General features: G+C 56.9%; 105 protein-coding genes and 1 tRNA gene (2 of these 106 running past the window's edge). 57 read left to right on the forward strand and 49 right to left on the reverse strand.

The window, feature by feature from the left end; genetic code table 11:
• The 5 genes from ACR0AU_RS04290 to ACR0AU_RS04310 all read right to left on the reverse strand — a co-directional run.
• Nucleotides 1–150, reverse strand: the 5' portion of a protein-coding gene (locus ACR0AU_RS04290; RefSeq protein ID WP_170421281.1) for a hypothetical protein. The gene continues 201 nt to the left of window position 1, outside the view; 150 of the gene's 351 nt are visible here — the first part of the coding sequence; the start codon lies at nt 148–150; its stop codon lies off the left edge, out of view.
• A gap of 88 nt (nt 151–238) precedes the next feature.
• Nucleotides 239–883 carry a type 1 glutamine amidotransferase gene (locus ACR0AU_RS04295; protein WP_480795317.1) on the reverse strand — a complete coding sequence of 215 codons (645 nt, stop codon included), beginning with the start codon at nt 881–883 and terminating at the stop codon, nt 239–241.
• A 50-nt stretch (nt 884–933) separates the two neighbouring features.
• Nucleotides 934–2,358, reverse strand: coding sequence for an FMN-binding glutamate synthase family protein (locus ACR0AU_RS04300; RefSeq protein ID WP_480795318.1), 1,425 nt, complete (start codon nt 2,356–2,358; stop codon nt 934–936).
• Nucleotides 2,343–3,056 carry a GltB/FmdC/FwdC-like GXGXG domain-containing protein gene (locus tag ACR0AU_RS04305; protein ID WP_170393282.1) on the reverse strand — a complete coding sequence of 238 codons (714 nt, stop codon included), beginning with the start codon at nt 3,054–3,056 and terminating at the stop codon, nt 2,343–2,345. The genes ACR0AU_RS04300 and ACR0AU_RS04305 overlap by 16 nt, the downstream gene beginning before the upstream one ends.
• On the reverse strand, nt 3,053–3,997 hold the full coding sequence (locus ACR0AU_RS04310) for a class II glutamine amidotransferase domain-containing protein (RefSeq protein WP_480795319.1): 945 nt from the start codon (nt 3,995–3,997) through the stop codon (nt 3,053–3,055). Before ACR0AU_RS04310 ends, ACR0AU_RS04305 begins: the two co-directional genes overlap by 4 nt.
• A 128-nt stretch (nt 3,998–4,125) precedes the next feature.
• Between ACR0AU_RS04310 and ACR0AU_RS04315 the strand changes: the two genes are divergently transcribed.
• Nucleotides 4,126–4,797, forward strand: a complete 672-nt coding sequence (locus ACR0AU_RS04315) for a GntR family transcriptional regulator (protein ID WP_170405336.1) — start codon at nt 4,126–4,128, stop codon at nt 4,795–4,797.
• A gap of 58 nt (nt 4,798–4,855) precedes the next feature.
• Here the strand turns inward: ACR0AU_RS04315 and ACR0AU_RS04320 are convergent, their stop codons facing one another.
• Nucleotides 4,856–6,163, reverse strand: a complete 1,308-nt coding sequence (locus ACR0AU_RS04320) for an aminotransferase class I/II-fold pyridoxal phosphate-dependent enzyme (protein ID WP_480590620.1) — start codon at nt 6,161–6,163, stop codon at nt 4,856–4,858.
• A 96-nt stretch (nt 6,164–6,259) separates the two neighbouring features.
• Between ACR0AU_RS04320 and ACR0AU_RS04325 the strand changes: the two genes are divergently transcribed.
• The gene (locus ACR0AU_RS04325) at nt 6,260–7,138 is read left to right on the forward strand and encodes a LysR family transcriptional regulator (protein WP_480795320.1); all 879 of its coding nucleotides are present in this window, start codon (nt 6,260–6,262) and stop codon (nt 7,136–7,138) included.
• A gap of 107 nt (nt 7,139–7,245) precedes the next feature.
• Here ACR0AU_RS04325 and ACR0AU_RS04330 read toward each other — a convergent pair.
• The 10 genes from ACR0AU_RS04330 to pyrH form a co-directional block, all read right to left on the reverse strand.
• Nucleotides 7,246–7,335 (reverse strand) — tRNA-Ser (locus ACR0AU_RS04330).
• A 64-nt stretch (nt 7,336–7,399) separates the two neighbouring features.
• Complete coding sequence (locus ACR0AU_RS04335) at nt 7,400–8,227, reverse strand: exonuclease/endonuclease/phosphatase family protein (RefSeq protein ID WP_170645941.1); 828 nt, start codon at nt 8,225–8,227, stop codon at nt 7,400–7,402.
• An 87-nt stretch (nt 8,228–8,314) separates the two neighbouring features.
• Nucleotides 8,315–10,768 carry a DUF3772 domain-containing protein gene (locus ACR0AU_RS04340; protein WP_480795321.1) on the reverse strand — a complete coding sequence of 818 codons (2,454 nt, stop codon included), beginning with the start codon at nt 10,766–10,768 and terminating at the stop codon, nt 8,315–8,317.
• A complete protein-coding gene (locus ACR0AU_RS04345) occupies nt 10,768–11,802 on the reverse strand; it encodes a cysteine synthase A (RefSeq protein ID WP_170732000.1) in 1,035 nt (344 codons plus the stop codon). The genes ACR0AU_RS04340 and ACR0AU_RS04345 overlap by 1 nt, the downstream gene beginning before the upstream one ends.
• A 66-nt stretch (nt 11,803–11,868) precedes the next feature.
• Entirely contained in the window at nt 11,869–12,987 is a 1,119-nt protein-coding gene (locus tag ACR0AU_RS04350; RefSeq protein ID WP_480795322.1) for an NUDIX domain-containing protein, read from the reverse strand.
• Nucleotides 12,988–13,016: 29 nt separating this feature from the next.
• Entirely contained in the window at nt 13,017–13,457 is a 441-nt protein-coding gene (locus tag ACR0AU_RS04355; protein WP_170421264.1) for a TrgA family protein, read from the reverse strand.
• Between the two features lie 16 nt (nt 13,458–13,473).
• Nucleotides 13,474–14,682 carry an SAM-dependent methyltransferase gene (locus ACR0AU_RS04360; protein ID WP_170731997.1) on the reverse strand — a complete coding sequence of 403 codons (1,209 nt, stop codon included), beginning with the start codon at nt 14,680–14,682 and terminating at the stop codon, nt 13,474–13,476.
• Nucleotides 14,683–14,751: 69 nt separating this feature from the next.
• Nucleotides 14,752–16,176 (reverse strand): cryptochrome/photolyase family protein, encoded by a 1,425-nt coding sequence (locus tag ACR0AU_RS04365; RefSeq protein ID WP_480795323.1) that lies wholly within the window; start codon nt 16,174–16,176, stop codon nt 14,752–14,754.
• Nucleotides 16,177–16,223: 47 nt separating this feature from the next.
• Complete coding sequence (locus ACR0AU_RS04370) at nt 16,224–17,450, reverse strand: aminotransferase class V-fold PLP-dependent enzyme (RefSeq protein WP_480795324.1); 1,227 nt, start codon at nt 17,448–17,450, stop codon at nt 16,224–16,226.
• 333 nt (nt 17,451–17,783) lie between these two features.
• Nucleotides 17,784–18,536, reverse strand: a complete 753-nt coding sequence (gene pyrH / locus ACR0AU_RS04375; protein ID WP_170405311.1) for a UMP kinase — start codon at nt 18,534–18,536, stop codon at nt 17,784–17,786.
• A 97-nt stretch (nt 18,537–18,633) separates the two neighbouring features.
• Between pyrH and miaA the strand changes: the two genes are divergently transcribed.
• The 5 genes from miaA (at nt 18,634) to ACR0AU_RS04400 (ending at nt 26,375) form a co-directional block, all read left to right on the forward strand.
• Complete coding sequence (gene miaA / locus ACR0AU_RS04380) at nt 18,634–19,527, forward strand: tRNA (adenosine(37)-N6)-dimethylallyltransferase MiaA (RefSeq protein WP_480795325.1); 894 nt, start codon at nt 18,634–18,636, stop codon at nt 19,525–19,527.
• A gap of 351 nt (nt 19,528–19,878) precedes the next feature.
• Complete coding sequence (locus tag ACR0AU_RS04385; RefSeq protein WP_170393298.1) at nt 19,879–21,549, forward strand: ABC transporter substrate-binding protein; 1,671 nt, start codon at nt 19,879–19,881, stop codon at nt 21,547–21,549.
• A 121-nt stretch (nt 21,550–21,670) separates the two neighbouring features.
• Entirely contained in the window at nt 21,671–22,717 is a 1,047-nt protein-coding gene (locus ACR0AU_RS04390; RefSeq protein ID WP_170393299.1) for an ABC transporter permease, read from the forward strand.
• Nucleotides 22,718–22,730: 13 nt separating this feature from the next.
• The gene (locus ACR0AU_RS04395) at nt 22,731–24,194 is read left to right on the forward strand and encodes an ABC transporter permease subunit (protein WP_170393300.1); all 1,464 of its coding nucleotides are present in this window, start codon (nt 22,731–22,733) and stop codon (nt 24,192–24,194) included.
• Between the two features lie 93 nt (nt 24,195–24,287).
• Nucleotides 24,288–26,375: a dipeptide ABC transporter ATP-binding protein gene (locus ACR0AU_RS04400; RefSeq protein WP_170393301.1), complete on the forward strand. Its 2,088-nt coding sequence runs from the start codon at nt 24,288–24,290 to the stop codon at nt 26,373–26,375.
• A gap of 115 nt (nt 26,376–26,490) precedes the next feature.
• Here the strand turns inward: ACR0AU_RS04400 and ACR0AU_RS04405 are convergent, their stop codons facing one another.
• The 3 genes from ACR0AU_RS04405 to ACR0AU_RS04415 all read right to left on the reverse strand — a co-directional run bounded on the left by ACR0AU_RS04405 (nt 26,491) and on the right by ACR0AU_RS04415 (nt 29,236).
• Nucleotides 26,491–27,477: an MBL fold metallo-hydrolase gene (locus ACR0AU_RS04405; RefSeq protein WP_480795326.1), complete on the reverse strand. Its 987-nt coding sequence runs from the start codon at nt 27,475–27,477 to the stop codon at nt 26,491–26,493.
• A gap of 130 nt (nt 27,478–27,607) precedes the next feature.
• Nucleotides 27,608–28,570, reverse strand: coding sequence for a LuxR C-terminal-related transcriptional regulator (locus ACR0AU_RS04410; RefSeq protein WP_480795327.1), 963 nt, complete (start codon nt 28,568–28,570; stop codon nt 27,608–27,610).
• An 87-nt stretch (nt 28,571–28,657) separates the two neighbouring features.
• Nucleotides 28,658–29,236 carry a lytic transglycosylase domain-containing protein gene (locus ACR0AU_RS04415; protein WP_170405293.1) on the reverse strand — a complete coding sequence of 193 codons (579 nt, stop codon included), beginning with the start codon at nt 29,234–29,236 and terminating at the stop codon, nt 28,658–28,660.
• Nucleotides 29,237–29,443: 207 nt separating this feature from the next.
• On the opposite strand from ACR0AU_RS04415, the gene ssb reads away from it, so the two are divergent.
• Together ssb and ACR0AU_RS04425 are read left to right on the forward strand one after the other, a co-directional pair.
• Nucleotides 29,444–29,929, forward strand: coding sequence for a single-stranded DNA-binding protein (ssb, locus tag ACR0AU_RS04420; protein ID WP_170393305.1), 486 nt, complete (start codon nt 29,444–29,446; stop codon nt 29,927–29,929).
• Nucleotides 29,930–29,947: 18 nt separating this feature from the next.
• The gene (locus tag ACR0AU_RS04425) at nt 29,948–31,018 is read left to right on the forward strand and encodes a site-2 protease family protein (RefSeq protein ID WP_170510331.1); all 1,071 of its coding nucleotides are present in this window, start codon (nt 29,948–29,950) and stop codon (nt 31,016–31,018) included.
• A gap of 3 nt (nt 31,019–31,021) precedes the next feature.
• On the opposite strand, the gene aroB is transcribed toward ACR0AU_RS04425, so the two are convergent.
• Together aroB and ACR0AU_RS04435 are read right to left on the reverse strand one after the other, a co-directional pair.
• On the reverse strand, nt 31,022–32,134 hold the full coding sequence (gene aroB, locus ACR0AU_RS04430) for a 3-dehydroquinate synthase (RefSeq protein ID WP_170731983.1): 1,113 nt from the start codon (nt 32,132–32,134) through the stop codon (nt 31,022–31,024).
• Nucleotides 32,134–32,721, reverse strand: coding sequence for a shikimate kinase (locus ACR0AU_RS04435; RefSeq protein WP_170731981.1), 588 nt, complete (start codon nt 32,719–32,721; stop codon nt 32,134–32,136). The genes aroB and ACR0AU_RS04435 overlap by 1 nt, the downstream gene beginning before the upstream one ends.
• A 79-nt stretch (nt 32,722–32,800) precedes the next feature.
• Between ACR0AU_RS04435 and ACR0AU_RS04440 the strand changes: the two genes are divergently transcribed.
• The 9 genes from ACR0AU_RS04440 (at nt 32,801) to ACR0AU_RS04480 (ending at nt 44,355) form a co-directional block, all read left to right on the forward strand.
• Entirely contained in the window at nt 32,801–32,950 is a 150-nt protein-coding gene (locus tag ACR0AU_RS04440) for a hypothetical protein (RefSeq protein WP_170510340.1), read from the forward strand.
• Entirely contained in the window at nt 32,940–34,466 is a 1,527-nt protein-coding gene (locus ACR0AU_RS04445; protein ID WP_480590652.1) for a hypothetical protein, read from the forward strand. Before ACR0AU_RS04440 ends, ACR0AU_RS04445 begins: the two co-directional genes overlap by 11 nt.
• Before the next feature lie 2 nt (nt 34,467–34,468).
• Nucleotides 34,469–35,425: a site-specific tyrosine recombinase XerD gene (locus ACR0AU_RS04450; RefSeq protein ID WP_480759970.1), complete on the forward strand. Its 957-nt coding sequence runs from the start codon at nt 34,469–34,471 to the stop codon at nt 35,423–35,425.
• Between the two features lie 63 nt (nt 35,426–35,488).
• Entirely contained in the window at nt 35,489–36,796 is a 1,308-nt protein-coding gene (locus ACR0AU_RS04455) for an HlyC/CorC family transporter (protein WP_170393312.1), read from the forward strand.
• A 105-nt stretch (nt 36,797–36,901) separates the two neighbouring features.
• The gene (locus tag ACR0AU_RS04460) at nt 36,902–39,319 is read left to right on the forward strand and encodes a GcvT family protein (RefSeq protein WP_480795328.1); all 2,418 of its coding nucleotides are present in this window, start codon (nt 36,902–36,904) and stop codon (nt 39,317–39,319) included.
• A gap of 31 nt (nt 39,320–39,350) precedes the next feature.
• A complete protein-coding gene (locus tag ACR0AU_RS04465) occupies nt 39,351–39,965 on the forward strand; it encodes a nucleotidyltransferase family protein (protein ID WP_480795329.1) in 615 nt (204 codons plus the stop codon).
• Nucleotides 39,966–40,711: 746 nt separating this feature from the next.
• Nucleotides 40,712–42,148 carry a DegQ family serine endoprotease gene (locus tag ACR0AU_RS04470; RefSeq protein WP_170731974.1) on the forward strand — a complete coding sequence of 479 codons (1,437 nt, stop codon included), beginning with the start codon at nt 40,712–40,714 and terminating at the stop codon, nt 42,146–42,148.
• Nucleotides 42,149–42,311: 163 nt separating this feature from the next.
• A complete protein-coding gene (locus tag ACR0AU_RS04475; protein ID WP_170393316.1) occupies nt 42,312–42,992 on the forward strand; it encodes a response regulator transcription factor in 681 nt (226 codons plus the stop codon).
• Nucleotides 42,949–44,355: a sensor histidine kinase gene (locus ACR0AU_RS04480; protein WP_480795330.1), complete on the forward strand. Its 1,407-nt coding sequence runs from the start codon at nt 42,949–42,951 to the stop codon at nt 44,353–44,355. Before ACR0AU_RS04475 ends, ACR0AU_RS04480 begins: the two co-directional genes overlap by 44 nt.
• A 35-nt stretch (nt 44,356–44,390) precedes the next feature.
• Here ACR0AU_RS04480 and ACR0AU_RS04485 read toward each other — a convergent pair whose 3' ends face one another.
• Nucleotides 44,391–45,614, reverse strand: coding sequence for a cytochrome P450 (locus ACR0AU_RS04485; protein ID WP_170731971.1), 1,224 nt, complete (start codon nt 45,612–45,614; stop codon nt 44,391–44,393).
• Nucleotides 45,615–45,706: 92 nt separating this feature from the next.
• Here ACR0AU_RS04485 and ACR0AU_RS04490 point away from each other — a divergent pair, with 92 nt between their 5' ends.
• The gene (locus tag ACR0AU_RS04490) at nt 45,707–46,054 is read left to right on the forward strand and encodes a TfoX/Sxy family protein (protein ID WP_170595853.1); all 348 of its coding nucleotides are present in this window, start codon (nt 45,707–45,709) and stop codon (nt 46,052–46,054) included.
• On the opposite strand, the gene rpiB is transcribed toward ACR0AU_RS04490, so the two are convergent.
• The 3 genes from rpiB to ACR0AU_RS04505 all read right to left on the reverse strand — a co-directional run bounded on the left by rpiB (nt 46,051) and on the right by ACR0AU_RS04505 (nt 48,348).
• The gene (gene rpiB, locus ACR0AU_RS04495) at nt 46,051–46,500 is read right to left on the reverse strand and encodes a ribose 5-phosphate isomerase B (protein WP_170405254.1); all 450 of its coding nucleotides are present in this window, start codon (nt 46,498–46,500) and stop codon (nt 46,051–46,053) included. The two genes, ACR0AU_RS04490 and rpiB, sit on opposite strands and share 4 nt — an antisense overlap.
• Nucleotides 46,501–46,618: 118 nt before the next feature.
• Nucleotides 46,619–47,041: a nucleoside-diphosphate kinase gene (gene ndk / locus ACR0AU_RS04500; RefSeq protein ID WP_008757405.1), complete on the reverse strand. Its 423-nt coding sequence runs from the start codon at nt 47,039–47,041 to the stop codon at nt 46,619–46,621.
• Nucleotides 47,042–47,145: 104 nt separating this feature from the next.
• Nucleotides 47,146–48,348: a multidrug effflux MFS transporter gene (locus tag ACR0AU_RS04505; RefSeq protein ID WP_170405251.1), complete on the reverse strand. Its 1,203-nt coding sequence runs from the start codon at nt 48,346–48,348 to the stop codon at nt 47,146–47,148.
• A 105-nt stretch (nt 48,349–48,453) separates the two neighbouring features.
• Between ACR0AU_RS04505 and ACR0AU_RS04510 the strand changes: the two genes are divergently transcribed.
• The 7 genes from ACR0AU_RS04510 (at nt 48,454) to ACR0AU_RS04540 (ending at nt 55,378) form a co-directional block, all read left to right on the forward strand.
• Nucleotides 48,454–50,307 carry an ABC-F family ATP-binding cassette domain-containing protein gene (locus tag ACR0AU_RS04510; protein WP_480795331.1) on the forward strand — a complete coding sequence of 618 codons (1,854 nt, stop codon included), beginning with the start codon at nt 48,454–48,456 and terminating at the stop codon, nt 50,305–50,307.
• Complete coding sequence (locus tag ACR0AU_RS04515; RefSeq protein ID WP_170393323.1) at nt 50,304–50,924, forward strand: MarC family protein; 621 nt, start codon at nt 50,304–50,306, stop codon at nt 50,922–50,924. Before ACR0AU_RS04510 ends, ACR0AU_RS04515 begins: the two co-directional genes overlap by 4 nt.
• Nucleotides 50,925–50,965: 41 nt before the next feature.
• Nucleotides 50,966–51,547 carry a TIGR02281 family clan AA aspartic protease gene (locus ACR0AU_RS04520; RefSeq protein WP_170731967.1) on the forward strand — a complete coding sequence of 194 codons (582 nt, stop codon included), beginning with the start codon at nt 50,966–50,968 and terminating at the stop codon, nt 51,545–51,547.
• A 49-nt stretch (nt 51,548–51,596) separates the two neighbouring features.
• On the forward strand, nt 51,597–52,223 hold the full coding sequence (locus tag ACR0AU_RS04525) for a hypothetical protein (RefSeq protein ID WP_170731966.1): 627 nt from the start codon (nt 51,597–51,599) through the stop codon (nt 52,221–52,223).
• A gap of 43 nt (nt 52,224–52,266) precedes the next feature.
• A complete protein-coding gene (locus tag ACR0AU_RS04530; RefSeq protein ID WP_480795332.1) occupies nt 52,267–53,481 on the forward strand; it encodes an MFS transporter in 1,215 nt (404 codons plus the stop codon).
• Nucleotides 53,478–54,074, forward strand: a complete 597-nt coding sequence (locus tag ACR0AU_RS04535) for a YceI family protein (RefSeq protein WP_480795333.1) — start codon at nt 53,478–53,480, stop codon at nt 54,072–54,074. Before ACR0AU_RS04530 ends, ACR0AU_RS04535 begins: the two co-directional genes overlap by 4 nt.
• A gap of 80 nt (nt 54,075–54,154) precedes the next feature.
• Entirely contained in the window at nt 54,155–55,378 is a 1,224-nt protein-coding gene (locus ACR0AU_RS04540) for an MFS transporter (protein WP_170731964.1), read from the forward strand.
• A 31-nt stretch (nt 55,379–55,409) separates the two neighbouring features.
• On the opposite strand, the gene ACR0AU_RS04545 is transcribed toward ACR0AU_RS04540, so the two are convergent.
• The 3 genes from ACR0AU_RS04545 to ACR0AU_RS04555 form a co-directional block, all read right to left on the reverse strand.
• Entirely contained in the window at nt 55,410–57,083 is a 1,674-nt protein-coding gene (locus ACR0AU_RS04545; RefSeq protein WP_170731963.1) for a flotillin domain-containing protein, read from the reverse strand.
• A 35-nt stretch (nt 57,084–57,118) separates the two neighbouring features.
• A complete protein-coding gene (locus ACR0AU_RS04550) occupies nt 57,119–57,835 on the reverse strand; it encodes an OB-fold-containig protein (RefSeq protein ID WP_480795334.1) in 717 nt (238 codons plus the stop codon).
• 206 nt (nt 57,836–58,041) lie between these two features.
• Entirely contained in the window at nt 58,042–58,968 is a 927-nt protein-coding gene (locus ACR0AU_RS04555) for a hypothetical protein (RefSeq protein ID WP_170731961.1), read from the reverse strand.
• A 210-nt stretch (nt 58,969–59,178) separates the two neighbouring features.
• Between ACR0AU_RS04555 and metG the strand changes: the two genes are divergently transcribed.
• The 3 genes from metG (at nt 59,179) to ACR0AU_RS04570 (ending at nt 65,507) form a co-directional block, all read left to right on the forward strand.
• Nucleotides 59,179–60,897, forward strand: coding sequence for a methionine--tRNA ligase (metG, locus tag ACR0AU_RS04560; protein WP_170510381.1), 1,719 nt, complete (start codon nt 59,179–59,181; stop codon nt 60,895–60,897).
• Between the two features lie 291 nt (nt 60,898–61,188).
• A complete protein-coding gene (locus ACR0AU_RS04565; RefSeq protein WP_170731959.1) occupies nt 61,189–62,370 on the forward strand; it encodes an efflux RND transporter periplasmic adaptor subunit in 1,182 nt (393 codons plus the stop codon).
• Nucleotides 62,370–65,507, forward strand: a complete 3,138-nt coding sequence (locus ACR0AU_RS04570) for an efflux RND transporter permease subunit (RefSeq protein WP_170731957.1) — start codon at nt 62,370–62,372, stop codon at nt 65,505–65,507. Before ACR0AU_RS04565 ends, ACR0AU_RS04570 begins: the two co-directional genes overlap by 1 nt.
• A gap of 77 nt (nt 65,508–65,584) precedes the next feature.
• Here ACR0AU_RS04570 and glpD read toward each other — a convergent pair whose 3' ends face one another.
• Nucleotides 65,585–67,162, reverse strand: coding sequence for a glycerol-3-phosphate dehydrogenase (glpD, locus tag ACR0AU_RS04575; protein WP_170645910.1), 1,578 nt, complete (start codon nt 67,160–67,162; stop codon nt 65,585–65,587).
• Between the two features lie 190 nt (nt 67,163–67,352).
• Between glpD and ACR0AU_RS04580 the strand changes: the two genes are divergently transcribed.
• The 4 genes from ACR0AU_RS04580 to ACR0AU_RS04595 all read left to right on the forward strand — a co-directional run bounded on the left by ACR0AU_RS04580 (nt 67,353) and on the right by ACR0AU_RS04595 (nt 71,292).
• Nucleotides 67,353–68,111 carry a DeoR/GlpR family DNA-binding transcription regulator gene (locus ACR0AU_RS04580; RefSeq protein ID WP_480590676.1) on the forward strand — a complete coding sequence of 253 codons (759 nt, stop codon included), beginning with the start codon at nt 67,353–67,355 and terminating at the stop codon, nt 68,109–68,111.
• 89 nt (nt 68,112–68,200) lie between these two features.
• Nucleotides 68,201–68,563, forward strand: a complete 363-nt coding sequence (locus ACR0AU_RS04585) for a DUF3302 domain-containing protein (RefSeq protein WP_170393336.1) — start codon at nt 68,201–68,203, stop codon at nt 68,561–68,563.
• A 21-nt stretch (nt 68,564–68,584) separates the two neighbouring features.
• On the forward strand, nt 68,585–69,730 hold the full coding sequence (locus ACR0AU_RS04590; protein ID WP_170393337.1) for an HlyD family secretion protein: 1,146 nt from the start codon (nt 68,585–68,587) through the stop codon (nt 69,728–69,730).
• Nucleotides 69,731–69,741: 11 nt separating this feature from the next.
• Nucleotides 69,742–71,292, forward strand: coding sequence for an efflux transporter outer membrane subunit (locus ACR0AU_RS04595; RefSeq protein WP_480795335.1), 1,551 nt, complete (start codon nt 69,742–69,744; stop codon nt 71,290–71,292).
• 3 nt (nt 71,293–71,295) lie between these two features.
• On the opposite strand, the gene mprF is transcribed toward ACR0AU_RS04595, so the two are convergent.
• Together mprF and ACR0AU_RS04605 are read right to left on the reverse strand one after the other, a co-directional pair.
• Entirely contained in the window at nt 71,296–73,902 is a 2,607-nt protein-coding gene (mprF, locus tag ACR0AU_RS04600) for a bifunctional lysylphosphatidylglycerol flippase/synthetase MprF (RefSeq protein WP_480795336.1), read from the reverse strand.
• Between the two features lie 91 nt (nt 73,903–73,993).
• The gene (locus ACR0AU_RS04605) at nt 73,994–74,422 is read right to left on the reverse strand and encodes an Lrp/AsnC family transcriptional regulator (protein WP_170393340.1); all 429 of its coding nucleotides are present in this window, start codon (nt 74,420–74,422) and stop codon (nt 73,994–73,996) included.
• Nucleotides 74,423–74,508: 86 nt separating this feature from the next.
• Between ACR0AU_RS04605 and rocF the strand changes: the two genes are divergently transcribed.
• Genes rocF through ACR0AU_RS04620 form a run of 3 tightly spaced genes read left to right on the forward strand, consistent with a single transcriptional unit; the run spans nt 74,509 to nt 77,399 of the window.
• A complete protein-coding gene (gene rocF, locus ACR0AU_RS04610) occupies nt 74,509–75,429 on the forward strand; it encodes an arginase (protein ID WP_170510828.1) in 921 nt (306 codons plus the stop codon).
• Entirely contained in the window at nt 75,429–76,349 is a 921-nt protein-coding gene (ctlX, locus tag ACR0AU_RS04615) for a citrulline utilization hydrolase CtlX (RefSeq protein ID WP_480795337.1), read from the forward strand. The genes rocF and ctlX overlap by 1 nt, the downstream gene beginning before the upstream one ends.
• A 6-nt stretch (nt 76,350–76,355) precedes the next feature.
• The gene (locus ACR0AU_RS04620) at nt 76,356–77,399 is read left to right on the forward strand and encodes an ornithine cyclodeaminase (protein ID WP_480795338.1); all 1,044 of its coding nucleotides are present in this window, start codon (nt 76,356–76,358) and stop codon (nt 77,397–77,399) included.
• 50 nt (nt 77,400–77,449) lie between these two features.
• Here the strand turns inward: ACR0AU_RS04620 and ACR0AU_RS04625 are convergent, their stop codons facing one another.
• Genes ACR0AU_RS04625 through ACR0AU_RS04635 form a run of 3 tightly spaced genes read right to left on the reverse strand, consistent with a single transcriptional unit; the run spans nt 77,450 to nt 80,562 of the window.
• The gene (locus ACR0AU_RS04625; protein ID WP_170393344.1) at nt 77,450–78,853 is read right to left on the reverse strand and encodes a TRAP transporter large permease; all 1,404 of its coding nucleotides are present in this window, start codon (nt 78,851–78,853) and stop codon (nt 77,450–77,452) included.
• Nucleotides 78,854–78,856: 3 nt separating this feature from the next.
• Nucleotides 78,857–79,486, reverse strand: a complete 630-nt coding sequence (locus ACR0AU_RS04630; RefSeq protein ID WP_170393345.1) for a TRAP transporter small permease subunit — start codon at nt 79,484–79,486, stop codon at nt 78,857–78,859.
• A gap of 59 nt (nt 79,487–79,545) precedes the next feature.
• Entirely contained in the window at nt 79,546–80,562 is a 1,017-nt protein-coding gene (locus tag ACR0AU_RS04635) for a C4-dicarboxylate TRAP transporter substrate-binding protein (protein WP_170405200.1), read from the reverse strand.
• A gap of 408 nt (nt 80,563–80,970) precedes the next feature.
• On the opposite strand from ACR0AU_RS04635, the gene acs reads away from it, so the two are divergent.
• The 8 genes from acs to ACR0AU_RS04675 all read left to right on the forward strand — a co-directional run bounded on the left by acs (nt 80,971) and on the right by ACR0AU_RS04675 (nt 90,362).
• Nucleotides 80,971–82,935 carry an acetate--CoA ligase gene (gene acs, locus ACR0AU_RS04640; protein ID WP_170405196.1) on the forward strand — a complete coding sequence of 655 codons (1,965 nt, stop codon included), beginning with the start codon at nt 80,971–80,973 and terminating at the stop codon, nt 82,933–82,935.
• Between the two features lie 7 nt (nt 82,936–82,942).
• Nucleotides 82,943–83,626 carry an adenylate kinase gene (locus ACR0AU_RS04645; protein ID WP_170731947.1) on the forward strand — a complete coding sequence of 228 codons (684 nt, stop codon included), beginning with the start codon at nt 82,943–82,945 and terminating at the stop codon, nt 83,624–83,626.
• Between the two features lie 182 nt (nt 83,627–83,808).
• Nucleotides 83,809–84,093: a DUF4212 domain-containing protein gene (locus ACR0AU_RS04650; protein ID WP_010439512.1), complete on the forward strand. Its 285-nt coding sequence runs from the start codon at nt 83,809–83,811 to the stop codon at nt 84,091–84,093.
• A gap of 5 nt (nt 84,094–84,098) precedes the next feature.
• Nucleotides 84,099–85,883, forward strand: a complete 1,785-nt coding sequence (locus ACR0AU_RS04655) for a sodium:solute symporter family protein (RefSeq protein ID WP_170393349.1) — start codon at nt 84,099–84,101, stop codon at nt 85,881–85,883.
• A gap of 107 nt (nt 85,884–85,990) precedes the next feature.
• Nucleotides 85,991–87,814: a DUF294 nucleotidyltransferase-like domain-containing protein gene (locus ACR0AU_RS04660; RefSeq protein ID WP_170731946.1), complete on the forward strand. Its 1,824-nt coding sequence runs from the start codon at nt 85,991–85,993 to the stop codon at nt 87,812–87,814.
• A 27-nt stretch (nt 87,815–87,841) separates the two neighbouring features.
• Nucleotides 87,842–88,360, forward strand: coding sequence for a hypothetical protein (locus ACR0AU_RS04665; protein WP_170393351.1), 519 nt, complete (start codon nt 87,842–87,844; stop codon nt 88,358–88,360).
• 2 nt (nt 88,361–88,362) lie between these two features.
• Nucleotides 88,363–89,775 carry a 3'-5' exonuclease gene (locus ACR0AU_RS04670; RefSeq protein WP_170421193.1) on the forward strand — a complete coding sequence of 471 codons (1,413 nt, stop codon included), beginning with the start codon at nt 88,363–88,365 and terminating at the stop codon, nt 89,773–89,775.
• A gap of 86 nt (nt 89,776–89,861) precedes the next feature.
• Nucleotides 89,862–90,362: a flavin reductase family protein gene (locus ACR0AU_RS04675; RefSeq protein WP_170405186.1), complete on the forward strand. Its 501-nt coding sequence runs from the start codon at nt 89,862–89,864 to the stop codon at nt 90,360–90,362.
• On the opposite strand, the gene ACR0AU_RS04680 is transcribed toward ACR0AU_RS04675, so the two are convergent.
• From ACR0AU_RS04680 to ACR0AU_RS04690, 3 genes are read right to left on the reverse strand one after another with little or no spacing between them, the layout of a single operon-like run.
• Complete coding sequence (locus tag ACR0AU_RS04680) at nt 90,359–90,838, reverse strand: DUF6505 family protein (RefSeq protein ID WP_170405182.1); 480 nt, start codon at nt 90,836–90,838, stop codon at nt 90,359–90,361. The genes ACR0AU_RS04675 and ACR0AU_RS04680 overlap by 4 nt on opposite strands.
• Nucleotides 90,835–91,533, reverse strand: a complete 699-nt coding sequence (locus ACR0AU_RS04685; protein ID WP_170405178.1) for a biotin/lipoate--protein ligase family protein — start codon at nt 91,531–91,533, stop codon at nt 90,835–90,837. The genes ACR0AU_RS04680 and ACR0AU_RS04685 overlap by 4 nt, the downstream gene beginning before the upstream one ends.
• Nucleotides 91,530–92,591 (reverse strand): Mrp/NBP35 family ATP-binding protein, encoded by a 1,062-nt coding sequence (locus tag ACR0AU_RS04690; protein ID WP_170405176.1) that lies wholly within the window; start codon nt 92,589–92,591, stop codon nt 91,530–91,532. The genes ACR0AU_RS04685 and ACR0AU_RS04690 overlap by 4 nt, the downstream gene beginning before the upstream one ends.
• A gap of 132 nt (nt 92,592–92,723) precedes the next feature.
• Here ACR0AU_RS04690 and ACR0AU_RS04695 point away from each other — a divergent pair, with 132 nt between their 5' ends.
• Entirely contained in the window at nt 92,724–93,452 is a 729-nt protein-coding gene (locus tag ACR0AU_RS04695) for a cytochrome c family protein (protein ID WP_170405173.1), read from the forward strand.
• On the opposite strand, the gene ACR0AU_RS04700 is transcribed toward ACR0AU_RS04695, so the two are convergent.
• Nucleotides 93,446–95,401, reverse strand: coding sequence for a 4Fe-4S binding protein (locus tag ACR0AU_RS04700; RefSeq protein ID WP_480795399.1), 1,956 nt, complete (start codon nt 95,399–95,401; stop codon nt 93,446–93,448). The two genes, ACR0AU_RS04695 and ACR0AU_RS04700, sit on opposite strands and share 7 nt — an antisense overlap.
• Nucleotides 95,402–95,651: 250 nt before the next feature.
• On the opposite strand from ACR0AU_RS04700, the gene ACR0AU_RS04705 reads away from it, so the two are divergent.
• The 10 genes from ACR0AU_RS04705 (at nt 95,652) to ACR0AU_RS04750 (ending at nt 104,807) form a co-directional block, all read left to right on the forward strand.
• On the forward strand, nt 95,652–96,206 hold the full coding sequence (locus tag ACR0AU_RS04705) for a DUF3305 domain-containing protein (protein WP_170510438.1): 555 nt from the start codon (nt 95,652–95,654) through the stop codon (nt 96,204–96,206).
• Entirely contained in the window at nt 96,203–96,784 is a 582-nt protein-coding gene (locus ACR0AU_RS04710; protein ID WP_170731937.1) for a DUF3306 domain-containing protein, read from the forward strand. Before ACR0AU_RS04705 ends, ACR0AU_RS04710 begins: the two co-directional genes overlap by 4 nt.
• Nucleotides 96,785–96,788: 4 nt before the next feature.
• Nucleotides 96,789–97,400 carry a molecular chaperone TorD family protein gene (locus ACR0AU_RS04715; RefSeq protein ID WP_170393360.1) on the forward strand — a complete coding sequence of 204 codons (612 nt, stop codon included), beginning with the start codon at nt 96,789–96,791 and terminating at the stop codon, nt 97,398–97,400.
• A 56-nt stretch (nt 97,401–97,456) separates the two neighbouring features.
• Nucleotides 97,457–97,645 (forward strand): ubiquinol-cytochrome c reductase iron-sulfur subunit N-terminal domain-containing protein, encoded by a 189-nt coding sequence (locus tag ACR0AU_RS04720; RefSeq protein ID WP_170393361.1) that lies wholly within the window; start codon nt 97,457–97,459, stop codon nt 97,643–97,645.
• 105 nt (nt 97,646–97,750) lie between these two features.
• Entirely contained in the window at nt 97,751–100,645 is a 2,895-nt protein-coding gene (locus ACR0AU_RS04725; RefSeq protein ID WP_480795339.1) for a formate dehydrogenase subunit alpha, read from the forward strand.
• 11 nt (nt 100,646–100,656) lie between these two features.
• The gene (gene fdh3B / locus ACR0AU_RS04730; RefSeq protein WP_037307340.1) at nt 100,657–101,250 is read left to right on the forward strand and encodes a formate dehydrogenase FDH3 subunit beta; all 594 of its coding nucleotides are present in this window, start codon (nt 100,657–100,659) and stop codon (nt 101,248–101,250) included.
• A 73-nt stretch (nt 101,251–101,323) separates the two neighbouring features.
• The gene (locus tag ACR0AU_RS04735; RefSeq protein ID WP_480762336.1) at nt 101,324–102,532 is read left to right on the forward strand and encodes a formate dehydrogenase subunit gamma; all 1,209 of its coding nucleotides are present in this window, start codon (nt 101,324–101,326) and stop codon (nt 102,530–102,532) included.
• Complete coding sequence (locus ACR0AU_RS04740; RefSeq protein ID WP_480795340.1) at nt 102,533–103,795, forward strand: c-type cytochrome; 1,263 nt, start codon at nt 102,533–102,535, stop codon at nt 103,793–103,795.
• A gap of 13 nt (nt 103,796–103,808) precedes the next feature.
• Entirely contained in the window at nt 103,809–103,934 is a 126-nt protein-coding gene (locus tag ACR0AU_RS04745) for a hypothetical protein (RefSeq protein ID WP_255612119.1), read from the forward strand.
• Entirely contained in the window at nt 103,935–104,807 is an 873-nt protein-coding gene (locus ACR0AU_RS04750) for a substrate-binding domain-containing protein (RefSeq protein ID WP_480795341.1), read from the forward strand.
• 39 nt (nt 104,808–104,846) lie between these two features.
• Here ACR0AU_RS04750 and ACR0AU_RS04755 read toward each other — a convergent pair whose 3' ends face one another.
• The 10 genes from ACR0AU_RS04755 to ACR0AU_RS04800 all read right to left on the reverse strand — a co-directional run bounded on the left by ACR0AU_RS04755 (nt 104,847) and on the right by ACR0AU_RS04800 (nt 114,173).
• Nucleotides 104,847–105,662 (reverse strand): extracellular solute-binding protein, encoded by an 816-nt coding sequence (locus ACR0AU_RS04755; RefSeq protein WP_170610232.1) that lies wholly within the window; start codon nt 105,660–105,662, stop codon nt 104,847–104,849.
• 22 nt (nt 105,663–105,684) lie between these two features.
• Nucleotides 105,685–106,419, reverse strand: coding sequence for an ATP-binding cassette domain-containing protein (locus tag ACR0AU_RS04760; protein WP_480795342.1), 735 nt, complete (start codon nt 106,417–106,419; stop codon nt 105,685–105,687).
• Nucleotides 106,412–107,125, reverse strand: coding sequence for an ABC transporter permease (locus ACR0AU_RS04765; RefSeq protein WP_170626032.1), 714 nt, complete (start codon nt 107,123–107,125; stop codon nt 106,412–106,414). Before ACR0AU_RS04765 ends, ACR0AU_RS04760 begins: the two co-directional genes overlap by 8 nt.
• Before the next feature lie 161 nt (nt 107,126–107,286).
• Nucleotides 107,287–108,276, reverse strand: coding sequence for an ABC transporter substrate-binding protein (locus ACR0AU_RS04770; RefSeq protein ID WP_170393369.1), 990 nt, complete (start codon nt 108,274–108,276; stop codon nt 107,287–107,289).
• Between the two features lie 59 nt (nt 108,277–108,335).
• Nucleotides 108,336–109,181, reverse strand: coding sequence for an ABC transporter permease (locus ACR0AU_RS04775; protein WP_170393370.1), 846 nt, complete (start codon nt 109,179–109,181; stop codon nt 108,336–108,338).
• Complete coding sequence (locus ACR0AU_RS04780; protein WP_170405143.1) at nt 109,178–110,095, reverse strand: ABC transporter permease; 918 nt, start codon at nt 110,093–110,095, stop codon at nt 109,178–109,180. Before ACR0AU_RS04780 ends, ACR0AU_RS04775 begins: the two co-directional genes overlap by 4 nt.
• Nucleotides 110,092–110,523 carry a GNAT family N-acetyltransferase gene (locus ACR0AU_RS04785; RefSeq protein ID WP_170405139.1) on the reverse strand — a complete coding sequence of 144 codons (432 nt, stop codon included), beginning with the start codon at nt 110,521–110,523 and terminating at the stop codon, nt 110,092–110,094. Before ACR0AU_RS04785 ends, ACR0AU_RS04780 begins: the two co-directional genes overlap by 4 nt.
• A complete protein-coding gene (locus tag ACR0AU_RS04790; RefSeq protein WP_170731926.1) occupies nt 110,523–111,320 on the reverse strand; it encodes an ABC transporter ATP-binding protein in 798 nt (265 codons plus the stop codon). Before ACR0AU_RS04790 ends, ACR0AU_RS04785 begins: the two co-directional genes overlap by 1 nt.
• A 55-nt stretch (nt 111,321–111,375) precedes the next feature.
• Nucleotides 111,376–112,830, reverse strand: coding sequence for a dihydropyrimidinase (gene hydA, locus ACR0AU_RS04795; RefSeq protein ID WP_480795343.1), 1,455 nt, complete (start codon nt 112,828–112,830; stop codon nt 111,376–111,378).
• Between the two features lie 92 nt (nt 112,831–112,922).
• Nucleotides 112,923–114,173, reverse strand: coding sequence for a Zn-dependent hydrolase (locus ACR0AU_RS04800; RefSeq protein WP_480795400.1), 1,251 nt, complete (start codon nt 114,171–114,173; stop codon nt 112,923–112,925).
• A gap of 171 nt (nt 114,174–114,344) precedes the next feature.
• Between ACR0AU_RS04800 and ACR0AU_RS04805 the strand changes: the two genes are divergently transcribed.
• Both ACR0AU_RS04805 and ACR0AU_RS04810 read left to right on the forward strand, forming a co-directional pair.
• Nucleotides 114,345–114,953, forward strand: a complete 609-nt coding sequence (locus tag ACR0AU_RS04805) for a TetR family transcriptional regulator C-terminal domain-containing protein (protein WP_170393378.1) — start codon at nt 114,345–114,347, stop codon at nt 114,951–114,953.
• Nucleotides 114,954–115,065: 112 nt separating this feature from the next.
• Nucleotides 115,066–115,212, forward strand: coding sequence for a hypothetical protein (locus tag ACR0AU_RS04810; RefSeq protein ID WP_480503159.1), 147 nt, complete (start codon nt 115,066–115,068; stop codon nt 115,210–115,212).
• Between the two features lie 50 nt (nt 115,213–115,262).
• On the opposite strand, the gene preA is transcribed toward ACR0AU_RS04810, so the two are convergent.
• Nucleotides 115,263–115,343: the 3' end of an NAD-dependent dihydropyrimidine dehydrogenase subunit PreA gene (gene preA, locus ACR0AU_RS04815; protein WP_170731922.1), read on the reverse strand. Its footprint extends 1,224 nt past the window's final position; the window shows 81 of its 1,305 coding nt (coding positions 1,225–1,305); its start codon lies off the right edge, out of view — the gene reads right to left on this strand; it ends in the stop codon at nt 115,263–115,265.

Below are 115,343 nucleotides of genomic sequence, written 5' to 3' on the forward strand. Positions count from 1 at the left end.
CTCTCGCGCATTGGGCGCGCCAGAGCGCAACATGGCCAAATCAGCGCGGGAAAGGCCGAGATCCGATAGCTCCAGATCGCTGATACTTCCCTCGCGTGGAGCATTCACAATCCGCGCAATCCTCTCAAAGAAATCCTTGTATCCCGTCATTGCCAAATCTCCCAACCGATTGCGTATACAGTATACAAAATGCGGCTGGCTGGACTTGATTAGGATCAAGAGCCGTTCGCTCAAACGCTTATTGTTCAGGGACGTATGCACCGCGAAAAAGCTCTACTGCTTGAAGCGCTGCAATATCGTCCGGCACCTTTGCCGCGTTGATCGAGGACATCCCATCATCCGCCTCCGTAGCTGACAAAAGCACCTCTCGACCTCTGGTGAACAGATCGCGCAAGTGATGCGCCTTGTATTCGGGATGAAACTGAACAGAGCGGGCAGGAAAATCATAATCCAGTGCACCAACTGGACAGTGGCCCGCTGATCCGGTCACCCGAGCCGAGTCCGGAATGCTTGTTACCTGATCCTGATGCCAGACATATGCATCCACGCTATCTCCGCCATAGTTGAAGGGCCGTGCACCAACGACATTGCCTACCTCGACTTTCTCGGCCCGACCACCATAGACGTCAGCCATGATCTGATGTCCGAAACAGATACCAAAGACTGGAATTCGGATTTCTCGACAACGGTCCAGGAAGGCACGTAGCGGCTGCATCCAATCCGTGTCATCATAAACGCCAAATTCAGATCCGCCGACTATAGCACCGTCGAAATCGCTCTCGTCCGGGAGCGGTTCTCCATCAACAACCCCGACTACTACGAACTCGGCTTCCGGTAGGTGTGGGGCGATCCACTCCTGTATCTGCTGTGAAGTCCGCGGCATTCCCTCCAACAATGGCAGCGGGTGGCTAGTCAACTCAAGAACTGCGATTTTCACCAGTCAAAAGCCCTGTCAATTCCAGCCATTTTCACCCCAGTGAAAGCTGACGCTTGAAAACTAAGCGCACGCAAGTCTTCGGTTTCCAGATTGTGTACCGAGGACTTTCCGCAGGCTTTCGCAAGCGCTGTAATCTCCATGGTCATGGCCGTCAAATAGCGCGCAATGCGCTCCGCCCCGGCATTCGGGTTCATACGAGCTTCGAGACCTTCATCCTGCGTCGCAATGCCAACCGGGCAACGACCAGTGTGGCAATGGTGGCAGGCGCCCGGCGAGGTTCCCAACGCCGCGTAATCTTCGAGATAGCGCGGACTGTTGCATCCTAGCGCAACCATGGCCGCGTTGCCGATCATCACAGCGTCAGCACCGAGGGCCAGACACTTCGCGGCGTCCACACCGGACCGAATGCCACCGGCAGCGACCAGAGAGACTTTGCCGGTCATGCCGCATTCGTCCAATGCTTCACGCGCAGCGCGAATGGCGCTCATCGTTGGGATTCCGGTATGGTTTAGCAATAGCTCCGGAGACGCGCCGGTGCCACCTTCGGCACCATCAACTACTACAACATCTGCACCCGCTTTGGCAGCAACTGCCACGTCAAACCGGGGACGTGTCGCACCCATCTTGATGAAGATTGGCACCTGATAGTTGGTGGCGATGCGCAATTCTTCAATCTTCACTGCCAAATCATCAGCGCCGAGAAAATCGGGATGGCGGATCGTAGATCGCTGATCCACACCTTCGGGCAAAGTTCGCATCTGGCTGACGCGCGGGCTGACCTTCATGCCCAGCAGCAGACCCCCGGTTCCGGGTTTCGCACCCTGCCCCACGACAAGTTCCAAGGCATCCGCGCGGCGCAGATGATCCAGATCCACACCATACCGCGCGGGTGACATCTGATAGAGCAGGCGTTGGGAGGCTTCGCGCTCCTCTTCCAGCATGCCACCCTCACCCGTGCAAGTCATGGTTCCTACTTTCGAGGCCCCATAACCCAGCGATGCCTTGGCCGATGCCGACAAAGCACCAAAGGACATTGAAGCGATGTAGATCGGGATCTTCAATTCAAGCGGGCGCTCCACAAGGCCGCGCCCTCCACCCAGTACGGTCGTCGTATCGCAATTCTCGCGATAGCCTTCCAGCGGCAGACGGGTCATCGTTGCAGGAACGAATGTCAGATCATCGAAGGTCGGCAATTGCTTGTTGAACGTGTTGTATCCACGTACCTGATAGCGCCCAAGCTGCGCCAGCGCGTGAACTTCCGAGATCGCCTCAGGTGTCCAGCGGGTCGAACCTCCTTCATCATACGACGAAGGAACGCCAGCCGGGCGGCCGTCGATCGCTCCCGCATCGCGGAACCTGATTTCCTCTTCCGAGGCAACGTCGAACGGATATTCGTAAGGTTTACTCAGATCATGAGCCATGCGCTTGCGTCCCTGCTTTCAAAATACCAAAGACGCTGGCCCGAAACCATTTTGCGCCAATTTCGCGAACTGTCGACAAGCCCGAGCGGGTCGAGGATCGCATCGACCTCGGCCACTTCTTCAGCAGTCGGTTCGATCACGTCGACATCCACACCCAGGCTGTCGACCTCGCCAGCTACCCAGACCTCACCTTCCCAAAGCGCATCAGCACAGGATTCCCCCGCTCCGCCAAGCGCTATGATCCGACCGGAATGCGCCATGAAGCCGGACTGATAGCCAATCTTTCCTTCGACGACGATGTTTCCACCTTTCATCGCAACGCCGACCCTTGGGCCCGCATCGCCTTTGACATGGATCGTGCCGCCGATCATCGCAGCACCACAGGACATACCGGCATAGCCACCGACAGTGATGTGCCCTTTGGCCATACCTTCGCCAACGGCCCACCCACAATTGCGCTCAATTGTGATGTTCGCCCCGGTGTTGAGGCCGCCGCAGTAGTACCCCACAGAGCCCTCAAATGTGATATCCACATTGTCTGGCAGACCCACGCCCAAATTATGACGAGACAGCGTATCTACCACGCGGATCGGCCGACCCATTGTGCAGGCTTCCATTATCTCACGATTGACCTCGCGGATATGTCGCTTGCCGACTTCGATGACGATCTCATCCATCTTTGCAGCCACCTCATTCATGCCGCCAAACTCCGGTTTCCGACGCCCCAGATACCGGTCAGCGACGGGCCGTCGTAGTTGATCACATCGCATTCCTCGGTCATCACCCGGCGGACCGCTTGTTCTTCGGTCGCAGCCGCCAGATCGCCATTGCGGTTGACGACGACCAGAGGCTTCATTGCAAATCGGTCTTTGGCAAACCCAATCCCGTTTGGCGTTGCGATCATGTAGGTAAACACACCATCGATAGAGGTAATGGACTTCTTTAGCGCCTGCTCCATGGTCAGGCCCGCCTTCATCTGGTCGCTGACCCAGACGGCAATCAACTCGCTGTCATTCTCAGTCAAGAACCGATAACCCATTCGGGTCAGCTTATCGCGCCAAGTGAAGTAATCGGTGATCTGCCCGTTATGTACGATCGCGACATCCGAAAATGGGCGCGCCCAGAACGGATGCGATGCGTTAGGCAATACCGAACTTTCCGTCGCAAGCCGCGCATGCCCCAGCCCATGTGTTCCTATCATATCGCGAACGCCGTGCTTTTCTGCCACGGCTTCGGCACCACCAATATCCTTGATGATCTCAAGACTGCGGCCGCAGGATTGAACTTCAATGCGGTCTGTCAGCTCATCCGCGTCCGTGACCCAGGCTTGAAGATTCCTTGGGTCTGAAATTTCCATCCGAAAGCAATAGTGACGACTTTGGTCCGTTACGATTTGGGGGTCAGACAGAAAGCTGCTTCCGTGTTCACGCAATATCGTTTCAAACGCGGAGAGATCCGCATCCTGTTGAGACTTGTCGAATCCCATTCCGCGTAGAACGTATCCCGTTTCTCGTGGCAAACCATAAACGGCGAAGCCAGTGCTGTCGGCGCCTCGATGTTCCTGCGCATCCATCAGGTCAACAAGATCCGCCCCAACCTTCCCGGGCGCGGCCAGTATTCTACCAGCAATTCCACACATGAAGAGCTCCCTGTTCATTCTTTCTTGTATACTGTATACAGTACACGAACAATAGCAACCCCATTCGCCTTGGCAGCAGTTGTTTTATTGAATACAGAATTCATGAAGGACAGAAAGAGAGGCTCCGAGTGGCTCTGAAACAAATCAAAACACAACGCAGACGCCTGGCGGACGAGGTCTATGACCAACTGGTCGAAGCCATCATGAGTCGCGAGATCACCGGTGAAGATCGGCTAGTGCAGGAAAAGTTGGCCGCCGAGTTGAACATCAGCAGGACGCCTGTACGCGAAGCGCTCATGCGGTTGGAGACTGAAGGCGTGTTGGAAGTGGCCGCCAGCGGCGGATTTCGACTGGCGCGCATGGACCAGACCGAGGTTCGGCAACTATACCAGGCACGCGCAGCCATCGAAGGTCAAGCCGCGCGCATACTTGCGGTACACGCTGAACCAGAGGTTCTTGATCGATTGCGCGAACTCATTCGTCGCGAAGAAGATCTGAGCCAGCCGACGACCCGAGACTACTTTATCGCAAACCGGCGCATTCACCGTGCCTTCATGGTTGAGGCGGGCAACAAATTTCTGATCGACATGTTCGATATGATTTGGGGCAAAGCAATGGCGTTCCATCTGTTTTCGGCGATTGAAAACGTCGATATCTCCAAATCGCTCGGAAACCACCTGACCCTTGTTGACGCGATTGCGACGGGTGATGTCACCGAAGCGCTGGAGACTTTCACCAGCCACATTCAGGAAGGTTTCGACCTTCAGATCGAAGGTCTGAAAGAAGCGGATAATGGCTAAACCGCGTTTCTGATCGAGCGGCCAATCAGGGCCTGTGACCTGATTGGCCGCAACTGGTTCAAATCACAAAATGCAACCTGTCGAACTCACCGCGCCATCCAGATACCTCGGATAGAACGGATTCACCGCTCAAGCCACGTCGGATCAGTTCTGCCAGACGCTCTGCATCTCCTGCTGTCATACCCCACCGGACCAGCTCGGGCGTGCCGATCCGTAGGCCATTCATGTCGCCTTCCACCGGCTCAACTGGCAATCCGATGCCACATGCCAGAAACCCGGATTTACGAAGCAGTTTGGAGGCAGTCTGACCGCCACCATACGGCGCTGCCAGTACCGCGAATTGATGCGAATTGGTGAAACCCTCTCCACCCGCGAAGACCGGAACACCTTGCGCATCCAACGCGGCAGCAAGTGCTTTGGACATCGCAATCATCTCATCTGCATAGGCTGAGCCGAACTCTTTCCAATCCAGCATGGTGACGGCAAGTGCAGCCGTTTTTGCGGCATCAAAGTTGGCTGTCATACCGGGGAAAGCAATTGCATCCAGCGCCTTGGCGATTTCTGCATCGTTCGACACAATCAGACCCCCGGCCGGTCCGCCCAGGCTTTTGTAGGTACTCATGGTCATGAAATGCGCACCCTCCTTCAGCGGGTTGCACCACGCACGCCCTGCGATGATGCCGCACTGATGGGCGGCGTCGAACATGACCTTTGCGCCAATTTCATCTGCTATGGCACGCACCTCGGCCACAGGATGCTCAAACAGGTTCAGACTGCCGCCTATCGTGATTAGCTTGGGGCATTCGGTCTTCGCCAATGCCCTCAAGCGTTCCAGATCAACGGTATACCCATCCGCATTGACGGGGGCCTCAATAGAGCGCAGACCAAACAGCCCCGCACACCCCGCCAAATGATGAGTCACATGGCCACCAATCGATGCTGGCGGAGCGATTATCGCATCACCGGGTTTGCAGGTCGCCATAAAACCATAGAGGTTGGCAATTGCGCCCGAAGGCACGCGAACCTCGGCGAATTGCGCGTCGAAAACATCGGCACACAACTCTGCTGCGATGACTTCGATCTCTTCGATCGCCTCCAACCCCATTTCATATTTGTCACCGGGATATCCCAGCGATGGTCTGGACCCGATGCCTGACGACAAAAGTACCTCGGCCCTTGGGTTCATGACATTTGTCGCCGGGTTGAGATTGAAGCACTCTTTTTCGTGAATGCGCCGGTTTTCCTCTGCCAGATTCTCGATCCGGGCCAGTAAATCGCCAGACGACAACGATGCGGCCTTGGTCGCGATATCCTGAATCAGGGTTTCGCTTGCGGCAGGCACCCAGTCTCTTTGTACAAGTGTCATCTGACATCCTCCTGTTTTTCGCAGTTTGGCGGCTTTCGCGTGACACCGCAAAGCAGAATTGTTATTTCTTGGCGTAGAAAAACTAAGGCTAGATCGATGAGTGTCGCCCCCAAACGCCCCAAGGGACCTCCGCTGAATGCAATGAGGGCGTTCGAGGCCGCGGCGCGGCATGTCAGCTTTGTCGCGGCGGCGGAAGAGCTGAACGTTTCTCCGGGTGCGATCTCACAACATGTAAAGGCATTGGAGGGTTGGGCAGGTGCGCCGCTGTTCCGCCGCAACGCGCAAGGGGTTGAACTGACGCCCCAAGGTCAATCACTTGTCGCTGTCTTCACCACAGCCTTTGATCAGATGGGCGATGCCGCTCGGGCCTTGCGGAACCTCAAGCCAAATGCCGATTTTCACATCGCCGCCTTGCCTGCTGTTGCCCAACTCTGGTTGCCCATACGATTGCGCCGGATCAGAGAGTGTTTTCCGCATATCAATTTTTCGGTCACGGCGCTGGAAACACCACCCAGCCTGTCGCGTGAGATGTTCGATTTGGCGATCTTCTTCGCGACCTTGGACGAAGCACCTGACCAAATTGTGCTGTGCGAGGATGAAACCCAACCGGTTTGCGCCCCTGCTCTGCTGGATCGGGTGACCGACAACAACGGGTTTCAAGGCACTCCCTTGTTGCACGATCAGACGTGGAGCAGCGATTGGTCCACATGGTCGCGAAGCACAGGTTGTGAGGTCCCAGATGTCAAAACTGGCCCGCAGTTTTCGCTTTACAGCCTTGCCGTGGAAGAGGCCAAGGCCGCAGCTGGCGTGCTAATGGGGCACCTATGCTTACTCGAAGAGCCATTGAAATCTGGTGCACTCGTAACGGCCCACGCGCTATCCTGCCCGACAGGGCGTGCTCTAGCGGTTCAAGTGCCGGTGGCATCGCGACAAAGACCCGAAACCGATCAAGTCATCGCCTTGTTGTCAGATTGAGTCAAATCTCATCAATCCGGTGCATTGTGCACGACACTTCACATTGAAAGCCGTGCACAAAACAGTCTCGCATAGACCGCAAGGCATCTCGGATTTCATGGGGTATATGGCGGAGAGACAGGGATTCGAACCCTGGAGACGGTTTCCCGCCTACACACTTTCCAGGCGTGCGCCTTCGACCACTCGGCCACCTCTCCGGTAGAGGTGACTTATGCGAATTTCTGAACCGAGCGCAAGGCCCCATTCGCAAAAATGGACCGGTCAAAAAATACGAAAGCTGGCAACAAATGGCAGATGATCCGACACCTCATCCTTGAACGCCTCGCGCCCCATATTCATGGTCCAGTGCATTGGAAACAGTCGCAAGCTGCCGCGGACATAATCGGTGGAATAAGTGCGTGATACGGCAAAACCGTCCAGTAAATTGGCGCGACCCCTATCCAGAATATGCGAAAATCGGTCTTGCAGATCCCAGCACGAAACAAAGTCCATCATGTCATCCCCACCAAGATGGTGGAAATTGCTGACGTCCTGACCGGGGATCATGTTGAAATCACCCATCAGAAGGATCGTGCGCTGTGTCAGACCGGGGGTCGAGCGGATCTCGGCGATCTTGTCTCCGATAATCCTGCATTGGCTGTCACGTATCTGCTGCTCGGGCCGGTCTCGTCCGGATTTAAGATGCACAGCGATCAGCTTGGCCTTGAATTTGCCGACCTCGACATCGGCGATCAGGGCCTGACGTCCGCCGGGATCGTCACCTTCCGAGCCGTCGATCAGCTGCAAACCTGTCACCGAGACCCCCGGTTTGTGCAGAAACCCGATATGGATATTGCCGTTGGGCTGCGGCAGGATCTTGACCTGATAGTCCAGCCCCTTATCGGCCAGACCCAAGGCCAGCCGATCGATATGTTCGATGGGGCTGACCTCGACCAGAGTGATCAGTTCGGCGTCCAGCAGGGCCAGCCCTTCGATTTGATGGGTGACCCGGTCACTGCTGGCTGGAATACCCAGACTTGTGTTTACTGGATTGAAGCCGGCCAGATTCCAGACGGCAATACGCGCGAGGCTGTGTGAAAATGTGACCATCAAAATTCCTCCTGCAAATGACTTCAGACTACATCAAAATGAAACAGTCCGATAACCATTTGCGGGAAAATGCCGATCGCATCACGCTCAGTGGTTGTCGCCCTCGCCGTCCTGATCCCCTGCCGCGTCCAGATCGTCTGCTGTCATGTCCACTGGTTTTGTCGATGGCGCTTGGGGTGATAGGTCGTCATCCACGGCAGAAGCATCATTGGACGGATCGGACTGACCCGTCAGTACCTCAGGGTTACGGAGCCACAGGTCACGCTGCGCGAACGGGATCTCGATGCCTTCCTCAACGAACCGGCGATTGATCTCGTGGTTCATGTCGGATTTGACAGACAGCACCCAATTCACATCCCGCAGGATCGCGCGGATTTCGAAATCCAACGAGTCTGCACCGAAGCCCTGGAACACTACGCTGGGCGCGGGATTGGCCAGAACCATCGGGTGCCCGTTTGCGATCTCGCCCAGAATAGTTTCGACCTTGCGGGTATCGGTACCATAGGCGACGCCTACAGGCACGATCACTCGGCCAATCGTATTGCCCCGGGTGTAATTCGTAACCACCCCACTGATCAGGTCCGAGTTTGGAACGATCACATCCGTCCGGTCGAACGTCTCGATCCGCGTCGACCGGACTGAGATATCGCGCACATATCCCATCATCCCGTTCACATCGATCCAGTCACCTTTGGAGATAGGACGCTCAACCAGCAGGATGATCCCTGAGACAAAGTTCGATACAATGGTCTGAAGACCGAAACCGATGCCGACCGACAAAGCACCCGCCACGATCGCAAGCGAGGACAGGTCAAAACCGGCAACCATGATAGCGATCAGTGCAGCTAGAAAAATTCCGACATATCCGGTACCCGACACGATGGCATTCTGCCCGCCGGGATCAATGCTGGTCTTCGGCAGCAGTGAATTGCGCAGCCCGCTTTGCAGCAAACGGGTCAGCGTATATCCAATGGCGAAAATGGCAACGAACGTCAGGAAGTTACTGGGTGAAATCGTAACCCCGCCAATATCGAACCCCAGCAACAATCGCGACCAAGCTTCAAGCAGATCCGTCTGGCGTGCGCCCCAGTAAAGCGCTAATATCGGCAACGCCAGAATGGCAAGCGCGAACCCGACCAGAACCGAAAACAGTGAATCGCGCGCGGCGTCGCCCTGCCCCGAAAGCCAGCCATACACTGTACCGATAAATCGCTGCACGATCACCAGTGCTGCAATCAGAACCAGCGTTTTGATGGCAGGAAATACGATAGCTTCGGCAGCGTTGATGTATCCGAAGGCCCCCAAGATTGGAGTCGCAATCCCAAGCATGAACAAGGCGCGCCGCAAGAACTCGACCAATTGGCTGAACCCTGCGCCACGGCGGGTAGCTTCCTGGTCCGTCTGTTCTTGCTGAGGCTCTGATTGGCGGACCTGACGCACACGCAGCAAAAGAAGGGCCGATACCACAACGATCGGGAAGCCAACAACGGCACGGGTCGCGTCCGAGATATTCTCGATCTGCTCGAACAATTGCGCCAGCTCGTGCAGAATAAGCATGACCGCCAACAGGTCGATATAAACCCGCAATTCTCTGATTTTGCCTGCGGACAGTCTTTGGAAGTTCTGCGCCGCTCCCATCAGATAGACCTGCCGGCCGATCCAATCAAAATAGAAGATAATCGCGGCCCAATAGGGGATTTGCTGGAACAAAAGTGTACCGCGCAGGCCCAGCACGCCAGTTAGCACGACAGCGGTGACCAACGCCAACACGCCCAACCAAGGCAATAGAATGCGCAACAGCGAGACAATAAAGGTCCAGACCCCGCTGCCGCTACCTCCTAGCGAGCGGAGATATTCGCCGCCTTTCTCGGACCATTTGCGCCCAAACAGCAATAGAACTGCTGAAACAACCAACAGCACGAGAATGCCAAGACCGCGCTCGCGGATTTGTTCGCGCACCACATCAGAGCGCAAGTTTTCGATGGTTTCGTTAATAAGGCTGTGCATCGCCTCTTTGATGTCGACCCAAGCTGGTCCCCAATAGACGGGGTTGAGCGGCGACGGCCCGCGTTTCAGCATCTCTTTCTTTTGTCGGTCTCGGACTATCCGATCAATTTCGCTGATCAGCCCATTCGCGCGACTGAAAGCCTCTTCCGAGATGATGCGGGGAACACGCAAACTGTTCAGTTGTGTTTCGAGTTGCGCACGCAGCTTGGCAATGTCTTCGGCCTCGCTTTCCCCTTCAGCCGGCTTTGGGCCAAGCGCCTTGAGTTGGCTTTCCAGCGTCTGAATACGATCGGTGTTGGCACCTCGGGCTTTGTTAAAGTCTTCGCGATACTCATTTATTTCCGAACGCAAATTCTCTAATGCTGCGTTGGATGCACGGTTCGCGCGAATAACAGATTCCGCCCGGTCCGCCGTGCTGACCCAGCCCTGATAATATTCGCTCTGCCGGTCAGTAAGTTGGGCAGAGGCGATCCCGCCCAAACCAATCAAGCAGAATAGCACCAGAACCAGACACAGGCGGACCTGTCGCAGCATCACACGTCCTCAAACACGCCAGGAATACTGCGCGGCGCTTCGGTCATCCAATCGGGCACGGGAAGTTCCTTTTCACGCAGGAATTCAGGATTGAACAGTTTGGATTGATAGCGGGTGCCGTAGTCACACAAAATCGTAACAATGGTGTGCCCTGGCCCCAGTTCTTTCGCCAAACGGACGGCACCGGCAATGTTGATCGCGGTTGACCCGCCCATCACCAGACCCTCTTCGCGCAGCAGATCGAAGATATAGGGCAGCGCTTCGCTATCGGTAATCTGCCAGGAATGGTCAGGTGTGAACCCTTCGAGGTTCTTGGTAATCCGCACCTGTCCGATACCTTCTGCGATAGAACCTCCCTCCATCGCGATCTCACCAGTGGTGTAGAAGGAATAGAGCCCCGCCCCCATCGGATCAGCCAAACCGATCTTGACACCCTTGGGCTGCAACGCTTCGGCCACCCCGGCCAGAGTACCACCCGATCCAACGGCACAGATGAAGCCATCGACTTTACCGCCGGTCTGCTCCCAGATTTCGGGACCAGTGGTTTCCACATGTGCCTGACGGTTGGCGACATTGTCGAACTGATTGGCCCAAATCGCGCCATTTGGTTCGGTTTGAGCCAATTGTTCGGCCAGTCGGCGCGAATAATGCACAAAGTTGTTGGGATTACGGTACGGCGCCGCAGGCACCTGCACAAGCTGAGCGCCCGCCAGGCGGAGCATATCCTTTTTCTCTTCAGATTGGGTTTCGGGAATGACGATCACCGTCTTGAACCCCATCGAGGCACCAACCAGCGCCAGACCGATGCCGGTATTCCCGGCCGTGCCCTCAACAATCGTGCCGCCGGGTTTCAGATCACCGCGCGAAATCGCATCGCGGATGATAAACAACGCAGCACGGTCTTTGACGGACTGACCCGGGTTCATGAATTCGGCCTTGCCGAGGATCTCGCATCCCGTTTCTTCGCTGACGCGACGCAGCCGGATCAAAGGTGTTTTACCGACGGCGTCGGCAAGGTCTCGTGCAATGCGCATGGCATCCTCTTGTCATATGGTATTGCAGCAGATTTACAGGTGCCCTGACGCGATCACAAGCAGGGATCACTTAGCGCGCAGTCGATCGCGGTTCCGCGCCAACCAATAAGCAAGAGTTAGAAGCGGCAGATCCTTGAAAACATGAGCATCTACCATGCTCATGAATTCATCAAACGGCAGAATTCTGCTGCGGATATCCTCACCTTCGGAAGCGAGGCCACCGCTTTCAACCGTACTAGTCAGATCCCCAAGACCGACATAGAGATAAACATATTCTGTTGACGATCCGCTGGATGAATAGGCACCACCTGCATATTCCAGTTGGTATAGTGAAATCTGCGCTTCTTCCATGGCCTCGCGGGTGGCCGCCTGCTGAGGTGTTTCGCCCGGGTCGATCATGCCAGCCACAGGCTCCCACATCCACGGCTCGGGGTCGTCGATCAGGAACACGGGCGCGCGGAATTGCTCTACCAGCAACACCGTATCGCGCACCGGATCATAAGGCAGGACGACCACTGCGGACCCTTGCATCAATCCATTGCGATGCAGCACCGGACTCATCTCGCCGTTATTCTTACGATGCTGCAGTTCAATTTCATCCATCCCAAAATAGTTGACATAGGCGCGCCTGCGGTACTGAACGATCACGTCATCCGCAACGCTCCGCTCATCCCCCGTTCCACGTTGTCTTGCTGCTAATCTGGCCCAGGCGCGTGTTCTTATGGCTGGAAAGCTGCGCACGATGTCCGAGGCATCGACTCTTCCGTAATGGGCCATCACCTCGTCTGCTGCGAATACCGAAAGCGCACCCCAATCCCTGATCCAGGTTTCAAGATCCCACGGTGCGCCTTTTTTCCAAATGTCAGTATCCGGAAAGAACACCAAGGCCTGATGTTCTTTTCCATACTCAGTCACGATTGTCTCCTGGCGCAGTTCATATTCGAAACCGCCTTCATAGAAGGCCAATCGACTACGCTCAACGTCACCTAGGCCCTGCACCAGAACGCCACTGGCCTTACTGCCCTTTTCGGTGACAATCATTGGAAAGGGTTGATCTTGAACCGCGTATACGGCGTGATCCGGCAAAACAGCCTGCATCGCCGATAAATCGCCTGCGCTGCGACCCATGACGAGTTCCAGCAAAGAGACATGGCGCAAAGTGCCATAGAAAAACAGATTGGACAAAGCAGAGGCCCCAAATTGGCAGATCAGATTTAACGCCAGCGGCGAAAGGCAATTTCGGTAAGTATCCCGCTGAGAACAGCACCAAAACCCAGCGTAAGCAGGATTTCCGGTGCCAGAAGCTGTTCACCATAGCCAATCCCGATCTGAAAGATGGCAAGCAGAGCCTCAAACGGACCACCAAACCGATGGCGCATCGCCTGACTGAACATCTCGTAGGTGCCCTGAACGAACAGCCCCCAGAACACCAGCGCCGCAACACCGGTCAAACCGTTGTTGACGGCCGCGGTCCAGCCACGGCCAGCACGTTTACCCATGACGACCCAGCCGCAGATCCAACCCAGGATTATGTTCACGTAGGTGAAATAACCATAGTCTTTACCCTCTTCCCCGTTGTCGATGATCATGCCCGACACAAGGAACGCGATCACCAGCAGACACAACGCGGCGGTGAGACGTGAGGCTGTAGGCATCCGATTTTTCCGTTCTTCAACTGGGTTTGGCTATCGTGATCTGTGTCACATCACAATTACCGGTGTCAAAGGCTGCGCCACATGCGGTCAAATAATAATTCCACATGCGGCGAAAACGCTCATCAAACCCCATCTCCGATATCTGATCCCACTTGGCATTGAAGGTCTCGTACCAGCGCCGCAGGGTCAGATCGTAGCTTTTGCCAAACTCTTTTGAGCGTACAACGGTCAACCCCGCCTGATCGATCTGATCTCTAAGGATCGACGGTGCTGGCAACATCCCGCCGGGAAAGATGTATTTCTGAATGAAATCAACGCCGTTCTTGTAAATATCCCAACGATGATCCGCGACCGTGATGATCTGCAAAGTGGCATGGGCACCCGGCTTCAACCGATCACGGACCGTGTTGAAATATGCGGGCCAATATTTCTGACCGACCGCCTCGAACATCTCGATCGAGGCAATTCCATCATATTGACCCTGCTCATCGCGGTAGTCCTGTAGTTTGAACTCCACCAGATCAGAAAGCCCTGCTTTTTCAATTCGCTCTCTAGCAAACTTCAACTGCTCTTGGCTAATGGTCAGCCCGGTGACGCGCAGCCCACGCTCTTTCGCGGCATATTCGGCGAACCCGCCCCAGCCGCACCCGATCTCAAGGATATGATCCCCCGGTTTGGCCCCCATTTCATCCACCAGGCTGGCGTATTTCGCAGTTTGCGCCTTTTCGAGGCTTTCCTGACCCGTTTCAAATATGGCACTGGAATAGGTCATCGTGTCATCCAGCCACAGGCCATAGAAGTCATTGCCGAGATCATAGTGATACGAGATGTTCTTTTTCGCCTGCGACCGGTTGTTACGATGCAACCAGAACCGCAGTCTTTCATAGGCTCGCACAAGAAACTGTCCGGTAAAATCATCGTAGACCGTCTCAGTTCCCAGATGCACGAGGTCCATGAAACTGCGCAGATCCGGTGTGCTCCAATCGCCTTCAAGGTAGCCGTCAGAGAATCCCAGCTCTCCCTCACGCACCAACCGGGCAAAGACGTCGGGGTCGTGAATATCCACATGCGCCACCGGACCAGGTTTAGGCGCATCCGCGCGGAAAATGCGTCCGTCGGGCAGCGCGATGTCAAGTCGGCCGCGCTCCATCCTCTTCAGCATCTTGAAGACTTGTGTAAAATATCTCGGCAGGTTTTCCTGCCCTTCGGTGCTCGTCAGGAACATCCGCTCTCCCCTCTGCGGTTGCGGGTCAAAGCTAGGGCGGGATTCGGTTTCTGGCAAGTTTTCAGTTCCTTACTGGTCTTTTCCGGCATTATACGCGCCCAACGCACGGGCGCGGCCTTCCTTCAGCCCCACCACCGGTGCGGGATACATCTGGTCAGGAGAAAGCCCCCATGATCGCGGCACGGCATCAAAATAGGCTAGCGCGGTCGATGGCGGCTCGGATTGGCCCTCGGCAATCCAGCGACGCACATAACCTGAGTTTGGATCAAACCGCTCGCGCTGTGTGTCGGGATTGAAGATACGGAAATACGGTGCGGCATCAGGGCCGCAACCGGCCACCCATTGCCATCCCATCGCATTTGCAGCTGGGTCCCAGTCGATCAGGCAATCCCCGAACCAGTCTGCGCCGATTTTCCAATGCGTCATCAGATGCTTTGTCAGATAACTCGCGACAATCATCCGAGCCCGATTGTGCATGCGTCCGGTGACATACATTTGTCTTAGACCTGCATCGACAAGCGGAATTCCGGTTCTTGCCTGGCGCCACGCGCGCACTTCGGGCGTGTCGGGATCAGTATTCCAAGGGAATGCGTCCCATTCAGGCTTCCAATTGGCACTCAGAAGATGCGGCCAGTGGTACATTAAGTGATAGGCGAACTCACGCCACACAAGCTGACGCAGATAGCCTTCACCACCATGCGCCCCGGTTTGGTCGGCGATTTGCACCCGATGCCAGATTGTACGCGGCCCGATCTCGCCCAGTGCAAGGTATTCTGAAAGATCAGAGGTTCCAGATTGATCCAGTTGATCCCGCTGTTCGCGATACTGATCCATACGTTCCAGAAACGCATCCAAATGGTCCAGCGCCGCATTTTCACCCGGGTGGACAAACGGGCGGACCACTGCGGCCCCGCGCTGCATATCCCGATCCAGACGCCAATCAGACAATTGATCGGACGCAGGCCAGGTTTTCGGCGTCATAAGCCGCGTGGGCGCGGGCTCGGGCAAAGAGACTTCGCGCCCCTGCACTGATCGCCACATCGGAGTGAAGACCCGAAACGGCTGGCCGGTTTTGGTGGCGATCGTCCAAGGCTCAAACAGAAGTTGGCCAGCAAATGACTGTGCCTGGATACCCTGTTCGGTCAAAGCAGCCTTGATCTGGGTATCCCTGTTGATCGCCTCTGGATCATAAGCCCGCGTCCAGAATACGGAGCCTGCCCCAGTTTCTCTGACCAGTTCACAAAGAACATCCAGTGCTTGACCCTGGCGCAGTATCAACTTGCTGCCAAGCTGCTCAAGCCTGCCGGCAAAAGCGTCAAGGCCCAGACCAAGGCGCCATTTCGGCGCGGCACCCAAAGTCTGAACCTGATGATCGAGAACAAATACGGGCACGATGGGTCGACCTGATTGCACCGCCGCGCTCAGCGCCGGATGATCTCCTAACCGAAGATCGCGCCTGAACCACAAAATGATCGGAGAATGATCAAAATCCATGTCCGCCCCATGTTTTCTTCGAACTACGAAGCGCCGCAGAAACTGGATCACAAAACGCGGTCAAGCGCCTCCAAAAGCTGATCAATTTCCTGTCGACTGGTGTAGTGTGTAAAGCTAAGGCGCAAGACCCCTTGTTCTGCGTCAACGCCCATCGCTTGCAACGGGCGATGTGCGTAGAAATCACCGCCACCCGCCATGATACCCTGTTTGGAAAGCTCGGCAGCAACAGGCTCGGCCTTCTTATTCAGACTTAACGCTACCGTCGGTGCGCGCCGACTGGCATCAGACGGTCCGATCAGGCGCAGAGCGTTCCGGTCTTTGACCGCGTCCAGTAGAGGTTGCAATAAAGCGACCTCGTGTTCCCGCATCAGATCATGCACAAAGGACCCCCTTGCCGAAGCTCCTGCTTCCGGTCCTCCATGATGGGCACAAAGCAGGTCCACATAGTCCGCCATGCCTGCGCTGGCCGCGATCTGAGCATGGTCAGGCCCGGCAGGTGTGAACCGCTTGAAAAGAGTGTCGCCGTTAAAATAATGCGCTTGGTTGGGCAGCAATTCACCCAGAGCTCGTCGAATAACCATGCAACCCTGATGCGGGCCATAGGTTTTGTAGGCGGAAAACAGATAGATATCTGGGCCCAGATCACCGACATTGGGGAACCCGTGCGGTGCGTAAGAAACCCCGTCGACACAGGCAAAAGCACCCGCAGCATGGGCGATCGCGGTGATTTCGGTGACCGGGTTGATTTCCCCAACGACATTCGAGCAATGCGGAAAGCACACCAGCCGCACTTTCTCGTCCAGCAAATTCTCCAAATCTTGCGGGTTCAAAGACCCACTCTCCGGATCAATCTTCCATTCCCGAATTTCGATCCCCTCATCGGCCAATCGCCGCCAGGGCCCCGAGTTTGCTTCGTGGTCCTGATTGGTCACGACAATCGCTTCGCCCGGCTGCATCCACTGCCGGAATGCCTGAGCCAGTACATAGGTGTTCTGCGTCGTCGAAGGGCCAAAGCTCAGCTCATCTGTTTCCACCCCTAATATCGCGGCAAGTCGCGCTCGTGCTTCGTCCATTTCCACGCCACCCGCACGGCTCGCCTCATAGGGCGCGTAGGGCTGAACCTTTCGCTGGGTGTAGAACCGGCTCAACCGATCAAGCACAGGTTTGCAGGTATAGGATCCACCTGCATTCTCAAAAAAGGCCTGTCCCTGAAGGCTGGGTTCCGAAAAGGCCGGGAACTGTGCCCGAACGAATTCAATATCAAGAGCGCCCATCGCATCTCTCTCCCTTATCATGCACTACAGTCCGGGTCGTTGCCCGCGCAAAGTCCGGACATCCCCGAAAACAAGGCAGGTCTTCCAGCCCAGCCGCAGGTCCTTGGAACGGGTAAGGATCGACGGCAGCCCCCATGATGGCCCCATCACCACCAGCAGACCCGGCCAGATAGCCAGAGGTAGAAGGTTGGGTCAAGTGATTGCGTTAATGGTATTTTTTGCCGCCACGCAATGCGTGCACTGACGAAGTCATTGGCCCACGCGGGGCTTAGTTTCTTTTAGGTAGGAAAATGCCGGGCAGAGATGCCCGGCTCAGTGTTGCTCAAATCAGCATTAGCCCTGAACTTTGGTATAAGTCCCCTCGCCCGCCAGGATGCCGCGGAACCCGCCGGGTTCATCCAGACCGAAAACGATCAGTGGCAGATTGTTGTCGCGCGCCAATGCAATGGCCGATGCGTCCATCACGCGCAGCCGCTTGGCCAAAACATCGTCATAGGAAACCTGATCATAGCGCACTGCATCCGAGTGTACCTTGGGGTCTTTGTCATAAACGCCATCCACACCGTTCTTGCCCATGAAGATCGCCTGACACGCCATTTCGTTAGCGCGCAGAGTCGCAGCGGTATCGGTGGTGAAATAGGGGTTCCCGGTTCCTGCGGCAAAGATGCAAACCCGCTTTTTCTCAAGGTGACGAACAGCACGGCGGCGAATGTAGGGCTCGCACACCTCATCCATCCGAATGGCCGAAATTACACGTGTAAAGACCCCTACCCCCTCCAGAGCGGATTGCATCGCCAGCGCGTTCATGACAGTCGCCAGCATACCCATGTAGTCGGCTGTCGTACGCTCCATCCCCTGCGCCGAACCAGACAGACCACGGAAGATATTGCCACCACCGATGACCATGCAAATCTCAACACCAAGATCATGAACCGATTTGACCTCTTGCGCGATGCGCTGAACGGTGGGCGGATGCAGTCCGAATCCCTGATCTCCCATCAGCGCCTCGCCGGAAATCTTCAACATGACACGGTCATATGTTGTTTTTGGGGTCTCGGTGGTCTCGACGGAAGGGGAAAGGCTCATGTTGCGCTCCGGGCTGGCACGGGGTTATTTTCCGGCGCAAAATGAAGCAAAACCTCCGCAGGTTCAATGCGGATAGTCAGGAACGGGGCAACCAGTCATGGCCGACAACTCTGAGAACCGGCTTTTGGCGCAATTGCCGTCGATTCCCAATGACAAACCTGTATTGATCGCCGGGCCCACTGCCTCGGGTAAATCGGCGCTGGCGCTGTTGATCGCCGAGCGTTTCGGAGGCGTGATTGTCAACGCCGATGCTAGTCAGGTCTATGACTGCTGGCGTATTATCTCGGCCCGCCCCTCGCCCGAGGATGAGGCCCGCGCACCGCACCGTCTGTATGGGCATGTTGCCTATGACCAGACCTATTCGACTGGTCATTGGCTGCGAGAGGTCACGCCGATGCTGTCGCAACGCCCTCGTCCGATAATCGTCGGAGGGACCGGTCTGTATTTCACAGCTCTGACCGAGGGGATGGCCGATATCCCCGCAACCCCGCCGGAAATCCGGGAACACGCGGATAAGTTGCCGTTGCAAGAACTAATCGCGGGTTTGGACGGTCTGACCCTGCAGAGGATCGACACCCAAAACCGCGCGCGTGTTCAACGCGCCTGGGAGGTTCAGAACGCAACCGGGCGATCCCTTTCGGATTGGCAGGCCGACACACCCGCCCCGATACTGGATATTCAAAACACGGTACCGATTGTTTTCGACGCCAGAAAAGACTGGCTGCTGGATCGCATCAACCGACGGTTCGACCTGATGTTGGACCAAGGAGCTATAGAGGAAGTGGAGGCCATGCGCGATCGCTATGACCCCTCTTTTTCCTCCTGTAAAGCGATCGGCGTTCCGGAGCTAATGGGCTACCTGGACGGCCGCATGACACTGGATGAGGCGCGCGAAAAAGCGACGATCGCGACACGTCAGTTTGCCAAGCGCCAACGCACATGGTTCCGTGCGCGCATGAAGTTCTGGCATCACCTTGACGCTGCGTGTTGAAGGCTGCAGTCGCCGGATACGATAAAGCCCAATATAACAACGCCTTAATCAGCACCATGGTGAGAGATAGATATATATCCATCTATCCGTCACAACGTGTCTCGTTTCCTTTCACATTGAAACTTTCCGAACCTCACTTTCTGCTCGGATGTCGTTTTTGTACCATCTATGACGATTTCCAACATTGACGCAGGGAAAAAACTGGTGCCGAATGCGGCTATGGGGATGTTGATAAATCGTAAATCCAAGCCCGTGGCCCTACCAACCGAGACCAAACGGTCCCTGTAGTGCCCGGCTCTATCAATCAGAAACACGAAATCTAAAAAAATTATGTGTCACAGGGAGACATCTATGGAAAACCAGACAATCAACGGAAAGCCGATGCATTGGGCGGCAGAGATGCACGCCAAGGAATATCGTGAGGGCAATCTGAGCCGTCGTGAATTTCTGGCCCGTGTAACCGCGCTGGGCGTTGCCGTACCGACGGCATATGGCATGATTGGCCTGCAGTCACCGGCAGCCGCTGCCGAACCTCAGCGTGGCGGCACCATCCGCTATCAAATGGAAGTGCGCGCACTGAAAGACCCGCGCACATATGACTGGACGCAGATCGCAACCTTCACGGCTGGCTGGCTGGAATATCTTGTCGAATACAATAATGACGGCTCGTTCAAACCCATGCTGCTGGAAAGCTGGGAAGCCAATGATGACGCCACTGAATACACGCTGAACGTCCGCAAAGGTGTGAAGTGGAACAATGGTGACGATTTCACTGCCGAAGACGTAGCTCGCAATATCGAAGGTTGGTGCGACGGGTCTCTGGAAGGGAACTCGATGGCCTCGCGCATGGCCTCACTGATGGATGAGAGCACTCAGAAAGCCGCAGATGGCGCCATCACCGTTGTCGACTCGCATACAGTCAAGCTGAAGTGCAACGCGCCGGATATCACGATCATCCCCGGCATGGCAGATTATCCGGGTGCAATCGTACACAGCAGCTTTGATGCAAATGATATGCTGTCCAACCCAGTTGGTACGGGTTTCATGATGCCCGAAAGCCATGAGGTCGGCGTGAAGGGCGTTCTGGTCCGCAACGAAGGCTTTGACTGGTGGGGCTACGAAGCTGGTAAAGGCGGCTATATCGACCGGATCGAATTCATCGATTATGGCACTGACCCTGCTGCTTTCTTGGCCGCCTATGAGGCCGAAGAGATCGATATGAACTGGGAATCGGTTGGTGAGTTTGTCGACATCTTTGACAGTATTGGCCTTGTCCGCTCGGAAATCCCATCGGGCTTTACCATTGTCATTCGCCCCAACCAGCTGGCTGAAGACGCCGATGGCAACAAAATCTATGGCGACAAGAGGGTCCGTCAGGCCCTTGCCATGGCAGTTGACAACGCCGTCTGCCTTGAACTTGGCATGTCCGGCTACGGCATCACCGCCGACAATTGTCATGTCGGCCCGATGCACCCCGAGTACGACTCGGCTGTGACGCGTATCCCTTACGATCCGGCAGGCGCAAAGGCGCTGATGGACGAAGCGGGTATGGGCGATTTCGAGCACGAAGTGCAGTCGATCGACGATGACTGGCGTCGCAATACCACGGCTGCGGTAGTGGCTCAGTTGAACGATGCGGGCATCAAGGCAAAGCACACGGTTCTGCCTGGTTCGACATTCTGGAACGACTGGACCAAGTACCCGTATTCCTCGACCAACTGGAACCACCGCCCGCTGGGCACGCAGGTTCTGGCACTGGCGTATAAGTCGGGTGTCGCTTGGAATGAATCTGGTTTTGCCAACGAAGAGTTCGACAAGCTGCTGGCCGAGGCGAACTCGATCGCGGATGTCGATATGCGCCGTGAGGTGATGGCGAAACTGCAGGCTATCATGATCGACGAGGGCGTGGTCATCCAGCCCTATTGGCGGACCGCGATGCGTCACCACCGCGACAATATGGTCGGTGTCGAAAAGCACATTGCGGACCTGCCGCAGCTTTATAAGTTCGGCCTGACTTCCTAAGCCGAAACCTACAAGGGCCGCGCCAATCTGGCGCGGCCCTTCGTCCTCAATACGGCGACCAGAATAATAGCAATGCGTGGGGCGAAATGCCTGTCACGCCAGCCGATCAACAGGGGCTAACATGGGACTTTTTATTCTAAGGCGTGTGGGGATTATGCTGCTGACAGCATTGTGCCTGACATTCCTGGTCTTCTTCCTTACCAATCTCTACCCGAACCTGGAAAAGCTTGCGAAGACGCAGGGCAATTTCAGGATGTCTGATGAACAGGTCGAAAGCTATCTGGAGAAAAACGGCTACCTCCAGTCCACGCCGATCAAATACGGTGAATGGCTCGGTGTCCTGCCCTCGTTCCGACACACGAATGAGGACGGTACCGTTCAGGGCAGATGTATCCTGCCAGGCAAAACTGCCGAGGAATCTCCGAATTTCTGCGGTATCCTGCAGGGGTACTGGGGATATTCAACTGTCTTCAAGGAAGAGGTCTCTACCGTTGTTGGCAATCGGCTGGCACTGACCGGACGGCTGATGTTCTGGGTGATGCTGCTGATGGTCCCTTCGGCACTCATTCTGGGCATCCTGGCCGGGATGAAGGAAGGTTCGGCCACTGACCGGACGCTTTCAACCTTTGCCATCACGACGACGGCGACCCCAGAATACGTCTCGGGCGTTATCTTCATAGCGATCTTCACATCCTCCGCCGTCGGGTTGAAATGGTTCAAAGGCACCGCCACTCAAGCGATGGAGAACCCGACGTTCGAGAACTTCTTCCTACCAGTTCTGACCATCGCGCTTTACGGGATGGGCTATATCGCCCGGATGACTCGCGCCTCAATGACCGAGGTGATGACGGCGCAATACATCAGGACGGCGCGTCTGAAAGGCGTGTCATTCCCGAATATCGTCATGAAACACGCGCTGCGCAACGCGCTTATCGCGCCCTTTACAGTCATTATGTTGCAGTTCCCATGGCTGCTGAATGGTGTCGTGATCGTCGAGACCCTGTTCAACTACAAGGGCTTTGGCTGGGCGCTTGTACAGGCAGCGGGCAACAATGACATCCAGCTGCTGCTGGCGATCTCGGTCGTGTCGGTCTTTGTGGTGCTGGTGACGCAGCTGATCTCGGATATCGGCTATGTCTACCTCAACCCGCGCATCCGCATTTCGTAAGGAGGGATAGATCATGGAACCACTTACCTGGACCGGCTCTATCGCCTTCCTGAACCCGCTGTTGATGCTTGCGTTGGGACTGATGCTTTTGTCCATCGTTGTCTGGATGCTGGCAAGTATCGTGCTGCCCGAAGATCAGATGATTGTGAATGCCGATGGGACGCTCAGTTCGAGCTCTGGCCTGAGAATCCTGATACAATCGGCGCTGCGCTATAGCTTTTTGGCAAGTGTGGGAATCGCGGTGGCGTACATTGTCCTTGGCATCCTGATGGGGACCAGTGCTGGCATCATCGGCGCTATCTCTCAGCAGTTTCTGCCCGTCTGGCTGTCGCTGATCATCCTTTATGCGATGTCGATTGCGTTCAAGCGCAAGCTGGGCCTATATGGCAAGCTGTTCGACAGCCCCATTGGTATGATCGGCTTTGGCCTTGTGATGTTCTGGGTGTTCACCGGCATATTTGGCGCACTCGATCTGATCGTGACCCACGATCCCCTGTCGCAGGTCTCGGGTATGAAGAACAAAGTGCCGGGCACCCCGCTTCCCAATCTGGAGGACGGTCAATACGCTTGGTATTTGCTGGGTGGAGATAACCTCGCGCGCGACGTCTTTAGCCGTATGGTTAAAGGTGCCTGGATCGTCGTGCAGATCGCGCCGCTGGCGACGATGTTTGCCTTCATGGTCGGTATCACTCTGGGTTTACCCGCAGGCTACTATGGCGGGCGTCTGGATACGCTCCTGTCATTCCTCGCGAACCTGATCCTGGCCTTTCCCGTGATCTTGCTGTTCTACCTTTTGGTCACGCCCGAGATCGTAGCGACCGGCGTGCCGAACTATATGGCCGCGATCCTGTTCGTGTTCCCGATCATCTTCCTCGGCGTTCTACTGAATTCGCGTTTCTATACGCGTCCCAGTTTTCGAACGCCTTTGTTGATCGGGGTTCTGGGTGTTGCGCTCTGGCTCTACCTGTCGCTGATTTCGACCGGTGGCTACATCATCAACACCGACAGCTACCGCATCTGGGGTCTGCCGACCTACCTTGATCTGTTCGATATTCCAGGCGGTATTCTGGTGGTGTTCGTCTCGGTGGTCTTCGTGAACTCTCCGACCGTGTTCCGCATCGTACGCGGACTGGCGCTGGACATCAAAACTCGCGACTATGTGGCTGCGGCCCAAACGCGCGGCGAGGGTCCTTGGTACATCATGCTGTGGGAAATCCTGCCCAACGCGCGTGGCCCGCTGATCGTCGATTTCTGCCTGCGCATCGGCTACACGACCATCCTGCTTGGAACCTTGGGTTTCTTCGGGCTGGGGCTGCCACCGGAAAGCCCGGACTGGGGCTCGACGATCAACGAGGGGCGCAAGCTTCTGTCGATCTATCTACATCCCGCACTGCCGCCCGCGCTGGCATTGCTGTCGCTGGTTCTTGGCTTGAACCTGCTGGCGGATGGTCTGCGCGAAGAAAGTCTGAAGGACTGATTGTGATCGAGGCCGGGGGCTCTGCCCCCGGACCCCCGAGATATTTTTAGCCAGATGAAGGGAAACCCCCGGACTCTCGCGAGGAGTAATAAGATGAACAAACTGGCGGATTATGACGGGCCAATCCTGGAGATCGACAAGCTTTCGATTTCCTTCTTTACCCGCCTTCGTGAGATCCCTGCCGTGATGGATTTCTCGGTCAGTGTGCAACCCGGCGAAGCCGTCGGTTTGGTGGGTGAATCAGGTTGTGGGAAATCTACCGTGGCGTTGGGTGTCATGCAGGATTTGGGCAAGAACGGCCGCATCGTCGGTGGCTCGATCAAGTTCAAGGGGCGTGATCTGGGTGAAATGACCACCGAAGAGCTGCGCGACATACGTGGCAATGAAATCGCGATGATCTATCAGGAGCCGATGGCATCGCTGAATCCGGCGATGAAGATCGGCAAGCAGCTGATGGAAGTGCCGATGATCCACGAAGGTGTGGGCGCGGAAGAGGCCTACGCGCGTGCGCTGGAGGTCGTCACCGATGTACGCCTGCCCGACCCTGAGCGGATGCTGAACTCGTTCCCGCATCAGCTGTCAGGCGGTCAGCAGCAGCGGATCGTGATTGCGATGGCGCTGATGTCGAAACCTGCCTTGTTGATCTTGGATGAGCCAACAACCGCTCTGGACGTGACGGTCGAGGCCGCCGTGGTCGAGTTGGTCAAGGATCTGGGCAAGAAATACGGCACCTCGATGCTGTTCATTTCGCACAATCTGGGTCTGGTGCTGGAAACCTGCGACCGGCTGTGCGTGATGTATTCAGGTGAAGCCGTCGAGCGTGGCTCGATCAAGGATGTATTCGACGAGATGCAGCACCCGTATACGCAGGCGCTGTTCCGCTCGATCCCGCTGCCGGGCGCTGACAAGAACTCGCGCCCACTGGTCGCCATACCGGGTAACTTTCCCCTGCCCCATGAGCGGCCTCCGGGCTGTAACTTTGGTCCGCGCTGCGACTATTTCGAAGAAGGCCGCTGTGACGCCAAGGATATCCTGATGGAGGCGGTACCGGGCAACGACCGACACCATACGCGATGCTTGAAATTCCAGGAAATCGACTGGAACGCGCCAATCACCGTTGGTGAACAGAAAGAGAAAGGCGAGATTGGCCGGACTGTTCTGAAAATGGACAACCTCAAGAAATACTATGAGGTGGCTGCGAATGCATTGTTCGGCGGTGGTGAGACCAAAGTGGTCAAGGCCAATGAGACGCTAAGCTTTGAAGCGCATGAATCCGAGACGCTTGCCATCGTCGGCGAATCCGGTTGCGGCAAATCCACTTTTGCGAAGGTCTTAATGGGGCTGGAAACGGCCACCGACGGGCAGATCCTGCTGGACAATCGCAATATCGAGGACGTGCCCATCGAAGAACGCGACGCCAAGACCGTTGGCGAAGTGCAGATGGTGTTTCAGAACCCGTTCGACACGCTGAACCCGTCGATGACCGTAGGCCGTCAAATCATCCGGGCGCTGGAAATCTTTGGCGTCGGTGACTCCGAGGCCGATCGCAAGAAGCGGATGCTGGAACTGCTGGATCTCGTGAAATTGCCCCGCGCCTTCGCGGACAGGATGCCACGCCAGCTATCAGGCGGTCAGAAGCAGCGCGTCGGTATCGCCCGCGCCTTTGCCGGTGATGCACGGATCGTGGTTGCGGATGAACCGGTTTCGGCGCTGGACGTATCCGTACAAGCTGCCGTTACAGACCTGTTGATGGAAATTCAGCGCGAGCACAAAACCACGCTGCTGTTCATCAGTCACGACCTTTCAATCGTGCGCTATCTCAGTGACCGTGTGATGGTGATGTATTTGGGGCATGTGGTTGAACTGGGCACCACCGATCAGGTCTTTAGCCCACCCTATCATCCCTACACTGAGGCATTGCTAAGTGCGGTTCCAATCGCGGACACATCGATCGAAAAGCAGCACATCGTGCTTGAGGGCGATATTCCCTCGGCCATGAACCCGCCGCCGGGTTGCCCGTTCCAAACACGCTGTCGCTGGAAATCAGAAGTGCCGGATGGGCGATGCGAATCCCATGTGCCTCCGGTGCAAACACTTGCGGATGGTCATCAGGTGAAATGTCACCTTGCCGAAGACATTCTGGCCAAAATGGAGCCGGTTATCAAAATTGCGGCCGAATAAATCCGCGCGAACGAAAGAAAAGGGCCGGTCAAAGACCGGCCCTTTCAATTTGCGTCACGTTTTTTGGGGAGACAGGCGACGCAGGTCGTGGGTGAGTGGCAGTTTCTGATCGTAATCAGCCCGTCATCACGTTGTTGCCGAAGTGCATGAACTCCTGATTCATACCCGCCACATCTCCGGCTTCCAGTTTTAGACTGGCGCTGTCGAGCATCTTGTAACTCTGCTGGCTTTTGACCCAATCGTCTGCGGCCTGCAGCGTCGTAAGCGTGTATGACGTAACCTCATTGAGGTAGTGCGTCGGGATGATGATCTTGGGCTTGAGCTTGGCGACAATATCGTTGCCCTGATCGAAGCTAAGGATGTGTTCCGATCCGTCGACGGGCAAAGTCAGCACGTCTACCTGTCCTATAGCATCCCAGAACTCCTGAGGCGGATTGTGGCGGTTGTCGCCCCAGATCAAGGTGCGAATGCCTCCGGTTTCGACAAGGTAGACCACCATATCCATATGTCCGACGTTGTTGGGCGGACAAGCTTCCGCGCCAAACTCGGCCAAGGCGTTGGTCCATTCGTACCAACCTGGCGCAACGCAGGCATGTTTGTCAGCAAAACCTGTGATCTTAAGATCAGCAAATTCAAAATTGCCCGCCATCCTGTCTAAAACCATTGTGGAACTTGGTCGCTCGATAGCGTCATGGTCAAAATGAGCATGAGTGGACATGGTGATATCAACTGGGATCTGCGGGAACTCGTTGCGGAACCACAGGCCCCATGCGCCGGAGGGATCATCGCGCCAAGGATCAAACAACACGGTCACTCCGTTTGGAGAGGTAATTTTGATCGCGCAGTGACCGTAATAATCGATTCCAACCGCTCCCGTGCTTGCCTGACCATTCGAGCCCTGTAGATCGATTACGTGGTTATTATTGCCAGGCTGCAGCCAGGCCTGCGATTGCGCCTCGGCCGGTTTGCTACCCAACAGTGAGGCCCCTGCACCGACACCGGCGGCCCCGGCAGCCATAAAGAACGATCGACGCGACAGACCACTTGCCAATGTGTCGCGTTCTCCGTTTAGAATTGTGGGTTTCAGATCTTTGCGATCCATTTTTTATCCTCCCGAGTTGAAAAGGCCCGGCTTGGTCCGCACCCTTGCGACCAGCCTAGCGCGCGTGGCACAGGTTGCTCAGATCAGAAAAATCGGGGGGGAATATGGGGGAAATCCCCATATTCAGAAATCACGAAATCGACAAAAGATGGCTTCGCAAGTTCTGGTCACGGCCTTCGAGGCCAAGTTTTCGACGAATATTGTTACGATGAAAATCAATTGTAGAAGTTTCGCGCGACATCGCCCGGGCGATATCTTTCGTGGTTTTGCCCGACATGACCAGCTGAGCAATTTCGATCTCGGTCGGCGTCATGACCGAAAACGCATCCGAAAGTTTGTCGGAAATCATTGAAGTAATCTCTTGCAGATTACGCTCGGCCAATTCCAGATAAACTTGCGAGGCGTCGCCTTCGGTCAATAGCCCGCGCAACTTGTCCAGATAAGGCAACACCATCGTGCGAACCTGATCTACGATATCCTGATCCCGGTCTTTCCGATCGTCGTCCAAACTGGTCAACAGCACCCGTAGCGCCGTGTTTGTTTCCTGCAGCTCCCGCGTCCTCGCCGCGACGCGGTGCTCCAGTTGCGCCAGAGTTTCATTCAACTTCACTTCCAGCACTCGGCGCAGGTAAACCTCTTGGATCAAAGCCAAATCCGATTCAACCATGCGCGCAAACTGTGCCAAACCTTCACGAAACAACAAGGCCCGGCGATTGCGGTGACGGTCCAAGACGCAGATTGTTCCGAATACCGAACCATCCGGCCACTTCAGCGGAAAACCGATATAGAAGGACATGCCATGCTCCATGTCCTCATTGTCGCTCCAGGCCGGGTCACAGGTTGCGTCCTCGACAACAAATTCGCCGTCGCGTTCCAGAACGCCCTGACAATAGAGCTTGGGGTTCAGTCGAAAATTCATGCCGACCGGGTATGGGTTTTCTGGATGATCCGATGTGATCAGAACCGCATGATCCGGCGCTTCGGTCTTCATGATCAAAGTGGCGGGCACATCGGCCAGCTGCGAAACAAGGTCGACCAAACGCTGCCAGTTCGCCATTGTTTCGGGCGGTATGTTGGGTCGATCTTGGATCATCGCAATTCGCACCAGTCCGAAAAGTTATCCAATCAGACTAGGACAGCGTTTGGCGGTAGATCAAGAAACAGACACGCTGCGGCGCAGCTAGCCCCCCCAGATCACTTTTACGTAGTTCTGGGTTTCCTTGTAGGGTGGAATTCCGCCGTGCTTTTCAACTGCTTTGGGCCCTGCATTGTAAGCTGCCAGTGCAAGGCGCCAGGACTTGAACTTGCGGTATTGCCAGGAAAGATAACGCGCACCACCCTCCAGATTCTGGATCGGATCGTGCGGATTGACGCCCAGCAGCCGCGCTGTCTGAGGCATCAGTTGCGCAAGACCCAAGGCCCCTTTGTGGGATTTGGCATTCGGGTTCCACCCGCTTTCTTGTTGAACAAGTCGCAGGAAAAGTTCTTCCGGCACGTTATGTTGCCGCGCTGCTTTTCTGGCATGATCCAGATACTGGCCCCGGTAGTTACCAGTGTAACGCTTGACGAATTTCCCACGCTCGGTCTTGGGTTTAAGCCGTTCAGAGCCGCGATATTGCGTAGCGGCCCGATTATCCAAAACCTTGGATTGCTTGAGGAATATCGCCTTGCGATTCTTGGTGGACAGCGTTTCTGCCTGCGTCGCGAACGACGTCAGACAAAGACCCAATACCGAGATACCACCGACCAGAAAACGCATTAATGCCAATCCTGCACCCTCAACAACCAATCAGATTATAGTTAAATCAGCCGGAAATGAAAGCTTGGTTAAGACAGTCCTAATGTTTTCCTGCTCACCGTTGCACGATCAATCATGTTTCAACCAAGTCGTAGCCCGTATAGGGTCAGCAGCAGAATACAGCGCCAGATTCGGGCGCCATCCAGTCAGAGTAAAACGAGGGAATATATGGCGGGTTCAGTCAACAAGGTCATTCTGATCGGCAATCTCGGTGCCGACCCCGAGGTGCGATCGTTCCAGAACGGTGGTAAGGTGTGCAACCTGCGCATCGCAACATCAGAGACATGGAAAGACCGCAACACTGGTGAGCGTCGGGATCGAACCCAATGGCACACAGTCGCCATCTTCTCGGAACCTCTGGTTCGCGTTGCCGAGCAGTATTTGCGTAAAGGCAGCAAAGTCTATGTCGAGGGCCAGTTAGAGACCCGCAAGTGGCAGGATCAGTCGGGGCAGGATCGCTATTCGACTGAGGTTGTCCTGCGCCCTTACCGCAGCGAGCTGACTATGCTGGATGCCCGCGGTGAAGGCGGCGGCGGTGGTGGTGGCTATGGCGGTGGTCAGGCCGGAGGAGGCTATGGTGATCCCTATGGTGGTCAGTCCAGCGCCCCTGCCCCTGCATCCGGCGGCATCGATGACGACGAGATTCCGTTCTAAACCAAACGGAGAAACAACATGGCATGGTCCTTCTCACTTGGCCGATTGCTCGGCTCGGAACTGAGGGTCCATGTCACCTTCTTCCTGCTGCTCGCCTGGGTTGGTTTTGCAGCGTATTCCAGCGGCGGTTGGCCCGCTGCGCTCAACAACATCCTGTTCGTTCTGGCTTTGTTTGCCTGTGTCGTCGCGCATGAATTCGGTCACGCGCTCATGGCAAAGCGATACGGGATTCGCACCCCTGATATCACTTTGCTGCCAATCGGTGGACTGGCACGTCTTGAGCGGATGCCAGAAAAACCGATGCAGGAGGTTTGGGTCGCCTTAGCAGGCCCGGCCGTAAACGTCGTCATCTGGGCCATCCTCGTGGTTTTAGGCGCGGGGATACAACTTGGATCGCTGGCCCAGATCGACTCGGCAGGCACGAACCTATTGAGCCGTCTGGCCTATGTGAATCTGCTGCTGGCGGCCTTCAACATGATCCCGGCATTTCCGATGGACGGCGGGCGTGTATTCCGCGCCTTGCTATGTATGAAGATGGAACGTGCCAAGGCCACGCGGATCGCCGCCCTTGGCGGTCAGATCGTAGCGGTCGGGCTTGGTTTTCTGGGGCTGACCTCTGGCAACCCGATACTGGTTCTGATCGCCGTCTTTGTCTTCATTGCCGCGAATTCCGAAAACCAGGACGTTGCGCTACGTTCGGTTGCGCGGCGTGTTAAGGCCCGGGATGCGATGATCACCGAGTTCAAGGCGTTGTCGCCCGATGATACGTTGGCGACGGCGGCTCAAGCGGTCATTCATACGACCCAGCACGAGTTTCCCGTCTTGGCCGAGGATGGCAGCCTTTTGGGTTTTGTCACCCGTGACCGACTGTTCGCAGCGTTAGCAAGCGACCATCCCCGATCCGAGCCTGCAGCGTCGATTATGGATAAGAACATACCACAAGTCGCGCTCACCAGCGGTTTGGACCAAGTTCTGAATGGCCTGCATAAAGGTGCACCCGCAATTGCTGTATGCACCAAATCGGGACACATGGTTGGCTATATCACCCGCGAAAACATCGGCGAGCTGATGGTAATCCAGGGGCGCTGAATCTCAGCAGGCGGCCAGCGCATCATCAAGCACCGAGACCACTGTCTCGCGCGGCACTTCTGAAGTGACGAAGGCCTGTCCGATGCCTCGTGCCATAATGAAACGCAACTGGCCATCCATGACCTTTTTGTCCTGCGCCATCAGATCGACCAGCGTTTCTGCATCCGGCATTTCACCCGGAATATCGGCCAGATCAGTCTTCATGCCCATGGCGCGCAAATGCGCCCTGACACGGCTTGGATCTTCTTGCGGGCAAAGCCCCAAGCGAGAAGAAGTTTCAAACGCCAGCGCACAGCCGATGGCGACACCTTCACCATGCAGCAATCGATCAGAATAATCGGTTGCAGCCTCAAGCGCGTGGCAGAAAGTATGACCCAGATTGAGCAGCGCCCGGTCGCCCTGCTCGGTCTCGTCGCGTGCCACGATATCGGCCTTCATCTGAACCGAGCGTGTGACGGCCTGCACGCGCGCAGCCATGTCGCCGGATGCTAACAGAGGCCCGTTATCTTCAAGCCACTCAAAGAACTGGGCATCGCCCAGCAGTCCATATTTGACGACTTCGCCATATCCAGCGAGAAAGTCCCGCGTCTGTAACGTACCCAGCACGTCCGTGTCGGCCAACACCAGTGACGGCTGGTGAAACGCTCCAATCAGGTTCTTGCCCTGTGGCGCGTTGATCCCGGTCTTGCCGCCAACCGAGCTGTCGACCTGTGCCAGCAGCGAGGTTGGTATCTGAACAAAGCGCACCCCGCGCCGCATCACTGCTGCAGCAAATCCCGCCAGATCACCGATCACACCCCCTCCTAGCGCAACGACGATGTCGTTCCGTTCGACCTTCTCTGCCAGCAACCATTCTACCGCGCGCTCAAAATGCGGCCAGCTTTTGGTGGCCTCACCCGCTGGCATTGCCAGAGCATTCATCTCGATCCCGGCTGAGGCCAGGCCTTCACGCAGTGCATCCAGATGCAGGCCCGCGACAGTCTCATCCGTCAGAACCGCGACACGCTTACGCTTTATCAGTGGAGCAATCCGTTCCCCAGATTGCGCCAAAAGGCCGGGGCCGATCTCTACATCATAAGAACGCTCGGCCAGATCAACATGTACGGTTTGATGCATTAAATTCGTTCCAAAATATCAGGGCGCGTCACCAATGCAGAGATCACCCGATCCACCATATCTTCGATTGCGGTTTCGCCATCTGAGTCAGCCACCAGATCGGCCTGTTCATAGATCGGCACGCGCGCCTCGTACAAACCGCGCAACGTTGCATACGGGTCTTCCGTACGCAGCAACGGGCGCGTGTCTTTATGTTTGACGCGATTCCACAACACGTTCAGATCGGCCCGCAACCACACAGATGCACCGCGATCTGAGATCATTTTTCGATTGCCTTCTGCCAGAAACGCGCCGCCTCCGGTCGACAGGATGCCTTTTTCCTCGTCCAAAAGCCGCCCGATGATCTGACTTTCCTTGCTGCGAAAGAACGCCTCACCATCACGGGCAAAGATCTCGGGGATGGTCATGTTGGCCGCCGATTCGATCTCGGAATCGCTATCGAGAAAGGGAACGCCGAGCCGCGCCGCAAGGGCCCGGCCCACCGCAGTCTTTCCAGCCCCCATCATTCCGACCAAAACGACGGTTTTGTGCAGTTGAAACTGCGCCGCTGTGTCGGAACGCACCGTGTTATGCTTAATTTCGCTCATTTCGTCGTGAATGACGTGATCTTAAGAAAAATGCTAGTTATAACTTGGGCAAAAGCAAAAATTGAGGCAGCGTTCACCCATGGGCCGTTTAATCAAGTTCCTGATTTACCTCATCTGCCTGTGTTTCATCGGGCTGGTTGGGTATGCCTATGTCGGGCCGTATTTTGGTGCGGACTTTTCCGCTCCTCAAAGTGAAGTCCGCGAACCGGTCATCTTGAATGCCGACTAAGACTACTCTTCTGGCGCTTTTTCTGGCCGGAACTGCGCAGGCACAATCGACGGAGCCCTTGTCGATCATCGACTGGCTGACCGACCCGCCTGAGAATCTGCCAGGCACAGTGCTATTAGAGCCACCTGTCACCCAGACAGGGTTACAGCCGGACGTGCAGGTCACCCCGCTTGAGGCGCTGTCGCCTCCGTTGGGTTTGGTGGCCTCTTCCGTCACGGGTCTGCCAGTCAACTTGTGGCAGAACAGCGATGCGGATCGTCTGGCGGAACTGATCGGGCAGGTGCGGGTCAAGTCCAACCCCGCAATGCAACGGCTGCTGTTCACCCTGCTCCTTTCCGAGGCACGTCCCCCAAGCGGAGGACAGGCAGAAGACAAATTGCTTATGGCGCGACTGGACCGCCTTATGCAATTGGGCGCATCCGATCCGGTACAGTCTCTGGTTCAACTGGCCGGTCCGACCGATACGCAAGCTCGTTTCAAACGCTGGTTCGATGCGACGTTGCTGACGGGTGACGAAGACCGGAGTTGTACGGCGCTGATCGCGCAGCCGAATTTGTCTCGGGATTACGCAGCGCAAATATTCTGCAAGGCCCGTCGTGGAGATTGGGCGTCAGCTGCTCTGACACTCGAAGCCGCTCATGCGCTGCAGGTGCTGCCCGAAGACCAGCTTGCGTTGCTCGATCGCTTTCTCAGCCCGGAATTGTTCGAAGGGGCTGAGTATCTTCCTCAGCCCGACGACCCGAATCCGCTTACGTTCCGTCTGTTCGAAGCCATTGGTGAACGTTTGCCCACGGCTTCACTGCCACGGGCGTTCGCCAATGCCGATCTGCGCGATGTGGCGGGCTGGAAAGCCCAGGTCGAAGCTGCTGAACGATTGACGCGGATTGGGGCGCTGACACCCAATCAGTTGCTTGGCCTATATACCGAACGTTCGCCGGCTGCTTCGGGCGCCGTGTGGGATCGCGTGGCCGCCATCCAACGGTTCGAAACCGCATTGGAAACCGGAAATCCCGAGGCGGTTTCCAAAACTCTTGTTGAGGTCTGGGCTCAGATGAAGACCGTCGGGCTTGAGGTTCCGTTTGCCGAACTTTTTGCCCCGCGTCTGGCAGCAATGAAACTATCTGGTTCGGCCGCCGAGAATCTGCGGTGGCGTATTCTGCTGTTGTCCGAGCTTTATGAAGACGCGGCGCAAGATGTGCCCGAAGGTTCCGATGCGAATATGTTTCTGGCCGCCCTGGCACAGGGTGATCCGCAACGCGCGCCGTCGCCAACCCCTCTGGCGGATGCCATTTCGCAGGGCTTTGCCTGGTCCGCGCCCATCCCTTCGGATATCGACGGGCTGCTGAGTAACGATCAATTGGGCGAAGCCATTCTGGAAACGATGCAATTGTTCGCCCATGGCGCGCGCGGCAATCTGGTCGACCTGACCGCTGCAATCGCTGCGTTCCGCCGCGTGGGTCTTGAAGACACCGCACGTCGGGCCGCCTTGCAGTTGATGATCTTGAACGGGGCTTGAGCATGACCGCGCCCGCGTCTCAGGAGCTGTGGATTTCCACCTTCCTCGAAGCGCAAGCTGCTGAGCTTGGCGCCGCCACCAACACCCTGCTCGCCTATGGCCGGGATCTGAAAGATTTCTCTGATTGGTTGACGCGTCGCAAATCGGGCTTTTCCGAAGCGGATCGCGATCGGATTGAAGGTTACCTGATCGATTGCGATGCGCAGGGCCTGTCGCGCTCGACAAGGGCACGGCGGTTGTCGGCGATCAAACAATTGTATCGATTTGCTTTCGAAGAAGGCTGGCGCGAAAGCAACCCGGCCATCCAGATCAAGGGACCAGGGCGCCCCAAGCGATTGCCTAAGACACTGGACGTGCCCGAAGTTGACCGCCTGCTTGCGGCAGCACGGCGCACGGGTCGTTCCGACGCAGACAAAATTCGCAACACGTGCCTGATGGAACTGCTCTATGCGACGGGGATGCGGGTGACAGAACTGGTATCGCTGCCGGTCAGTTCGGCCAGAGGTGATCCCCGCATGCTGCTGGTCCTCGGCAAAGGCGGGAAAGAGCGGATGGTTCCGCTGTCCCCCCCTGCCCGCGAGGCGTTGGCAGACTGGCTGCAAGCCCGAGATGCGGCCGAGGAAAAAGCCGTTTCCAAAGGGGGGCAAGCGTCGCGTTTCCTGTTCCCGTCGCGCGGGAAATCCGGTCACCTGACGCGGCATCGCTTCTTTCTGCTGGTCAAGGAACTGGCGATCGAAGGCGGTGTTTCGCCTGAAAAAGTCACACCTCATACGCTGCGCCATGCGTTTGCGACGCACCTGCTGGCCAATGGCGCGGATCTGCGCTCGATCCAGACGCTGTTGGGCCATGCAGATGTGGCGACGACCGAGATCTATACGCATGTTCTGGATGAACGCCTGTCGGAACTGGTGTTGGAACACCACCCGCTGGCCAAAGACGACACCACAGATCAGGGCTAACCCCTTGATTGGCCGGGCCCGCACCCCCATAACGAATGCAGCAACACGAACAACCTAGGACCAATGGAACCCACTCCTTCTCTGCTTGATGGCGCATTCTGGATCACGACAGGATCCATTCTTCTTCTCCTTGTCCTATCGGGCTTTTTCTCGGGCTCCGAAACTGCGCTGACCGCATCATCGCGTGGCAAGCTGAGAGCGCAGGCTGACAAAGGCTCGCGCGGGGCGAAAAAAGCGCTGGAAATCACCGATGATAACGAACGTCTGATCGGCTCGGTCCTTCTCGGCAACAACCTTGTCAACATCCTTGCCGCTTCGTTGGCAACCGCCCTGTTTACTCGCCTGTTCGGCGAAAGCGGTGTGGCGCTGGCGACGCTCGTGATGACCCTTCTGGTGCTGATCTTTGCCGAGGTGCTGCCCAAGACCTACGCGATTACCAACGCCGAAAAAGCCGCCGCCTTGGTGGCACCCGTTATCAGCGTCGTCGTAACGGTGTTCTCTCCGGTGGTGGCTGCCGTCCGACTGCTGGTGCGCGGTGTATTGCGCCTGTTCGGCGTACAGATCGACCCTGATAGCAACATCCTTGCGGTCCGTGAAGAAATCGCTGGCGCATTGCAACTGGGCCATTCCGAAGGTGTGGTCGAAAAAGAAGATCGCGACCGTATTCTGGGCGCGCTCGATCTTGGCGACCGCGCGGTGGAAGAGATTATGCTTCACCGCTCGAATATTGAGATGATCGATGCGGATGACGAACCCGAAGCGATCTTGAAACAATGTCTGGAAAGCCCGCACACCCGCCTGCCTGTGTTCCGTGAGGAACAGGAAAACATCGTGGGTGTGGTGCACGCCAAAGACCTGTTTCGCGCAATGTATGCGCAGGTAGGTGGCGCGGATGGTGACCCAGAGCGGCTTAAGAATTTCGACATCGCGAAGGTGGCCAACGATCCTTATTTCGTGCCCGAAACCACCACCCTGGACGACCAGATGCGTGAGTTTCTTAGGATGCACAGCCATTTTGCCTTGGTTGTCGACGAATACGGATCGCTGCGCGGACTGATCACGCTGGAAGATATTCTGGAAGAGATCGTGGGCGAGATCGCAGACGAGTTCGACATCGACGAAGATGTCCCCGTTACCCGATCTGACGACGGCCAGTATCTGGTCGAAGGCGCGATGACCATTCGCGACGCAAACCGCGCGCTTGACTGGTCGCTGCCGGATGAAGAAGCCAACACGCTGGCCGGTTTGGTGATCCACGAGGCTCAGATGATCCCCATTGTGGGCCAAGTATTCTCGTTCCACGGTTTCCGGTTTGAGGTCACGGCCCGCGAAGGCAACAGGATCACGGCCCTCAAGGTCCGTCCTCTCTAAGCCCTACAGCGCGCGTATTCAGCAAACGACGCGCGGTGTCGCGAACGGAACAGTAATACGCCAGAGCCCTCGGCAGGCTCGGCCAAAAGCCGAGGGAGAAACATCGTGAAAACCACCACCCGTGTCGCAGTTATCGGAGGCGGCGTTGTCGGATGCTCGGTCCTCTATCACCTGACCAAGCTTGGTTGGTCGGATGTGATGCTGCTGGAACGGTCTGAGCTGACCAGCGGTTCGACCTGGCATGCGGCGGGCGGGTTTCACACCCTGAACGGTGACACAAACATGGCCGCCCTGCAGGGCTATACCATCCGGCTGTACAAAGAGCTGGAAGAGATCACGGGCATGTCGTGTGGCTTGCACCACGTCGGCGGCGTCACGCTGGCCGACAATCAAGACCGGTTCGACATGTTGCTCGCCGAACGCGCCAAGCACCGATTCATGGGTCTTGAGACCGAGATCGTCGGGCCTGAGGAGATCAAAAAAATTGCTCCGATCACCAACACCGATGGCATCCTTGGTGCGCTGTATGATCCGCTGGACGGGCATCTTGATCCGTCGGGTACAACACACGCATACGCCAAGGCCGCGCGTATGGGCGGGGCTACGATCGAAACACATTGCATGGTGCGCGAGACCAACCAGCGCCCGGACGGAACTTGGGACGTGGTGACCGACAAGGGTACAATTCACGCCGAACATATCGTCAATGCGGGCGGATTGTGGGCGCGCGAGGTCGGTGCGATGGCCGGGATCTACTTCCCGTTGCATCCGATGGAGCATCAATATCTGGTCACCGATAACATACCCGAGATCGAGGCCATCATCGACGCAGGTGGCGAGCACCCGCATGTGATGGACCCCGCTGGCGAAAGCTATCTGCGGCAGGAAGGGCGTGGACTGTGCATCGGCTTCTACGAACAGCCCTGCAAGCCTTGGGCAGTCGACGGCACCCCGTGGGAGTTTGGCCATGAATTACTGCCCGATGACTTCGACAAGATCACCGATAGCATCGAATTCGCCTACAAACGCTTCCCTGTTCTCGCTGAGGCGGGTGTCAAATCCGTCATCCATGGGCCGTTTACCTTTGCCCCGGATGGTAACCCTCTGGTCGGCCCGGTGCCTGGCGTGCGGAACTACTGGTCAGCCTGCGGTGTCATGGCCGGTTTCAGCCAAGGCGGTGGTGTTGGCTTGACCCTTGCTCAATGGATGATCGAAGGCGAACCCGAACGCGATGTGTTTGCCATGGATGTGGCGCGGTTTGGCGATTGGATCAGCCCGGGCTATACGCGCCCCAAGGTGATCGAGAACTATCAGAAGCGGTTCAGCGTCGCTTATCCGAACGAGGAACTGCCTGCAGCGCGTCCCAACCGAACCACACCAATGTACGACATCTTCAGCGATCTCGGTGCCGTTTGGGGGCAGCAATACGGGCTGGAAGTACCAAACTACTTTGCCCAAGGCGATGAACCGGATTTCGAGACACCCTCGTTCCGCCGTTCCAACGCCTTTGAGGCCACCGGCCGCGAAGTTCGTGCCGTGCGTGGAGGTGTTGGGATCAACGAAGTCCACAATTTCGGAAAATACCGTATTACCGGTGCCGGTGCTCGTGCATGGCTGGATCGCATCATGGCGGGCCGCATACCCAAACCAGGCCGCGTTTCACTGACGCCAATGTTGTCGCATAAAGGTAAGCTGATCGGCGATTTCACCGTCTCCGGCTTGGGCGACGACCTGTTTCACCTGACCGCCTCCTACGGCAGTCAGGCATTTCATATGCGCTGGTTCCTGAAAAACCAGGACCATGGCGTGGGCATCGAGAACATCAGCGACCGGTTGAATGGGTTTCAGATCGCAGGCCCCAAGGCCACCGAGGTTTTGTCGGCCTGCACCCGAGAAGCAGTCAACTCGCTCAGGTTCCTCGACGTGCGCGAGATGACAATTGGCATGACCGACTGCATCGTTCAGCGTGTCAGCTATACCGGCGATCTGGGTTATGAGATTTATTGCGACCCAATGGCCCAACGGCAACTATGGTGGAACCTGTGGCAAGCGGGTCAAGCCCATGACATGACCCCATTTGGCATGCGCGCAATGATGAGTCTGCGTCTGGACAAGTTCTTTGGCTCGTGGATGCGAGAATTTTCACCCGACTATACAGCGGCAGAAACCGGGTTGGATCGGTTCATCTCATTCTCCATGAACAGTGATTTCATCGGCCGAGCAGCGGCCGAGGCCGAGCGCGCATCTGGCGTTGATCGCTGCTTGGTGGCTTTTGAGGTCGACGCGGCAGATGCGGATGTAAACGCGTACGAACCGATCTGGTTAGACGGCGCTGTTGTCGGCTTCTGTACATCTGGTGGGTATTCGCACTTTGCGGGCAAGTCGATTGCCATGGGGTTCCTCCCGACTGAACAGGCCACCGAGGGACGTGCGGTTGAAATTGAAATTCTAGGTCAGATGCACAAAGCGCGTGTCATCACGACCCCACTTTTCGATCCCGATGGCGCAAGAATGCGGGGATGACTTATTAATCCACCGACGGCATGCTTGCGAAATGACCCAGATTCCCATCATCCTGCTCGCTGCCGGGCAATCCAGCCGCATGGGTGGTGCTGATAAGTTAATGCAACCGATTGAAGGCGTGCCGCTTCTGCGCCGAGCGGCTCAGCGGGCGCTTGCCGCAGGTCACGTTATCATCGCCCTGCCCCCGGCCCCACATCCCCGATATACGGTGCTGGAGGGCCTCGGTGTTCAACTGGTCGAAATCCCAAATGCGCAAGAAGGCATGAATGCCAGTTTGAGAGGCGCAATGGCCTCCGTTCCAGCAAATGCACCTGCGGTCATGATCCTGTTATCGGACCTTCCGGACCTCACAACCCAAGACCTGAACAGTGTTCTCCGATCAGTCAAAACCCACCCTGACAATCTGATATGGCGTGGGGCTACTGACGAAGGCGCTCCCGGCCATCCTGTCGTGTTTGATCGTTCTCTATTTTCAGAGCTTTCGGAACTGAACGGTGACAGCGGCGCGCAGATTGTCGTGCAACGTTACAAGGGCAAGGTTCATCTGCATCGCCTGCCCGCCCAGAATGCGCTGCTTGATTTGGATACACCCGCCGATTGGACCCGTTGGAGTGCGGGCCGACCGCAAAAGCAGCCCCTCAAATAAACGCGACCCGGTCAATAATGACCGGGTCGCATGCCCAAAAACAGGACTACCACTTTCACCAATCTCTAAAGCGCGGTCAGATCGCCAATCAGGCTTCCCGACGTTGTGCTGCTGAACCTAAACAAGACCCCCTCGTTAACATGCCGCTCAGCGCTATGGAGACTGAGATGCGCCTTTGACACCCCCTAGTGCCTAAGGCCCCCCTCACTTGGGCAACTCCAATGTCGCTGATCCGATGCGTTCAAACAATGTAAAATTGGATGAAATGGTAAATTTCAGCGCAGGCGCACTGGCTTTTGAGCAACAATGCAACACTCTGGATTCTACCAATGGTTGCATCGACTTATACTTTTTCCAGAAGTTTCCGTCAGTTGCGCACTTAGAATACGGCTAACTTACCTATTTCAAAGGCATCGACGGGCGTGTTCGAAATTTGAACACTGCATCTCACGCAACTTTTAGGAGAAGTATTTTTGCGACCGCAAAAGCGTCGTTTCTTTGTTAACAAAAATGAATCAATTCAATGCTTTTTCGAAATTATTGACTTTATCGGCAACAATCCACCGATTCGCCACATAGCACCCAAGCTGATTCTTGCTACCCGAGCACGTTGAACGGAGTCATTAAAGCGGCGAAACGTGGCGAAATTAAGGTTTCTTAATATTTCTCTCAGGATATCCCAAGGTTGCCAGTGCATCTCCTCTCTCAATGCGCGGGATCAACCGCCGAAATAGACAGGAGTCAAAATGAGCATCCGTAAATCCTCACTGCTTATTCCACGCACATCCAGCTGGATGGGAGCTACCGCACTGGGCGCGGCCATGATGGCCACCACCGCCCTGCCCGCAATGGCAGACGAGGCTCTGGCCGATCTGGTCGAAACCGTCTCGCCTTCGGTGGTCACGATCACCGCCAGGCAAGATGCCAAACCACGCCCCACACAAGGTCAGGAGTTCGACCTCGAAAACCATCCCTTTGGCGAGTTCTTTAAACGGTTCGGCGGTCCTGAAGGATTTGACATGCCGCAGCGAGGCCCCAGCCAGGGTTTGGGATCAGGCTTTGTGCTGGATAAGGCAGGATACATCGTCACCAACCACCACGTTGTCGACAACGCCAGCGAAGTGACCGTACGTCTGAGCGATAACCGCACATTCGAAGCTGAAATCGTTGGTACAGATCCGCTTACGGACATCGCCGTGCTTAAAATCGACGCAGGAGAAGACCTGCAAGCCGTTCAAATGGGTGACAGCGATGTCATTCGCGTGGGCGAAGACGTCGTCGCCATCGGCAACCCGTTTGGCCTGAATGCAACCGTTACGACCGGTATTGTTTCCGCGAAGGGGCGCAATATTTCGGAAGGCCCCTACGCCGAATTTATTCAGACCGATGCTGCAATCAACAAAGGCAACTCGGGAGGTCCGCTATTCAACATGGATGGTGAGGTGATCGGTGTGAACTCGGCGATCTATTCGCCCAGCGGCGGCTCAGTCGGGCTCGGCTTTGCGGTGACTTCGAATATTGTAGATCACATCACGGCTGATCTGCGCGATGACGGCGAGGTCAGCCGCGGTTGGTTGGGAGTGTCGATCCAGAATGTCAGCCCCGAACTGGCTGCTGCGATGGGTATCGATACGGCAACAGGTGCACTGGTATCGGATGTTGTACCTGACAGCCCGGCCGATGGCGTACTGCAGCAAGGTGACGTGATCCTGACCTTCAATGACGAAGCCGTTGATTCCAGTAGCGATCTTCCGATCCTGGTTGGCACGACCAAGGTAGGTACTGATAGCACGCTGACTGTTCTTCGAAATGGCAAAGAAGAACAGATCGAACTGACAATCGGTCAGCATCAGTCAGCCTCGGCGGCTACCGATAGCGTGGTTGAAGACAAGTTCGAAGGTACGTCGCTGGGCGTAACCGTGGCACCGCTGACCGAAACCGCCCGCGCCGAGATTGGCGTGGCCGAGAACGTCGATGGTGTTGTTGTCACCGATCTGGAGCCCGAAAGCCCTGCGGCCAAGGCCGGATTGCAGCGTGGTGATGTGATCGTTCGACTGGGCAATCTGGATACAGTTACGCCAGACGCTTTGAAAGAAGCGCTGGAGAACGAAAAGACGGATCCAGCTCTGGTTTTGATCAATCGCGGTGGCAACCAGATCTTCGTCGCGGTCGAAATCGCCTAACCCTACACCTAAGCGCGCCACATGATGGGGAAATTTGGAGCGCTTATTCTGGCAGGCACGGATTGTCCACGTGCCGCCGGAACAGCCGGGTGCACCTTTGCACCCGGCATGTTTTTTTCAAAGAGTATGTGTGTTTAAATCCCATTGGGAAGGAGCCCTGACCATGAGCAGACGCTTGTTGATCGTTGAAGATGACCAAGACACACGGGACTTCATTGCCAAGGGATTTGGTGAAGAAGGCTATGTTGTCGAAGTCGCATCAGATGGCCGCGAAGGCCTGTACCACGCAACTGACGGCGGATTTGATGCGGTCGTACTGGACCGAATGCTTCCCGGGCTGGACGGGTTATCACTGATTAAGTCAATGCGTGCGGCTGGGTTGAAAACACCTGTTCTGATGTTAACCGCCATGAGTGCAGTGGACGAGCGAGTCAAAGGCCTCCGCGCGGGCGCAGACGATTATCTGGTCAAACCATTTTCATTCCAGGAACTTCATGCCCGGATCGAAGCCCTGTTGCGTCGACCGCAAGAAGCCGAAGAAACGCCGACCCTTGCCTGCCGCGATCTCGAAATGGATCTGTTGACCCGCAAGGTCACACGCAACGGTCGTGAAATCACCCTGACCCCGCGCGAATTTCAAATTCTGGAGTTCTTTCTGCGCCGAAAAAACCGCGTCGTCTCGCGCACGATGTTGCTTGAAGGTGTGTGGGATTACCACTTTGACCCGAACACCAACGTGGTCGACGTCCATATTTCGAAACTGCGCCGCCAGCTTGATGAAGACGGAGCTGACCCGGTGATTGAAACAGTCCGAGGCGCCGGATACATGGTTTCGGATGGATAACCTGCGCCTGTCGCTGAAAAACTCTCGTACTCGGTTGGTTCTGGCCAGCATGGTGCTTAGCACTTTGCTGACGGCGACCGTTCTGACGATGGTGTATTTTACGGCCAATCGCACGATTTCAGGCGAGACGCGTTCGGTCGTTCAGGCCGAGCTTACGGGCCTCGCAGATGAATATGAACGGCGTGGCATGATCGGGTTGATCTCTGCCATCGACCGCCGTTTGCCGACAGCGGCTGAGCGGGATGCCTTGTACCTGCTGACAGGTCGGCAAGGCACGAAACTGGCGGGCAACCTGACGCATTGGCCGGAAGGGATAACTCCGGGCAGCGGCTGGGTCGATCTTCAGCTTCGCAAAGAAGATACGGATCAATATGTCCCGATCTCTGCCGCTTCAGTCCGGCTGCCGGGTGGTGAGAGGCTGCTTGTCGGGCGTGATTCATTGGCCAGACAGCAATTCGACCGGGTTCTGTTCCGGTCTGTCGCGCTGGCACTTGCCACGGCATTGGCGCTGAGTTTATTGACCGGCTGGCTGCTGACCCGGCTGGTGTTTTCACGACTGAAAGACATCGCCAATACAGCCGACAATATCGTTTCCGGAGATTTAGCTCTGCGCATGCCTCTACGAGGCACGGGCGATGAATTCGATCAGGTCGCGGCCACATTGAACAACATGCTGGATCGTATTGAAGAACTGATCAGCAACCTGCGCACAACGTCCAATTCTATTGCTCATGACCTGCGCTCTCCCCTGTCGCGACTGCGGCAACGGGTCGAATCCCTGGCTGAGCCCGGCAAAAGCGATCAAGATCGCGAGATCGACATGGCGCGCGCGACCGGCGAGATTGATCACCTGCTGCGCGTTCTCAGCCAACTGACCGAGATTTCGCGTGCCGAGGCCGGTCTGGGCCGCGAACAATTTGAACCGGTAAAGCTTTTGCAACTGGTCGGTGACGTGGTTGAGTTATACGAACCTGTCGCGTCTGATCAGAACATCCGACTTGAGGTCGTTGGAAACGCGTACCCAATCCAAGGCCATCGCCCTCTGCTGTCTCAAGCACTGTCGAACCTTCTTGAAAACGCCATGCGCTACGCCCCGACTGGCACGGCGATCACCATCGAAATTCGAGACGACGGCGACTATGCGTTACTCAGCGTTCGCGACCGGGGCCCTGGCGTACCAGAAAGCGATCTGCCCCGATTGCAGATGCCGTTTGTCACGCTTGATCCCGCAAGGACCGGGCGCAATGCCGGTCTTGGACTAGCGCTTGTGGCGGCAATTTCGCATATGCACGGCGGCACGTTTCTTGCGCGTAACCGGAAGCCAGGGCTTGAGACAACTCTGAAGTTGTCACGCAATTCGTAATTACATGAAGAACATCTACTATAGCCTTGATAAAATTACATAACTGCAGGCAAGGAAGCGTAACCGTGAAAGCGAATGCGACCACCCTGCACCCGTTTTCCTTGAATCTGGTAATCGGGAAAACGATTCAACAACCGGCCCAATGCAACACGACCTTCAAGACGCGCCAAAGTCAGGCCAACGCAGACATGCGGCCCGCCTGCGAAGGCCAGGTGCCTGTTCGGCTTGCGTGTGATGTCAAACCGGGTCGGGTCGGTGAACACCTCGGGATCACGGTTCGCTGCCCCGATACATAGATGCAGGTTCGTTCCTTTGGCGATCTGATGTCCTCGGATTTCAACGTCCGACGTAGTTTCCCGGTTGCCAAATTGGTTGGGCGACCGAAAGCGCAAGACCTCTTCAACCGCCGGAGCAATCAATTCGCCATCTTCCAACAGTCTTTGGCGTTGTTCTGGATAGTCATGAAGCAGCGCCAGCCCATTGCCGATCAGATTGGTGGTCGTTTCGTGGCCCGCGTTCAGTATGAAGATGCAGTTTTGCAGAAGCTCAATCTCGCTCAGCATCTCATCCGCGCCTTCGCCACGGATCAGACGTGTCAGAACATCTGTTTCCGGATCTCCCGGTTTTGCGCGACGACGGGCGACGAGATCCCGAAGGTAAGTTTTGAAGTCGCGAACAGCAGTGTGACCCTTTTCCAGCTTAGCTTCCGTCAAAGCGGGTTCCAAAGCACCAAGGATAGCCAGAGACCAATCGCGCAGAGGCGCGCGTTCATCCATCGGTACATCCAGCAGATTGCCGATGATCTGGATTGGAATGGTCGAGGCAAAATCCGCAATCAGATCAACCCGTCCCCTGCCCGCCATATCATCCAGCAGCGTATCAACGGTTTCGATCAGACCCGGCTCCATCCGCGCGATTGCCCGGGGCGTCAGGGCTGAGGTCATGATCTTGCGCACCCGCGTGTGCAGCGGCGGATCGGAGAACACCAGTGAAGTTGTATGATGTTCGAATAACGGCGAGCCAACACCGAATTTAGGGCCGAACGCAGCCTCCTTATCCGAAGAATAAAGCGTCGTGTTGCGATAAATGGCATCCAGATCCGCATGGCGCGACAACAACATGGAACCGTCCGGCTGCCGCAATATTGGCGCATGCTCAAGCAGAGCATCGTAAAGGGGGAACGGGTCGTCGACAAACCCCTCGGGCGGGTTCATCAGGTCCAGATTTTGCGCGGCATTCTCTAGGCTTAGATCGTTCATTCTTGGCCCCTCCAACGCTTGGGTAGCGGAAAGGGAAGCTGCAAACAACCTTGAGCGGGTGACAGGCCGTATCGGGCGGGATAAGACAAGGCATGTCTGATCCGATATCCTCCATCCGCAATCTTGGCCCGGCGTTCGAGCAAGCCTGCGCGCGTGCGGGCATTATGACAGCTCAGGAGTTGCGAGCGTTGGGAGCAGACGAGGCATATGCGCGCCTGTTACAGGCCGGGACGCGCCCTCATTTCATCGGCTATTATGTGCTGGTCATGGGCTTGCAAGGCCGCCCTTGGAACGACTGCAAGGGCGAGGAAAAGAAAGCCTTGCGCGAACGATTCGATGCGATCAAAGCCGGAGTCAGCATAGCGCCAAAGCATCAGATGATTGCCGATCTTGATGCTTTGGGCGTGCGAATTTCAGCCAAGGATTTGGCGGCAGACTAGGCTTCGAGCGCCCCGATCATATCGACCCGCGTTGCGTGGCGACCACCTTCGAATTCGGATGTCAGGAAAGCAGCCGTGATTTCCAGTGCTTGCTTTTCATCGATAATCCGCGCCCCCAGCGAGAGCATGTTTGCGTCATTGTGCTGACGGATCATCTGGGCCGAAAAGACATCACTGCAAACGCCACATCTGACGCCGTTGATTTTGTTCGCCGCCATCATGATACCCTGACCGGTGCCACACAAGATGATACCAAAGCGACAATCACCCGAAGCCACAAGGCGCGCTGCGGCAGCTCCGTGTTCGGGATAATGAGTGCTTTCCGATGTGGTCGGGCCGATATCTACGGCCTCCCAACCTTCGGCTTCAACGTAAGCAGAGATAGCCTGCCTGAGGTCGATTGCAGCGTGATCACTGGAAAGAACAATGCGTTTGTTTGTGCTCATGACGGCATTTCGCTCCTGTCGACTAAAGCAATGCGGACAAACACTCTTGAGCCCTGCCCTCATAAGAAAGGCCGCACCCGATATGGGGTGCGGCCCAAAGCTAGGATCTGACGGCCGATTAGCCGACCAGTTCGATGCCCGAGAAGAAGTAGGCGATCTCAACCGCGGCAGTTTCCGGTGCGTCCGAACCGTGGACCGAGTTTTCGCCGACCGATTCAGCGAACTCGGCGCGGATGGTGCCAGGTGCTGCGTCTGCAGGGTTGGTTGCGCCCATGACTTCGCGGTTCTTTGCAATGGCACCTTCGCCTTCCAGAACCTGAACAACAACAGGGGCCGACGACATGAATTCGCACAGTTCGTCATAGAACGGACGCTCGGCGTGCACGTCATAGAACTTGCCAGCTTGGGCTTTGGTCATGTGGATGCGCTTTTGCGCGACGATGCGCAGGCCAGCTTCTTCGAACTTGGCATTGATCTTGCCAGTCAGGTTGCGGCGGGTTGCATCGGGTTTGATGATCGAGAATGTGCGTTCCAGTGCCATGTCGGCCTCTCCTTGACTTTAGGGCGCGACACCCGCGCCGAAATCCATCGCGCGCCGCCTAACATGGTATTTGCCTCATGAAAAGCGTTATGATCGTTTATCGCTCAGATCGCCTCAGGCAGTGGGTCGGTACGATCCAAACGACGGACATAGAGCACTGCTAAAAGACCAGCAAAGCTGCTGCCGCACATCATGCTCAGCACCAGATAAGGCCCGTTTTCGGGGCTTACGAACGTCCCGGTCATCATGGTCAAGACCGCCCCCAGCGCCACGATCAAAGCGCCTGATAAGCCGGCCGCGCTGCCAGCCAATTTCGGGCGTACCGACATCACCCCGGCCGAGGCATTTGCATTGGTCAGACCATTTCCGAAACCAACGCAGATGGCAGATCCAAAAAACACCCAGACCGAGCCCATATTGCCGATGAACAGCAGCAGCCCGCAAAATGGCCCAACCGAGGCCACGACCCGACCGAACAAGATCATTGTCGTCAGCTGGGTACGCTTTGCGATGCGCCCTGTAACAAAGTTGCCGACCATAAAACCGCCAGTAATGATCCCGATGCCCAGACCCAGCATTGCTGGGCTCAGATCGAACCAGGCTGCGGCGACCAGAGGCGCGCCGGTGATAAAACTAAAAAAACCGCCGATGGAGAACGCGGCGCATAAGGCGTAACCCCAGAACCTACGCGCGCGGAACAAATGCGGGTATTCCCGCATCTGCGCCGCGAAAGTCGACGAGCGGTTGGTGTTGGTTTCACCCATGTCAGCCCAAAGCAGCAACAGCACCCCTGCCCCAAGCAGCGAATACAGCACGAACCCGGCCCGCCAACCAAAAAGCATATCCAGCGCGCCACCTAGCATTGGCCCAAGCATCGGTGCCAGTGCCATGGCCATTGCGACATAGCCCAGCTTGCTCGCGGCCTCGTTTGGTGGATATCGGTCGCGGATCGAAGCACTCGACAGCACCGGCCCGGCCACCACCGCCGCCTGAATCATCCGAAACGAAAGGAAAACCCAGATTGACTCGGCTAAGACGCATCCAATTGAAGCGGCGACAAATATGACCATCGCAATCAACAAGACAGGTCTTCGCCCGTAGCGATCCGACAGCGGCCCGACGATCAACTGCAAGACCGCCGAGACAAATAGGTATCCTGCGACGGCCACGTTCATCAGGCCATAATCCACGCCGAAATCTTCGCTCATATGCGCCAGCGACGGCAGGAACATGTTCAGTGTCAGAACCGAGAGCGCCGTTGCAAAGATCAGCGTTATCAGGGTCGGAGGAGATTGAGCCGCACGCATATCGAAACCGTTTGGAAGACGAACCGGAACAGCGCTAACACATTGCTTCTGGCTTGAACATGGTGACCTCTGGCGGCGTCTTGGATGCTCTGATAAGAGCGCCTCATGTTACGGATCGATAACATCACATACGCCGTTGAAGGGCGTCCTCTGTTCGACGGGGCCAGTGCGACCATTCCCGATGGCCACAAGGTCGGCCTTGTCGGGCGCAATGGTACCGGAAAGACGACGCTCTTTCGGTTGATCCGGGGCGAGCTGTCGCTGGAATCAGGCAATATATCCCTGCCCAAACGTGCGCGGATCGGGGGCGTGGCGCAGGAAGTGCCATCCTCGGATGTCTCGCTGATCAACACGGTTCTGGCCGCGGATGTGGAACGCAGCACATTGATGGCCGAAGCAGACAGCGCAATAGATCCGAACCGCATTGCTGAAATCCAGACACGGCTGGCTGATATTGATGCTTGGTCGGCTGAGGCTCGGGCAGCCTCGATCCTCAAAGGACTGGGCTTTGACGATGAGGATCAGCTGAAACCCTGTTCGGATTTCTCGGGCGGATGGCGCATGAGGGTAGCGCTGGCGGCCGTACTGTTTTCGCAGCCTGACCTGTTGCTGTTGGACGAACCGACCAATTATCTGGACCTTGAAGGTGCGTTGTGGCTTGAAAGCTATCTGGCCAAATACCCTCACACCGTCATCATCATCAGCCACGACCGGGGGTTGTTGAACCGCGCCGTCGGATCAATTCTGCATCTCGAAGATCGCAAACTGACTTATTACGCGGTTCCCTACGACAAGTTTGCCGAACGTCGCGCTGAACGTCTGGCACAAGCAGAGTCGGAAAACGCCAAGGCCAAGGCCCGCATCGCACATCTGCAAAGTTTCGTGGATCGTTTCCGCTATAAGGCGTCAAAATCCGTACAGGCCCAGTCTCGTTTGAAGATGATCGAGCGCATCCAACTGGTTTCAACTCCGCAAGAGGCGGCTTTGCGCGCCTTTTCATTCCCCGAGCCAGAAGAGCTGTCGCCACCGATCATTCAGCTTGAAGGAGGCGTGACCGGTTATGGTGAGACCGAGGTTCTGCGACGACTGAACCTGCGTATTGATCAGGATGATCGCATCGCTCTGCTAGGCAAGAATGGTCAGGGCAAGTCGACCCTTTCGAAACTGCTATCTGACCGCCTACCCCTGATGGCGGGTAAAATGACCCGAAGCTCCAAGCTGCGCATCGGCTATTTCGCGCAGCATCAGGTAGATGAGCTGCATGTGGACGAAACACCATTGGATCACTTGCGCCGCCTGCGCCCTAATGAGGCGCCCGGCAAGTGGCGCTCGCGTCTGGCGGGGTTCGGATTGAACGCGGATCAAGCGGAAACGCTGGTCGGTCGCCTGTCGGGCGGACAAAAGGCGCGCTTGTCGCTGCTGATCGCTACCATCGACGCGCCGCATATGCTGATCCTTGACGAACCGACGAACCATCTGGACATCGAAAGCCGCGAAGCGTTGGTCGAGGCACTGACTGCCTATTCCGGCGCGGTCATCTTGGTCAGCCACGACATGCATCTACTGTCGCTTGTCGCTGATCGGCTATGGCTGGTCTCGGATGGCACCGTGAAGCCATTCGATGGCGATCTTGAGGCCTATCGCACTCTTTTGCTGGCCCGCGAGAAACCGGTCAAAGATAAACTACAGGCGCCCAAACCCAAACGTGCGTCACGCGAGACCGTATTGGCCCTGCGTGCGGATCTGCGCAAATGCGAAGACCGGGTCGAGAAACTGACCAATATGCACGACAAGCTTTCTGCCAAGCTGGCGGATCCTGCGCTTTATGAAGATGACCGGATCAACGATCTGGAAACCTGGAACCGCAAATTCGCCGAGGTGGTCGAAGCCATGCAAAAGGCTGAAGCCCTATGGGTCGCCGCCGCAGAACGGTTGGAACAGGCAGAGAGCGCAGCATGATCGACATGGCCTTTTTCATAACGGCTTTCACCACGATGTTTGTGGTGATCGACCCTTTCGGAACCACGCCAATTTTCGTTGCCTTGACGCAGGACATGGATGCGGCCACACGCCGTAAGATTGCCATTCGCAGCTGCCTGACCGCGGTTTTCATCCTGATCGCCTTTGCCGCTTTTGGTGAAGCGGTTCTTGGATTCGTCGGCATCTCGATGGAAGCCTTCCGCGTTGCAGGTGGCGCGCTTTTGTTTCTGACTGCGCTGGACATGCTGTTCGACCGCCGTACCAAACGCCGCGAGGACCGCGCCGAGGAAGAAGATCATTCTGACCCTTCGGTGTTCCCTTTGGCCATCCCCCTGATCGCGGGCCCCGGATCGATCGCAACAATCATTCTTTTGGCCGGACAAAACCCGGGCGTCCCTGGGATCGCAGCGGCCTGCGCTGTTATGCTGGCCGTCATGTTGGTTGTATTTGTGTTCTTTCTGGCCGGAGGCATGATCGCCCGTATTCTTGGTAAGACCGGGCTGAACGTGCTGACACGGCTGCTGGGTATGCTGCTGGCTGCACTGTCGGTTCAGTTCATTCTTGATGGCCTCAAAGCCTTTGGTTTCGCCTCGTGAAACACCATATTGGTATGAGAAAACTGATTTCGGGTGATTGAATGGACGGCTACGATATTGGGCGCTTGACCTATCTGGTTCTGCTGGGTGCGGCCCTGTTGATGTGGTTTATCACTCAGAACCGTCAGTCTTTGGGCAAAACCATGCAGCAGGTCGCGGCTTGGGTGTTTATCTTTATCGGTGTCATTGCCGTTGTCGGATTGTGGGATGACATCCGTTCAACCGTCAGCCCGACCCCGCAACTGACTGTGACCGATCAGCGGATTGAAGTGCCCCGCTCTTATGATGGACACTACTATTTACCAATGCTGGTGAATGGCACAGCGGTGACCTTTCTGGTCGATACCGGGGCCAGCAATATCGTCATCAGCCCGAAAGATGCCGAACGAATTGGAATCGATACGGATCAATTGAACTATCTCGGCCGCGCCTCGACGGCCAATGGCATTGTGCGTACAGCGCCGATTCGGCTGGACAGCCTGTCTTTGGGCCCCATCACCGATCGCGATATCCTGGCCTCGGTCAATGAAGGCGATCTGGGTCAATCCTTGCTAGGGATGGCGTATCTGCACCGCTTTTCGAACATCCAGTTCGCAGATGGGCGTCTAATCCTGTCGCGTTGACCGCATTCCCCAATTGAGAACAAAATGAGAACATGCTAATTTGATCAGCATGTCCACCAATCTTCTTGGCCGCAAGCCCGCGCGCACCCCACCCGGGGTGGCCCTGCACCCACAGATCAGTCTGCAACTGGCCCGTGTACACGAAGCCTGCGGCCCTGCCCGGCGTAGCTTTGCTCTGTGGATAGCGGGGCAGACTCAAGGGCCAGTGATGTGGATTGCCCCGGCTTGGGAGGTGGCGCAGCTACATCCCGAGGGCATGCTGCCTTTTGCCGATCCGTCCCGGTTTCTGCTGATCCGCCCTGACAAACCCGAAGACCTGTTGTGGTGCATGGAAGAAGCCTTGCGCAGCGGTGCCGCCCCGTTGGTCATTGGCGATTTGCCCGGCCCGCCGGGTCTGACCCCGGTCCGGCGGATGCATCTGGCTGCCGAACAGGGCGGCATATCGGGACAGGCCCCGCTGGGGCTACTGCTGACGCCTGACGATGGTGGCGCACAGGGGATTGAGACGCGCTGGCATATGGTGCCCACCTATCGGGACGAGGCCTGCAGTTGGTGTCTGACCCGCCGCCGCGCCCGCGCCCTGCCCCCGGCCAGTTGGCACGTGACGCGGGCTGCTCCTCATTGCGGACTGCAGTTAAAGCAGATCAAATCCGAAGACGCCCCGATGATCACATAACTTGTGACTGGCCAAAACCGGACTTGCCCCCTAGCGTGCCGGCATGACACACCCGATCCATGACAGCCGATATTCGTGGCTTCGCCTGCTGATCACCCTGGCCATCGCAACCGTGGTCAATGTGGGCATGTGGGCTGTGATCGTCGTCATGCCCGCCATCGAGGCCGAGTTTGGCGCGGACCGAGCCGCAGCGTCGATGCCCTATACGCTCGCCATGATCGGCTTTGCCTTCGGCAACATGTGGCTGGGCAAGCTGGTGGACCGACTGGGCGTGACAATGGCGTTGATCGGCGCCGCTGTGCTGAGTGCGGTAAGCTATCTGCTGGCAACCCTTGCGCCGAATATCGCGCTGCTGTCGGTTGCGCATCTTCTGCTGGGGCTCGGTACGTCAATCGGATTTGGACCACTGATCGCCGATATCTCGCATTGGTTCATGCGCAGGCGAGGGATTGCTGTGGCACTGGTGGCCAGTGGCAACTACCTGTCTGGCGCGATATGGCCCACGCTGCTGTCGGGCATTCTGCAGCGCGACGGGTGGCAGCAGGTTTATCTGAGTCTCGCCGTCATCACCCTGGTCGCCGTCATTCCTCTGTCCCTGCTTTTGCGCAGACAGGTCCCCGTCGAGGCGCACGGCACGGCAGCAGCGGCAGCGCAGCTCAAAGCACAAAGCGTCGGCTTTTCACCCCGCGCCCTGCAGTACATCCTTGGGTTGGCTGGTATCGGCTGCTGCGTGGCCATGTCGATGCCCCAGGTCCATATTGTCTCCTATTGTGTGGGCTTGGGCTATGGCCCGGCCGTTGGGGCCGAGATGCTGTCTCTGATGCTGTTGGGCGGCGTGGTTAGCCGCATCATCTCGGGGCTTGTCGCGGACCGGTTGGGAGGGCTTTCAACACTGCTGATTGGCTCGGTCCTGCAATGTATCGCTCTGCTCCTGTTTCTCCCTTATGATGGGATGGTTTCGCTTTATGTCGTCAGCATGCTATTCGGGCTGGCCCAGGGTGGTATCGTCCCCAGCTACGCGCTGATTGTACGTGAATATATGCCCCCGCAAGAGGCCGGAGCGCGCGTGGGTTTTGTCATGATGATGACTATCCTCGGCATGGCTCTGGGTGGTTGGATGTCGGGCTGGATCTATGACGTGACTGGCAGTTATCAGCTTGCTTTCATCAATGGCATCCTTTGGAACGGGCTGAATATCGCAATCGTGCTGATGCTCATGAAACGCTCGCGCCCGCGCGGTCGCACGGCGATGGCATGAGGAACCTTACCCGACGCAGCCTGATTGCAAGCCTTTGCGCGTTGCCAATGGCACGGGCAGCGATGGCCGCCCTCACCCCGTATGCGCTGGCGTCATCGCGCAGTTCCGTCGGCTTCACCTATGATTTGTCCGGCGCGCTTCAGACGGGCACGATGCCAGTACAGTCGGCCCAAATTCTGATTGATACCAATCGCTTGCAAAACAGCCGGGTCGACGTCGTGCTGGACGTGGCCCGGGCGCGGACGAACCTACCATTTGCCCGAGGTCCGATGTTGGGAAAAAGTGTGTTGAACGCTGCCCAATACCCCACCATCCGTTTCATCACGACTAAGATTCAGCTGGGACCCGCTGGCCGTATCTCGGAAGGTGCAACCGTGACCGGCGATCTGACAGTGCGCGGTATCACGCGTCCGGTGACTTTGAGCGCCAACCTGTATCGGAGACCGGGAAGCGCGGTGGATGATTTGGACACCCTGTCCATCCGGCTAGAGGGGGCGATCAATCGAAATGAGTTTGGCGCGTCTGGATATCCTGATCTTGTACAACCCACGATCGGCCTGGACATCCACGCCGAAATCATCCGGCAGGATTAACCACAAAAAGGCAAAAAACGACGTCAGGGCGTCGATTAGGCGCGCGCATTTCGTGGCGACAAGGTCAAGTTGCACCTATCATGCGTACGATCATTTCATTTGCCGCCCTCTTTCTTTCGGTCATTCTGCTGCAGCTCTCAACGGGTGGTGTTGGTCCGTTGGATGCAATCTCGGGGCTGACGCTTGATTTTTCAACCGAACAGATCGGTCTGCTGGGGTCATCGCACTTCATTGGGTTCTTTGTTGGTTGCTGGTGGGCTCCGCGGCTTATGGGCAGCGTCGGGCACTCGCGCGCATTTGCGGTCTGCACCGCTTTGGGCGCGATGGGGTTGCTGGGGCATACGCTGACTGAAAACCCTTATGTCTGGGCCGCGCTGCGTATCGCGTCGGGAACCTGTGTCGCTGGGTGTTACACCGTGATCGAGGCTTGGCTTAACGCCAAGGTCACCAACGAAACCCGTGGGCGCGCGATGGGTACGTATCGTATCGCCGATATGGGGGCCTCGCTTTGTGCACAGCTTATCATTGCTGTTCTGCCACCCGCCTCTTACGTTTCATACAACCTGCTTGCGATCCTATGCTGTGCATCGATCTTGCCCCTGGCCCTAACTCGCGCCAGCCAACCCAAGACACCGGACACCCCGCGCCTGCGCCCCAAGCTGGCCTGGCACAGCTCACCACTGGCTGTGGCGGGCGTTATCGTGGCTGCGCTCAGTTCGGCATCATTGCGCATGGTCGGCCCGGTATACGGTCAGGAGGTCGGACTGGGCGTAGATCAGATTGCATTCTTTCTGGCCTCTTTCGTTCTGGGCGGCGCACTGGCCCAGTACCCCTTGGGTTGGCTCGCAGACAAGTATGATCGACGCTGGGTGCTGATCTGGCTATCCGTGGCAGCGGTGCTAAGCTGCGGTGTCACGATGTTGGCTAGCGGAACTGGAACGGTCGGCGTTATGCTGGCCGCCGGGTTCTTTGGCCTGACCACGTTTCCGATTTTCTCGGTTTCCTCGGCCCATGCGAATGATTTTGCCACGACCGAACAACGCGTTGAATTGGCAGCAGCGTTGATGTTCTGGTATGCATTGGGGGCGATTGCCTCGCCCTACATCTCATCCACGTTGATCCAGCAATTCGGCCCCGGAGCCCTGTTTGCTTTTGTTGCATTGGGTCATCTGTTTCTTATTGTCTTTGGCCTCGCCCGTATGCGTTCGCGCCCGACGCCCGAGAAACGGACGAATTATGTCTATGCACCGCGCACATCCTTTACCATCGGCAGGCTGCTCAAGGGTTCTCGCGAAAAGCAATGAAAAAGGGCCGGGAAATCCCGGCCCTTCTGTTTTACTGCTGGACCGCTGGCCCGTGGTCCTCGACCGCGTCGACCACCTCATCTGGGTCCCCGGTGCTCTCAAGCGCACCGTTCACTACGCCCCCGACGCCGTTCTCCATGGACAAGCCAAGCTCTTCGCCCAGTTTCTTGAGCGCTGGCATCTGCACGGCCATTCCCATGATCGAATCCAACGCCTGATTGACGACCGGCTTTTCACCGCTTGAAACACCACCACCATTGGCAGCTCCGATCCCACCAACCTGATGGATTTTGATCGAGTCGATTTTTTCGGCCGGCTTGACCATTTCCGAGATGATCGAGGGCATGGTTTCAATGCGGGTCAAGTCGACCTTCATCCGGATCTGCTCAGGTGACAGGGCATTGTCCGCCTCTACGATCGCACGCTTACCTTCCGCCTCGGCCAGCATGTCGTTTTTCTTGGCCTCGGCGCGAATGTTCAGCGCGTCTGCTTCGGCCTGCGCTTCCTCGCGGCGGGCTTCGGCGCGGTCTGCGGCGGCCTCTTTCTCGGCCTGCGCTGACAAACGGATCGCGGTGGCCTGACGTTCGGCCTCACGGGTGGCTTCAATCAGAACAATCTGCTTCTGACGCTCGGCCTCGGCCACTTCGCGCGCCGTAGCCACAGCTTCGGTTGCTTTGGTCGCCTCGGCTCTAGCCAGATCGGCGGATGCGCGCGCGCGGCTTTCCTCTTCGGATTTCTGCGCGATGATGATCTGGCGTTCCTGTTCTGCCACTTCGATCTCACGCTCTTTGGCGATCTCGGCATCGCGGATCTTGCGCTCGCGCTCAATCTCGGCGGAACGAATGGCCTCTTCACGGGCAATCCGGGCGCGTTCGGTTTCGCGTACCGAGTCTTCAGTTCGCGCAGCGATCTCCGCCTCTTGCGCCACACGAAGAGTTTCCACCTTCTGCGCCTGCTCGATGCGCGCCTGCTGTTCGTCCTGTTCGATCAGCAACTTCTGACGCTCCGCTTCCATCGCCGCACGACGCACCTCAACCTCGGCCTCGGCGTCGATCTGCGCGCGTTCTTTCTTGGATATGGCAATCACCTCGGCCAGCTTGCGCATACCCACGGCGTTAAAGGCGTTGTTCTCGTCCAGCGCTTCAAACGGCGTCTGGTCGAGCGCAGTTAGCGAGACGGATTCCAGCGACAAACCGTTCTTCAGCAAGTCTTCGGACACCGCATTCTGCACTTCCTGCACAAAGTCGGCGCGGTTTTCATGAAGACCATCCATGGTCATCTGAGCGGCCACGGCACGCAGACCGTCGATCAGCTTGCCTTCGATCATCTCACGCAGTTGCTCGACGTCAAAGGTGCGATCACCCAGCGTTTGCGCGGCGCGCGCGATGCCCTCTTCAGTCGCCATCACCGAGACGTAGAATTCGACACCCACGTCGACACGCATCCGGTCTTTGGTGATAAGCGCGGCCTCACCGCTGCGCTGCACCTCAAGGCGCAGAGTCTTCATGTTGACCGGGCTGACTTCGTGCAGCAACGGTACGATGATGACGCCGCCATCCATAATGACCTTTTTGCCACCCGCGCCGGTTTTCACCAGGCTGATCTCGCGCGTGGCGCGTCGATAAAGGCGGCCAAGTACAAGGCCTATGAACAAGAGTACGGCTAAAATAGTCACAACTGTAATGGCCAGGAATGATAGTTCCATGCAATATCCTCCGGATTGGGGTTAAGATTTTTTGGTTAAACTGACATGCGAACCAGAACGAACCGGTCGCGCCGTCGATCACGCAGAACAAGGACTTCTGTTCCCTGCTCCAGCGAATCTTTGTCCTGCAACGGCTCTGCGCGCAGGTAGTGCGTGTTGCCAAAGCGATCCATGACGCGGACTTCGGCTGGACGGCCTCGCGATGCGATACCCTGAGTGATCACGCCACGGCGGCGGGCCAGCATCCGTTCCGACATCGCTTCGGATTCGGTTTTGGGCAGGAGGCGAGCGAAGACACCACCAAAGCCACGTGCGAACCATAGGCCGAATACTCCGGCCGGAATCGCGGCCAACCATGCAGGTAAGTCAAAGCCCAGCAGATCACGCAGCGCCAGTTGCAGGCCTATGCCACTCAGGCCGAAACCAGCCAGCAGCACAACGAGCCAGATCATGAATGGCATCTTGCCAATGCCCAACCAGCCAAACGGGCCGACGGGCGTAGCCGCAGGCACATCGGTTTCAATTTCGGCCAGTTCCAAGTCACCCAGATCGATGTCGGCGTCGATATCCAGATCAAAGTCGGCGACGTCCAGATCGGGCGCGTCGACCATGTCCAAATCAACCTCGCCCTCGCCTGCCAGAAGACTTCCCCCGAAAACCAATGCGATCAGTTCAAGGCCCAGAAGACCGAACAAAAGCGCAAGCGCCAAGGTAAAGGGCACAAATGCGCCCTCTAGTAAAAAGTCGAACATCAGCAGATTGCCCTCGTTATTGTATACTTTTGTATACACTACAAATGGGAAGTCATTGCTACAATTTCAAGAGGTTGTGATTCTGTGTTTCAACCTGAGGTTATTTACATCCAAATGTCAGTTACAATCTGCAACCATGACATTAAGCTCAATTTCTTTCGCCCGTGCGAAACGTATTACCTGTTCACACCTGCTGGAGTAATTCTCTAATCGGTGGGCTTTGGCGGTGGTGCCGGGATCATTTCATCCAGGATCGATCCCGCCTCATATCCCAGCAGGTCAACCCGCATCCGTTCAGGGTCTCCGAACACCCATGCACCAACATGCCTCTGCATTCGAACGTATCCGGCGTATCCAGCCAACGCGTCGTTCCCGTGTGCGTTCTCAGCGAACAGAACCTGCCCGGCAGCAACCTTTTCCGGCATCACGCGCTGTAGGTACAGTAGCACGACATTGACGTCTTTGACGCTGGAGCCGCCGTGATGCACCACATACATCTTGGCCCACTCCTCTTCGCTTATGGCTGCGCGTGCATCGGACACGGCGGTATGAAGTGCGTTCAACTCCGCACGTGCAGATTTCTCCATATTCTCTGCCCAGATGGGCCGCATGTCGTTGATCACCTGCGAAACCGCTTCACGTGTGATCTGATCCTTGTCGAGTGCACCTTGAGCAAATGCCCGGGCTGTTTCGAGCATTTTGCGCTGGCTCGCCAAGTCGCCCTCGGTCATGCCCAGTTCGCCCAATGTCGCAAGAAATACATCTATCTCATTGATGATAATTGCAAACTCCGCCTTCCAGCGCTCATCATCGGTATTATCATCAGGCCATGGAGTCACCGCCCCGATCAATCCCAACACAACATGCGACGTGGACTTCAGATGTTGATAGGTTGGCGCATCCCTTGGATAGCTCGCCTCTCCGTCTTCGGTCATGACTGTGACATCACGTGCGATAATCATGACGGGCCGGGTTTCAGCCGTCAGCGCATCCTGGCCTCGGTGAAAAATCGAGAGCATAGCGTGGTCAAAAGCATGCACCGGATCATCTGTGGCGCTCTGGTCGGCGATGGCGCTGGCGGTAAATACAATAGCTGCAACGGCGGCACAGCAGCCCATCCATAAACTCTGCATAATGAAATTCCCCCTAAGCTGGGTTCTCCTGATCATCATACACCATTGGTACGCACGGGGCGAAATCGCTGACGAACGCGACACAAACTCCCGGGAATGCACGAAGTCGCGTAGTAATACCCGTTAAATTCAAGCGGGTATGAATGCGGGCTTTTGCTTACTGGCCACATAAGGTAGACGGGCGCGCAGACAGATACGTGGAAGCGCATTATGGCCCGAATTCTCATCACCTCGGCAATCCCTTACATCAACGGGATCAAACATCTCGGCAACCTGATCGGCTCGCAATTGCCTGCCGATCTGTACGCTCGCTATCAGCGCGGCCGGGGCAATGAGGTCATGTTCCTGTGTGCAACCGACGAGCACGGCACCCCGGCCGAGCTGGCCGCCGCCAAAGCGGGCAAACCTGTGGCTGAATATTGCGCTGACATGTACGCAGTACAGGCCGATATCGCCAAGCGCTTTGGCCTGAGCTTTGATCACTTTGGCCGCTCGTCCAGCGATCAGAACCGTAAACTGACCCAGCATTTCGCTGGCAAACTGGATGAAGCCGGGCTGATCCGGGAAGTCAGCGAAAAGCAGGTTTATTCCAACGCCGATGGCCGTTTTCTGCCCGACCGCTATATCGAAGGCACTTGCCCCAATTGCGGTTACGAGCGCGCGCGCGGCGACCAGTGCGAAAATTGTACCAAGCAGCTAGACCCGACCGACCTGATCGAGCCCCGCAGCGCGATCAGCGGCTCGACCGATCTTGAGGTGCGTGAGACCAAGCACCTGTATTTGCGTCAATCCGCAATGAAAGATCAGTTGGACGCGTGGATTGACAGCAAGACAGACTGGCCGATCCTGACAACCTCGATCGCCAAGAAATGGCTACATGATGGCGACGGCCTGCAGGATCGCGGCATTACCCGCGATCTGGATTGGGGTGTACCAGTCAAGAAAGGTGATCAAGATTGGCCCGGCATGGAAGGCAAAGTCTTCTATGTCTGGTTCGATGCCCCCATTGAATACATCGCCTGCGCCAAGGAATGGGCCGACGCCAATGGTAAGTCTGATGCCGATTGGGAACGTTGGTGGCGCACCGACAAAGGCGCAGAAGATGTGCGTTACGTTCAGTTCATGGGCAAGGACAATGTGCCCTTCCACACCCTGTCTTTCCCGGCCACCATTCTGGGATCGGGCGAGCCCTGGAAGATGGTCGACCACCTGAAATCATTCAACTACCTGAACTATGACGGTGGCCAGTTCTCGACCTCGCAGGGTCGTGGCGTGTTTATGGATCAGGCGCTGGACATTCTGCCCGCCGATTACTGGCGCTGGTGGCTGTTGAGCCATGCGCCAGAAAGCAGCGACAGCGAGTTCACATGGGAGAACTTCCAGCAGTCGGTGAACAAAGATCTTGCGGATGTTCTGGGTAACTTTGTCAGCCGGATCACTAAGTTCTGCCGCTCGAAATTCGGTGAAGCAGTGCCCGAAGGTGGTGCGTATGGCGAACGTGAACAGACCCTGATTGCTGAGCTTACTAGCCGAGTACGTGCCTACGAAGGCCACATGGAAGCGATGGAAGTGCGCAAATCCGCGCAAGAGCTGCGAGCGATCTGGGTCGCTGGCAACGAGTATCTGCAGGCTGCCGCACCATGGTCTACCTTTAAGGAAGATCCTGCGCAGGCTGCGGCGCAGGTGCGGCTGGGGCTGAACCTGATCCGCCTCTATGCAGTTCTGAGCGCGCCGTTCATTCCCGATGCGTCTGCAAAAATGCTTAGTGCGATGAACACACTCTATACCAGCTGGCCCGAAGATATCGATGCCGCGCTGCGCGCCCTGCCCGCTGGCCATGAATTTTCGGTTCCCGACGTGCTGTTTGCCAAAATCACGGACGAACAGCGCGAAGACTGGCAGAATCGGTTTGCGGGAACGCGTGAATAACAACAAAATTCGATTTATGAATGCCGCAGCGGAGCCCTGAAGCCTCTCCGCTGCTGGTTTTTGGCAGAGAAAATTCGCCCGCCCCAATTGTCATCGGGCAGATAAACGCCTGCGGATGCAGGCTAAGTCTGCAGATTGGAAAGAAATTTCGGGTCGATTCTTGCCAACGCACTACCTCAACACGCTTGAGAAACTGCGTCAAACCCGCCATCCTGCCTATAAAATCAATCGACTCATCCGGGGGTTTCTGTTGCCCGGTTGTGCAATCTTTACTTTGAACGAGGCGCCAACATGTCCCTTGCATTTAAGAAGCCAGCACTCGGCCCACGCGGCTATTTCAGGGCACTCGGCGTTTCTGCCGCTTTGTTTGCATGTTCCAGCCTGCCCCAGATAGCGGTCGCGCAGGATCAGGGCGATGCCCCTGCGCCCAAGGTGTCGATCGCCGCAGCTTATACCGAAGAGATCACCGATCAGGCCACCTTCATTGGACGGGCCGAGGCAATCGACAAGGTCGATATTATCGCGCGCGTCAGTGGTTTCCTGGACAGCCAGAACGTCGACGATGGCTCTCCGGTGAATGAGGATGACCTGCTGTTCACGATCGAACCGGATCTTTACGAAGCCACGCTTGAGGCGCGTAAAGCCGATCTGGATCGGGCGCAGGCAAACCTTGAACTGGCCAAAGTCGATCTCGCCCGCAAGGAAGAGCTGTACAAGCGCGACGCTACACCGGAATCAGAACGTGACATTGCCCGAGCCAATGAACTGGTCGCCGAGGCCGAGGTCAAAGCCGCCAATGCAGCGATCCAACAGGCCGAGCTTGATCTCAGCTACACACAGATCCACGCCCCGTTTTCGGGCCGCATCGGCCGCGTGGAAACCAGTGTCGGTGATGTTGTGGGCCCCAACAATCCGCCGCTTGTCACCCTGGTCAGCGAAGCCCCCATCTATGTGAATTTTTCGTTGAATGAGAAGCAGTTCACGTCGGTTCTTGAACAATTTGGTGAAGACCCGGCCACGCTAGCTGAAAGCAGCCAAAGCCCGAATGTTCATGTGACTCTGCCGAACGGTACTGAGCTGGATGAAACCGGCGAAATCATTTTTGTCGACAACCGCATTGATCCGCTGACCGGAGCCATTACGATCACAGCTCAATTCGACAATGCCAAGCGTCTGCTCGTTGATGGTGCCTTCGTAAACGTTCAGATCGAAGCGCTTGAGCCGACGCTGCAGGTATTGATCCCTCAAGCAGCGCTGCAGCGTGATCAGCGCGGCGAATTCGTTCTGGTCGTCAATGACAAGCAGATGGTTGAACAACGCTACATCACAACCGGAGATACCGTGGATTCGGCGATTATCGTCACAGATGGCCTGCGCGAAGGCGAAAGCGTCATCGTCGAAGGCCTGCAACGCGTGCGCCCCGGCGTCGCCGTTGATGCAGTCGTTGCGTCCGAGCAGCCGGAGAATAACTGATGTTCTCAGCCCTGTTTATCAGCCGGCCCAAGCTGGCGCTTGTCATTTCGCTGGTCCTGACCATTTTGGGCGGGATCGGTTATCTGGTTCTGCCGGTTGCGCAGTTTCCCGATATCACGCCGCCGGTGGTCAGCGTAACGGCCACCTATACAGGTGCAAATGCCGAAACCGTGGAAAACACCGTGGCCGCCCCGATCGAGGCGCAGGTCAACGGTGTGGACGATATGATCTACATGACGTCGACCTCATCGGATAACGGCTCGTATTCGTTGAACGTTACGTTCGAGGTGGGCACCGACCCCGATATCGCCTCGGTCAACGTGCAGAACCGTGTGGCACAGGCGATGGCATCGCTGCCGTCCGAAGTGACTTCATCCGGTGTTGTCACGCAAAAAGCGTCAACCAACATGTTGTTGCTGGTCACGCTGACCTCGCCCAATGGCACATATGACAGTGTGTTCCTGTCGAACTATGCCTCAATCAACTTGAAAGACGCTCTGGCGCGGGTTCAGGGCGTGGGTAAAGCGGATGTTTTGACCAATCTGGAATACGCCATGCGGATCTGGATGGACCCGGACAAGATGGCCGCGCTGTCAATCACTCCGGGTGATGTGATCAATGCCATCCGCGAACAGAATATCGAGGTCTCTGCGGGCTCAATCGGGTCACCGCCTGTACCTGAAGGGCAGACCTTTCAGTATACGATCAAGACCAAAGGCCGCCTGACCTCGGCCGATGAATTCGGAGATATTGTAATCCGTACAGGCGAAGCCGGTGCGATTGTGCGCGTCAAAGACATTGCGCGCGTCGAGCTAGGGGCGCAGTTCTATTCCGCCTCGGGCTATTTCGAAAGCGTTCCTGCGACCGTTATCGGCATCTATCAGGCCCCCGGCGCAAACGCCCTTGCGGTGTCCGAACGTGTTGAGGCCGAACTTGAGCGCCTGTCACGGTCCTTTCCCACGGATGTCGAATACGATGTTCCATTCAATACGACGGATTTCGTGGAACAGTCGCTCAATGACGTGGTCTCGACCCTCATCCTGACATTCATATTGGTGATCACAGTTGTGTTCATCTTCCTTGGCAGTTGGCGGGCGACGATCATTCCGGCGGTGGCAATTCCGGTCTCATTGATCGGGACATTTGCCTTCCTGCTGGCCTTTGGCATGTCGCTGAACACGATCTCGCTGTTCGCATTGGTGCTGGCCATCGGGATCGTTGTAGATGACGCCATCGTCGTGGTGGAAAACGTCGAACGTATAATCGCCGATGAAGGTCTGCCCCCTGCCGAGGCAACCCGCAAGGCCATGGGCCAGATCACCGGGCCCGTGATCGCGACCACGCTGGTGCTACTGGCCGTCTTCGTGCCGGTGACTTTCATGCCCGGCATATCCGGACGATTGTATTCCCAGTTTGCGGTAACGATCTCGACTGCTGTGGTAATCTCGTCGATCAACGCCTTGACCCTTTCACCGGCCTTGTGCGGGCTTGTGCTACAGGCGCGCTCGGGGCCGCCCAAAGGGTTGCTGGCCGTGTTCGAGAAATTTATCGGCGGAATGCGCAGCGGCTATGTCGCCATCGTGCGAAAGCTACTGATCCTGCCGGTCATTTCGCTGGGGATCATTGCAGCATTCGCAGCGGGTACTGGGACCATTATGGGCAACACGTCCAAAGGGTTCATTCCGCTGGAAGACAACGGATATCTGTTCGTCGATATCCAGCTTCCCGATGCGGCGACGCTTGAACGGACCGAGGCGGTTTCTGCGCGGATCGATGAACAGATTCAACAGATCTCCGGCGTATCCAGTACCGTTCTGGTCAATGGGTTCTCGCTGTTGAACGGGACCACTACCAATGGCGCAGCCATCTTTGTCAACCTGACCAACTGGGAAGAGCGGCAGGAACCCGAGCTCAGTGCGGATGCGATCCTGAACCAGGTTCTGGCGATTGCATATGGTGAGTCTGCCGCATCGATTGTTGCGTTCAACCCGCCACCCATTCAGGGCCTTGGTATGTCTGCAGGGGTTGAAATGGAAGTGCAGCAGACCGGTGGCGGCTCGCCGCAGGATCTGGCCTCGGCCGTTGGGTCGTATGTCTATGCCGCAAACCAGCGTCCTGAGATCGCGCAGGCCTACACCACCTTCCGCGCGAACGTGCCGCAATTGTTTGTCGATCTGGATCGGGAAAAGGCCAAAACCCTGCAAGTCTCGGTGGCCGAGATTTTCCAGACCATGCAGGCGCAGCTTGGCTCGTATTACGTGAATGACTTCAACCTGTTTGGTCGTGTCTATCGCGTAATGATCCAGGCCGAAGGGTCATACCGGAATAAGGTCGATGATATCTCAGAGCTTTATGTACGTTCCACCAAAGGTGAGATGGTACCGCTTGGCACGCTGATCGATATCGAGAACGTGCTGGGTCCGGTCCTGCTAAAGCGGCATAACCTGTTCCGCTCGGCCACTGTGACAGCGGTTCCGGCACCGGGGCTCTCGACCGGGGACGCCATCAATGTCATGACCGAGGAGTCGGCGACTGCCTTGCCCCCCGGCTATGCCTATGAATGGACCGGAACGGCGCAGCAGCAGCTGGCCTCGGGCGGTCTGGTCGTGGTGATCCTTGGGTTGGCGATCCTGTTTGGGTACCTGTTCCTTGTCGGCCAATATGAAAGTTGGACGATGCCCGTTTCGATCCTAATGTCGGTGACCGTGGCCTTGTTCGGTGCCGTCGCAGCGGTGGCGATCGTTGGCAGCGACATCAACCTCTACACGCAGATCGGAATGATCATGCTTGTCGGGCTTGCGTCAAAGAACGGGATTCTGATCGTCGAATTCGCGATGGAGCAAAGGGCCAAGGGGCTGTCAATCAAGGAGGCCGCGGCCGAAGCCGCATATCAGCGTTTCCGCGCTGTGATGATGACCGCCCTGTCCTTCCTTTTGGGCGTGGTTCCCCTGCTGGCCGCGAACGGGGCCGGAGCTGCCAGCCAGAAGGCCATCGGCGTTGCCGTGTTCGGCGGCATGCTGGCAGCCACTCTGTTCGGGGTCATTCTGGTACCGGTCCTTTACGCTGTGATGCAGAGCCTGCGCGAATGGGTCAAAGGCAGCAAGAACGATCCGGAACCGTCAGAAGAAGCCGCATAAGACCGGCATTGAAATCGCAAAACGCCCCGCACATCTGCGGGGCGTATCTTTTTTGCTTGGATCGACTGATCCGCACGCTAGTCAGTTAACCGTTTGGCCATCCAGTCGTCTATCCGGCTGATCTGTTCGGGGCTGAGCCTTAGACCCAGCTTATTGCGCCGCCACACGACATCCTGAGCGGTGCGCGCGTATTCCTTGTCCATCAGCCAAACCAGTTCGGCCTCGGTCAATGTCGCGCCGAAATCGTCACCCAGATCGCTCTGATCTTTTGCCGGACCCAGAAGGTCCCAGGTCTCGGTGCCATAGGCCCGGATCAATCGACGGGCCCAAAAATCGGTCAGGAACGGGTACTCCGCTATCAGTTTCCCGATCAAATCCTGCACGCCGTCGACCGGAAAATCCCCGCCGGGCAATGGGACGCCTGCGGTCCATGGTCCGCCAAGATCTGGGAAATGTTCTCCAATCTTCTCCAGCGCGCTTTCCGCGAGGCGTCTGTAGGTGGTGATTTTACCACCAAAGACATTCAACACCGGAGCCCCGCTCTCGGCATCAACTTTAAGCGTGTAATCGCGGGTAGCCGCCGTGGCACTGCTTGCGCCGTCATCATATAGCGGACGGACGCCTGAATAGGTCCAGACAATATCTTCACGGGTAACGGGCTTCGCGAAGTATTTCGATGCGAAAGCGCACAGATACTCCTGCTCGGCCTCGGTACAAATCGGAGGCTCGGAGGGGTCAGAATGATCCTGATCCGTGGTTCCGATCAAGGTAAAATCCTGCTCGTACGGGATCGCAAAGATGATGCGCCCGTCTTCGCCCTGAAAGAAATAGCACTTGTCATGGTCAAACAGCTTGGGTGTCACGATATGGCTGCCACGCACCAGACGGACGCCTTCTCGGGAATTGACCCGGATCTTGGTCTGGATGATGTCACCTACCCAAGGTCCGCCCGCATTGATCAACATCTTCGCAAGGACGGTTTCGGTCTTGCCGCTATCCCGATCCCGGATCGTGACCTGCCACAGTTCATCGATCCGCTCAGCCGAAAGAACCTCGGTCCTGACCATGATCTTGGCCCCGCGTGCCTCGGCATCGCGGGCGTTCAGGACCACCAGCCGCGAATCCTCGACCCAGCAGTCCGAGTATTCATAGGCGGTTTCAAATTTGTCTTGCAGCGGAGCCCCCTCGGGTGCCGCGCGCAGGTTCAGCGAACGTGTACCCGGCAGGATTTTGCGACCGCCCAGATTGTCATACAAAAAAAGGCCAAGCCGTATTAGCCACGCAGGACGACGCCCGCGCATCCATGGCATCACCGTACTGAGCAACCGTGAGGTCGGCGTTTCAGAGTCAAAACGCATATCGGCGTGATAGGGCAGCACGAAACGCATGGGCCAACTGATATGGGGCATAGCGCGCAGTAAGGTCTCGCGTTCGACCAGCGCTTCACGCACCAAACGAAATTCAAAAAATTCCAGGTACCGTAGCCCGCCATGAAACAGTTTGGTCGAGGCTGACGACGTCGCCGAGGCCAGATCGTTCATTTCAGCCAAGGTGACCGATAGGCCCCGACCTGCCGCATCACGTGCGATACCGCACCCATTTATACCCCCGCCGATCACAAAAAGATCGGTAACTTGGCTGCTGTCCGATGACATATCCAATTGATTCCCCAACGTGGCAGTTTCAAGCGCATTAGCAGCATGATGGTTCGTATCGTCAACTTTATTTTTCGATATTGTTCGTTTTTAGCTGAAACAACGAATATTAATAAGTGCAACTAACGAATTCCCTTGCTTAACCGCAAAATTAGAACAAAAACGAAAACACCGGAACTCAGGACCGCCCATGTCACTATCATTTCGCCAATCGGACATTCTTTTAGTCGCCGAGCAAGAGGGCCGCGTTACTGTCGAAGGACTGGCCGAGCGCTTTCAGGTGACGGTTCAAACCATTCGCCGTGACCTGACTGAACTGTCAGAAGCTGGTAAGTTGGATCGGGTTCACGGGGGTGCCGTTCTGCGTTCTGGCGTGTCTAATATTGGATACGAAGACCGGCGCGCCCTGAATCATGAAGCCAAGACACGCATCGCTGAACGCTGCGCGGCCGACATCCCCGAGGGCAGCTCGATCTTTATGAACATAGGCACCTCGACCGAGGCCGTTGCCCGCCAATTGCTGAAACACAAAAACCTAATGGTCGTGACCAACAATATGAACGTTGCCAATATCCTGGCCGATAACCCCGATTGCCAGATCGTCGTTGCAGGCGGTGTGCTGCGCAGATCAGATAGTGGGTTGGTCGGGAATCTTGCGGTCTCGACCATCCGCCAGTTCAAATTCGATCACGCGATTATCGGCTGTTCCGCATTGGATGCGGATGGGGATCTAATGGATTTCGATCTCCAAGAAGTACTGGTCAGTCAAACTATCATTGAACAAGCCCGGCAGATCAGCCTAGTAGCGGATGCTTCAAAGTTTCAGCGCACCGCGCCCGCACGCATCGCCTCATTATCCGATGTTGATATGGTTTATACCGATCTACCGCTACCCGACGACCTCCATCAGAAGTGCATAGACTGGAACACCAAAATTATTGAATGCTGATGCGTCCCTCCGATCAGCCAGAAAGTGATTGATTAGCTGGACAACAGCGCCTGAGGATGGAACAGTTTCCAACAACAGGAGGCGCGAGCATGGGACTTTTGGGGCAGCCGCTGGGCTACTATGACTATCTGACATTTGTGGCACTTATCTTGCTGCTGGCAGCGGTGATGGCGCTGTTTCTATTCATAATGGGCCTGCCCGGACGTATCGCGATCAAACGCAATCACCCCCATGCCGAAGCGGTCAAGATCATGGGATGGATGGGATTTTTGGCGATTGTCCCTTGGGTGCACGCCTTTATCTGGGCGTTTCACGACGGCGTCACCGTCGACATGCGCCGCGGCCCTGATGAAGAACGCAAGGCCATAAGGGATGAAATCAAGCGTCTGGGAGGCACCGTCAAACCGGAATACCAGGACCCACTTGATACCGACGAAACAAAGCAAGCCTAAGGCCAAAGGAATTCAGCACTCATGTTCGTCGCCCTAGGCATCACGCTTTTCTACATTATTTTTGTCTGGTTCATCTTCTTCAAGGTGCAATGGCTGAAATTCAACATCATGTGGGGGATCGTCTCATTCTGGGTCGGCGCTCATCTGCTGCTGATCTTTTTGGTCGCGCTGCGCTTCTTTCAGCCCTTTTCCGTCGACAGCCACGTCGTGCGCTCCACCATCCAGATCGTCCCGCGTCTGACTCAGCCCACAATCCTGTCCGAGGTTTTGGTCGAGCCCAACACCTGGGTCACTAAGGGCGATCCGCTGTATAAGTTCGACGACACGGTGTTTTCGCTGGCCGTGGACAAGGCGAATGCACAGCTGGTGGCGGCGCAGCAAAACGCAAAGATCCTTGAACAGGACGTTATCGCGGCGGGAGAAGCAGTCGAACGCGCGAACGCGCAGCTGGCCTATGCGCTGACCGAACAAGCGCGATACGAGAACCTCGTTCCCGCCGGGGGCGCCCGCCAGGATGAACTAGACCGCTGGAACGAACAGGTCGCGGAAGATCAGGCGAAGATTAAGGAAGCTCAGGCCAATCTTGAAAAGGCCAACCTTGCGCTGGATTCGCAGATCGACGGCGTGAATACGGGCATTATTGAGGCTGAGGCGCAGCTGGCCGAGGCCGAGTATTTTCTCGACAACACAACGATCTATGCCCCCGAAAATGGCATGATCGTTTCGCAACAGGCCCGCCCGGGGATGGTTGTGGGGGAAATTCGTCTGGGTGCCATTGCCAGCTTTGTCACCGAAGAAGACCCCTATATTCTAGCCACCTTCCGCCAGCAGAACCTGAAATTTGTCGAGGTCGGCCAACCGGTCGAAGTTGCTCTGGACCTCTATCCCGGAGAAATTCTGACCGGCAAGGTTGAGGCGGTCTGGTGGGCCACACGTCAGGGCCAATACTTGCCCTCAGGCCGCCTGCCCGGCTTTGAGCTGCCAAAACTGCCCGGTCGGATCGCTGTTCAGATCTCGGTCGATGTGCCTGAGGGGCATACTTTTCCTGCAGGTGGCCACGCTGCGGTGGCGATTTACACCGGCATGGGAAAAAGCTTTGAATTTCTGAGGCGCATCAACATTCGCCTCTATTCCTTCGCCAACTTCATCCGGCCACTGGATATCTGAGGATGCGTACGATGACACTCCGCCGGTTGTTAGGCACTGCCCTTTGCGCCGCTACCCTCACCGCCTGTACGCCGGTGGGGCCTGATTTTGTGCGCCCCAACTCTCCGGTCGTGAAGCAATGGATGGAGGTCAACAACCCCAGCGCGGGCCAGAGCGGCCTGACCTCGCGCAGCGCCCCGGTTGTGCGCTGGTGGGAAACGTTCAATGATCCGACGCTGAACAAACTGATCGCCGAAGCCTATGCGCAGAACCTGACCTTACAGGTCGCAGGTGCCCGCGTACTTCAGGCCCGCGCGCAACTTGGTATCGCATTCGGAGAGCTCTACCCGCAATCGCAGGCCGTGGGCGGTTCGCTCCAACGCCGACAGATCAGCGACAATCTTGGACCGATTTCGGACATCCGGCGGATCATTCCCTTGGACACCGAATTCTCGACTTCGCAAGTTGGGTTTGATGCGCAATGGGAACTGGACGTATGGGGCCAGCAACGTCGCGGCGTACAGGCCGCGCGATCGAACCTGGCACTGCAGGTTGCTAATTATGACGACGCACTGGTCACGCTGACCGGGGACGTAGCGGCGCTTTATATCAACATCCGTTCGTTGCAAGAGGCTCTGCGCATCGCGCGGGAAAACATCACGATTCAGCAGGCATCGGCAGACCTCACTCAGCTGCGCTTCAACAACGGCGTTACAACCGAGCTGGATGTTCAGGAATCAACTGCTCTGCTCAACAACACCAAGGCACTCGTGCCCGAATTGGAAAGCGATATTCAACAGGCCAAGAACGCGCTGGCCGTTCTATTGGGCAAAACCCCTTCCCAGATGACTGGCTTGATCGGCAATTCAGGCCGAATTCCAACAGGGCGCAGCAACGTGGCCGTTGGTGTGCCCGCCGAATTGCTGCGGCGACGGCCTGACGTCCGCGCCGCCGAGTTGGCGGCAGCCACCCAATCGGCGCAGGTCGGGATCGCGTTAGCTGATCTCTATCCGCAGTTCATTCTGTCGGGCGCGATCGGGTTGCAGGCCTCGGGTGGGCGCGATCTGTTCAGCACCAACAGCGCCACAGGATTGGCTAGCGCAGGCGTTGTCTGGAACGTCCTGAATTATGGCCGCATCAAGAACAATGTCCGCGCGCAGGATGCCGCCTATCAAGCGTTGATCGCCAACTATCAGAATACTGTTCTTACCGCGTATTCCGAGGTCGAAAGCGCGATGGTTGCTTACGCACAGGCGCGCAAACAGGTCACCTTTTATCAACGCAGCGTCGAAGCTTCGCGCAAGGCGGCTGAAATCGCGGTCGATCAGTACCGAGACGGCATCGCCAGCTATTCGCGTATCCTGAACACGCAAACCGCGCTATTACGATCGCAGGCGAACCTGATCGAGGCCCGGCAGGAGGTCTCTTCGAATCTGGTCGCGATCTACAAAGGTCTGGGTGGTGGTTGGCAGATTCGGCAGAATAAGGAATTCTTACCCGAGACGGTGCTGGCCGAGATGGCCTATCGCACCGATTGGGGTGATCTGTTGGAGAAATCGCCAACACGCGCCAGCTTGAACTAAGGCCTATTTCGTCAACCCGCGCAGGCCACCCGAGATCAGGATGTTAACTTCGTAGAGGATACGTGGCGCGGCCAACCCGCCGGGGCTGGCTAGATAGTTGGGGCTCCATTCCGGATCGAATTTCTGCTTGAAGGCGCGCAGGCCTTCGAAGTGGTAGAATTGTTCGCCATGTTCATAAACGAACCCACCGATCCGATTCCAAAGCGAGGCCAACTGCCGGTTTTCGATCCCTGAAAATGGCGCTGCGCCCAATGAGAACCAGTGGAATCCCTGCTCGGACCCCCAGACCATCATCTCAGCAAACAGTGCATCCATGACAAAGCTGGGGCTGTCCGGTTCATAACGCATCAAATCCAGAGACAGTTCGGATTTGTTTCCGCCTTGAAACAGGTTCGCAAAGGCCATGATCTTGCCCGTCTCATCCCGCAGAACCGCATGGTCGAAATAGGAAAGATAGGCACCATCAAAGCCGCCCAAGGCAAAACCCTTTTCCTCACCTGCCTTTTGCGCCAACCAATCGTCCGAGATCTGACGAAGTTCGGGCAACACCGGTGCAAGCTGTTCTTTGGGGATAATTTCGAACTTGTACCCCTCACGCTCAGCCCTGCTCTTCGCCTGCCGGAACCGTTTTCGCGATTTTCCGTCCAGCGAAAAATTCTGCAGCGGTACGCGGGCCACTTCTCCGATCTTCAGGATCGACAGGCCGAGGTCCAGGAATGTCGGCAGATATTTGGTCGATACACTGTAGAACGCACAAAGCTTGCCTTCGCGATCGGCCATTTCTCGCAATTGCCAGATCAGTTGCTGCCCCGCTTGCTCATCACCCACAGGCTCTCCTTTGGTGATCAGCGCATTGCCAGTATCTGCATAGGCAAGGAATGCGGTTTCGTCAGGCGAGATCAGGAATTGCTTATCACCCGTCAGTGAAATCTGAGATTCGGTGTCTTCGCTCTCCATCACGAGACGTTCGACAACTTCGGGGATTTCAGTCCTAACCGGCGCGGGGATTTCACGGCCGAACAGCGAGTTCACCGCCACGATGCCAACGATCACGGCCACCACGAGGCTGGACCGCAGGAATCGCGAGGCGTCTCCACTCCAGGCAAAGTCCCACCACAGCGCGTTTTGATATTCGACATGGGAATAAGCGAACAATCCAATCCAGAAAATCACCGCCAGCAACGCGACGACGCTGACCAGCCAAGGGATATTTAGCCGAAAGATAGAAGCACCGCTTACCCGGTAAAACGCACCCCGAAACATCGCCAAAAGGCCAATCGTGAACAGCAATGAAAGGGCTTCATGCGTATCAAGCCCTTTGGCGAGCGAGGCGAAGAAACCCGCCACCATCAAAAGCATGGCAACAACCCATGCCCGATAGAGCTTGCGGAATAGGCCACGTGAGACAAGCAGCAGTAGGACACCCACGGCGCTGCCTGCAAGATGAGATGCCTCGACAAATGACAAAGGCAAAACCTCTCGCAGTACGCCAAGGTTCTGCGTACTGGAAGGCAAAGCCCCTGAAACCAACAGGATAACTCCTGCCACAGCCGCGACGCCGGCAGCCACCATCGGGACAATGGGGCGAATTGCGCGATAGACCCAAGTGACCGCGCCCCCGATGCGATGGCGCTGTGTCAGCACCGACGCGACCGCGATCGACAGGCTGGCGATGGCAAACGGAAGGAACGTATAGACCAGTCGGTAGAGCAGAAGCGCAGCGATCACATCAGACCGGCCCGACGCCCCTAGACCAGCGATTAGAGTGGCTTCGAACACACCGATTCCACCCGGTGCATGGCTAAGGATACCCACCGCTATTGCGCCTATATAGACCGCGAAGAAATACGGGTAGCCAACCCCCAGATCGTCCGGCATGAGCACATACAGCGCCATTGAAGCGCCGAACAGATCGCCTACCGCCGCGATTGTCAGCAGACTTGCCAGCTTGCCGCCCGGCAGGTTGAACCCAAACCCACCATAGGCCAATCGCCGCCCTCCGCTTGAAAGCCAGACAAACAAGACCGCAAGCCCCGCCAACATGCTCAGACCGATCACAGTCTCCGTCGTTTCACTGATCGGCAGGACCTTGGAAATGCCATCCGGGTGTATTGTAAGCAAAAGGCCCAAAAGCAGGATCAGTCCCATCCAGAACGCCACCCAAGAAGTCGCGATCACCCCGGCCACGCGGCCAAGATCAAGCCCCAGCGACGCATAGATACGGTATCGGATCGCGGTGCCGGTGATATAGGAGAATCCCAGGCAGTTCGATACCGCATAGCCGCTTGCACCGGCCATCCCCGCAACGGGCAGAGGCACTTTTCCATCGGCGACGCTCTGCACGGCAAGCACATCGTAGAACGAAAGCGACAGAAAACTGAAAGCCGTCCAGCACATCGCAAAAAACATGAATTTCCATGGTTTCGCTGCGATATCGCTTTGGATATCTGACCATTTCACATGCGCAGAGAGGTCATGCAGAACCGCAAGCGCGATTCCTGTAATCAGCAACGGAACCGCAATCTTGACCAGCGGCTTTTCCAACAGCCCTGTCACATACTCGGCCAGACGTACGGCGCGTGTCTCTTCCGTTGTCGGCTGTGTCGTCATTCCGTTCGCCCCTGCCCCGCGATCCTCAGATCAGTGTCAATTCAAAGCTTTGCACGAATTTTCCATCCGGCAAAGGGCCTTGGGCAACGCGTCACGAACGGCCCTTGCGTGTCGAAAGCAACAGATTGGTCTCAGATCGTGTGACACCCTCCATCCGACGGATCTGGAACAGGACTTCATCAAGCTCATCCAGTGTATCGGTTCCGATCTCTGCGATCAGATCCCAACTTCCATTGGTTGAGTGCACCGCCCGAACTTGACGCATCGCAGCGATACGCGATCTGATCCGCTCGGTCCCACGGCCTGCGATCTCAAGCATCATCAATCCACGAACAGGGCTTTCCGATACGCCCTGCCGTGTCACAACGGTAAAGCCGACGATTTCGCCAGACTGCTGAAGCCGCTTTAGTCGGCTGCGCACGGTTGTTCGGGTCACTCCGAGCAATTCAGCCAGCTCCGACAACGATGCCCGAGCGTCCCTGTGCAGTGCGTTCAATAAGCGATTGTCCAGTTCGTCCATGCGTGATTACCAAATCGGAATTAGCTAATTCACTTTGACCAATTTGATCTCTTTTCTCAACTCATATCGTATCGATAGATAGACTTATGAGCAAAATGAACATCATTCTCGCCGGAGCGCCGATGGATGCCGGCAAACACCGCCAAGGCTGTCGGATGGGTCCAGATGCCTATCGGGTCGCGGGTCTCGCCCAAGCGCTGTCAGATCTCGGGCATTCTGTGTCGGACATCGGTGACACGCGACCAGATGCCGTCGACATTTCGGAAGACACCCATCTGTTCTCTTTACCGGAATGCGTGGGCTGGACACAGGCGCTAAGCCGCACGGCACAAGAGGCCGCGCTTGAAGGCCTTCCTATTTTCATGGGCGGTGATCACGCCCTGTCGATGGGCACGGTGGCAGGAATGGCGGCACATGCAGACCGTATCGGGCGCCCTCTTTTCGTGCTCTGGCTGGATGCACATAGCGATTTTCATACGCCCAGCAGCACGGCCAGCGGCAATTTGCATGGAACGCCGGTCGCTTATTTCACTGGCCAGTCAGGCTTTGACGCCTTTCCACCGCTGATATCGCCGATCCCAACGGATCGCGTCGGTATGATCGGTCTGCGCTCGGTCGATCCCGCCGAACGTGCGGCATTGGAAAAAGATCACGCGATGCTCGCCGATATGCGCAGCATCGACGAGCACGGGATCAAGACACCCCTACTGGCCTTCCTTGACAAAGTACGCGCAGCAAACGGCATCCTGCATGTCTCGCTGGATGTGGACTTCCTTGATCCCTCGATTGCGCCTGCGGTTGGAACCACTGTCCCAGGTGGCGCAACCGAGCGCGAGGCGCATCTGGTCATGGAATTGTTGCATGAAAGCGGTCTCGTTTGTTCGCTGGACCTCGTCGAGCTGAACCCGTTCCTGGATGAGCGCGGCCGAACCGCAAAACTGATGGTCGATCTTGCAGCCTCGCTTATGGGTCGTCGCATCTTCGATCGCCCAACCCGGAGCTTCTGATGATTTCTCTTCAATCTCCTTCAGCTGTCGTGATGGTGCGCCCGCACGCATTTGCGTCGAATCCTGAAACCCGCGACGACAATGCATTTCAAACACTGGCGAATCGATCTGCTGCAGCGACGTCTGCTGCCGCGCGGGATGAGCATGACAAAGCAGTAGAACAGCTTCGCGCTGCTGGTGTGACCGTTCATGTGTTTGACGACGAAGGCGAACGTGACACACCCGACAGCGTGTTCCCAAACAACTGGTTTTCGACCCATCCAGGCGGTCATGTCGCTGTTTATCCGATGTTCGTACCATCGCGCAGACGCGAAAGACGCTCAGATGTAATTGAGTTACTGAAGCGGGAATATCGAGTGCAAGACGTCATCGACTATTCCGGCCTCGAACAGGACGACCTCGCGCTTGAGGGCACGGGCGCAATGGTTCTGGATCACGTGGGCCGTATTGCCTACACTGTTCGATCCAACCGCGCCGATCCGGTGTTGTTGGAGCGTTTCTGTACGCATTTCAACTATGAGCCGATTGCCTTTGATGCAAAGGACGCTGAAGGCCGTGATGTCTATCACACCAATGTTCTGATGGGGATCGGGACGCACCACGCGCTGATTTGTTTGGACATGATTTCCGACCCGGAACGCCGCGCAACAGTTCGGGCACGGCTGGAAGAATCAGGGCGGACTGTCATCGATCTGTCCCATGAGCAGATTGCAGATTTTGCAGGAAACGCGATTGAGCTTTGTGGCAATGATGGTCTTGTCCTGGCGTTGTCCAGCCGAGCGCTACAGGCTCTTACACCTGCTCAAGTCGCGATCATCGAAGCCAGTGCAACTCCACTGCCGCTCTCGGTTCCCACAATTGAAACAGCCGGTGGATCCGTACGTTGTATGATCGCTGGTATCCATCTTTCCCGCCGATAGGAGTCTTTGATGCAACCTTCTGATAAGGCCCTCGTGCCATTTGTATCCGTCGACAACATGATGCGTCTGGTCCACCACATCGGGGTCGAACAGATGATCACGCAGATTGCCGCGCAGATCGAATCCGATTTTAAACGCTGGGAGAGCTTTGACAAAACGCCCCGCATCCCGGCCCACTCACCACATGGGGTGATCGAACTGATGCCAACCTCGGATGGTGAGGCATACGGGTTCAAATACGTCAACGGGCATCCCAAAAATACGTCTGAGGGCCTGCAGACCGTGACCGCGTTTGGCCTGCTGGCTGATGTCTATACCGGTTACCCGACATTGTTGACCGAAATGACGATGTTGACTGCTTTGCGGACAGCGGCAACCTCTGCTCTGGTCGGCAAATATCTCGCGCCCAAATCCGCAACGACGATGGCGATGATTGGAAACGGCGCGCAATCCGAGTTCCAGTGCCTCGCCTTCAAAGCCATGTGCGGGATCGACACGGTCAGGCTCTACGACACCGATCCGAACGCGACGGCGAAATGTGCAGCCAATCTGCAGGGCAAAGGGCTGACGGTCGTGCCCTGCAAAACGCCGGAGGACGCAATCGAAGGCGCTCTGATCATAACGACCTGCACCGCTGACAAGAAATACGCCACCATCCTGACCGACAACATGGTCGGCCACGGTGTGCACATCAACGCGATTGGCGGTGATTGCCCCGGCAAAACCGAACTGCACCGCGATATCCTTCTGCGCTCGAATATCTTTGTAGAATACCCCGAGCAAACGCGGATCGAAGGTGAAATTCAAGCTCTGGAGAATGATCACCCTGTCACCGAGATGTGGGAAGTGATGACCGGACAGGCCAAAGGGCGCACCGATGATCGACAGATCACGTTGTTCGACAGTGTCGGCTTCGCGATCGAGGACTTCTCGGCACTACGTTACATCAAAAGCGCGATAGAAGGCACTGATTTCTATGAGCCATTGGATATGCTGGCAGACCCTGACGACCCGCGGGATCTGTTCGGGATGTTGATGCGGGCAGGATAAAGAACCCGCACTTCTAAAACTGTGCCCCGGCCTTTGGCCGGGGCTTTTTCTTATCCCGCAAGCGATGGCAGGTATAGAACAATCCCTGGAAAGGCCACCAGCAGTGCGATGGTAAGTGCATCGGCAATGAAGAACGGCGTTACCCCTTTGAAGACATCCTGAACACTAAGATCAGGCCTCACGCCTGCGACAACAAAACAGTTTAGACCAATAGGAGGTGTGATCAGGCAAAACTCGGCCATTTTGACCACCAAGATTCCAAACCAGATCGCACACATCGGCCCGGACATACCAAAGGCGCTGTCTGCTGCGCTGACGGCCTCGCCTCCGTTCAGGGCCATAACGGCGGGATACACGACCGGAAGTGTCAAAAGCAGCATACCGATCGCATCCATGAACATGCCCAGCACTGCATAGGCCAGCAGTATGCAGATCAGGATCAACATAGGTGACATTTCGAGCGAAGTGATCCAGTCGGAAAACGCCCCCGGCAAATCAGCAAATCCTAGAAACCGCACATAGATCAGAACACCCCAGATGATTGCGAAGATCATGGCGGTCAGTTTGGCGGTTTCAAGCAAAGCCGATTTGAATTCAGGCCAGCGCATGCCGTGGATCAGGGCAAAGCAGAACACGATGAAGGCCCCGATGGCCCCGCCCTCGGTCGGGGTGCCCCAAGCCTTGTCGCCGAAGGGGTTATAGACAAAGCAGATTATGATGAGGATCACCGCCACAATGGGCAGTGCGCCCGGAAGAGCAGCAAATCGTTGTTTCCAAGTAAACCCGGTGACCGGTGGTCCGACGGACTTGAAGATCACGGCGATACCGACGATCAGCAAGCCATAGATCACCGCCGAAAACGCGCCGGGGATGAAGCCTGCGAGCAGCAGTTTTCCCACATCCTGCTCGACAATGATGGCGTAAATCACAAGGATCGCAGATGGGGGGATTAGCGAGGCCAAGGTCCCGCCAGCGGCAACCACACCGGCGGCGAAACGTTTATTATACCCGACGGCCAGCATTTCAGGGATGGCGATGCGCGCAAAGACGGCTGATGTGGCGACCGATGCACCTGATACGGCGGCGAAACCGGCGGTCGCAAAAATCGTTGAAACGGCTAACCCGCCAGGCACCCATGCCACCCAGCGTTTTGCCGCCTCAAACAAGGCGCGGGTCAGGCCAGCGTAGTAGGCTAGATAGCCGATCAGGATGAATGTTGGGATCAGGCTCAGCGTATGAGACGCCACCTTGGAATGTGGCACCTGGCCAGCCGTTTTGACGGCCACCGTCAGTGCCTTACCAAACCGCTCGGGATCATACCCAAACTTTGCCCAGAATATCCAAACAAGGCCAACCAACCCTGCCAGACCTGCAGCAAATGCCACCCGCATGCCAGTGACGACAAGAACCAACAGTCCGGCAGTGACCCAAAGGCCGATATCAATCGTGTCCATGGGTCAGTTACGTCCTTCGAATTGTTCGGCCTCGGCTGCAGCCTGTGCGGCGGCATCCTGTATCAGCGGTACGGCCACCGGTGCCTCGAGCCCCAGCATGAAGGCGCGTCCATAGCCCCAGACCTGCAAGATTAGCCGGGCGCACAGCACCGAAAAAGCAACGGGTGCCAGCAGCTTGGCTGGCCAAATAGGAATCCCGATATCAATCGAGCTGTCGCGACTCCACATCGGAGCGCCGAAGTCAAATGAGCGGTCAAAGTGGGACCAACTACCCCAAACCAGCGCCAGCATCAGCAGCAGTATCAACAGAACCGAGATCAGCTCGAACAACCACAGCGCCCGCCCTTTCAGGCGCGAGATAACGATATCCATTCGGATGTGCCCGCCATCACGTTGCACAAACGAGATACCCAGAAACGCGATCAAGGGCATCGCCTGTTCAATCCAGTCAACATATCCGGGCAAAGGCGCGTTTAATGCGTTTCGGCCGCTGACTGACACAACAGCCAGCACCATCAGCCCGAAAACCGCGAATCCGCTGATCAACGCCATAAAACGCTCTAGACGTAACAAACGGTGATCCAACCGGCTTAGAAGACTGCCATCCTCAAGCACCGTGGCATGTCCTGCCATCTCAGCATTCCTTTGATTGAAGGAGATGCCGGGTGCCTAATGACACCCGGCTGTGGCGATCAGTTACCGCCGCGCTGCTGTTGCAGTGTCGATTGCACAAGATCATAAAGATCCTGCGCAGGTAGACCCTGAGCGGTCATGTCTTCGATCCACTTCGCGCGTATCGGATCAGCGGCTTTGGCGCGAAACTCCTCAAGCACGGCATCGTCAATCTCGACCTTTTCAACGCCTTTCTCTGCCAGCACGCCATCCCACTTTTCAAGCAGTCCACCGTAGTTGGCCAGATAGTGATCGATAGCCTCATCAATCGAGCTGTCCAGCGCTTCGCGATGTTCGGCTGGCAGCGCTTCATAAGCGTCGATATTCACCACCACCGGACAGTTTACCGTTCCAGGATTCAGATTGGCCGTCCACCAGTCAGCTTCGTTGATCGTCCCGAATGACAAATGCGCATGCTGAGCGAAGGCCACGGTATCGACCACGCCAGATTCCATCGCATTATAGGCTTCGGTCGCGGGCACGGACGTAGGTACGCCACCAACCGCTTCAAATGCTTGCCCCAAACCGCCAGTGGCGCGTACGCGCATACCGTCGAACTCGGCAAGCTCATCACGAGGGTCACCGGTACCAACAAGGTTATATTGAGGCATCGGTGAAGTCATGATGATGCGCGCGTTCCACTGCGCCATCTCGTCCTTGACTGCTGGATGATCATAGACTGCGTGGCTGACGGCCACCTCTTCATCCAATGTGTTTACGCCAAGGAAGGGCAGTTCCAAAACGGTGATCGCGCGGTTCTTATCGCGGTGATAGCCCGCACAGAACTGCGCCATCTCGAACGCGCCAATCTCGATACCATCCAGGTTTTCCTTGGGCTTCGACAATCCACCATAGCTAACATTGATGGTGAAATCGCCGCCGGTTTTTTCGTTCACCAGTTCAGCCAGTTTCTCAACATGCTCGGTAAATGCGCGGCGCTTACCCCAGACCGAGGCATTCCATTCGGTCGCGGCTGCTTCGGTGACAAACGCCACACTCAGGGCGGCAAAAGCCGCACCGCTCAACATCTTTTTCATAGTGGTATCTCCCTTAGTTGCGCCCCCTATCGGGATGCTTGATTGTGAAGCTAGCGCCAAGTCTAGAAGCTGCCAACCCCTGCGAGGAGAAGTGGTGTTATCGCCACCAGACTTCGAGATTAAAGTGAAGCTATCGGCCAAAGCCCCAGACACATGCCAATGAGCGCTGATGTCATTACAGCTATCTTACTGTTTTAAATTATATTTTACACATAATTTCAGAGTTGTTTACAATATTAGTGCCGGAAATGAAATTTCTTTACAAAGAAATCCAAGGATTATGGCAATTTATTTATTTCTTTTCTGATCCCCGTATTATTCAACTTGGGGAGGAACCGGATCGACATTGCCTGATCGGCTGGCAAAATCGATCCCATGTAATCCAGTCCAGAGGGAGGAGCCTCAAAGATGACTACCGCTGCCCAGGCAGATGCCAAGACATATCCGCCATCCGCAGAAACTGTCGCCCGTGCGCATGTCGACGCCGACAAATACGCAGATATGTACGCTGCGTCGATCAACAACCCCGAAGCATTCTGGGATGAGCAAGGCAAGCGCGTTGACTGGATCAAGCCTTATACTCAGGTCAAAGACGTCAGCTATGATTTTGGTTCGGTTGGTATCAACTGGTATGCGGACGGCACGCTAAACGTCTCGGCCAACTGCCTTGATCGTCATTTGAATACGCGCGGCGATCAGACAGCGATCATCTGGGAACCGGATGATCCAAACGACGAAGCTCAGCACATTACCTACGCCGAACTGCACCGTCGCACCTGCCGCATGGCCAATATTCTCGAGTCGATGGGCGTGCGCAAAGGTGACCGCGTTGTAATCTATCTGCCGATGATCCCTGAAGCCGCCTATGCGATGCTGGCTTGTGCACGGATCGGAGCAATCCATTCGATTGTATTTGCTGGGTTTTCACCCGATGCGTTGGCAGCCCGAGTCAACGGATGTGATGCCAAGGTCGTCATCACTGCCGATGAGGCACCACGTGGTGGCCGCAAGACTCCGCTGAAGTCCAACGCAGACGCGGCCCTGCTGCACTGCAAAGACAGCGTGAAATGTCTGGTGGTCAAACGCACCGGTGGGCAGACCACTTGGATTGATGGCCGCGACTATGATTACAACGAAATGGCGCTTGAAGCGGATGACTATTGCGCACCCGCCGAGATGAATGCCGAAGATCCGCTGTTCATTCTCTATACTTCCGGTTCGACCGGTCAGCCCAAAGGTGTCGTCCATACGACCGGCGGTTATCTGGTCTATGCCGCGATGACGCATGAGATCACATTCGACTACCATGAAGGCGACGTCTACTGGTGCACCGCCGATGTCGGCTGGGTCACCGGTCACAGCTATATCGTCTACGGACCACTGGCCAACGGCGCGACCACACTGATGTTCGAAGGCGTGCCGACCTACCCGGATGCATCACGCTTCTGGCAGGTGTGCGAAAAGCACAAGGTGAATCAGTTCTACACTGCTCCGACGGCAATTCGCGCTCTGATGGGTCAGGGTACCGAGTTCGTCGAGAAATGCGACCTGAGCGATCTCCGGACGCTGGGCACAGTCGGCGAGCCGATCAACCCGGAAGCCTGGAACTGGTACAATGAAGTTGTTGGCAAAGGCAAATGCCCGATTGTTGACACCTGGTGGCAGACCGAAACCGGCGGTCATCTGATGACCCCCCTGCCTGGTGCGCATGCGATGAAGCCCGGCTCGGCGATGAAACCGTTCTTCGGCATCCAGCCGGTGGTTCTGGACCCGCAATCCGGTGTTGAGATCGAGGGAAATGGCGTTGAGGGTGTTCTGTGCATCAAAGACAGCTGGCCCGGTCAGATGCGCACCGTCTGGGGCGATCATGAGCGGTTCGAGAAGACCTATTTCTCGGACTACAAAGGCTACTACTTCACCGGCGATGGCTGCCGTCGCGATGAGGATGGCGATTACTGGATCACTGGCCGCGTCGATGATGTAATCAACGTCTCCGGCCACCGGATGGGCACGGCCGAGGTGGAAAGCGCGCTGGTCGCCCATGCCGCCGTCGCCGAGGCCGCTGTGGTTGGTTACCCCCATGAAATCAAAGGGCAAGGCATCTATTGCTATGTCACTTTGATGAATGACCGCGAGCCGTCGGATGAGCTGCTGAAAGAGCTGCGCACCTGGGTCCGGACCGAGATCGGCCCGATTGCCTCGCCTGATGTGATCCAGTGGGCCCCCGGCCTGCCCAAGACTCGCTCGGGCAAGATCATGCGCCGAATTCTGCGCAAGATTGCCGAGAACGACTTTGGTTCGCTTGGCGATACGTCGACCCTGGCCGATCCGTCAGTGGTCGAAGACCTGATCGAAAACCGGGCAAACAAGTGAGGATGTGATGGACGCTGCCACGACCATATCCCCCGCTGTTCTGATCCTTCTCGGCCCTCCGGGCGCCGGGAAGGGTACCCAGGCTCGTATGCTTGAAGAGAAGTTCGGGCTTGTACAACTCAGCACCGGTGATCTGCTGCGTGACGCGGTCGCCGCAGGTACCGAGGCTGGTAATGCTGCCAAAGCGGTTATGGAGGCAGGCGATCTTGTCAGCGACGGCATCGTCATCGCGATCCTGCGCGACCGCATGGCGGAACCGGACTGCGCCAAGGGCGTCATACTGGATGGTTTCCCTCGGACCACAGTCCAGGCCGAGGCTCTTGATGGTCTGCTCGCGTCTTCAGATCAGAAGATCAACGCGGCCATCAGCCTTGAAGTTGAAGACGCCGAGATGGTGACGCGGATTTCGGGTCGTTACACCTGCGCCGGATGCGGTGAGGGCTATCACGACACGTACAAGCAGCCCGTCGAAAACGGCAAATGCGACAAGTGCGGACACACAGAATTCAAGCGCCGCGCCGATGACAATGCTGAGACGGTTGCCTCACGGCTTGCTGCCTACCACGCGCAAACCGCACCATTGATTGACTACTATCAAGCCCAAGGTGTGCTGAAAGGCATCGATGCCATGGGTCAGATCGACGACATCGCGCAAGACCTTCAAGGGATTGTCGGCGAGGTCATGAAATAAGGGGAGGAGATAAGCCCTAGGGCTTTGATCCTAAATCAGAATACTTCAATGGACCCGCCTTGGCGGACCAGAGAAGTTATGCCTGACGTCACGGGGCGTTTGGCACAACCGAGAAGCGGCCCACCGCACTGGAGGAGTTGGGCAATGGGCCGCCAATGAGGGAAGCGAAGGAGGAACCCGCGATGGCGGATCATTCAACAAACTCCGCGCAGACTGCCGAAGCCGACAAGGGCTATTGGCAGGCCAACCTGCGCCTCATCTACATCAGCCTCGCGATTTGGGCGCTGGTGTCGTTTGGATTCGGCATTCTGCTGCGTCCGCTGCTGTCCGGCATCGCCGTTGGCGGTACAGATCTGGGCTTTTGGTTCGCTCAGCAAGGATCGATTCTGGTCTTTCTGGTGCTGATCTTCAACTACGCCTGGCGCATGAACAAGCTCGACGCTGAACACGGCGTGGACGAGGAGTAATCGGCATGGATCAGTTTACCATCAACCTGCTGTTTGTGGGCGCGTCTTTTGCGCTTTACATCGGCATCGCGATCTGGGCCCGTGCGGGTTCCACATCGGAATTCTATGCCGCCGGTCGCGGCGTTCACCCGGTCACCAACGGTATGGCGACAGCAGCGGACTGGATGTCTGCGGCCTCGTTCATCTCGATGGCGGGTCTGATTGCCTTTACCGGCTATGACAACTCGACCTTCCTGATGGGTTGGACCGGTGGCTACGTGCTGCTGGCTCTGCTGCTTGCTCCTTACCTGCGTAAGTTCGGCAAGTTCACCGTGTCGGAATTCATCGGCGACCGTTTCTACAGCCAGACCGCACGTATCGTGGCGGTTATCTGTCTGATCGTTGCGTCGGTGACCTACGTGATCGGTCAGATGACCGGTGTTGGCGTGGCCTTTGGCCGCTTCCTCGAAGTGTCCAACACTACAGGTCTGCTGATCGGCGCCGGCGTTGTGTTTGCCTACGCAGTGTTTGGTGGGATGAAGGGCGTGACCTACACTCAGGTCGCTCAGTACTGCGTGCTGATCACCGCTTATACCATCCCGGCCATCTTTATCTCGCTGCAGCTGACCGGCACGCCTGTTCCGGCGCTGGGTCTGTTTGGTGACACCGCCAGCGGTGAACCCCTGCTGACCAAGCTGGACGCCATCGTGACCGAGTTGGGCTTCAACGACTACACGGCCCACCACTCGAATACGCTTAACATGGTGCTGTTCACCCTGTCGCTGATGATCGGTACTGCGGGTCTGCCGCACGTCATCATGCGCTTCTTCACCGTTCCCAAAGTGTCTGACGCACGTTGGTCGGCAGGCTGGGCGCTGGTCTTCATCGCTCTGCTGTACCTGACGGCTCCTGCTGTTGGTGCAATGGCGCGCCTGAACATCACCGACATGATGTGGCCCAATGGTGGCATCGAAGGTGGCGCTGTTTCGGTTGAGGAAATCGACAATGATCCGCGTTACGACTGGATGGCCACTTGGCAGAAAACCGGTCTGCTGGATTGGGAAGACAAGAACGGCGACGGCAAGATCCAGTACTACAACGACAAATCCGAAGCGATGACTGCAATCGCCGAAGAAAAAGGCTGGGTCGGTAACGAGCTGACCAAGTTCAACCGCGACATCCTGGTTCTGGCCAATCCTGAGATTGCCAACTTGCCAGGTTGGGTGATTGGTCTGGTCGCTGCTGGTGGTCTTGCGGCTGCTCTGTCAACCGCTGCGGGCCTGCTGCTGGCGATCTCGTCGGCTGTGTCCCATGACCTTGTCAAAGGTGCAATCAACCCGTCGATCTCTGAAAAGGGTGAACTTCTGGCGGCACGGATTGCCATGGCTGTAGCCATCGTCGTTGCAACCTATCTGGGTCTCAACCCTCCGGGCTTTGCGGCACAAACCGTGGCCTTGGCCTTTGGTCTGGCAGCAGCCTCGATCTTCCCGGCGCTGATGATGGGGATCTTCTCGACCCGCATCAACAACACCGGCGCGGTTGCAGGTATGCTGGCTGGTCTGACCGTAACCCTGGTCTACATCTTCCTGCATAAGGGCTGGCTGTTCATTCCGGGCACCAACTCGTTCACCGATGCTGATCCGCTTCTGGGTCCGATCAAGTCGACCTCGTTCGGCGCCATCGGTGCGATGATCAACTTCGGCGTTGCCTACGTCGTTGCCGGTATGACCAAAGAGACTCCGCAGGAGATCAAAGATATGGTCGAAAGCATTCGCATTCCCCGTGGTGCGGGCGCAGCTCAGGATCACTGAGTGTGATGCGGTCGGCGGCTCTTGTCTTCGATCGCATCTTTCGACTTACTGTTCCCGCCCGGCACACCACCGGGCGGGATTTTTATTCGGAACTCCGGAGAGCGTAAATGCCCCTGTCCCATGACGAAATCACCCGGTTTCTGAAGTCTGTACACCCCTATGACTCGTTGCCCCATGATGCTTTGGACGATCTGGCCAAGCAGATCGAAGTGCGCGAAGTCGATGCCGATGGCAGCATTTACCAGTTGGGCAACGCTCTGCCCGGCGTCTTTGTGATCTATGAAGGACAGGTAGAAATTACCGATGAGAACGGCGCTGTCGTTTCGCATCTGGGATTGCGCAATTCTTTTGGTGAGCGCGGATTGCTGAAGGACGGCAAGGCCGCCACACATGCGCGCGCGCACACGCCGTCAGTGTTGATCGTGTTGCCGCCAGACCTTGTGAAAAACCTGATCGAAGGTCACGACGTGGTGTCCAAGTTCTTTAATCGTTCACGCGGTGGGCGGAGCGGACCGCAAAGCTTGGCTACCAGTGCAATTGACGTGCTGATGGCTCGTGACCCTGCCACCTGCCCGCCCGATACTCCGGTTCAAAACGCTGCGCAGATCATGCGCGACCGCCATATCTCATCGCTTTGCGTGACCGAAGGGGACAGATTGTTGGGTATCGCAACCCTCCGCGATATTTCCGGCAAATACGTCGCCGAGGCGATGCCCGCTGACACCGCGGTTTCGGCGATCATGACCGCCGATCCAATCATTCTTGCCCCGACAGATATCGGCTCGGACGTATTACACGTGATGATGGAACGTGGCATCGGTCATATTCCAATTTCCGAGGCCGGTAAGCTGGTCGGAATCGTAACCCAAACCGACCTCACCCGCTATCAGGCGGTCAATTCTGCCGAGTTGGTAGGACGAATTGCCCGCGCCGACAGCCCGCAAGAGATGGCTCAAGTCACCGCTGAGATACCACAACTGCTGGTCCAACTCGTCGCGGGTGGCAACCGGCACGAGATCGTTACACGGCTGATCACCGACATCGCAGACACTGCGACGCGGCGGTTGCTGGCACTGGCTGAGGCTGAACTGGGTGCGCCGCCAGTGCCCTACTTGTGGCTTGCTTGCGGCTCGCAAGGACGGCAGGAACAGACCGGAGTTTCTGATCAGGACAATTGCCTGATGCTAGATGACAGTGTGGCGGTCGGTGATATGGCCTACTTCGCTGCGCTGGCCAAATTCGTCTCAGACGGGCTGGATACCTGCGGTTATTTCTATTGCCCCGGTGACATGATGGCGACCAACCCTCGCTGGTGCCAGCCCGTGCGTGTCTGGCGCGAGTATTTCAATGGCTGGATCGCCAAACCCAACCCTGAGGCGCAAATGCTGGCCTCGGTGATGTTTGACCTGCGGCCCATCGGAGGGTCCTTCGATCTGTTCACCGACCTGCAGGCCGATACGCTGGCGGCAGCCAATGTGAATTCGATCTTTGTCGCGCATATGATTTCGAACTCACTGAAACACACGCCTCCTCTGGGCCTGCTGCGTGGATTCGCCACCATACGTTCGGGTGAGCATCGCAATACGCTCGACCTCAAGCATAATGGCGTGGTGCCTGTCGTGGATCTGGCACGCATCTACAGCCTGCAGGGACAATTAACCGAAGCGAACACCCGCGCCCGTCTTAGCGCCGCCGAGGCTGCGGGTGTGCTCAGCGCGTCTGGCGCACGCGATTTACTGGACGCATATGACCTGATCGCTGAGACCCGATTGGAACATCAAGTGCGTCTGGTCAAATCCGGGGATGCACCGGACAATTACCTGCCACCCGCTGAATTGTCGGACTTTGAGCGAAGTCATCTCCGCGATGCCTTTGTCGTGGTAAAAACCATGCAATCAGCGGTTGGCCATGGCAAAGGAATGCTGGGTTAAGAAACTGGAAATGAACGGAGAAATCACATGTTTCTGGAACTGATCGGCACGATTTTTGCAGGCTTTGCCTTTGCGGGTGTCGTGATGGTGGTGAACAAGCTGACCGGGGGCCGCTTGCCCAAATGGGCCGCGCCGGTTGCGGCAGGTGCGGGGATGATCGGTATGACGATTACCAGCGAGTATTCTTGGTATGACCGTACGCGCGACCAACTGCCCGACAGCCTCACCATCGTGCAGGAGGTGGAAAGCCGCGCCTTTTATCGCCCTTGGACGTACGCCGTGCCCTTTGTCGACCGTTTTGCTGCGATCGACGCCACATCGGTACGCACCAATGCCAATTTGCCGGACGAGCGTCTGGTCGATCTTTACTTTTTTGGTCGCTGGGCACCGGTCTCGAAGATGCCGGTCGCTGTAAACTGCGCCGAAAACAGCCGCGCCAACCTGGCAGACGGGGCCGAATTCGCCGATGACGGACGTTTGCTGAACGCCAGCTGGATCAAGATCGACGCTGAAGATCCGGTAATCGAGGCAACCTGCGGGGTCTGACTATGTTGAACCATCTGAGCCTGCGCCTGAGGGTGTTCCTGTTCTTCCTATTACTTGCGGCAGGAGGGCTGATCATCAGCACCCTGGCTTTGTGGGTCGGTTATCAGAGGGCAAGTGATCCCGCTCTTATGGATGCGTTCATCTTCGCAGAGATACTGATCGCGTTTGGAATGTTGGCGCTGGTTGCCGGAGTCTGGCTTCTTTTTGATGATAACGTTGCAAAACCAATCGAGCGGCTCTCGGCCCAACTCCGGGCGCGCGCACACGCCGGGGTCAGCACGGATCTGGACCTTCAGGCGGCGCGCTATTTGGGCGATCTGGCCCCCGCCGCCGCTGGACTGGCCGAACAACTGGCTGCCAACGCCATGACCACGGCTGAGGCCGTGGCTGCGGAAACGGCCCATCTGGCCTCGGAAAAACAGCGTCTCACCGCGCTCCTGACCGAGATTCCGGTTGCCATGCTTTTGGCCGGACCGAAGCATCAGATCGTACTATATGACGCACAGGCGGCTGAGGTTCTGGCACAGATCGCACATCCCCGGTTGAACGCGTCGCTGTTTGACTATCTCGAAGCGACGGGCCTGACGGATTCTTATGCGAAGCTGGTCAAGACCGGGAAAGACGTCCATTGCACACTGACCAGTGTCGATGGGCGGCAATCGTATTCAGCCCGTATGAAACCATTGGGCGATGCCCCCGGTTACATGCTGGTCTTCGATGACAGTGCCGCGCAAATCGATCCCGACGCGGCCCGCCCGCTGGTTTACGATTTCGAACTTCTCGACACACCCGGTGACGACGCGTTTGAAGATAGACCCCTGTTGGACCTCTGCTTCGTAGTCTTTGACACCGAAACCACGGGCCTGCTCCCGCATAAGGATGAGATCGTACAGATCGGTGCTGTGCGCGTCGTAAAGGGTAAAATCGTCGAAGGCGAACGGCTTGATACCCTGGTCGACCCCGGCATCCCGATCCCCCCAGCTTCAACCAAAGTGCATAAGGTCAGCGACCGGATGGTTCAGGGTGCGCCTGATATTGCCGAGGCCGGTCGCAGCTTTCACCAATTTGCCCGGGATGCCGTCATTGTTGCCCACAATGCACCATTCGACATGGCTTTCCTGCGCCGCCATGCCGAGCGTATGGGGGTGGAATGGAGCCACCCCATTCTGGATACGGTCCTGCTGTCGGCGGTGCTGTTCGGGGCAAGCGAAACGCATACGCTGGACGCTGTCTGCGAACGGCTTGGCATAACAATTCCCGAAGCCCTGCGTCACACGGCCTTGGGTGATGCCGTCGCGACCGCCGAAGTGCTGGTTCGGATGCTACCAATGCTTACGGCCCGTAATTTGGTGACCTTTGGCGACGTCATCACCGAGACTCGCAAACACGGACGGTTGCTTGAAGACCTGAACTGACCAGAAATTGCTACCACCACCGCAGCTTTCCGTAGACAATTCTGGCGTCGCGTGGCACCTGAGACAGGCCCATGTACGAGCGCGCGATGACTGAAAAGACCTTCATTCCCAGCCCCGAGCAAAGCCTTGCCTTTCGCGAGGCCCTGAGCTGTTTCGGCACCGGCGTCACCGTTGTGACCACAAATACCTCCGAGGGCCCTGCAGCAATCACGGTGAACTCATTTGCGTCTGTATCGCTGGACCCGCCGCTGGTCCTGTGGTGTCTTGATCGGGATTCGAACCGGTACGACGCGTTCCACAACTGCGAATATTACGCGATCCACGTAATGGCGCAGGACCAGCACGACCAAGCATTGCAATTCGCGCGAAACGGGTTCGATTTTTCCCATGCGGATTGGCAGGAGGATGACGCCGGGCGTCCCCGACTTGCGGAATGCCTCGCCCGCTTCGATTGCCGTCTTTCGGCCCGTCATGAGGCAGGTGACCACCTGATCCTTGTTGGTCATGTTGAACAGGTCATGCATCGCCCAGGTCAGGGGCTGATCTTCAAGCGCGGACAATTCGGCGGCTTCGCCGATCTGATCTAATCGTCCAGCGAGCCGTGGACGGCCAACGCTTCAAGTTGCGCCTCTTGCGGGGCGATCACGCGGAATGCCTCGTGCACGCCTGCACCCGTCAGCTCTCGGGCGACGGTCAGCAATGTGTTCGGGGCATGATCTTCGCACAGCTCGGACATATGCGAGATTTCGGCCTGCGCCACTTCTAACGCGGCTTCAACCGAAGGCGCGCCGTAGAATTGCACGAAATGCTCGGCCAGATATTGCGTGATCTGGTTAATCTCGGCCTGCTCGACCCGCGTAACGGCAACAAATGTAACGCGCCCGAAGGTTTCAAGCCCCAGCCATCCATTGGCAAAGGCCTGACGCGCCTTACCTTCCAGATCAGCCTCACTCCAGTTCGAAAACTCGAATCCGCCCGAGATGCACCATTCACCGGTTCTTGCGGGTGAATGAAACACGTTCATATCGCTTTCATCAAAATGGATAGCACGGGCGAGTTTCATCTGGCGGTCTCCAATAATTCTGTCAGCGGGCGTATATGTGTGTCCGCGCCGTCGCGGATCAGCATACCGAAGCGCTCATCGGTGCCCAGAAAGACACCCCCTTCTCCAATAGGTTCTCCGACACCGCGCAGCAGCCCCATCCACTCAGCGTGAAGCGGCGCGTTACCGTCCTCGTTCCAGCGGTTCAACCAGGTCAACATGTGACGCGACCAGCTCTCGACCAACTGCGTCGCAGAAACCTCGGCGCATCCTTCATCATAGAGCGAGGTAACATCCGGTGTTTCCCCCGGTGCATCGCTGGTTTGAAGCAAGGCCAGTTCCCAACCAACGATCAGCCAATCGGGAACCTCATCCACCTCGGCAGACGAGGCTGAGACTTTTATTGTCCCACATTTTGCACCGTTTACACAGATCAGCCCATCCCAACCAAAGTGCACCGCGACCTCGGGCGGGGCCAGCGCGCCCAGCGCATTCTGGAACCCAACAACACAAAGCGGCAGCATCGCCATAGCATCCTGCAACGGAACCTCGGGCGCGAATACAATCGCAACGCGCAGACGATCCGCCTGAATATTGTGGACCACAGTTCCCGCGTCACAGCCCAGCGCTGCCATCGCCTGGGCACGCTCGAACGGGTCTTCGCCAGCCTTGGCAGGTTGCCCTTTGAGCAATGGGGGAAAGACCGGCTGGGTCACGCGTTGCCCTTGGCAATCATGTCGCGGGCGATCTTGCGGAAGGCTTCGGCTTGCGGGCTGTCAGGTTTGCTGACAACGATGGGGGCACCCCCGTCGGCGGCAACTCGGATATCCAGATGCAGCGGAATTTCCCCTAGCAATGGCACGCCCAGCGCCTCGGCTTCTGAGGCAACACCGCCATGGCCAAAGACATGTTCTTCGTGTCCGCAATTCGAGCAAATATGCGTCGACATATTTTCGATCATCCCAACAATGGGCGTCTTGAGCTGGTTGAACATATCGATCCCCTTGCGGGCGTCGATCAAAGCAACATCCTGTGGGGTTGAGACGACAATGGCTCCATCCACCTGAAACTTTTGGCTCAGCGTCAGTTGCACATCGCCGGTTCCGGGGGGCAGATCAACGATCAACACATCCAATGCGCCCCATTGCACCTGACTCATCATCTGCTGCAAGGCGCCCATCAGCATGGGGCCACGCCAGACAACCGCCTGCCCTTCGTTGGTCATTAACCCCATCGACATCATGGTGACACCGTGATTGCGCAGCGGTAGGATCGTCTTGCCATCTGGGCTGGCCGGTCGCCCCGACACGCCCAGCATCCGGGGTTGTGAAGGGCCATATACGTCTGCGTCCAACAGGCCTACGCGACGGCCTTCAGCTGCCAGCGCGCAGGCAAGGTTGGCCGACACGGTGGACTTGCCCACGCCACCCTTGCCCGACGCAACCGCGATGATCCGGTCCACACCGGGAACGGCCTGCGGTCCGGTTTGTGAGGGCTTGGGCTTGGGCTTCAAATCAGGCGGCGCTTTGTCCGAATGCGCGGTCAACATTGCCGAGACCTTGGAAACACCATCAACCATCTGCGCCGCCTGTTCGGCTGTGGCTCGTACGGGCTCCATCTTCTCGGCCTGTTTGGGATCGATCTCCAGCACAAACCGAACGGTATCGCCTTCAACATTCAATGCACGCACGATACCCGCGCTCACAATATCCTGACCAGAAACCGGATCGGTAATCTTCTTCAAGTTTGCTAGAACTGCATCACGGATGCTCATGCCGTCTTCCCCTTGATCCGCCCCGCGCTGGGCGCCTTGCGTATCGACAGAATATAGTCGCCGCTCATTGCATGTGTCTCCGTCTCATTTTGTACATTTGACGCATCGGGTCAGCCACCGTTAGGCTTAACCATGCGCTTTGTCCTGTTGTGCCTGAGCCTGACGCTCACCGCCACCCCCTCTTGGTCGCAAGAGGCATTGGGCCTTGCCGCCCCGGATGAGGTGACAAACTCAGGTCTTTTGCAACATATTCTTCCGCGCTTTTCTCTCAAGACCGGAATACGTGTTGTTGCGGATGAAAGCGGCGTCATGTCACTGGCCCCAAGTTCGCCCGGCGATCCGGTCTTTGCCCGTGACGGGGTGGTCTATCATCTAAGAATCGACGACAGCGCCAAGCAGGTAAGGTTTCGTGAATGGCTACTTTCCGACATTGGCAGACGGACGGTTGAAAACTTCATCCCCGACGAGGGCACGCCCTTTAGCGCAAGTTTCGAAACTGCCACTGTTACCAAAGAGGTCGTGGTCGACGGAAACGCGCTGCTTGGCGAAGATCTGTCGATGACCCATTGTGGCCGGTGCCACGTAATTGGCCCAAAGAATCGGATGAACGGGCTGGGTTCGACCCCGTCTTTCGCAGTGCTGCGCGCAATGCCCGACTGGTCGGAACGGTTTCAGGCGTTCTTTGCCCTGAACCCACACCCAGCTTTCACGCAGATCGAGGGCGTCACCGAACCTTTCCCGCCCGAGCGTCCCTCGCCGATCCATCCGGTCGAGATGAGCCTGGATGACCTCGAAGCAATTCTGGCTTTCGTGACCGCCATGCGCGCCGCCGATCTGGGCGCGCCACTGCAACTTCAGTGATCCTTGCGCTTTGAAAGGTAATCATCCGTTGTGACAACCCGTGGCCTGGGGGCGGATTGAAATGGATTGTCAGCGCTATGGAACTGGGCGTTCACCCGGCAATTGTCGCACATCTGGATCATCCGCGCCTGATCCGAGGTCGCGAACATCGGATGTGTGCCCGACAACTTTTCCATGATCCGCTCAACCGTTGATTTAACGCCAAACGCTGCGCCGCATTCGACGCATTCAAAGGGTTCCTCTTCATTCAGCACCTGTTGTGACAGCGCTTGGTCGCTCAGATCAAGCTGGGGCACTAGTGTGATCGCCTGTTCTGGGCAGATCGTTCGGCAAATCCCGCATTGCAGGCAGGCGTCCTGCTGGAAATTCAACTGCGGCTTGTCCGGGTTATCGATCAGCGCCCCCGATGGGCAAAGGGACACGCAACTCAGGCACAATGTACAGGTGTCGGTATTCACTGCAATCGCGCCATAAGGCGCGCCCTCGGGCAGGGCCAGCGGCACCTCGACCTCCGGGTTCAAAGCTTGCGCCGCCAGACGCGCTATTTGACGACGATTACCCAGTGGAAGCACCGGATCAGCCAATGGCTGCGGAACATTCTGCGCATAAAGCAGATCTGCCAGCGCATCCGGGTCGGTTTCATCAATCAGACTCAGCGCGTCGTGCACTGCGATAGCCCGAGCCAGCTCTAATTCACGATCAAGCGCGTCCCGTTCGGTCTTGGGGCTAATGAGGATATCGGCGCGCGCAAAGCCATGCGCCAGCGCTGCGAGCATCTCGGCATGTCCAAAGCCCGAAACCACGTTCAGCTCCAGCGGAATGACATCCGCTGGCAGTCCTCGTCCAAACCGGGCCGCCATCTGGATCATCTGCGCCCCATGGGCGTCGTGCACTAGTAATCGCGGTGCAACGCCGCCCGCGCGCCGGAAGGTCCGAGCCAGTATGTGCATCCGCGACAATACCGCCGAGACCGGAGGGTCTTCATATGTGATAGCAGTCGACGGGCACAACGCCGAACACTCACCGCACCCGGCGCAAATCATCGGATCAATGGCTACATGATCGCCAGCCGGTGTGATCGCACCGGTCGGGCAGACGTCCAGACAGTTTGAACACCCCGTTTGTTCCGCTCGCGAATGGGCGCAAAGCGTCTCATCCAATCGGACATAGAGCGGTTTTTCAAAAGTCCCGACCAGTTGCACCGCTTCAAAAGCAAGACGCGCGACGGCCACCGCATCGCGGGGATCAGCGCGCAAGTACCCCTCGCGCTTTTCGGGGGCATTAACCAAAGGTGTTGCTCCGGTCAGATCAACAACAATGTCGCAACGCGACGTTGCACCGTCACGGGGTGTGCTCCAACCAAATTCTCCGCGTCCGCCGGGCTCTAGTTGCTGCACCTGATCCAGATGCCAAACAAATCCGCCCAGCGCGCCGGCCAGTCTGCGTATTCGTGCGCGCGCAACGTCATAGTTGCGGCTTAGCGGTTCTGCATCGTCAACCAAAAGCACAGTCACGGCCAACACAGCGGACAGCTGTTCGGCCAACGGAAAGACAACCTCTCCGGGCCCGACAATACAGCAGGTGCCTTCACTGATGACATCGAAACTGGGGGTCACTGGCTGAGGCAGTAATGCCTCAGCCGCGAGCGCAGCCATTTTGGGGGTCGCATCGGTCCCCTGTTCGGACCAGCCAGCTCGGTCGCGCAGATCGACAAATCCGGGCGCTTCAACACCCAGTTCCTCGGCAAGCTCGCTAAAAACTGCACTTTCCTGAGCGCAGGCAAACACCACCTGCTCATCGCCCGTCATCAACTCGGCGGCAGTTTGAATCTGGTGCGTACAAAGGGCGGTATGCACCTTCGAGCACTCCGTATCGCAGGCTGCAGAAATACCATCTGCGTTCAGGGACTGCGTCCCCTCGCAATCACACAATATGAGCTTGCTGGCCATTTCCCCTCCCGACGCTGCGTTCTGCCCCATCAGCAGCTTAGACCCAATCCGCGCCGAGGCAATGCGAAGCATCAGAGAAAATCCCGATATGTGCATTATTTTTCATCACAAATCGCCATCAAAACCTGAAGTTGGAAATAAACTCTAAGTGAATGTCTCATATTAGGCGAAACTAGACTTGGCAGGTCGCCAATTTATGTAACATAGTACATCAATGGAAGGCAGGGGAGAGCCTTCCGGGGAGGAGCCAGTGGCCAAGGCCGCAAGCCGGACTGAAATGACAATTGGCGTCGTCGTGCGCAGAACACCCGGGGTGACACGCTGGGCGCGTTGGAACTGGCGAGCGGTCGCTGTTTTGCCAGGTGCAGGGCCTGCCGACTGGCAAGAGTTGCGACGTGAAGGTGAGGCCATCGAATACCATGCAGCCACCCTGCCCCTCACCCTCTGGGCCGATGAAACCGAAGCCTACATGGTCAACCTGTCGGACGGTCAACCTTCGCTGTACCTGGTTTTGCGGGATGAGCTGAAAGGCGAAACACCCCTGAATGCCGTATTGATCACCGCCTCACCGTTCGAGGGTCAGGATTATGCGGATACCGGCGAAGAGATCGTTGAGAAGATTCCGATGACCGAAGGGTTGATTGCATGGCTCCGCGATTTCACCCTGCAGCATCATCAGGACGAGGTGTTCATAAAACGTAAACGGGACAAGAAACGCACCGATCTGGTGGAAGACGGCAAGGGCGATGCACGAATCCGGCAGGATTCAGATGTCTACCGGGCTCCGCGTCGGGTGCTGCAATGACCCAGACCCGCGATTTCTGGTCCCTCCGCAAGGCCGCCGTTCAGGCCGAGACCGAAGCAGAAGCTCTGGCCGCAGAGGAACAGATCATCACAACGCGGCAAGCTGAGCTGGAGGAAAAAAGCGACGCTGAAATTCTGGCCGAGTTTGATCTGCCCGATCCCGATACACTGGAAGCCGGCGATGATGTCTCGGGCTTCATGGCCAAAGCTGTACCTGACCGTCTGCGCCGCCGCGCCTTGCGGCGCCTATGGCGGTTGAATCCTGTTCTGGCCAATGTCGACGGGCTGGTCGATTACGGCGAGGATTATACCGATGCGGCCTGCGTGATTGAGAACATCCAGACCGCGTATCAGGTTGGCAAGGGTATGTTGGCGCATGTCGAAGCGCTCGCTGCCGAGGCAGAAGTGTCCGAAGCAGAAACAGAAGCTGACATGCCCGAGGCGATCGAGTCAGGTGAAGAACCGATCAACGCCGTCGAACCAGAACCGGAAGCCCCACAGATGGTTGAAATGGAAGAGCCAGAGGAAATCGAACTCACCCCTGCTCCACGCCGTATGAAATTCGAATTCGAAGGATAACTCTATGACCGCAGACAACGCGCAAACATTGGATATCTCAACTGAGGATCGTCTGCGTGCGGATTTCTATAATTTTCTTGGCCTGCTATTGGCCGGTCCACCCGATCAGTTGCTTTTGGATCAGATGGCCGGGCTAAGCGGTGATGACTCGGATCTAGGTCAGGCCATTCAGGCAATGGCACGGGTGGCCAAGGTGACCAAGCCTGCCGCCGCAGAGCGCGAATTCAACGCACTTTTCATCGGATTGGGCCGAGGCGAACTGCTGCCTTATGCCTCTTTCTACCTGACGGGATTTCTGAACGAAAAACCCCTGGCGCAGCTGCGCAATGACATGGCCGCGCGGGGCATCACCCGGGCGCAGAATGTATATGAACCCGAAGACAACATCGCCTCGCTAATGGAAATGATGGCGGGCATGATCGTCGGTCGGTTCGGCGCGCCCGCCACGCTGGAAGATCAAAAGGCGTTCTGGAGCAAACATATTGGGCCCTGGGCCGCGCATTTCTATTCGGATTTGGAAGGTGCCGAGAACTCGGTTCTCTACGCCTCGGTCGGCACGGCTGGTCGGGTGTTCATGGAGATCGAACGTGAAGCCTTTCGAATGACGGCGGCCTAGCCCGCCACTCGCCGGTGCCTTTAGGCACCAAACCGCAATTGGGACAGGAGGAGCCCATGAGCAAGACCAAGGAAGAAGGCGCAACCCGCCGCGACTTCCTGAAACTGGCCGGAACCGCAGCGCCCGCTGCTGTAGCCGCCGCCAGCCTGTCTGGGAAAGCCGAAGCAGCCGAACTGCCGACGGACGAAACCCGGATGCAGGACACCGCGCATACGCGCGCATACCTCGACAGCGCCCGGTTCTGACCCGGACGTAGTCATACCCGACAGACGGTTGCGATTGGCCCTGACGTCGGTTTCGCGAAGTACCAAGCCAGCCATGGGTTACATGGCCAGCAAGGGAGGAAAGAAATGCTTAGGAAAAAGACCAACGGGGTTGCGAGACGCCCCCAGCGGACAAGTATCCTGTCCCAGGTCGGCGAGAAAACCGTCGATCGCCGCGCATTCTTGCGTGGCTCGGGCCTGACGATCGGAGGCCTTGCCGCGATCAGCGCCACGGGTGGAACCGTGACGCCCGCCAGTGCCCAGACAGCGGCAAACACCGCCGTTGAGAATATCAAATCCGTATGCACTCACTGCTCGGTCGGCTGCACGGTCGTTGCCGAGGTACAGAACGGAGTCTGGATCGGGCAAGAACCTGGCTGGGACAGCCCATTCAATCTGGGTGCACACTGCGCCAAGGGGGCCTCGGTCCGCGAGCACGCCCATGGCGAGCGCCGCCTGAAATATCCGATGAAAAAGGAAGGTGGCGAGTGGAAGCGCATCAGCTGGGAAGAGGCGATCAACGAGATCGGCGATGGCATGATGAGCATCCGCGAAGAATCCGGGCCGGACAGCGTGTACTGGCTGGGGTCTGCGAAGCACAATAACGAACAGGCCTATCTGTTCCGCAAGTTCGCCGCCTACTGGGGCACGAACAACGTGGACCATCAGGCCCGTATCTGCCACTCGACCACTGTTGCGGGTGTTGCGAATACATGGGGCTACGGCGCCATGACCAATTCGTACAACGACATGCACAACAGCCGGGCCATCTTCATCATCGGTGGTAACCCGGCCGAGGCGCACCCCGTCTCGCTGCTGCATATCCTGCGCGCGAAAGAGCAGAACAATGCGCCTTTAATCGTCTGCGACCCGCGCTTTACGCGCACCGCGGCCCATGCGGATGAATATGTCCGCTTCCGCCCCGGTACGGACGTCGCTCTGATCTGGGGTATCCTGTGGCACATCTTCGACAACGGCTGGGAGGACAAAGAGTTCATCCGCACCCGTGTCTGGGGCATGGACCAGATCCGCGAAGAGGTTGCCAAGTGGAACCCGGATGAGGTTGAGCGCGTCACCGGTACGCCCGGCTCGCAGCTGCGCCGCGTCGCACGGACCATGGTGAACAACCGCCCCGGTACCGTTGTATGGTGCATGGGTGGTACGCAGCACACCAACGGCAACAACAACACTCGCGCCTACTGCGTGCTTCAGCTTGCGCTTGGCAACATGGGCACCTCGGGTGGTGGCACCAACATCTTCCGCGGCCATGACAACGTGCAAGGCGCGACAGACCTTGGTGTTCTGTCCCATACCCTGCCCGGCTACTATGGCTTGTCAAAAGGCGCATGGGGTCACTGGGCCCGTGTCTGGGGTGAAGAGCCCGAGTGGCTTGCAGGCCAGTTCGCCACGATCAAAGACAAGGAAGGCAAGGATAAACCGCTGCAGAATGAGCGCGGCATCCCGGTCTCCCGCTGGATCGACGGTGTTCTCGAAGATCCGGCCAACATGGATCAGGACAACAACGTCCGCGCCATGGTTCTGTGGGGCCACGCGCCCAACTCGCAGACCCGGATGACGGAAATGAAGACGGCGATGGAGAAGCTGGACATGCTGGTCGTGATCGACCCGTATCCCACCGTCTCGGCCGTGCTGCATGACCGCACCGATGGCGTCTATCTGCTGCCCGCCTGTACGCAGTTCGAAACCCGTGGCTCGGTCACGGCCTCGAACCGATCGCTGCAGTGGCGGGACCGCGTGGTCGAACCTCTGTTCGAAAGCCTGCCGGACGAGGTCATCATGGCCAAGTTCGCCAACAAGTTCGGCTGGGCGGATCGGTTCTTCCGCAATATAGAGATGGAAGATCCCGAAACCCCGAATGTTGAAAGCATCACGCGTGAGTTCAACTCGGGCCTCTGGACCATCGGCTATACCGGTCAGTCGCCGGAACGTCTGAAAAGCCATATGGCCAACCAGCACACGTTCGACAGAACCACGCTGCAAGCCATCGGTGGACCAAACGACGGCGAATATTACGGTCTGCCCTGGCCCTGCTGGGGAACGGCTGAGATGGGTCATACGGGGACACCAAACCTGTATGATATGTCCAAACCGGTGGGCGAAGGTGGCCTGACCTTCCGCGCCCGTTTCGGAGTGGAACGTGACGGCGACAACCTGCTGGCCGAAGGGGTCTATAGCGTTGGTTCGGAAATTCAGGATGGTTATCCGGAATTCACGATGCAGATGCTGATGGACCTTGGCTGGGACGGTGACCTGACGGCTGAGGAACGTGCGGCCATCGACGCCGTAGCGGGACCAGAGACCAACTGGAAAACCGACCTTAGCGGCGGTATCCAGCGGGTCGCGATTGCCCATGGCTGTGCGCCCTTCGGGAACGCAAAGGCACGCGCGGTCGTATGGACCTTCCCGGATCCGATCCCACTGCACCGCGAGCCGCTCTATACAAACCGGCGCGATCTGGTGGAGGACTATCCAACCTACGATGACCGTCAGGCCTATCGTCTACCTACCCTTTATGCGTCGATCCAAAAGAACGACTTTTCAAAGGATTACCCGATAATCCTCACGTCTGGTCGTCTGGTCGAGTATGAGGGCGGCGGGGATGAGACACGGTCAAATCCGTGGCTGGCCGAGCTTCAGCAGGATATGTTCGTCGAGATCAATCCGCGCGATGCCAACAACCTTGGTATTCGGGACGGATCACAGGTCTGGGTCGAAGGTCCTGAGGGCGGCAAGGTCAAGGTGATGGCGATGCTGACCAACAGGGTTGGTGCCGGTGTCGCCTTCATGCCTTTCCACTTTGGCGGCCACTTCCAGGGCGAAGACCAGCGGCACAAATATCCCGCCGGCGCTGACCCTTATGTGCTGGGTGAAAGTACCAACACAGCCCAGACCTATGGCTATGATTCAGTGACCCAGATGCAAGAGACCAAGTGTACTCTCTGCAAGATCTGGGCAGCGTAAGGAGGACGATAATGGCTAGAGCAAAGTTTCTCTGCGACGCTGAACGCTGCATCGAGTGTAATGCCTGCGTAACCGCGTGTAAGAACGAGCACGAGGTGCCGTGGGGCATCAACCGCCGCAGGGTGGTGACGATCAATGACGGCAATCCAGGTGAACGCTCGATCTCGGTGGCCTGTATGCATTGTTCGGATGCGCCCTGCATGGCGGTGTGCCCGGTCGACTGCTTCTATCAGAACGAAGAAGGGGTCGTCCTGCACTCCAAGGACCTGTGCATTGGCTGCGGCTATTGCTTCTATGCGTGCCCCTTCGGCGCGCCGCAATACCCGCAGGCGGGCAACTTCGGATCGCGAGGCAAGATGGACAAATGTACCTTCTGTGCTGGCGGCCCCGAGGAAACGCACTCGACCGCAGAGTTCGCCAAATACGGACGCAACCGGATCGCAGAGGGCAAATTGCCCATCTGCGCCGAGATGTGTTCTACCAAGGCCCTGCTCGCCGGCGATGGCGACGTGGTCTCGGCTATTTACCGTGAGCGCGTCGTCGCGCGCGGATTTGGTTCGGGCGCTTGGGGTTGGGGCACGGCCTACGATCAGAAAGACGGCTGACCCCGTCTACTAAAGCAAAACGGATGACCCGCAGATGTGGGTCATCCTGCATTGGATTTTTATTGAGGTTCCGATGTTGCGCTTATTCATCGCTTTCCTGCTTTCGCTAACGCTGACCCAAGTTGCGGGCGCTCAAACCAGTGAGGGGGCCGCCCCTGCGGATTCGACCGACCGGTCTACAACCGGCGGCGCGACCACGCTTGAGGACATTCTGGCCCGCCAGCGTGGCGAGAAGGTCGACAACAGCTACAGGTCTGAAAACACCGGTCAGGGCAATGTTGAAGGCCTGCTGGGACAGTTCGGCACCCGCGGTGTTGCCTCTGACAGTGACGTCTACCGCGCGCTGCGTTACGGATCTGCGGACGTCACCGTTTCATCCCAGGGACCTGCGGACAGCGTGCTGATTCAAGACGGCGGCATGTGGTGGTTGAACTTCCGAACTGGCCCGTTGCGTGAATATGGAACCTACATTCTGGGCGGAATGCTTGCGATCATTGTGCTTTTCTTTCTGATCCGAGGAAAAATCCGCATCGACGGAGAAAAAACCGGCCGCACGGTCCTTCGTTTCAATAGTTTCGAACGTTTCGGTCACTGGCTCTTTGCCGGGTCGTTCCTTGTGCTCGGCATCACAGGCCTACTGACCCTTTATGGCCGCGATTTCTTGATCCCGGTCTTTGGCAAAGAAGGGTTCGCCACTATCGCGCAAGGGTGCAAGTGGCTTCACAACAACCTCGCATGGGCCTTCATGTTGGGTCTGATAATCATCACCATAAACTGGATTGCCCATAACATCCCCAACAAGACCGACCTGAAATGGTTGGCCGCCGGAGGGGGCTTGTTCACCAAAGACAGCCATCCACCAGCCAAGAAATTCAATGCGGGTCAAAAGATAATCTTCTGGGCTTGCATTCTACTGGGTGTCTCTATCAGCCTGTCAGGCCTGTCGCTGCTATTCCCGTTCGAGCTGCCGATGTTCGCCAAAACCTTCTCAATCGCCAATTCGACAGGTATTCCGCAGGCGTTGGGTCTGAACCTGCCAGTGCAGATGTCACCGCAGGAAGAGATGCAATATGCCCAAGTTTGGCATGTCATGGTCGCCTACGTGTTCATCGCCATCATCATCGCCCATATCTACCTTGGCTCGGTGGGCATGGAGGGTGCGTTTGACGCCATGGGCACCGGTGAAGTCGAAGAACAATGGGCACGCGAGCACCACTCGCTGTGGCTGGAAGAGGTGCAAGAAAAAGAGGCCGGCAAGGCATCGGCCTCACCTGCAGAATAGATGCGCTGGCTCGCTCTTGCGCTTGTTTTGACCCCCCTGCCCGCCTGGTCCGAGTTTTTCACGCTCAAAGGCCATGGCGGGCCGATCATGGGGATCGCTTCGGCGCCGGATGGGCGTATCGCAACGGCCAGTTTCGACAATTCGGTCGGTCTGTGGACCGGACAGACACCGGAATGGCTGGAGGGGCACGAAGCGGCAGTGAACTCGGTCGTTTTCAATGGCACTGCAATCTATTCTGCCGGGGATGACTTCACCCTCCGCCGCTGGCCCGGCGGGGATGTAGTCGGGCAGCACAAAGGCAAGATTATCGGCATTGCAGCGTCGAAAACTCATATCGCGACGGCCAGCTGGGATGGCACCATCGGCCTGTGGCCGGTGGACGGGTCCGAGCCGACCCTGCTTGGGCCAATCGGCAGCGGGGTGAATGCAGTTGTTTTTACGCCGGACGGAAAGCAGCTTTATTCGGCAGGTGTCGACGGAGCGTTGCGTATCTGGGATGTCGCCAGCGGTCAGGAAACAAATCGCTTGATCGTGCATGGTTTTGGCATCAATGAATTGGTCCTGAACGCACATGACAACTGGATCGCCTATGGCACCGTCGATGGAGTGACACGCATCCTGAGCCTCGCCACCGAAGAAGAACATGACTTTACGTTGGATCGGCGCCCGATCCTCGCCATGGCATTGAGCCCCGATCGCAAGCTGTTGGCTGTCGGTGATGGTGAGGGCTTTATAATGGTCATCGACACGGCTGAATGGCGCATTGCACAAGATTTCCGCGCCACCCTGCGCGGTCCGGTTTGGGCGCTCGCTTTTTCTGCCGATGGTCAAAACCTTCACGCAGGCGGCATTGATGAGGCAATGTACAGCTGGCCCGTTTCAGCGCTGGGCGATCGCGAACAGATGGCCGCTGCCGAACCCAGCTTTCTGAAAGACCCAAGCGAGATGGGCAACGGAGAACGGCAATTTGCGCGCAAATGTTCGATCTGTCACAGCCTGACGCCGGATGGGGGTCGACGAGCGGGTCCTACCTTGCACGACATCTTTGGGCGGAAAGCGGGCACATTGCCCGATTATTTGTACTCGGATACGCTGCAAGACTCTGATATTATTTGGAATGAAGAGACAATAAATGCTCTTTTCGACGAAGGCCCGGACCACTACATTCCGGGGTCAAAGATGCCAATGCAGCGGATCACGCAAGCACAGGACCGGTTAGATCTGGTCGCGTTCCTGCGCAGCGCCACCGCACCGCAGGATTGAGCCGGAGGAGAACATGAAAGCCTTTCTGACCGCCGTCGCCGCGATGGTCGTGATCACTGTCGCCGCTCCTTACACGCTGGATCAATTCGGTTTCAGCGCCGCCGACAAGACGTCCGGTTCGGCTGTACGCCTCGACTGAATGCCGCAATACCTGACCACCCGCGAATTGGCGGATCTGCTGCGCATTGGTGAGCGGAAGGCCTATGATCTGGCATCCTCGGGCGAAATCCCCTGTGTACGCGCCATGGGCAAGCTGTTGTTCCCAAAAACCGAGATCATAGCGTGGCTCAACGCCTCACGCTCTGGCCCCGATGTCGTCGAACCACCCCTGCCGCCGATCGTGGCAGGTAGCCACGATCCCCTGCTGGACTGGGCTTTGCGGGAAAGCGGCTCTGGGCTTGCGACTTATTATGATGGGTCTTTCGACGGGCTGAATCGTCTTGCGGAGCGCAGCGCACAGGCGGCGGCTTTGCATATCCACGAACCAGAAAGCTTCAACACTCAGACCCTGCGCGACACGATGGGCGAAGCACCTGTGATCCTCTATCAGATTGCCAACCGGCAGCGCGGCCTGTTGCTGGCACCCGGCACCTCGGACATCTCGGGGTTTCAGGATCTGAAAGGCAGACGGATCATTCTGCGGCAAGACAGCGCCGCCAGCCAGCGTCTGTTCGATGCACTGCTCGGCGCCCACGGTCTGGGTCGTGATGATCTGAACACCCTGCCTGTTTGCGCCCGCACAGAAGAAGAGCTGGCCACCGCCCTGCGTGACGGCAAGGCAGAGGTTGGTTTTGGCCTCGGTGCACTGGCGCGCCCGTACGGGCTAAGTTTCGTGCCCACCCATTCCGAGCGTCTGGACCTTGCAATCTGGCGCCGCGCCTTCTTCGAGGTCCCCATGCAGACGCTGACCCAGTTTTTGAAATCCGAGCGTTTTATCGAACGCGCTGATGAACTAGGCGGCTATGATCTCGCAAATCTGGGTCGGATCCACCACAACGGCGCCAGTGGCTGATCCGTCGTCCATTCCTTGTTGCGCCAACCCAAGGCGAACTTACTGTGCGTTTGGAAAAAACAACTGCTCACCATCCAGCGTGTAAGACGCAATCGCCGCCTGCCCATCAGGACCGGTCAGCCAGTCGATGAACCTCTGCCCGGCAGCGGCGCGGACGCCTGTGTGCTTTTCAGGGTTCACAAGGATTACACCATATTGGTTAAACAGGCGCGGATCGCCCTCGACCAAGACCTCCAGATTGCCCCGGTTTCCGAAAGACAACCAAGTCGCCCGGTCGGTCAGAGCATACGCGTCCATGCCGCTGGCCACGTTCAGCGTTGCCCCCATCCCCGATCCGGTCTCGCGATACCAAGTCCCCGAGGCCTCCGTCGGGTCAACGCCGGTCGCCTCCCAATAGCGCATCTCGGCTTTGTGAGTGCCGCTATCATCACCGCGCGAGGCAAACGGCAGTTTCGCTTCGGCCAAAGCGGTCAAAGCGGTTACAATGTCGTTGCCCCCGGCAATTCCGGCCGGATCAGATTTTGGGCCAACCAATACAAAATCATTGTACATGACATCGAACCGTTCGACACCCCAACCGTCCGCTACAAACTGCTCTTCAGCGGGCTTGGAGTGAACCAGAAGAACATCGCCATCACCGTTGATTGCGTTCCGGATCGCCTGACCGGTCCCGACGGCCACAACCCGTACATCGATACCTGTTTCAGCCTCAAACCCTGGCAGAATATAGTCCAGCAGACCCGAGTTCTGCGTCGAGGTCGTGGATTGCACGACGATAAAGGGTTCTTCCGCCAAACCTGCGCCTGTGGTCAGTCCAAGCGCAACAATTGAAGCCCGAACAAAATCAGGGATCATTCGAAGTCTCCATCTCTGTTAATCAGGTTACCAGACCGCCAGCCAGATACCGGCGCGACTCGTTGCTTTTTGGGGTTTCCAGCACCTGCTGTGCCCCCCCATGTTCAACCACATGCCCTGCCTGCATCATCACGATGTCAGATGCCAGGCGCCGCGCCTGCCCGATGTCATGCGTCACCATCACGATGCGCACACCCCGGGCCGAGGCACGCAGGACCATCCGCTCGATCATCTGCATGGCGCTTGGATCCAATGCGCTGGTGGGTTCGTCCAGGAACAAGGTCTTGGGGTCTAAGGCCAACGCGCGCAGGATCGCCAACCTTTGCGCCTCGCCACCAGACAGCGAACGCGCGGATTGACGTGCTTTACCATCCAGTCCTCCTTCGGCCAGCAAAGCTTCGATACGATGCCTGCGCAAGGCACGGGGCATCGATTTCCGCTTTAGCACAAAGTCCAGATTGGCCGCGACCGAGCGGCGCAGCAGCACGGGGCTTTGAAACACCATCGCCTGCCGCGCTTTGTGGGCTGCATTCAACACAACACCGTCCTGACAGACACGCCCGCTGTCGGGTTGAATCAGACCATGCAGACAACGCAGCAACAGACTTTTGCCAGCGCCGTTTGGACCCAAGATCATGGTCGGACCCGGGCCATCCAGGCACAAATGCGGGACATCGAGCAGCACCTTGCCTTCGCGTGCAATGTGCAACCCTTGGACCTCTAACATACCCGGCGCCTCGGTCACGACATCACGCATGGCGCAGCCCTTCCCGCTCGGCCCGCAGGGTCAACGCGCTGACCATCGCGTTTACCGCCACGGCCAAACCGATCAGGATCACACCCAAGGCCAGCGCCAGCGCCAAGTTCCCCTTCGAAGTCTCAAGCGCAATCGTGGTCGTCATCACGCGCGTCACGTGATTGATATTGCCGCCGACGATGATCACTGCACCTACCTCGGCGATTGCCCGGCCAAACCCGGCCAGTAATGCGGTGACCAGAGCCAAACGCGCGTCCCACAACAGCACCGGGATCGAAGCCAACCGCGATACGCCGAGCGAGCGAAGCTGTTCAGAATACTCTTCGGCCAGCATCTCGACTACCTGCCGGGTAAGTGCGGCCATGATCGGCGTCACCAGCACCACCTGCGCTATGACCATTGCGGTAGGAGTGTAGAGAAGTTCCAGCACCCCCAGAGGACCGGATCGGGACAACATCAGGTAGACCAGCAAACCGACGACGACTGGTGGGAACCCCATCAGAGCGTTCACAAGGATAATCAGCGCCCGCCGTCCCGGAAACCGCGCGACGGCCAAAGCTGCCCCAATAGGCATCCCGATGACCGCCGAAATCAGAACAGCAAAGATCGAAACACGCAGCGACAACAACACAATTGCCCACAGCTCTGCATCCCCTTCGAGGATCAGCGAGAGCGCCTGAGTGAATTCTGATGCAAATCCCTGCATTTTCTACCATTCATGCCGTATGCTGTGACAAAATGCTATGAATTACAGGGAAATACTAAAGGTTCTGGCCAGCAAGTACAGGCACAAATTCGACATTCAAAACTAAGAACGCGGCCCCGTCAGGGCCGCGTTTGATTGGCACGTCTTTTGCTGTAGCTGGTTCAGTTCAGCGCAGCGTCGGTGATCTGATGTGTCCATGCCCCTTCAGGCTTTTTGGTGATAACCGGATCAGATCCACCCGCCAGCAGGGTATCAACCGTGCGGTCGAAATCGGCTGGATCCAGCGCCCCGTTCGACCCTGCGGTCAGCTTGGCAATCTCGCCCATCATTCGCTTTTGATGCTCCTCGGTCTGGGCACCGGTTGCATCGTTTTCGAGAACGATCTCGGCGGCTTCATCCGGGTTCTCTTCGGCGTATTTCCAACCCTTCATCGAGGCACGGACAAACCGTTCCATCTTGTCGGTGAAGGCCGCATCGCTCAAATTTTCTTCAAGCACATATAGACCATCCTCAAGCGTGGCGACGCCCTGATCTTCGTATTTGAAGGTTACCAGTTCTTCAGGCGTGACACCGGCATCAATGACCTGCCAATACTCATTGTAGGTCATGGTGCTGATGCAATCGGCCTGACGCTGCAGCAGCGGGTCGACGTTAAAGCCTTGTTTCAGCACTTCGACACCGCTGTCGCTTTTGCCATCGGTGCCGATTCCCAGCTGACTCATCCAACTCATGAACGGGAATTCGTTGCCGAAGAACCAGACTCCCAGCGTGCGATTTTTGAGATCTTCGGGCGAGGCAATCCCCGCATCTTTCCAGCAGGTCAGCATCATGCCCGAGCTCTTGAAAGGCTGCGCGATGTTCACCAGAGGCAGACCCTTTTCGCGCGCAGCAAGTGCAGCCGGCATCCATTCCACCGTAACGTCTGCTCCACCACCTGCGATCACCTGTGTGGGCGCAATATCAGGACCACCGGGCAGAATGGTGACGTCCAGCCCCTCTTCTTCGTAGAACCCTTTGTCTTTTGCCACATAATAGCCCGCAAACTGCGCTTGCGTGACCCACTTCAATTGCAGTGTCACCTCATCCGCAGCAAGTGTCGCACTGGCTGCCAGGCTAAAGGCCGCAACCGCCCCACTGAGTAGCTTCTTCATCTTCATATCTCCTAGTTGCTTATGTTTGCCCCGTTTATGGGGTCTGTTGAGTTATTCCTTTATCCTCGCTGCGACGGATGCCAGAAGGTCACCGCCTTTTCGATCATCGCCACTACGCCATAGAAGGCCGTCCCCGCCAGCGCGGCCACTACAATCTCGGCCCACACCATATCCAGCGACAATTGCCCGACGCTGGTCGATATCCGAAAGCCCATGCCCAATGTGGGGGAGCCAAAGAACTCAGCCACGATAGCGCCGATCAGCGCCAGAGTGGTAGAAATCTTGAGCCCGTTGAAAATAAACGGCATCGCGGCGGGGAGGCGAAGTTTCAGGAAGCTCTGCCAATAGGTGGCGGCATAGGTCTCCATCAGATCGCGCTGCATCGTTGTGGCTTCGCGCAGCCCTGCCACCGTGTTCACCAGCATCGGGAAGAACACCATCACTACGACGACCGCCGCCTTGGAATGCCAGTCGAACCCGAACCACATCACTAAAATGGGTGCGGTGCCCACGATAGGCAGCGCTGCAACAAAGTTGCCGACGGGAAGAAGCCCGAGGCGCAGGAAATCCCATCTATCCACGGCAATTGCCATGAGAAAGGCCGAACCGCAGCCGATGATGTAGCCGCTGAGTGCTCCCTTGATGATCGTTTGAACAAAGTCAGCCCAAAGTGTTGGCAAACTGTCCCAGAAACGGTCCCAGATGACTGATGGCGCGGGCAGAATGACCAAGGGCACTTCTAGTCCACGCACCACCAGTTCCCAGATGCCAATCACGGTCAGACCGAAGATCAGGGGCGCAAGAAACCGCACCATCCGTGTGTCAGAATAGGGTCCGCTGGCCAGACGGCTGTTCAACCACCAACCCAATAACCAGACAGCGATTGCACCAACAATAGGTATCATTGTGCCATCCCCATTCGTTTCAGGACGGTCCGCTCGATCAGCCCCAGCAACCCGACGAGACAGGCGGCGAGAATGGCCGCAGCAAACAGCGCCGACCAGATCTGTACCGTCTGGCCATAGTAGCTACCGGCCAGCAGCCGTGCACCCAACCCGGCAACAGCCCCGGTCGGCAGTTCTCCAACAATGGCCCCGACCAGCGAAGCAGCGACGCCAATTTTCAGCGATGTAAACAGATAGGGCATCGAGGCCGGCAGCCGCAGTTTCCAAAACCCCTGCGAACGGCTGGCATTGTAGGTTCGCAGCAAATCCAACTGCATAGCATCCGGGCTGCGCAGCCCTTTTACCATGCCTACGACGACGGGGAAGAAACTCAGATACGCCGAAATGATCGCCTTAGGAATGATCCCCTGAACCCCAACAGAATACAGAACAACGATGATCATCGGAGCCAGCGCAATGATAGGAATGGTCTGGCTGACGATCGCCCAGGGCATCACCGACAGATCCATCACCCGACTGTGCACGATCCCGACCGCCAGCAGGATGCCCAACCCGGTTCCGATAGCAAAACCCAGCATCGTAGCGCTCAGCGTGACCCAGCCATGATAAATCAGAGAGCGTTTCGAGGTGATTTTTTTCTCAATCGTGGTTTCCCACAACTCAATCCCAACTTGATGGGGTGCAGGCAGGCGGGGGCGGTCCTGCTCCCATGTGGCTGGGATTGCAAACGCGTTGTTCAAAGCCAGACCGATCTCCCCCATGTCCCGGCGATCCTTGGCTGAAGGTGGTTGGACTTCAGCACCCGCGCGCTCCTGTTCGGTCAGAACCCCTTTGATATTCATAGGAATACAGGCCGCGTACCAGACAACGACAATGGCGGCGATCACGGTGAGGACTGCAATGATCTGCTTCATGCGTGCCACTCCATCCGAATGACAGGCACTGTGTCAGGTGGCACCGGAGGCTCTCTTCCCGTCTCAACAAAGCCCTCGCGCCGATAAAACCGTTGCGCGTCGACATTTGGCACATGTGTGGTCAGCCAAAGATGGTCGCGCCCCTCCTTCGCCTTATCCAGCAATTGCTTGCCGATGCCCTGCCCAGTGCGCAAACAATACAGCGCACCAACCTTATGTTCGACCGGATCGACAGACATATAGCAATCAATCGGATCACCTGCGATCCAGATGTCCCTATTCGGAAACGCCTCAAGGATCAGATCCGCCAGCTTTTCTTCTGGCAATTCCTCGGGTATCCAATCGGTCTGGGCGGCCCAGGTCGCGATAATACGCGCGCAATCCCCCACATCTTCGCGGGATGCCCGTCTGATGCCTTTACCCGCCATCACACTTCATCCCCATGACCCGCTCGCAATCCTTCTCGCACTCGGTGGGCGACTTCGATAAACTCGGGCGTGTCACGGATATCCAGAGGCCGCTCTTTCGGCAGAGGGCTATCGATCACATCCGTGATCCGGCCAGGCCGAGGGCTCATCACCACGATCTTGGTGCTGAGATACACCGCTTCGGGGATCGAATGTGTCACGAAACCAATGGTCTTCTCGGTGCGCGCCCATAATGCCAGAAGCTGTTCGTTCAGATGGTCGCGCACGATCTCATCAAGCGCACCGAACGGTTCGTCCATCAGCAGTATATCCGCATCAAATGCCAAGGCCCGCGCAATACTGGCCCGCTGTTGCATCCCGCCCGAGAGCTGCCAGGGGAACTTACCGCCAAATCCATCAAGATCAACAAGTTCCAGAACCTTTCTAACGCGTTCCTCCTGCTCGGCAGAGGAATAGCCCATGATCTCAAGCGGCAGCTTGATGTTCTTTGCAATGGTCCGCCACGGGTAGAGCCCAGCCGCCTGAAACACATACCCATAAGCGCGCTTTCGCCGTGCTTCGTCAGGCGTCATGCCATTCACGGTCAGGGTCCCGCCGGTCGGTGTTTCCAGCGCTGCGATACAGCGCAGGAACGTCGTCTTGCCGCAGCCCGAGGGGCCGATAAAACTAACGAACTCCCCCTTGCCAATCGACAAGTTCACATCTTTCAGCGCATGAATAGGCCCATCATTCGTCTGAAATGTAAGATCCAGCTGCCTTGCCTCAATAACGGGCTGAGTAGTATTTTCTGTATTCATTCCATTGCCTTGAAGAAGCTCAGACCCGGGTCGCCGGAAAGGCGACCCAAGGGGTTTATACACCCGTTGCCGGTATACCTGTCCGCTCAACAGGCCGGGGCGCTGTCAACTCTTTCCAGGTGCTTAGCGCCTTGTTCACATGGGTATTGGCCTCACGCGCCACGAACTTCCCGTGCCCTTCCTGAGTCTGAATCTCGCCATCATGTACGGCCACCGCGCCGCGGGTCAGCGTAAACCGAGGCAGCCCTCGCACCTCTTTGCCCTCGAAGACATTGTAGTCGATGGAGGATTGTTGTGTCTCGGCCGTGATTTCCTTGGCCTTGTCCGGGTCCCAAACCACCAAATCTGCATCAGCACCCACAAGAACTGCACCTTTTTTCGGGTAACAATTCAATATCTTGGCAATGTTGGTTGAAGTCACAGCCACAAACTCGTTCGGTGTCAATCGCCCGGTATTCACCCCATGGGTCCACAGCATCGGCATCCGGTCCTCCAACCCGCCGGTGCCGTTCGGGATCTTGGTGAAATCCCCAACGCCATAGCGTTTCTGCTCGGTCGTAAAGGCACAGTGATCCGTGGCCACCACACTCAGTGTTCCGGACTGCAAACCGTTCCACAAGCTATCCTGATGCTGTTTGTTCCGGAACGGAGGGCTCATGACCCGACGTGCCGCGTGCTCCCAATCGTGGTGGAAGTATTCACTCTCATCCAATGTCAGGTGTTGGATCAAAGGTTCGCCCCAAACCCGCTTGCCCTGCATCTTGGCACGCCGGATGGCCTCGTGCGCCTCCTCACAGGAAGTATGCACCACATAGAGCGGCACACCCGCCATATCTGCAATCATGATCGCCCGGTTGGTTGCCTCACCTTCCACCTGCGGTGGGCGGGAATAAGCATGTGCCTCCGGTCCAGTATTGCCTTCGGCGAGCAGTTTCGCGCTCAGCTCAGCAACCACATCGCCGTTCTCGGCATGCACCATCGCAGTGCCGCCCAGCTCGGCCAAACGCTTGAACGAGGCAAAAAGCTCATCGTCGTTCACCATCAGTGCGCCTTTATAGGCCATGAAATGCTTGAACGTGTTGATGCCGCGCGTCTCGATGACGGTTTTGATGTCATCAAACACCTGCTCGCCCCACCAGGTCACCGCCATATGGAACGAATAATCACAGTTCGCGCGCGTTGACTTGTTGTCCCAACGCTTCAGGGCGTCCAACAGGCTTTCGCCCGGATTAGGCAACGCGAAATCCACAACCATCGTGGTCCCGCCTGCCAGCGCTGCGCGCGTGCCGCTTTCGAAATCATCGCTGGAATAGGTTCCCATAAACGGCATTTCCAGATGCGTGTGCGGGTCGATCCCTCCGGGCATGACATAACAGCCCGATGCATCAAGTTCCTTTTCACCTCGCAGGTCCGGCCCAATCTCAGTAATCACACCACCTTCGACCTTTACATCCGCCTTATAGGTCAGATCAGCGGTCACAACGGTTCCGTTCTTGATTACAGTGCTCATGTTAAACTCCCTGATGCGGTCTGCGCCGCTTGCTTCATCTGGCTAAAAATACCCCGGGGGAGCCGCCCATCGGGCGACGGGGGCAGAGCCCCCTATTCCACGATCCCAGCCGTCTCGACGACCGCATGCAACAGAACATCCGCCCCGGCTGCAGCCCAATCCTTGCTGATCTCCTCAGCTTCATTATGGCTCAACCCATCAACGCATGGGCACATCACCATCGCCGTTGGCGCTACCCGGTTGATCCAGCAGGCATCATGCCCGGCGCCCGAGATGATATCCGTATGCGAATACCCCAACCGCTCAGCCGCATCGCGCACCGCCGCCACGCAACCCTCATCAAACTTCACTGGATCAAAACCGCCCACTTTCTCGAATTCGATCTGCAGCCCCATCTCTTCGACGATGCCTTCAGCTGCGACCCGCAGACGGTTCTCCATATCAGTGATCACGTCCAACTCGGGCGAGCGAAAATCGACCGTGAACACTGCCTTTCCAGGGATCACATTGCGTGAGTTCGGATAGACATCGATATGCCCCGCCGCACCCACGGCATGAGGTGCATGCGACCATGCAATCTCGTCCACTTTCTCAAGAATACGCGCCATCGCCAGCCCGGCATTCTTGCGCATCGGCATCGGTGTAGACCCAGTATGCGCATCCTTGCCGGTCACGGTAACCTGGGTCCAGCTCAAACCCTGACCATGGGTTACAACGCCAATATCCTTACCCTCAGCTTCCAGAATCGGGCCCTGTTCAATGTGCAACTCAAAGAAAGCGTGCATCTTGCGCGCACCAACCTCTTCATCGCCGCGCCAACCGATGCGGTTCAATTCATCTCCGAACTTCTTTCCTTCGGCATCCTCACGTGCATAAGCCCAGTCCTGAGTGTGCATTCCGGCAAACACCCCCGAAGACAACATCGCCGGGGCATATCGCGTCCCTTCTTCGTTGGTCCAATTGGTGGCCACAATAGGGTGCTTGGTCTTGATGCCTAGGTCATTCAGCGTGCGAATGATCTCCAGCCCACCAAGCACGCCAAGAACGCCATCATACTTGCCACCTGTGGGCTGCGTATCCAAATGCGACCCTACATAAACCGGCAGTGCCTCGGGGTCCGCTCCCTCTCGTCGGGCAAACATGTTGCCCATCTGGTCCAACCCCATCGAGCAACCGGCATCCTCGCACCATTTCTGAAACAGCGCGCGCCCTTCGGCGTCCTCGTCCGTTAGCGTCTGACGGTTGTTGCCACCCGCGACGCCTGGGCCGATCTTGGCCATCTCCATCAGGCTGTCCCATAACCTGTCGCCATTGATCCTGAGATTCTGCGCCGGAGCTGCCATCATGTTCTTCCCTGTTGCTTGCGATTTGGCTCGCTTTTGGTGTCTTGATTTGACCATCTGGTCAAACTCACGCTATCACGGGTTCGACATCAGTCAAGAAATTGCAGTGGCCTGCCGGAATTTTCGACATAATTGACGCCCAACTGGCCGAAAAAAGGACAACAGGTGAACATGCCCAAAGACCGCGCCCCAACCCGGATTCAGCAAAAGAACCGAGCAGCGATTCTCGAGGCGGCCCTGAATGTGTTCTCAGCCCACGGTTTTCGCGGCGCAACCGTCGACCAAATTGCAGCTGAGGCGGGGCTGAGCAAGCCCAACCTGCTCTATTATTTTCCGTCGAAAGAAGCGATCCATACAGCCCTGTTGTCGGGACTGCTTGAAGTCTGGCTCGCTCCCCTGCACGCGTTGAATGAGGATGGCGACCCGCTGGAAGAAATACTGTCTTATATCCAACGCAAGCTTGAGATGAGCCGCGACCTGCCTCGCGAGAGCCGCCTCTTTGCCAATGAGCTTGTTCAGGGCGCGCCGCGCATTCATGAAGCTTTGTCCAGCGATCTCAAAAAACTGGTCGATGAAAAAACCACGATTCTGACAAGCTGGATGGCTCAGGGCAAAATTGCACGAGTCCATCCCTATCATCTGATTTTCTCGATCTGGGCACTGACACAGCATTATGCGGATTTCGATGTTCAAGTCCGGGCAATTCTTGGGGAAGAAGACCCTTTCGAAGGCGCGGTTCCGTTCGTGGAAACGCTCTATCGAAAACTGCTTACACCTTAAGAGACGCTTAACCCTATTGAGAAAAGCTCGGAGCATGATGACGTATCGCTCAGATCCCGAGCCTTGGATCACCCAGCTTTTCTCGTCCCGATCTGCTCGAACGGGAGCTGTTGTGCGACGCTTAGTTGCTTGGGTCGAACGCGAGGTTGGTCACGCGGCTTTTCAGGCTGAAGTGAAACGGCGCGGATACCATTTGATCCGCACCGCCAATCAATATGTCATCATCTGCCACAACGGACCCATCGACATTCTGTTCTGAGAAAATTCGCCGAATTTTCTCCGCCAAGATTTTTGACGAAATATCTCTGACTACTCCGCCGCTTTCGCCATGGGGTTGTTGGGGTGTGTCGTCCAATTGGCATATTCAGGATCAACGACCTTGCCTGTGCG

Source organism: Ruegeria sp. CG1, from assembly GCF_056537265.1.

Bases quoted from the DNA above. Each gene is read 5' to 3' on its own strand.
- ACR0AU_RS04295 (WP_480795317.1), bottom strand. From the start codon at position 883: ATGCCGCGGACTTCACAGCAGATACAGGAGTGGATCGCCCCACACCTA.
- ACR0AU_RS04300 (WP_480795318.1), bottom strand. From the start codon at position 2,358: ATGGCTCATGATCTGAGTAAACCTTACGAATATCCGTTCGACGTTGCC.
- ACR0AU_RS04305 (WP_170393282.1), bottom strand. From the start codon at position 3,056: ATGAATGAGGTGGCTGCAAAGATGGATGAGATCGTCATCGAAGTCGGC.
- ACR0AU_RS04310 (WP_480795319.1), bottom strand. From the start codon at position 3,997: ATGTGTGGAATTGCTGGTAGAATACTGGCCGCGCCCGGGAAGGTTGGG.
- ACR0AU_RS04320 (WP_480590620.1), bottom strand. From the start codon at position 6,163: ATGACACTTGTACAAAGAGACTGGGTGCCTGCCGCAAGCGAAACCCTG.
- ACR0AU_RS04325 (WP_480795320.1), top strand. From the start codon at position 6,260: ATGAGTGTCGCCCCCAAACGCCCCAAGGGACCTCCGCTGAATGCAATG.
- ACR0AU_RS04335 (WP_170645941.1), bottom strand. From the start codon at position 8,227: ATGGTCACATTTTCACACAGCCTCGCGCGTATTGCCGTCTGGAATCTG.
- ACR0AU_RS04340 (WP_480795321.1), bottom strand. From the start codon at position 10,768: ATGCTGCGACAGGTCCGCCTGTGTCTGGTTCTGGTGCTATTCTGCTTG.
- ACR0AU_RS04345 (WP_170732000.1), bottom strand. From the start codon at position 11,802: ATGCGCATTGCACGAGACCTTGCCGACGCCGTCGGTAAAACACCTTTG.
- ACR0AU_RS04355 (WP_170421264.1), bottom strand. From the start codon at position 13,457: ATGCCTACAGCCTCACGTCTCACCGCCGCGTTGTGTCTGCTGGTGATC.
- ACR0AU_RS04360 (WP_170731997.1), bottom strand. From the start codon at position 14,682: ATGTTCCTGACGAGCACCGAAGGGCAGGAAAACCTGCCGAGATATTTT.
- ACR0AU_RS04365 (WP_480795323.1), bottom strand. From the start codon at position 16,176: ATGGATTTTGATCATTCTCCGATCATTTTGTGGTTCAGGCGCGATCTT.
- ACR0AU_RS04370 (WP_480795324.1), bottom strand. From the start codon at position 17,450: ATGGGCGCTCTTGATATTGAATTCGTTCGGGCACAGTTCCCGGCCTTT.
- pyrH (WP_170405311.1), bottom strand. From the start codon at position 18,536: ATGAGCCTTTCCCCTTCCGTCGAGACCACCGAGACCCCAAAAACAACA.
- miaA (WP_480795325.1), top strand. From the start codon at position 18,634: ATGGCCGACAACTCTGAGAACCGGCTTTTGGCGCAATTGCCGTCGATT.
- ACR0AU_RS04385 (WP_170393298.1), top strand. From the start codon at position 19,879: ATGGAAAACCAGACAATCAACGGAAAGCCGATGCATTGGGCGGCAGAG.
- ACR0AU_RS04390 (WP_170393299.1), top strand. From the start codon at position 21,671: ATGGGACTTTTTATTCTAAGGCGTGTGGGGATTATGCTGCTGACAGCA.
- ACR0AU_RS04395 (WP_170393300.1), top strand. From the start codon at position 22,731: ATGGAACCACTTACCTGGACCGGCTCTATCGCCTTCCTGAACCCGCTG.
- ACR0AU_RS04400 (WP_170393301.1), top strand. From the start codon at position 24,288: ATGAACAAACTGGCGGATTATGACGGGCCAATCCTGGAGATCGACAAG.
- ACR0AU_RS04405 (WP_480795326.1), bottom strand. From the start codon at position 27,477: ATGGATCGCAAAGATCTGAAACCCACAATTCTAAACGGAGAACGCGAC.
- ACR0AU_RS04410 (WP_480795327.1), bottom strand. From the start codon at position 28,570: ATGATCCAAGATCGACCCAACATACCGCCCGAAACAATGGCGAACTGG.
- ACR0AU_RS04415 (WP_170405293.1), bottom strand. From the start codon at position 29,236: ATGCGTTTTCTGGTCGGTGGTATCTCGGTATTGGGTCTTTGTCTGACG.
- ssb (WP_170393305.1), top strand. From the start codon at position 29,444: ATGGCGGGTTCAGTCAACAAGGTCATTCTGATCGGCAATCTCGGTGCC.
- ACR0AU_RS04425 (WP_170510331.1), top strand. From the start codon at position 29,948: ATGGCATGGTCCTTCTCACTTGGCCGATTGCTCGGCTCGGAACTGAGG.
- aroB (WP_170731983.1), bottom strand. From the start codon at position 32,134: ATGCATCAAACCGTACATGTTGATCTGGCCGAGCGTTCTTATGATGTA.
- ACR0AU_RS04435 (WP_170731981.1), bottom strand. From the start codon at position 32,721: ATGAGCGAAATTAAGCATAACACGGTGCGTTCCGACACAGCGGCGCAG.
- ACR0AU_RS04440 (WP_170510340.1), top strand. From the start codon at position 32,801: ATGGGCCGTTTAATCAAGTTCCTGATTTACCTCATCTGCCTGTGTTTC.
- ACR0AU_RS04445 (WP_480590652.1), top strand. From the start codon at position 32,940: ATGCCGACTAAGACTACTCTTCTGGCGCTTTTTCTGGCCGGAACTGCG.
- ACR0AU_RS04450 (WP_480759970.1), top strand. From the start codon at position 34,469: ATGACCGCGCCCGCGTCTCAGGAGCTGTGGATTTCCACCTTCCTCGAA.
- ACR0AU_RS04455 (WP_170393312.1), top strand. From the start codon at position 35,489: ATGGAACCCACTCCTTCTCTGCTTGATGGCGCATTCTGGATCACGACA.
- ACR0AU_RS04465 (WP_480795329.1), top strand. From the start codon at position 39,351: ATGACCCAGATTCCCATCATCCTGCTCGCTGCCGGGCAATCCAGCCGC.
- ACR0AU_RS04470 (WP_170731974.1), top strand. From the start codon at position 40,712: ATGAGCATCCGTAAATCCTCACTGCTTATTCCACGCACATCCAGCTGG.
- ACR0AU_RS04475 (WP_170393316.1), top strand. From the start codon at position 42,312: ATGAGCAGACGCTTGTTGATCGTTGAAGATGACCAAGACACACGGGAC.
- ACR0AU_RS04485 (WP_170731971.1), bottom strand. From the start codon at position 45,614: ATGAACGATCTAAGCCTAGAGAATGCCGCGCAAAATCTGGACCTGATG.
- ACR0AU_RS04490 (WP_170595853.1), top strand. From the start codon at position 45,707: ATGTCTGATCCGATATCCTCCATCCGCAATCTTGGCCCGGCGTTCGAG.
- rpiB (WP_170405254.1), bottom strand. From the start codon at position 46,500: ATGAGCACAAACAAACGCATTGTTCTTTCCAGTGATCACGCTGCAATC.
- ndk (WP_008757405.1), bottom strand. From the start codon at position 47,041: ATGGCACTGGAACGCACATTCTCGATCATCAAACCCGATGCAACCCGC.
- ACR0AU_RS04505 (WP_170405251.1), bottom strand. From the start codon at position 48,348: ATGCGTGCGGCTCAATCTCCTCCGACCCTGATAACGCTGATCTTTGCA.
- ACR0AU_RS04510 (WP_480795331.1), top strand. From the start codon at position 48,454: ATGTTACGGATCGATAACATCACATACGCCGTTGAAGGGCGTCCTCTG.
- ACR0AU_RS04515 (WP_170393323.1), top strand. From the start codon at position 50,304: ATGATCGACATGGCCTTTTTCATAACGGCTTTCACCACGATGTTTGTG.
- ACR0AU_RS04520 (WP_170731967.1), top strand. From the start codon at position 50,966: ATGGACGGCTACGATATTGGGCGCTTGACCTATCTGGTTCTGCTGGGT.
- ACR0AU_RS04525 (WP_170731966.1), top strand. From the start codon at position 51,597: ATGTCCACCAATCTTCTTGGCCGCAAGCCCGCGCGCACCCCACCCGGG.
- ACR0AU_RS04530 (WP_480795332.1), top strand. From the start codon at position 52,267: ATGACACACCCGATCCATGACAGCCGATATTCGTGGCTTCGCCTGCTG.
- ACR0AU_RS04535 (WP_480795333.1), top strand. From the start codon at position 53,478: ATGAGGAACCTTACCCGACGCAGCCTGATTGCAAGCCTTTGCGCGTTG.
- ACR0AU_RS04540 (WP_170731964.1), top strand. From the start codon at position 54,155: ATGCGTACGATCATTTCATTTGCCGCCCTCTTTCTTTCGGTCATTCTG.
- ACR0AU_RS04545 (WP_170731963.1), bottom strand. From the start codon at position 57,083: ATGGAACTATCATTCCTGGCCATTACAGTTGTGACTATTTTAGCCGTA.
- ACR0AU_RS04550 (WP_480795334.1), bottom strand. From the start codon at position 57,835: ATGTTCGACTTTTTACTAGAGGGCGCATTTGTGCCCTTTACCTTGGCG.
- ACR0AU_RS04555 (WP_170731961.1), bottom strand. From the start codon at position 58,968: ATGCAGAGTTTATGGATGGGCTGCTGTGCCGCCGTTGCAGCTATTGTA.
- metG (WP_170510381.1), top strand. From the start codon at position 59,179: ATGGCCCGAATTCTCATCACCTCGGCAATCCCTTACATCAACGGGATC.
- ACR0AU_RS04565 (WP_170731959.1), top strand. From the start codon at position 61,189: ATGTCCCTTGCATTTAAGAAGCCAGCACTCGGCCCACGCGGCTATTTC.
- ACR0AU_RS04570 (WP_170731957.1), top strand. From the start codon at position 62,370: ATGTTCTCAGCCCTGTTTATCAGCCGGCCCAAGCTGGCGCTTGTCATT.
- glpD (WP_170645910.1), bottom strand. From the start codon at position 67,162: ATGTCATCGGACAGCAGCCAAGTTACCGATCTTTTTGTGATCGGCGGG.
- ACR0AU_RS04580 (WP_480590676.1), top strand. From the start codon at position 67,353: ATGTCACTATCATTTCGCCAATCGGACATTCTTTTAGTCGCCGAGCAA.
- ACR0AU_RS04585 (WP_170393336.1), top strand. From the start codon at position 68,201: ATGGGACTTTTGGGGCAGCCGCTGGGCTACTATGACTATCTGACATTT.
- ACR0AU_RS04590 (WP_170393337.1), top strand. From the start codon at position 68,585: ATGTTCGTCGCCCTAGGCATCACGCTTTTCTACATTATTTTTGTCTGG.
- ACR0AU_RS04595 (WP_480795335.1), top strand. From the start codon at position 69,742: ATGACACTCCGCCGGTTGTTAGGCACTGCCCTTTGCGCCGCTACCCTC.
- mprF (WP_480795336.1), bottom strand. From the start codon at position 73,902: ATGACGACACAGCCGACAACGGAAGAGACACGCGCCGTACGTCTGGCC.
- ACR0AU_RS04605 (WP_170393340.1), bottom strand. From the start codon at position 74,422: ATGGACGAACTGGACAATCGCTTATTGAACGCACTGCACAGGGACGCT.
- rocF (WP_170510828.1), top strand. From the start codon at position 74,509: ATGAGCAAAATGAACATCATTCTCGCCGGAGCGCCGATGGATGCCGGC.
- ctlX (WP_480795337.1), top strand. From the start codon at position 75,429: ATGATTTCTCTTCAATCTCCTTCAGCTGTCGTGATGGTGCGCCCGCAC.
- ACR0AU_RS04625 (WP_170393344.1), bottom strand. From the start codon at position 78,853: ATGGACACGATTGATATCGGCCTTTGGGTCACTGCCGGACTGTTGGTT.
- ACR0AU_RS04630 (WP_170393345.1), bottom strand. From the start codon at position 79,486: ATGGCAGGACATGCCACGGTGCTTGAGGATGGCAGTCTTCTAAGCCGG.
- ACR0AU_RS04635 (WP_170405200.1), bottom strand. From the start codon at position 80,562: ATGAAAAAGATGTTGAGCGGTGCGGCTTTTGCCGCCCTGAGTGTGGCG.
- acs (WP_170405196.1), top strand. From the start codon at position 80,971: ATGACTACCGCTGCCCAGGCAGATGCCAAGACATATCCGCCATCCGCA.
- ACR0AU_RS04645 (WP_170731947.1), top strand. From the start codon at position 82,943: ATGGACGCTGCCACGACCATATCCCCCGCTGTTCTGATCCTTCTCGGC.
- ACR0AU_RS04650 (WP_010439512.1), top strand. From the start codon at position 83,809: ATGGCGGATCATTCAACAAACTCCGCGCAGACTGCCGAAGCCGACAAG.
- ACR0AU_RS04655 (WP_170393349.1), top strand. From the start codon at position 84,099: ATGGATCAGTTTACCATCAACCTGCTGTTTGTGGGCGCGTCTTTTGCG.
- ACR0AU_RS04660 (WP_170731946.1), top strand. From the start codon at position 85,991: ATGCCCCTGTCCCATGACGAAATCACCCGGTTTCTGAAGTCTGTACAC.
- ACR0AU_RS04665 (WP_170393351.1), top strand. From the start codon at position 87,842: ATGTTTCTGGAACTGATCGGCACGATTTTTGCAGGCTTTGCCTTTGCG.
- ACR0AU_RS04670 (WP_170421193.1), top strand. From the start codon at position 88,363: ATGTTGAACCATCTGAGCCTGCGCCTGAGGGTGTTCCTGTTCTTCCTA.
- ACR0AU_RS04675 (WP_170405186.1), top strand. From the start codon at position 89,862: ATGACTGAAAAGACCTTCATTCCCAGCCCCGAGCAAAGCCTTGCCTTT.
- ACR0AU_RS04680 (WP_170405182.1), bottom strand. From the start codon at position 90,838: ATGAAACTCGCCCGTGCTATCCATTTTGATGAAAGCGATATGAACGTG.
- ACR0AU_RS04690 (WP_170405176.1), bottom strand. From the start codon at position 92,591: ATGAGCATCCGTGATGCAGTTCTAGCAAACTTGAAGAAGATTACCGAT.
- ACR0AU_RS04695 (WP_170405173.1), top strand. From the start codon at position 92,724: ATGCGCTTTGTCCTGTTGTGCCTGAGCCTGACGCTCACCGCCACCCCC.
- ACR0AU_RS04700 (WP_480795399.1), bottom strand. From the start codon at position 95,401: ATGGCCAGCAAGCTCATATTGTGTGATTGCGAGGGGACGCAGTCCCTG.
- ACR0AU_RS04710 (WP_170731937.1), top strand. From the start codon at position 96,203: ATGACCCAGACCCGCGATTTCTGGTCCCTCCGCAAGGCCGCCGTTCAG.
- ACR0AU_RS04715 (WP_170393360.1), top strand. From the start codon at position 96,789: ATGACCGCAGACAACGCGCAAACATTGGATATCTCAACTGAGGATCGT.
- ACR0AU_RS04720 (WP_170393361.1), top strand. From the start codon at position 97,457: ATGAGCAAGACCAAGGAAGAAGGCGCAACCCGCCGCGACTTCCTGAAA.
- ACR0AU_RS04725 (WP_480795339.1), top strand. From the start codon at position 97,751: ATGCTTAGGAAAAAGACCAACGGGGTTGCGAGACGCCCCCAGCGGACA.
- fdh3B (WP_037307340.1), top strand. From the start codon at position 100,657: ATGGCTAGAGCAAAGTTTCTCTGCGACGCTGAACGCTGCATCGAGTGT.
- ACR0AU_RS04735 (WP_480762336.1), top strand. From the start codon at position 101,324: ATGTTGCGCTTATTCATCGCTTTCCTGCTTTCGCTAACGCTGACCCAA.
- ACR0AU_RS04740 (WP_480795340.1), top strand. From the start codon at position 102,533: ATGCGCTGGCTCGCTCTTGCGCTTGTTTTGACCCCCCTGCCCGCCTGG.
- ACR0AU_RS04745 (WP_255612119.1), top strand. From the start codon at position 103,809: ATGAAAGCCTTTCTGACCGCCGTCGCCGCGATGGTCGTGATCACTGTC.
- ACR0AU_RS04750 (WP_480795341.1), top strand. From the start codon at position 103,935: ATGCCGCAATACCTGACCACCCGCGAATTGGCGGATCTGCTGCGCATT.
- ACR0AU_RS04755 (WP_170610232.1), bottom strand. From the start codon at position 105,662: ATGATCCCTGATTTTGTTCGGGCTTCAATTGTTGCGCTTGGACTGACC.
- ACR0AU_RS04760 (WP_480795342.1), bottom strand. From the start codon at position 106,419: ATGCGTGATGTCGTGACCGAGGCGCCGGGTATGTTAGAGGTCCAAGGG.
- ACR0AU_RS04765 (WP_170626032.1), bottom strand. From the start codon at position 107,125: ATGCAGGGATTTGCATCAGAATTCACTCAGGCGCTCTCGCTGATCCTC.
- ACR0AU_RS04770 (WP_170393369.1), bottom strand. From the start codon at position 108,276: ATGAAGAAGCTACTCAGTGGGGCGGTTGCGGCCTTTAGCCTGGCAGCC.
- ACR0AU_RS04775 (WP_170393370.1), bottom strand. From the start codon at position 109,181: ATGATACCTATTGTTGGTGCAATCGCTGTCTGGTTATTGGGTTGGTGG.
- ACR0AU_RS04780 (WP_170405143.1), bottom strand. From the start codon at position 110,095: ATGAAGCAGATCATTGCAGTCCTCACCGTGATCGCCGCCATTGTCGTT.
- ACR0AU_RS04785 (WP_170405139.1), bottom strand. From the start codon at position 110,523: ATGGCGGGTAAAGGCATCAGACGGGCATCCCGCGAAGATGTGGGGGAT.
- ACR0AU_RS04790 (WP_170731926.1), bottom strand. From the start codon at position 111,320: ATGAATACAGAAAATACTACTCAGCCCGTTATTGAGGCAAGGCAGCTG.
- hydA (WP_480795343.1), bottom strand. From the start codon at position 112,830: ATGAGCACTGTAATCAAGAACGGAACCGTTGTGACCGCTGATCTGACC.
- ACR0AU_RS04800 (WP_480795400.1), bottom strand. From the start codon at position 114,173: ATGGCAGCTCCGGCGCAGAATCTCAGGATCAATGGCGACAGGTTATGG.
- ACR0AU_RS04805 (WP_170393378.1), top strand. From the start codon at position 114,345: ATGCCCAAAGACCGCGCCCCAACCCGGATTCAGCAAAAGAACCGAGCA.